100 protein-coding genes, 1 pseudogene and 1 riboswitch (1 of these 102 running past the window's edge) are annotated in these 114,725 nt (G+C 71.0%); of the genes and pseudogenes, 47 read left to right on the plus strand and 54 right to left on the minus strand.

All coding sequences use genetic code 11. The features are described 5' to 3' along the window. Nucleotides 1–425 carry the 3' portion of a phosphoribosylglycinamide formyltransferase gene (gene purN, locus EJ357_RS28385; protein ID WP_126394367.1) on the plus strand. Its footprint begins 214 nt before the window's first position, so 425 of the gene's 639 nt are visible here — the last part of the coding sequence; the start codon falls outside the window, past its left edge; the stop codon is at nt 423–425. Beyond that, nucleotides 422–1,987, plus strand: a complete 1,566-nt coding sequence (gene purH / locus EJ357_RS28390; RefSeq protein WP_126394368.1) for a bifunctional phosphoribosylaminoimidazolecarboxamide formyltransferase/IMP cyclohydrolase — start codon at nt 422–424, stop codon at nt 1,985–1,987. The genes purN and purH overlap by 4 nt, the downstream gene beginning before the upstream one ends. A 163-nt stretch (nt 1,988–2,150) precedes the next feature. Here the strand turns inward: purH and EJ357_RS28395 are convergent, their stop codons facing one another. The 4 genes from EJ357_RS28395 to EJ357_RS28410 form a co-directional block, all read right to left on the minus strand. Further along, nucleotides 2,151–4,052: a serine/threonine-protein kinase gene (locus EJ357_RS28395; protein WP_126394369.1), complete on the minus strand. Its 1,902-nt coding sequence runs from the start codon at nt 4,050–4,052 to the stop codon at nt 2,151–2,153. 160 nt (nt 4,053–4,212) lie between these two features. Beyond that, nucleotides 4,213–4,782 (minus strand): peptidase inhibitor family I36 protein, encoded by a 570-nt coding sequence (locus EJ357_RS28400; protein ID WP_175647551.1) that lies wholly within the window; start codon nt 4,780–4,782, stop codon nt 4,213–4,215. A gap of 50 nt (nt 4,783–4,832) precedes the next feature. Further along, complete coding sequence (locus tag EJ357_RS28405; RefSeq protein ID WP_126394371.1) at nt 4,833–5,246, minus strand: ATP-binding protein; 414 nt, start codon at nt 5,244–5,246, stop codon at nt 4,833–4,835. Further along, entirely contained in the window at nt 5,243–5,452 is a 210-nt protein-coding gene (locus EJ357_RS28410) for a hypothetical protein (RefSeq protein ID WP_126394372.1), read from the minus strand. The genes EJ357_RS28405 and EJ357_RS28410 overlap by 4 nt, the downstream gene beginning before the upstream one ends. A gap of 118 nt (nt 5,453–5,570) precedes the next feature. On the opposite strand from EJ357_RS28410, the gene EJ357_RS28415 reads away from it, so the two are divergent. After that, on the plus strand, nt 5,571–6,479 hold the full coding sequence (locus EJ357_RS28415) for a helix-turn-helix domain-containing protein (RefSeq protein ID WP_126394373.1): 909 nt from the start codon (nt 5,571–5,573) through the stop codon (nt 6,477–6,479). Continuing rightward, nucleotides 6,403–6,609: a DUF397 domain-containing protein gene (locus EJ357_RS28420; RefSeq protein WP_126394374.1), complete on the plus strand. Its 207-nt coding sequence runs from the start codon at nt 6,403–6,405 to the stop codon at nt 6,607–6,609. Before EJ357_RS28415 ends, EJ357_RS28420 begins: the two co-directional genes overlap by 77 nt. Here EJ357_RS28420 and EJ357_RS28425 read toward each other — a convergent pair. From EJ357_RS28425 to EJ357_RS28455, 7 genes are all read right to left on the minus strand, one after another. Beyond that, on the minus strand, nt 6,606–7,226 hold the full coding sequence (locus EJ357_RS28425; RefSeq protein WP_175647552.1) for a M23 family metallopeptidase: 621 nt from the start codon (nt 7,224–7,226) through the stop codon (nt 6,606–6,608). The genes EJ357_RS28420 and EJ357_RS28425 overlap by 4 nt on opposite strands. Nucleotides 7,227–7,321: 95 nt before the next feature. Beyond that, nucleotides 7,322–8,716 (minus strand): protein kinase domain-containing protein, encoded by a 1,395-nt coding sequence (locus EJ357_RS28430; protein ID WP_126394376.1) that lies wholly within the window; start codon nt 8,714–8,716, stop codon nt 7,322–7,324. Next, complete coding sequence (locus tag EJ357_RS28435; protein ID WP_126394377.1) at nt 8,713–9,453, minus strand: FHA domain-containing protein; 741 nt, start codon at nt 9,451–9,453, stop codon at nt 8,713–8,715. Before EJ357_RS28435 ends, EJ357_RS28430 begins: the two co-directional genes overlap by 4 nt. A gap of 191 nt (nt 9,454–9,644) precedes the next feature. Further along, nucleotides 9,645–10,058, minus strand: coding sequence for a hypothetical protein (locus EJ357_RS28440; protein ID WP_228472628.1), 414 nt, complete (start codon nt 10,056–10,058; stop codon nt 9,645–9,647). Nucleotides 10,059–10,150: 92 nt separating this feature from the next. After that, nucleotides 10,151–11,758 carry a protein kinase domain-containing protein gene (locus EJ357_RS28445; RefSeq protein WP_126394379.1) on the minus strand — a complete coding sequence of 536 codons (1,608 nt, stop codon included), beginning with the start codon at nt 11,756–11,758 and terminating at the stop codon, nt 10,151–10,153. Next, complete coding sequence (locus EJ357_RS28450) at nt 11,755–12,501, minus strand: FHA domain-containing protein (protein WP_126394380.1); 747 nt, start codon at nt 12,499–12,501, stop codon at nt 11,755–11,757. The genes EJ357_RS28445 and EJ357_RS28450 overlap by 4 nt, the downstream gene beginning before the upstream one ends. A gap of 127 nt (nt 12,502–12,628) precedes the next feature. Beyond that, nucleotides 12,629–13,261: a hypothetical protein gene (locus EJ357_RS28455; protein ID WP_126394381.1), complete on the minus strand. Its 633-nt coding sequence runs from the start codon at nt 13,259–13,261 to the stop codon at nt 12,629–12,631. Nucleotides 13,262–13,528: 267 nt separating this feature from the next. Here EJ357_RS28455 and EJ357_RS28460 point away from each other — a divergent pair, with 267 nt between their 5' ends. From EJ357_RS28460 to EJ357_RS28480, 5 genes are all read left to right on the plus strand, one after another. Then, nucleotides 13,529–14,383, plus strand: a complete 855-nt coding sequence (locus EJ357_RS28460; protein ID WP_126394382.1) for a bifunctional methylenetetrahydrofolate dehydrogenase/methenyltetrahydrofolate cyclohydrolase — start codon at nt 13,529–13,531, stop codon at nt 14,381–14,383. Nucleotides 14,384–14,411: 28 nt separating this feature from the next. Next, a complete protein-coding gene (locus EJ357_RS28465; protein WP_126400129.1) occupies nt 14,412–14,924 on the plus strand; it encodes a DUF3017 domain-containing protein in 513 nt (170 codons plus the stop codon). A gap of 207 nt (nt 14,925–15,131) precedes the next feature. Continuing rightward, nucleotides 15,132–15,611, plus strand: a complete 480-nt coding sequence (locus tag EJ357_RS28470; RefSeq protein WP_126394383.1) for a helix-turn-helix domain-containing protein — start codon at nt 15,132–15,134, stop codon at nt 15,609–15,611. Between the two features lie 421 nt (nt 15,612–16,032). After that, complete coding sequence (locus tag EJ357_RS28475) at nt 16,033–17,355, plus strand: helix-turn-helix domain-containing protein (protein WP_126394384.1); 1,323 nt, start codon at nt 16,033–16,035, stop codon at nt 17,353–17,355. 515 nt (nt 17,356–17,870) lie between these two features. Next, complete coding sequence (locus EJ357_RS28480) at nt 17,871–18,860, plus strand: malate dehydrogenase (RefSeq protein WP_126394385.1); 990 nt, start codon at nt 17,871–17,873, stop codon at nt 18,858–18,860. A gap of 69 nt (nt 18,861–18,929) precedes the next feature. On the opposite strand, the gene EJ357_RS28485 is transcribed toward EJ357_RS28480, so the two are convergent. The 5 genes from EJ357_RS28485 to EJ357_RS28505 all read right to left on the minus strand — a co-directional run bounded on the left by EJ357_RS28485 (nt 18,930) and on the right by EJ357_RS28505 (nt 26,740). Then, the gene (locus EJ357_RS28485; protein WP_126394386.1) at nt 18,930–22,325 is read right to left on the minus strand and encodes an SAV_2336 N-terminal domain-related protein; all 3,396 of its coding nucleotides are present in this window, start codon (nt 22,323–22,325) and stop codon (nt 18,930–18,932) included. Continuing rightward, entirely contained in the window at nt 22,322–23,272 is a 951-nt protein-coding gene (locus EJ357_RS28490; RefSeq protein WP_126394387.1) for an AAA family ATPase, read from the minus strand. Before EJ357_RS28490 ends, EJ357_RS28485 begins: the two co-directional genes overlap by 4 nt. Beyond that, entirely contained in the window at nt 23,269–25,416 is a 2,148-nt protein-coding gene (locus EJ357_RS28495) for a VMAP-C domain-containing protein (RefSeq protein WP_126394388.1), read from the minus strand. The genes EJ357_RS28490 and EJ357_RS28495 overlap by 4 nt, the downstream gene beginning before the upstream one ends. Nucleotides 25,417–25,418: 2 nt before the next feature. Continuing rightward, nucleotides 25,419–25,784, minus strand: coding sequence for a CU044_2847 family protein (locus EJ357_RS28500; protein ID WP_126394389.1), 366 nt, complete (start codon nt 25,782–25,784; stop codon nt 25,419–25,421). A 62-nt stretch (nt 25,785–25,846) separates the two neighbouring features. Beyond that, entirely contained in the window at nt 25,847–26,740 is an 894-nt protein-coding gene (locus EJ357_RS28505) for a bifunctional helix-turn-helix transcriptional regulator/GNAT family N-acetyltransferase (protein ID WP_126394390.1), read from the minus strand. Nucleotides 26,741–26,971: 231 nt separating this feature from the next. Here EJ357_RS28505 and EJ357_RS28510 point away from each other — a divergent pair, with 231 nt between their 5' ends. From EJ357_RS28510 to EJ357_RS28530, 5 genes are read left to right on the plus strand one after another with little or no spacing between them, the layout of a single operon-like run. Next, nucleotides 26,972–28,498 carry an aldehyde dehydrogenase family protein gene (locus EJ357_RS28510; protein WP_126394391.1) on the plus strand — a complete coding sequence of 509 codons (1,527 nt, stop codon included), beginning with the start codon at nt 26,972–26,974 and terminating at the stop codon, nt 28,496–28,498. Between the two features lie 56 nt (nt 28,499–28,554). After that, nucleotides 28,555–30,084 (plus strand): GMC family oxidoreductase, encoded by a 1,530-nt coding sequence (locus EJ357_RS28515; RefSeq protein WP_126394392.1) that lies wholly within the window; start codon nt 28,555–28,557, stop codon nt 30,082–30,084. Next, entirely contained in the window at nt 30,084–31,208 is a 1,125-nt protein-coding gene (locus tag EJ357_RS28520; protein ID WP_407698420.1) for a quaternary amine ABC transporter ATP-binding protein, read from the plus strand. The genes EJ357_RS28515 and EJ357_RS28520 overlap by 1 nt, the downstream gene beginning before the upstream one ends. After that, nucleotides 31,208–33,157: an ABC transporter permease gene (locus EJ357_RS28525; protein WP_126394393.1), complete on the plus strand. Its 1,950-nt coding sequence runs from the start codon at nt 31,208–31,210 to the stop codon at nt 33,155–33,157. The genes EJ357_RS28520 and EJ357_RS28525 overlap by 1 nt, the downstream gene beginning before the upstream one ends. A 1-nt stretch (nt 33,158) precedes the next feature. Continuing rightward, nucleotides 33,159–34,121 carry an ABC transporter substrate-binding protein gene (locus EJ357_RS28530; RefSeq protein WP_126394394.1) on the plus strand — a complete coding sequence of 321 codons (963 nt, stop codon included), beginning with the start codon at nt 33,159–33,161 and terminating at the stop codon, nt 34,119–34,121. A gap of 28 nt (nt 34,122–34,149) precedes the next feature. On the opposite strand, the gene EJ357_RS28535 is transcribed toward EJ357_RS28530, so the two are convergent. Genes EJ357_RS28535 through EJ357_RS28545 form a run of 3 tightly spaced genes read right to left on the minus strand, consistent with a single transcriptional unit; the run spans nt 34,150 to nt 35,851 of the window. Continuing rightward, nucleotides 34,150–34,905, minus strand: a complete 756-nt coding sequence (locus EJ357_RS28535) for an isocitrate lyase/PEP mutase family protein (RefSeq protein ID WP_228472629.1) — start codon at nt 34,903–34,905, stop codon at nt 34,150–34,152. Then, nucleotides 34,902–35,348 carry a carboxymuconolactone decarboxylase family protein gene (locus tag EJ357_RS28540; protein ID WP_126394395.1) on the minus strand — a complete coding sequence of 149 codons (447 nt, stop codon included), beginning with the start codon at nt 35,346–35,348 and terminating at the stop codon, nt 34,902–34,904. The genes EJ357_RS28535 and EJ357_RS28540 overlap by 4 nt, the downstream gene beginning before the upstream one ends. Continuing rightward, on the minus strand, nt 35,345–35,851 hold the full coding sequence (locus EJ357_RS28545; protein WP_126394396.1) for a carboxymuconolactone decarboxylase family protein: 507 nt from the start codon (nt 35,849–35,851) through the stop codon (nt 35,345–35,347). The genes EJ357_RS28540 and EJ357_RS28545 overlap by 4 nt, the downstream gene beginning before the upstream one ends. A 47-nt stretch (nt 35,852–35,898) precedes the next feature. Here EJ357_RS28545 and pdxR point away from each other — a divergent pair, with 47 nt between their 5' ends. After that, nucleotides 35,899–37,392 (plus strand): MocR-like pyridoxine biosynthesis transcription factor PdxR, encoded by a 1,494-nt coding sequence (gene pdxR / locus EJ357_RS28550; protein WP_126394397.1) that lies wholly within the window; start codon nt 35,899–35,901, stop codon nt 37,390–37,392. A gap of 34 nt (nt 37,393–37,426) precedes the next feature. On the opposite strand, the gene EJ357_RS28555 is transcribed toward pdxR, so the two are convergent. Then, a complete protein-coding gene (locus EJ357_RS28555) occupies nt 37,427–38,800 on the minus strand; it encodes a tetratricopeptide repeat protein (protein ID WP_126394398.1) in 1,374 nt (457 codons plus the stop codon). Nucleotides 38,801–38,934: 134 nt separating this feature from the next. Here EJ357_RS28555 and EJ357_RS28560 point away from each other — a divergent pair, with 134 nt between their 5' ends. Continuing rightward, the gene (locus EJ357_RS28560; protein ID WP_126394399.1) at nt 38,935–41,685 is read left to right on the plus strand and encodes an ATP-binding protein; all 2,751 of its coding nucleotides are present in this window, start codon (nt 38,935–38,937) and stop codon (nt 41,683–41,685) included. Here the strand turns inward: EJ357_RS28560 and EJ357_RS28565 are convergent. Further along, nucleotides 41,654–42,055 carry a hypothetical protein gene (locus EJ357_RS28565; protein ID WP_126394400.1) on the minus strand — a complete coding sequence of 134 codons (402 nt, stop codon included), beginning with the start codon at nt 42,053–42,055 and terminating at the stop codon, nt 41,654–41,656. The genes EJ357_RS28560 and EJ357_RS28565 overlap by 32 nt on opposite strands. A gap of 65 nt (nt 42,056–42,120) precedes the next feature. Then, nucleotides 42,121–42,999 carry a hypothetical protein gene (locus EJ357_RS28570; protein ID WP_126400138.1) on the minus strand — a complete coding sequence of 293 codons (879 nt, stop codon included), beginning with the start codon at nt 42,997–42,999 and terminating at the stop codon, nt 42,121–42,123. 177 nt (nt 43,000–43,176) lie between these two features. Between EJ357_RS28570 and EJ357_RS28575 the strand changes: the two genes are divergently transcribed. Together EJ357_RS28575 and EJ357_RS28580 are read left to right on the plus strand one after the other, a co-directional pair. Further along, a complete protein-coding gene (locus tag EJ357_RS28575) occupies nt 43,177–43,539 on the plus strand; it encodes a hypothetical protein (protein ID WP_126394401.1) in 363 nt (120 codons plus the stop codon). A gap of 15 nt (nt 43,540–43,554) precedes the next feature. Continuing rightward, nucleotides 43,555–44,739, plus strand: coding sequence for a glutathionylspermidine synthase family protein (locus tag EJ357_RS28580; RefSeq protein ID WP_126394402.1), 1,185 nt, complete (start codon nt 43,555–43,557; stop codon nt 44,737–44,739). 125 nt (nt 44,740–44,864) lie between these two features. Here the strand turns inward: EJ357_RS28580 and EJ357_RS28585 are convergent, their stop codons facing one another. Further along, a complete protein-coding gene (locus EJ357_RS28585) occupies nt 44,865–45,887 on the minus strand; it encodes an AraC family transcriptional regulator (RefSeq protein ID WP_126394403.1) in 1,023 nt (340 codons plus the stop codon). A 172-nt stretch (nt 45,888–46,059) separates the two neighbouring features. Between EJ357_RS28585 and EJ357_RS28590 the strand changes: the two genes are divergently transcribed. After that, nucleotides 46,060–46,932, plus strand: coding sequence for an alpha/beta fold hydrolase (locus EJ357_RS28590; protein ID WP_126394404.1), 873 nt, complete (start codon nt 46,060–46,062; stop codon nt 46,930–46,932). Nucleotides 46,933–47,028: 96 nt separating this feature from the next. Here the strand turns inward: EJ357_RS28590 and rocD are convergent, their stop codons facing one another. Then, nucleotides 47,029–48,243 (minus strand): ornithine--oxo-acid transaminase, encoded by a 1,215-nt coding sequence (gene rocD / locus EJ357_RS28595; RefSeq protein ID WP_126394405.1) that lies wholly within the window; start codon nt 48,241–48,243, stop codon nt 47,029–47,031. A gap of 162 nt (nt 48,244–48,405) precedes the next feature. Then, nucleotides 48,406–48,508, plus strand: a riboswitch (ZMP/ZTP riboswitch). A gap of 31 nt (nt 48,509–48,539) precedes the next feature. On the opposite strand from rocD, the gene EJ357_RS28600 reads away from it, so the two are divergent. Then, nucleotides 48,540–49,988 carry a glycine hydroxymethyltransferase gene (locus EJ357_RS28600; RefSeq protein WP_126394406.1) on the plus strand — a complete coding sequence of 483 codons (1,449 nt, stop codon included), beginning with the start codon at nt 48,540–48,542 and terminating at the stop codon, nt 49,986–49,988. Between the two features lie 317 nt (nt 49,989–50,305). Here the strand turns inward: EJ357_RS28600 and EJ357_RS28605 are convergent, their stop codons facing one another. From EJ357_RS28605 to EJ357_RS28620, 4 genes are all read right to left on the minus strand, one after another. After that, nucleotides 50,306–50,983: a hypothetical protein gene (locus tag EJ357_RS28605; RefSeq protein WP_228472630.1), complete on the minus strand. Its 678-nt coding sequence runs from the start codon at nt 50,981–50,983 to the stop codon at nt 50,306–50,308. 186 nt (nt 50,984–51,169) lie between these two features. Beyond that, nucleotides 51,170–51,823, minus strand: coding sequence for a hypothetical protein (locus tag EJ357_RS28610; RefSeq protein ID WP_228472631.1), 654 nt, complete (start codon nt 51,821–51,823; stop codon nt 51,170–51,172). Nucleotides 51,824–52,066: 243 nt separating this feature from the next. After that, complete coding sequence (locus EJ357_RS28615; RefSeq protein ID WP_126400146.1) at nt 52,067–52,900, minus strand: hypothetical protein; 834 nt, start codon at nt 52,898–52,900, stop codon at nt 52,067–52,069. Between the two features lie 379 nt (nt 52,901–53,279). Then, entirely contained in the window at nt 53,280–53,882 is a 603-nt protein-coding gene (locus EJ357_RS28620) for an RNA polymerase sigma factor (RefSeq protein ID WP_175647553.1), read from the minus strand. Nucleotides 53,883–53,971: 89 nt separating this feature from the next. On the opposite strand from EJ357_RS28620, the gene trpS reads away from it, so the two are divergent. Beyond that, nucleotides 53,972–54,985 carry a tryptophan--tRNA ligase gene (trpS, locus tag EJ357_RS28625; RefSeq protein WP_126394408.1) on the plus strand — a complete coding sequence of 338 codons (1,014 nt, stop codon included), beginning with the start codon at nt 53,972–53,974 and terminating at the stop codon, nt 54,983–54,985. Nucleotides 54,986–55,217: 232 nt separating this feature from the next. Further along, a complete protein-coding gene (locus tag EJ357_RS28630) occupies nt 55,218–55,796 on the plus strand; it encodes a 2'-5' RNA ligase family protein (RefSeq protein ID WP_126394409.1) in 579 nt (192 codons plus the stop codon). A 108-nt stretch (nt 55,797–55,904) separates the two neighbouring features. On the opposite strand, the gene EJ357_RS28635 is transcribed toward EJ357_RS28630, so the two are convergent. Together EJ357_RS28635 and EJ357_RS28640 are read right to left on the minus strand one after the other, a co-directional pair. Then, complete coding sequence (locus tag EJ357_RS28635) at nt 55,905–56,660, minus strand: decaprenylphospho-beta-D-erythro-pentofuranosid-2-ulose 2-reductase (protein ID WP_126394410.1); 756 nt, start codon at nt 56,658–56,660, stop codon at nt 55,905–55,907. A 102-nt stretch (nt 56,661–56,762) separates the two neighbouring features. Further along, entirely contained in the window at nt 56,763–58,118 is a 1,356-nt protein-coding gene (locus tag EJ357_RS28640; protein WP_126394411.1) for an FAD-binding protein, read from the minus strand. 133 nt (nt 58,119–58,251) lie between these two features. On the opposite strand from EJ357_RS28640, the gene EJ357_RS28645 reads away from it, so the two are divergent. The 4 genes and pseudogenes from EJ357_RS28645 to EJ357_RS28660 all read left to right on the plus strand — a co-directional run bounded on the left by EJ357_RS28645 (nt 58,252) and on the right by EJ357_RS28660 (nt 61,463). Beyond that, nucleotides 58,252–58,806: a phosphatase PAP2 family protein gene (locus EJ357_RS28645; RefSeq protein ID WP_126394412.1), complete on the plus strand. Its 555-nt coding sequence runs from the start codon at nt 58,252–58,254 to the stop codon at nt 58,804–58,806. Then, nucleotides 58,799–59,791 carry a decaprenyl-phosphate phosphoribosyltransferase gene (locus EJ357_RS28650; RefSeq protein ID WP_126394413.1) on the plus strand — a complete coding sequence of 331 codons (993 nt, stop codon included), beginning with the start codon at nt 58,799–58,801 and terminating at the stop codon, nt 59,789–59,791. Before EJ357_RS28645 ends, EJ357_RS28650 begins: the two co-directional genes overlap by 8 nt. 158 nt (nt 59,792–59,949) lie before the next feature. Further along, a pseudogene (locus EJ357_RS28655) lies at nt 59,950–60,366 on the plus strand (GtrA family protein); the annotation flags it as partial. Further along, nucleotides 60,354–61,463 (plus strand): YihY/virulence factor BrkB family protein, encoded by a 1,110-nt coding sequence (locus tag EJ357_RS28660; RefSeq protein ID WP_126394414.1) that lies wholly within the window; start codon nt 60,354–60,356, stop codon nt 61,461–61,463. The pseudogene EJ357_RS28655 and the gene EJ357_RS28660, both read left to right, overlap by 13 nt. Here EJ357_RS28660 and EJ357_RS28665 read toward each other — a convergent pair. Then, nucleotides 61,411–62,697, minus strand: a complete 1,287-nt coding sequence (locus EJ357_RS28665) for a D-alanyl-D-alanine carboxypeptidase family protein (protein WP_323377642.1) — start codon at nt 62,695–62,697, stop codon at nt 61,411–61,413. The two genes, EJ357_RS28660 and EJ357_RS28665, sit on opposite strands and share 53 nt — an antisense overlap. 91 nt (nt 62,698–62,788) lie before the next feature. On the opposite strand from EJ357_RS28665, the gene EJ357_RS28670 reads away from it, so the two are divergent. The 4 genes from EJ357_RS28670 (at nt 62,789) to EJ357_RS28685 (ending at nt 66,784) form a co-directional block, all read left to right on the plus strand. Next, nucleotides 62,789–63,028, plus strand: a complete 240-nt coding sequence (locus EJ357_RS28670) for an SCO4848 family membrane protein (protein WP_093905493.1) — start codon at nt 62,789–62,791, stop codon at nt 63,026–63,028. Between the two features lie 57 nt (nt 63,029–63,085). Beyond that, nucleotides 63,086–64,507, plus strand: coding sequence for a metallophosphoesterase (locus tag EJ357_RS28675; RefSeq protein ID WP_126394416.1), 1,422 nt, complete (start codon nt 63,086–63,088; stop codon nt 64,505–64,507). A 207-nt stretch (nt 64,508–64,714) separates the two neighbouring features. Next, entirely contained in the window at nt 64,715–66,274 is a 1,560-nt protein-coding gene (locus EJ357_RS28680) for an ABC transporter substrate-binding protein (protein ID WP_126394417.1), read from the plus strand. A 96-nt stretch (nt 66,275–66,370) separates the two neighbouring features. Next, nucleotides 66,371–66,784, plus strand: a complete 414-nt coding sequence (locus EJ357_RS28685; RefSeq protein ID WP_126394418.1) for an ATP-binding protein — start codon at nt 66,371–66,373, stop codon at nt 66,782–66,784. 38 nt (nt 66,785–66,822) lie between these two features. Here EJ357_RS28685 and EJ357_RS28690 read toward each other — a convergent pair whose 3' ends face one another. Both EJ357_RS28690 and EJ357_RS28695 read right to left on the minus strand, forming a co-directional pair. Further along, the gene (locus EJ357_RS28690; RefSeq protein ID WP_126394419.1) at nt 66,823–68,295 is read right to left on the minus strand and encodes a sensor histidine kinase; all 1,473 of its coding nucleotides are present in this window, start codon (nt 68,293–68,295) and stop codon (nt 66,823–66,825) included. After that, nucleotides 68,292–68,981: a response regulator transcription factor gene (locus tag EJ357_RS28695; protein WP_126394420.1), complete on the minus strand. Its 690-nt coding sequence runs from the start codon at nt 68,979–68,981 to the stop codon at nt 68,292–68,294. Before EJ357_RS28695 ends, EJ357_RS28690 begins: the two co-directional genes overlap by 4 nt. A 187-nt stretch (nt 68,982–69,168) precedes the next feature. On the opposite strand from EJ357_RS28695, the gene EJ357_RS28700 reads away from it, so the two are divergent. Beyond that, nucleotides 69,169–71,580, plus strand: coding sequence for an MMPL family transporter (locus EJ357_RS28700; protein ID WP_126400151.1), 2,412 nt, complete (start codon nt 69,169–69,171; stop codon nt 71,578–71,580). Nucleotides 71,581–71,598: 18 nt separating this feature from the next. Here the strand turns inward: EJ357_RS28700 and EJ357_RS28705 are convergent, their stop codons facing one another. The 5 genes from EJ357_RS28705 to EJ357_RS28725 form a co-directional block, all read right to left on the minus strand. Beyond that, nucleotides 71,599–72,393, minus strand: a complete 795-nt coding sequence (locus EJ357_RS28705; RefSeq protein WP_126394421.1) for a TetR/AcrR family transcriptional regulator — start codon at nt 72,391–72,393, stop codon at nt 71,599–71,601. Nucleotides 72,394–72,430: 37 nt separating this feature from the next. Then, a complete protein-coding gene (locus EJ357_RS28710) occupies nt 72,431–73,456 on the minus strand; it encodes a trypsin-like serine peptidase (protein WP_228472632.1) in 1,026 nt (341 codons plus the stop codon). A 159-nt stretch (nt 73,457–73,615) separates the two neighbouring features. Continuing rightward, nucleotides 73,616–74,098 (minus strand): thiol-disulfide oxidoreductase DCC family protein, encoded by a 483-nt coding sequence (locus tag EJ357_RS28715; RefSeq protein WP_228473203.1) that lies wholly within the window; start codon nt 74,096–74,098, stop codon nt 73,616–73,618. An 82-nt stretch (nt 74,099–74,180) separates the two neighbouring features. Further along, on the minus strand, nt 74,181–74,588 hold the full coding sequence (locus tag EJ357_RS28720; protein ID WP_126400157.1) for a hypothetical protein: 408 nt from the start codon (nt 74,586–74,588) through the stop codon (nt 74,181–74,183). Nucleotides 74,589–74,751: 163 nt separating this feature from the next. Further along, nucleotides 74,752–75,162, minus strand: coding sequence for a VOC family protein (locus EJ357_RS28725; RefSeq protein ID WP_126394423.1), 411 nt, complete (start codon nt 75,160–75,162; stop codon nt 74,752–74,754). 199 nt (nt 75,163–75,361) lie between these two features. Between EJ357_RS28725 and EJ357_RS28730 the strand changes: the two genes are divergently transcribed. Next, on the plus strand, nt 75,362–76,288 hold the full coding sequence (locus EJ357_RS28730; protein WP_228472633.1) for a hypothetical protein: 927 nt from the start codon (nt 75,362–75,364) through the stop codon (nt 76,286–76,288). On the opposite strand, the gene EJ357_RS28735 is transcribed toward EJ357_RS28730, so the two are convergent. The 8 genes from EJ357_RS28735 to EJ357_RS28770 all read right to left on the minus strand — a co-directional run bounded on the left by EJ357_RS28735 (nt 76,226) and on the right by EJ357_RS28770 (nt 82,290). Beyond that, on the minus strand, nt 76,226–76,912 hold the full coding sequence (locus EJ357_RS28735; RefSeq protein WP_126394425.1) for a hypothetical protein: 687 nt from the start codon (nt 76,910–76,912) through the stop codon (nt 76,226–76,228). The genes EJ357_RS28730 and EJ357_RS28735 overlap by 63 nt on opposite strands. A 98-nt stretch (nt 76,913–77,010) precedes the next feature. After that, on the minus strand, nt 77,011–77,346 hold the full coding sequence (locus EJ357_RS28740; protein ID WP_126394426.1) for a hypothetical protein: 336 nt from the start codon (nt 77,344–77,346) through the stop codon (nt 77,011–77,013). A 3-nt stretch (nt 77,347–77,349) separates the two neighbouring features. Beyond that, the gene (locus tag EJ357_RS28745; RefSeq protein WP_228472634.1) at nt 77,350–77,970 is read right to left on the minus strand and encodes a hypothetical protein; all 621 of its coding nucleotides are present in this window, start codon (nt 77,968–77,970) and stop codon (nt 77,350–77,352) included. Nucleotides 77,971–78,119: 149 nt separating this feature from the next. Beyond that, entirely contained in the window at nt 78,120–78,881 is a 762-nt protein-coding gene (locus EJ357_RS28750; protein ID WP_126394427.1) for a succinate dehydrogenase iron-sulfur subunit, read from the minus strand. Then, nucleotides 78,881–80,635, minus strand: a complete 1,755-nt coding sequence (gene sdhA, locus EJ357_RS28755) for a succinate dehydrogenase flavoprotein subunit (protein ID WP_126394428.1) — start codon at nt 80,633–80,635, stop codon at nt 78,881–78,883. The genes EJ357_RS28750 and sdhA overlap by 1 nt, the downstream gene beginning before the upstream one ends. Nucleotides 80,636–80,657: 22 nt before the next feature. Beyond that, nucleotides 80,658–81,140: a succinate dehydrogenase hydrophobic membrane anchor subunit gene (locus tag EJ357_RS28760; RefSeq protein WP_126394429.1), complete on the minus strand. Its 483-nt coding sequence runs from the start codon at nt 81,138–81,140 to the stop codon at nt 80,658–80,660. A 5-nt stretch (nt 81,141–81,145) separates the two neighbouring features. Beyond that, nucleotides 81,146–81,526 (minus strand): succinate dehydrogenase, cytochrome b556 subunit, encoded by a 381-nt coding sequence (sdhC, locus tag EJ357_RS28765; protein ID WP_079056196.1) that lies wholly within the window; start codon nt 81,524–81,526, stop codon nt 81,146–81,148. A gap of 188 nt (nt 81,527–81,714) precedes the next feature. Further along, nucleotides 81,715–82,290 carry a 2-oxo-4-hydroxy-4-carboxy-5-ureidoimidazoline decarboxylase gene (locus tag EJ357_RS28770; RefSeq protein WP_126394430.1) on the minus strand — a complete coding sequence of 192 codons (576 nt, stop codon included), beginning with the start codon at nt 82,288–82,290 and terminating at the stop codon, nt 81,715–81,717. Nucleotides 82,291–82,505: 215 nt separating this feature from the next. Between EJ357_RS28770 and EJ357_RS28775 the strand changes: the two genes are divergently transcribed. From EJ357_RS28775 to EJ357_RS28785, 3 genes are all read left to right on the plus strand, one after another. After that, on the plus strand, nt 82,506–84,116 hold the full coding sequence (locus EJ357_RS28775) for a beta-N-acetylhexosaminidase (RefSeq protein WP_228473204.1): 1,611 nt from the start codon (nt 82,506–82,508) through the stop codon (nt 84,114–84,116). 101 nt (nt 84,117–84,217) lie between these two features. After that, nucleotides 84,218–84,721 carry a hypothetical protein gene (locus EJ357_RS28780; RefSeq protein WP_126394432.1) on the plus strand — a complete coding sequence of 168 codons (504 nt, stop codon included), beginning with the start codon at nt 84,218–84,220 and terminating at the stop codon, nt 84,719–84,721. Between the two features lie 116 nt (nt 84,722–84,837). Continuing rightward, on the plus strand, nt 84,838–85,449 hold the full coding sequence (locus EJ357_RS28785; protein WP_126394433.1) for a hypothetical protein: 612 nt from the start codon (nt 84,838–84,840) through the stop codon (nt 85,447–85,449). 90 nt (nt 85,450–85,539) lie between these two features. On the opposite strand, the gene EJ357_RS28790 is transcribed toward EJ357_RS28785, so the two are convergent. After that, nucleotides 85,540–86,034, minus strand: coding sequence for a DUF1877 family protein (locus EJ357_RS28790; protein ID WP_126394434.1), 495 nt, complete (start codon nt 86,032–86,034; stop codon nt 85,540–85,542). A 184-nt stretch (nt 86,035–86,218) separates the two neighbouring features. Here EJ357_RS28790 and EJ357_RS28795 point away from each other — a divergent pair, with 184 nt between their 5' ends. Continuing rightward, nucleotides 86,219–86,614, plus strand: a complete 396-nt coding sequence (locus EJ357_RS28795) for a hypothetical protein (protein ID WP_175647554.1) — start codon at nt 86,219–86,221, stop codon at nt 86,612–86,614. A 49-nt stretch (nt 86,615–86,663) separates the two neighbouring features. On the opposite strand, the gene EJ357_RS28800 is transcribed toward EJ357_RS28795, so the two are convergent. After that, the gene (locus tag EJ357_RS28800; RefSeq protein WP_228472635.1) at nt 86,664–87,203 is read right to left on the minus strand and encodes a hypothetical protein; all 540 of its coding nucleotides are present in this window, start codon (nt 87,201–87,203) and stop codon (nt 86,664–86,666) included. 1,345 nt (nt 87,204–88,548) lie between these two features. On the opposite strand from EJ357_RS28800, the gene EJ357_RS28805 reads away from it, so the two are divergent. Together EJ357_RS28805 and EJ357_RS28810 are read left to right on the plus strand one after the other, a co-directional pair. Beyond that, nucleotides 88,549–96,165, plus strand: coding sequence for a golvesin C-terminal-like domain-containing protein (locus EJ357_RS28805; RefSeq protein WP_228473205.1), 7,617 nt, complete (start codon nt 88,549–88,551; stop codon nt 96,163–96,165). A gap of 222 nt (nt 96,166–96,387) precedes the next feature. Next, nucleotides 96,388–96,882, plus strand: a complete 495-nt coding sequence (locus EJ357_RS28810) for an RDD family protein (RefSeq protein ID WP_228472636.1) — start codon at nt 96,388–96,390, stop codon at nt 96,880–96,882. 254 nt (nt 96,883–97,136) lie between these two features. Here EJ357_RS28810 and EJ357_RS28815 read toward each other — a convergent pair whose 3' ends face one another. From EJ357_RS28815 to EJ357_RS28830, 4 genes are all read right to left on the minus strand, one after another. Continuing rightward, nucleotides 97,137–98,558, minus strand: a complete 1,422-nt coding sequence (locus tag EJ357_RS28815; protein ID WP_126394436.1) for an FG-GAP-like repeat-containing protein — start codon at nt 98,556–98,558, stop codon at nt 97,137–97,139. Between the two features lie 58 nt (nt 98,559–98,616). Then, a complete protein-coding gene (locus EJ357_RS28820) occupies nt 98,617–101,271 on the minus strand; it encodes an FG-GAP-like repeat-containing protein (protein WP_175647555.1) in 2,655 nt (884 codons plus the stop codon). A gap of 191 nt (nt 101,272–101,462) precedes the next feature. Beyond that, on the minus strand, nt 101,463–102,398 hold the full coding sequence (locus EJ357_RS28825) for a L,D-transpeptidase family protein (RefSeq protein ID WP_228472637.1): 936 nt from the start codon (nt 102,396–102,398) through the stop codon (nt 101,463–101,465). A 232-nt stretch (nt 102,399–102,630) separates the two neighbouring features. Further along, nucleotides 102,631–103,503, minus strand: a complete 873-nt coding sequence (locus EJ357_RS28830; protein WP_126394438.1) for a septum formation family protein — start codon at nt 103,501–103,503, stop codon at nt 102,631–102,633. Between the two features lie 276 nt (nt 103,504–103,779). Here EJ357_RS28830 and EJ357_RS28835 point away from each other — a divergent pair, with 276 nt between their 5' ends. The 6 genes from EJ357_RS28835 (at nt 103,780) to EJ357_RS28860 (ending at nt 108,961) form a co-directional block, all read left to right on the plus strand. Continuing rightward, a complete protein-coding gene (locus EJ357_RS28835) occupies nt 103,780–104,211 on the plus strand; it encodes a hypothetical protein (RefSeq protein WP_126394439.1) in 432 nt (143 codons plus the stop codon). Beyond that, nucleotides 104,208–105,074, plus strand: coding sequence for a hypothetical protein (locus tag EJ357_RS28840; RefSeq protein ID WP_126394440.1), 867 nt, complete (start codon nt 104,208–104,210; stop codon nt 105,072–105,074). The genes EJ357_RS28835 and EJ357_RS28840 overlap by 4 nt, the downstream gene beginning before the upstream one ends. A 119-nt stretch (nt 105,075–105,193) precedes the next feature. After that, nucleotides 105,194–105,811, plus strand: a complete 618-nt coding sequence (locus tag EJ357_RS28845; protein WP_126394441.1) for an RNA polymerase sigma factor — start codon at nt 105,194–105,196, stop codon at nt 105,809–105,811. 206 nt (nt 105,812–106,017) lie between these two features. After that, on the plus strand, nt 106,018–106,881 hold the full coding sequence (locus EJ357_RS28850) for a hypothetical protein (protein WP_126394442.1): 864 nt from the start codon (nt 106,018–106,020) through the stop codon (nt 106,879–106,881). Between the two features lie 353 nt (nt 106,882–107,234). Further along, nucleotides 107,235–107,897, plus strand: a complete 663-nt coding sequence (locus EJ357_RS28855) for an RNA polymerase sigma factor (protein WP_126394443.1) — start codon at nt 107,235–107,237, stop codon at nt 107,895–107,897. Then, nucleotides 107,897–108,961 (plus strand): hypothetical protein, encoded by a 1,065-nt coding sequence (locus EJ357_RS28860; protein ID WP_126394444.1) that lies wholly within the window; start codon nt 107,897–107,899, stop codon nt 108,959–108,961. Before EJ357_RS28855 ends, EJ357_RS28860 begins: the two co-directional genes overlap by 1 nt. Before the next feature lie 323 nt (nt 108,962–109,284). Here EJ357_RS28860 and EJ357_RS28865 read toward each other — a convergent pair whose 3' ends face one another. Beyond that, the gene (locus EJ357_RS28865) at nt 109,285–110,100 is read right to left on the minus strand and encodes a L,D-transpeptidase family protein (RefSeq protein ID WP_126400173.1); all 816 of its coding nucleotides are present in this window, start codon (nt 110,098–110,100) and stop codon (nt 109,285–109,287) included. A 169-nt stretch (nt 110,101–110,269) separates the two neighbouring features. Between EJ357_RS28865 and EJ357_RS28870 the strand changes: the two genes are divergently transcribed. Together EJ357_RS28870 and EJ357_RS28875 are read left to right on the plus strand one after the other, a co-directional pair. Beyond that, the gene (locus EJ357_RS28870) at nt 110,270–111,850 is read left to right on the plus strand and encodes an acyl-CoA mutase large subunit family protein (protein ID WP_126394445.1); all 1,581 of its coding nucleotides are present in this window, start codon (nt 110,270–110,272) and stop codon (nt 111,848–111,850) included. Between the two features lie 93 nt (nt 111,851–111,943). After that, on the plus strand, nt 111,944–112,525 hold the full coding sequence (locus EJ357_RS28875; RefSeq protein ID WP_126394446.1) for a Uma2 family endonuclease: 582 nt from the start codon (nt 111,944–111,946) through the stop codon (nt 112,523–112,525). On the opposite strand, the gene EJ357_RS28880 is transcribed toward EJ357_RS28875, so the two are convergent. Beyond that, entirely contained in the window at nt 112,522–113,973 is a 1,452-nt protein-coding gene (locus EJ357_RS28880) for an FAD-dependent oxidoreductase (protein ID WP_126394447.1), read from the minus strand. The genes EJ357_RS28875 and EJ357_RS28880 overlap by 4 nt on opposite strands. Nucleotides 113,974–114,046: 73 nt before the next feature. On the opposite strand from EJ357_RS28880, the gene EJ357_RS28885 reads away from it, so the two are divergent. Further along, nucleotides 114,047–114,697 (plus strand): TetR/AcrR family transcriptional regulator C-terminal domain-containing protein, encoded by a 651-nt coding sequence (locus tag EJ357_RS28885; protein ID WP_126394448.1) that lies wholly within the window; start codon nt 114,047–114,049, stop codon nt 114,695–114,697. Nucleotides 114,698–114,725 lie beyond the last annotated feature (28 nt).

Raw genomic sequence — 114,725 nt, forward strand, 5'->3', positions numbered from 1 at the left:
AGGACTACGGCAGCCGGGAGGAGTGGGACGCGGCGCTCACGGAGGCCGTCACCGCCCACGATCCTGACCTCGTCGTCTCCGCCGGGTTCATGAAGATCGTCGGCAAGGAGTTCCTCGCCCGCTACGGCGGGCGGTTCGTGAACACCCACCCGGCCCTGCTCCCCAGTTTTCCCGGCGCCCACGGCGTCCGCGACGCCCTCGCGTACGGCGCACGGGTCACCGGCTGCACCGTCCACTTCGTCGACGACGGCGTCGACACCGGACCGATCATCGCTCAGGGCGTGGTGGAGGTCCGGGACGAGGACGACGAGAGCGCTCTGCACGAGCGCATCAAGGAAGTCGAGCGAAGGCTGCTCGTCGAGGTCGTGGGGCGGCTCGCCCGCAACGGCTATCGGATTGAGGGACGAAAGGTAGTTATCCAGTGACCGCCGAGAGCAACAAGCGGGCCATTCGACGGGCGCTCGTCAGCGTCTACGACAAGACGGGCCTGGAGGACCTCGCGCGCGGGCTGCACGAGGCCGGCGTCGAGCTGGTGTCGACCGGCTCCACGGCCGGCCGTATCGCCGCGGCCGGCGTCCCCGTCACCAAGGTCGAGGAGCTCACCGGCTTCCCCGAGTGCCTGGACGGCCGCGTCAAGACCCTGCACCCGCGCGTGCACGCGGGCATCCTCGCCGACCTGCGGCTCGAGGACCACCAGCGGCAGCTCGCCGAGCTCGGCGTCGAGCCGTTCGATCTCGTCGTGGTCAACCTCTACCCGTTCCGCGAGACCGTCGCGTCCGGGGCGTCCCCCGACGAGTGCGTCGAGCAGATCGACATCGGCGGCCCGTCGATGGTGCGCGCGGCCGCCAAGAACCACCCGTCCGTGGCGGTCGTCACCAGCCCCGCCCGTTACGCCGATGTCCTCGCGGCCGTCCGCGACGGCGGCTTCGACCTCACCACCCGTAAGCGGCTCGCGGCCGAGGCATTCCAGCACACGGCGGCGTACGACGTGGCGGTGGCTTCGTGGTTCGCCTCCTCCTACGCCCCCATCGACGACTCTCGGTTCCCCGACTTCCTCGGCGCCACCTGGGAGCGCGAGAACACGCTCCGGTACGGCGAGAACCCGCACCAGCCGGCCGCCCTCTACGTCGACGGCAGCGGCGCGGGCCTCGCGCAGGCCGAGCAGCTGCACGGCAAGGAGATGTCGTACAACAACTACACGGACACGGACGCCGCCCGCCGTGCCGCGTACGACCACGCCGAGCCGGCCGTCGCGATCATCAAGCACGCCAACCCGTGCGGCATCGCGGTCGGCGCGGACGTCGCCGAGGCGCACCGCAAGGCCCACGCCTGTGACCCGCTGTCGGCGTTCGGCGGGGTGATCGCCGTCAACCGTCCGGTGTCGAAGGAGATGGCCGAGCAGGTCGCCGAGATCTTCACCGAGGTCATCGTCGCGCCCGACTACGAGGACGGCGCGCTGGAGGCCCTCGCCAAGAAGAAGAACATCCGCGTGCTGCGCTGCCCCGAGGGCCCGGGCAACCCGGTCGAGGTCAAGCCCATCGACGGCGGCGCCCTCCTCCAGATCACCGACCGCCTCCAGGCCGACGGCGACGACCCGGCCAACTGGACCCTGGCGACGGGTGAGGCGCTCACCGCCGCCGAACTCGCCGAGCTGGCCTTCGCCTGGCGTGCCTGCCGGGCCGTGAAGTCCAACGCCATCCTCCTCGCCAAGGACGGTGCCTCGGTCGGCGTCGGCATGGGTCAGGTCAACCGTGTCGACTCCGCGAAGCTGGCGGTGGAGCGGGCCGGCGCCGAGCGCGCCCAGGGCTCGTACGCAGCCTCCGACGCGTTCTTCCCCTTCCCCGACGGCCTGGAGATCCTCACCGAGGCCGGCGTCAAGGCGGTCGTCCAGCCGGGCGGCTCGGTCCGTGACGAGCAGGTGGTGGAGGCCGCGAAGAAGGCGGGCGTGGCGATGTACTTCACGGGGACGCGGCACTTCTTCCACTGAGATCCATTGAGGTCCATTGCATTGAGGTCCATTGAGATCTGCTGAGATCCGCTGAGCCGACATGCCTGAGGGGCGCGCCGTACGAAACGGCGCGCCCCTCGTTCCCGGTTGCCGTTGAAGTGCACGGGCGCAAACAGCGCCGACGCGCGCGGGTACTGCCGCGCTACGTCGACCTGCGCAGCGCCGCCCACGTGTTGGGGCCGACGTCGCCGTCGACAGCCAGCCCCTTGTCGCTCTGGAACAGTCGGACCGCGGACTCCGTGTCCGCGCCGAACTCGCCGTCCACGCCCGCGCCGCCGACGCTGTAGCCGCGTTTGGTGAGCATGCACTGCACCTGGAGGACGCGCTGGCCCGTGTCGCCGCGCTGGGTGAGTTCGGTGCCGGAGTAGTGGTTGCAGTCGGAGAGCCAGGGCGGGGTGGCCGGGGCTGTCGCGGTCTGGGTGGGGGTGGGGGCCGGGCCACCGCCACCGCCGCCCGCGCCGCCTTCGTTGCCGCCGGACGTGTCGGAGGCCTCGTCGGTGGGAGTGTCCTGAGTCCCGCCCGCACCGCCTCCGGCGGAGTCCGGGCTCGTGGAGGCCGCGGCCTCCGGAGTCGCGGAGGCGGTCTCCTTCCCCTTCCCCTCCTCGCTGTCCTTGTCGCCGGAGGGAGAGGCGGAGGAGCTCGGGACGGGGGAAGCCTGTACTTCGTCGGCGCCGGCGTCGGCGGTGCCGGTTGCCGCAGGGGCGGTGGAGGAGGCCGTTTCGTCCAGGGACGGACGGGTGAGGAAGTAGGCGCTCGCCGCCACGGCGCACACGGCGAGGCTCGCGGCGACGGCGAGGTAGGCCTTGCGCCTACGCCGTCTGCCGCCGTCCTCCGGGGCCGCTGCCTGCGTGGAGGTGGCGTACGCCCCGGGCGGCGTGGCCGGTCCGACAGTGGGGGCGAAGGCCGGGCCGGGGGCGGGGGCGGGGAACGCCGGGGTCTGCGCCGGCGTACGCAACTGGTCCGGCGCGGGCACCTGGTTCGGCGTACGCGCGTGGTCCGGCGCGGGCACCTGGCCCGGCATACGCACCTGGTCCGGCGCTCGCAACTGCACGGTCTCCTGGACGGCAACCTGCTCCAGCAGTTCGCAGGCCTCCCGTCGGGCGCGCAGCCGGGCGTCCAGCGGCTCGTGCCAGGAGGCGGTGCGGCCGCGACCGGCGGCCGTGCCGGCGTCGAGGAGTTGCCGCGGGGTGGGGCGCCCGGCGGGGTCCTTGGAGAGGCAGGCGGCGAGGAGGGCGGCCAACGCGGGGTCGATGGCGGAGAGCTCGGCCATGATGTCCGGCTTGGGCTCCTCGAACGCGACCCGGTGCATCACGTCGACGCCCGTTCCGTCCCCGAAGGGGGCGTGCCCGGTGGCGGCGTAGATCAGGCTCCCGGCGAGCGAGAAGACGTCGGAGGCGGTGTCGCAGCGCGCCTCGCGCAGATACTCCGGCGCCATGAAGGCGGGCGTGCCGACCCGGTTGCCCGTCGTGGTGATCGCGCTGCTGTCGGCGGCCTGCGCGATGCCGAAGTCGATGACGTGCGCGCCCTGCAGGGACAGGATCACGTTGGACGGCTTGAGATCCCGGTGCACGACGTCGGCCGCGGCCAGCGCCGACAGGGCCTGCCCGAGCTCGGCCACCAGCCGCCACACCCCGGCCGCCTCCAGCCTGCCGCACTCGCGCACCGCGTCGGCGAGGTTGAGGCCGGGCAGGTACTGCGTCGCCATCCACAGCAGCGAGTCGTCGAACCCGGTGCCGAGCAGATCCGGCGTCCGCGGCGTGTGCACCTGGCCGTGCACGGCGGCCTCCCGCTCGAAGCGCCGCCGGAACCGGGCGTCCTCGGCGTACTCGGGGCGGATCACCTTGACGGCGGCGAGGCCGGGGGAGTTGTCGGCGGAGCGGGCGAGGTAGACGTGGCCCATGCCGCCGCTGCCGAGCCGCCCGAGGGGGATGTAAGGGCCGATCCGTGCCGGGTCCCTGGGGCCCGGCGGACTCGCCCCGGCCTGCTGCAACGCGGCGCCCTCGGACGCCGGAGGGTGCGGCGGCGTCGGCCGTTCGTCTGACATGGGTCCATCCCCCGATGTGCTGCCTTCTCACAACGCGCGCTTGCGTCACGCCAGTTGGCAGAAGGCTACCGTCCCGGCACGGTGGCGGCGGGAGCGGCGAACGGCCCGCCGGAAAGCCGGCGGGCCGTGGATCACCTGTGCGCTTGTGCTGTCTGTACCGTCAGCCGTGGACGGAGCTGGCCTTGTTGTCCTTGTCGCCCATCTCGCTCGCGTAGCCCTTCGCGCTGAGCTTGATGTTCCAGCCGCTGTAGCTGCCGTCCTCGTACTGGGCCAGACGCCCCGTGTCCGAGTCCCCCTGGTTGTTCCGCCACGACGACGTCCTGTTGTCGAAGCCGTAGTCGTCGAGGTTCTGCCACTCCTCGTCCTGGAAGATGAGCCGCCTGCCCTCGCCGTCCTCGAACTGGTACAGGCACAGCCAGTCGTTTGCGCAGGCCGGTATGGCGGCGGCGCCCACTTCGGCGGCCTCCAGCGCCACCCTGTCGGTGGCCCGCTCGTAGCCGCTGGCCTTCTCGCCGGCGGCCGCGGTGCTGTAGCAGCGGATGTCGTCCTGCGCGAAGACCGCGCAGGTGTGGGCACCCTGCCAGCCCTTCGACAGATCGATGGTCCTGCCCTGGTAGGAGGCCAGAGCCCCCTGACCGCCGGACGGCTGGGCCTGTGCGGCCCCTGTCGTGACGAGGACCCCCAGTGTGGCCGTCGCGATGGCGGCGGTCATCCAACGTGCTGTGCGCATGTCACTCCCTTTTCTCGATCGGGGCGCCATCCCCCGTGGCGGCGCATGCATCACTCTGGTGGGGGCACGGGGCGAGCGGTACCTGCAACGTTGCAGGGTCCCGGCAGTTCGCACCACACGGTCTTGCCGCCGGGGCGCTGTGTCACGCCCCAGCACGCGGCGACGGCGTCGAGCAGCAGGAGGCCGCGGCCCGTCTCCTGCTCCCCGGCCGGTCTGCGCACGACCAGCCAGGAGTACGGGTCCGCGTCGGTGACCTCCAGACGGGTCCGACCGTGTCCCCTCGCGGCCAGCCGCACGGAGACGGGGGTGCCCTCGCCGACGTGGCGGATCACGTTGGACAGCAACTCGCTGACACAGAGCTGCGCTTCGGGGCAGGGCGCGCCCAGGTGGTCGCGTACGGCGCGACGGACCTCCGGTACGGCCTTGGGGAGCGCGAGCAGTTCGAGGACGAGGGGTCGGCTCACCGGTCGGCCGCCCGGCGCAGGGCGGCGGTCAGGGCCTCGGCCGTGACGAGGTTGCAGTTACCGAGTGCGATCAGAGGGCGGGCGGGCAGCGCGGTGAGGGAGGGCAGATTGACCCGCAGGGAAGGGAGCGTGATGCCGTTCGCTGCCAGGGCTGCGCGGAGTTGTTCGAGGTGGGCGTCGACCTCGGTGGGGTGGGGGGCGGTCATCGCCGTATGCCTTTCTGTGTGCGCTGTGTGGTGAATCGGTCACAGAGTGGCGTGAATCGGCGTACCGTCAAAGGGGTTTGGGTTGCGCACGGTAACTGGCAAACAGTGGTGGTGAGTTGTGCCCGCACGCAAGGACACCGACGCTTCGGTGAGCGTTCCCTGCTTCTACGGCGCCGAGTTGCGCTTCAAGCGGGAGGCCGCCGGGCTGACGCTGGAGCAGTTGGCGCAGGGGAGTTTTCGGGGGATCTCGTTCCTCAGCCAGATCGAGCGGGGCGAGCGGCGCATGCCGGAGGATCTCGCCAAGCACGTGGATGAGCGGTTGGGGACGGACGGCTTTTTCCAGCGGCGGTGTGAAGATGCGGCGAAGGCGCGGCGGGCGGGTATCGCCGAGTACTTCGCGGACATCGCCGAACTGGAGAAGTTGGCGCGGACCATCGAGGACTGGGCTCCCGTGTTCGTGCCCGGGCTGTTGCAGACCAGGGCATACACGACGGCGATCACTCGGTCGGCGATGCCGCGAGCCTCGGACGATGAGGTCGAGGAGATCGTTAATGCCCGTCTGGACCGCGCGAGGCTATTTGCGGGGCAGTCGCCACCGAAGTTCTGGGCGGTTCTCGATGAGTCGGTCATCCGGCGCCGGGTGCTGCCGCCTGAGGGGATGGCCGAACTGCTCGATCACATCGCAGAGGTGGTCAGGGCCACGCGGTCCATTGTGCAGATCCTCCCGGAAACCGCCGCGACCCACCCGTTCATGATGGGAATGGCCCGGATCATGACCTTCTTCGACGCGCCGCCGCTCGTGTACACCGAAGGTCTGCACAGCAGCCAAGTCATCGACTATCCGGCCCTCGTGATGGAGTACCGCGAGTCGTACGATCTGCTCAGGGCCGCCGCACTGCCGCCGGAGGCGTCCCTGGCCATGATCGAGGCAGCTGCAGAGGATTACCGGAATGAAGCCCAAGAGCAACATCGACCTGAGCTCCGTTCAGTGGCGCAAGAGCAGCTACAGCAACGGGACCGGCGGTGAGTGCGTCGAGGTCGCTCACAACGTTCCCGGCACGGTCCCCGTTCGCGACTCCAAGAACCCCAAGGGCCCAGCCCTGGTGTTCCCCCACCAGTCCTGGGCCCTCTTCCTCGACTCCCTCAAGGCGTCCTAGCAGTTCTTGCTGACGACGTCCTTCCACTCCTTCCCCGCGCCCGTGTACTCCTTGCCGTTGAAGTGCACGGCCTCGCGGTCGGACTCCGTCGGGATGCCGTTCGTCTTGTAGCGCTGCTCGTAGTGCAGGTGCGCCCAACCGCCGCTGTTGGCGCCGGTGGCGCCGATGTGGCCGATCCTGGTCCCCGCGGTGACGCGGTCGCCCTTCTGGACGTACTTGTCGTGCTTCTCCCTGAGGTGGTAGTACGCCGTGTACCAGCCGCTGCCGTGGTCGATGACGATGACGTTGCCGGCGCCCCGGTCCCAGAAGGTCTTGGCCACCTTGCCGCTGTAGCCGGGCATCACGTTCTTCCCGGACGATCCCGTGTTGTCCTTCACCACGATGTCCAGTGCCGGGTTGTGCCCGCTGTCGTACGTGTTGAGCTGCCAGTGGGTGTTGCAGGCGAACGGCATCTGGAACTTGGGCTTGGCCGCCACCACGATCGCGTCGGCCGTCTGGTCAGTGCTGGGCGAGGCCGTCGCCGTGGCGGCGAGCTGCACGCCGAGCGAGAGGGCCAGTGCGCCGGTCGTGAGGGCCAGGGCCGTCTTGCGGCGCCCGGTCAGCGCAGGTGTCTTCATCTGCTTTCTCCCCGTTGTCGTACTTCGGTGCGGACGCGACAAGCATTCGGTGCCCGGCGTCACCGCGGAACCTCGAAAGTTGTAGGGCGGTCGGTTCAGCAGGAGCGGACCCATTCGTGGGAGCGGATCACCAGGCCCCCGCGGTCAGGGAAGTTGACCTTCTGGAGCTCCTGAATGCAGCCGAACGGCTCCTTCCAGTCGGCCTCGCGGAAGAGCTGGACGTCGTGGTGCGGATCCCCGACGTAGCCGTTGTTGAAGGCCGACCTCGGCCGGGTGGTCTTCGCCCAGTCGCAGACGATGACGCCGCCGATCCAGTCGTGGTCGCGCTCGTACCAGGCGCACATCTCGCCCTGTCCGTCCCGCTTGGTGAAGAAGCAGACGTCTCCCTGGTCGCAGCGCGCGTACCCCTGGGGCGCGGGCTCGCGCAGGGCGAGGAGGCCAGCGGCGGCCAGCGACACCGCCGCGAGCGCCGCGAGCGTGCCGAGGACGGCCGGATGCGGCCCGCGCCTCGGTTTCAGCCGGGGCAGCCGAGGTGAACGGGCCGCCCCGGCCGCGGCTTCGACCCGGCGGAGCAGGGACTGTGCGGTGTGCGTGGCCCGCTCGGCGTGCGTGGGGGCGAGGCAGTCGGTGACGATCTGCCTCCAGACGTCCGGGAGTTCGGGTGACAGGCGCAGCTCGTCCCGGCCCTTGGCGTAGCGCTGGACCGACTCCCGGCGGGCCGTCGGGTTCGTCCCGGGGAACGGCAGGCTGCCGGTCAGCACCAGGTGGGCGAGGATGCCGAAGGCCCAGATGTCGGCGGTGGGGCGGGTCTGGTGGCCGCGTTCGCCGACCTCGGCCCACAGGAGCTCGGGCGGGGTGTAGTCGGAGGTCGTGAACGCGGGGGAGTAGGCGTGGGTGCCGTCCAGCTCTGCCGCCATGTTGAAGTCGGCGAGCCGCGCCGAACCGTCCGCCATCAGCAGCACGTTGGCCGGTTTGAGGTCGCCGTGCACCCAGCCCGCGTGGTGCAGATGGGCCACGCCCTCGCAGATCTGGGCGACCAGGGACGGCCCGCCCGGGACGGCCACGGCATGGTCGGCCGGGGCGCCGCGACGGCTCCGCAGCCGGGCCGACAGCTGGTCCAGCAACTGGTCGAGGGAGCCCTCGGCGCGTTCCAGTACGAGGACCGTGGCGCCGTCGAGGCCGGGGCGGTCGGGGTCGTCCACGGTCAGCGCCTCGTACATCCGGATGAGGCGCGGACGCTGGAGCCGACGCAGCAACTCGGTCTCCCGCTCGGCGAGTTCGCGCAGGTGACCCAGTTGGCGCGGGGTGCGCGTGCCCGTGGGCAGGAACTTCAGCGCGACCTCGGCAGGCCCGCTCTCGGTGGGCTCGGCGCACCGGGCGGCGTAGACGCTGCCGAAGGCCCCGGACGCGATGGGCTCGCCCACCTCCCAGGCGCCGACGCGGTATCCGCGCGGGACCTGCACGGCGTGCGACGACGGCTCGTCGCTCATCGGCCGGCCTCCGCCTTCTCGCTCAGCAGCGCGAGATCGTCCTCCCGCACGAGGTCGAAGCGCAGGGCCAGGGAGACCAGGCGCTCCTTCTTACCGTTGAGGCGGGGACCACCGGCCGGCGTCGTGTCCGGAGCGGGCTTGAGGCGCAGCTTGACCGCCAGGTAGTCGATGTTCCACGCCACCGACGCCCGGGAGACCGACGGCCACAGCGGGCGGAGCCGCTCGACCAGCTCCTCGGCCGTGGGCAGCGGGGCGTGCGGCTCACGCAGGCGCGCGGCGCAGAGGGCGACCAGGACCTGGAAGTACCGCTTGCCGCGGTCGAGCGGGAAGGCGGACGCGGTGGGCGCCCCGTCCCTCGGGCCGGGCCGGTCCAGATAGTCGTGGCGCGGGGCCCAGACGTCGAAGGTCAGCAGCTCGCTCCCGGCCGGGAGCACCACCCGCGAGAACTCGAAGGGCACGGGGGCGTCGAGCCGGCCCGGCGGGACCTTGAGGTGCTCGCCCGCGCCTTCCGGGTTCTCGACCACGTACGTCTGGGCGCTGCTCAGATTGCTGAGCCTCCAGTAGGCGCCCGCCGCCGTGATCTCTCCGGCCTCCCGGGAGACGCCCTCGTGCGCGATGACCAGGTGCGGGCCGCGCGCTCGTGCCGTACGGCCGAAGAGCAGGGAATCACCGGGGTCGAGCTGAATGTGATCGTCCGGGCGCGTGCTGTACATGGGCACGACAATGATGCTGTGCATGACGGCTTCCTCCCCCGACAGAAACTGGGGTCAGGGTAGAAAGCGCATGCCGCGAAAGGCCATGGGCATGCAAAAGACGGCGTGTCGTGTGCAAGTCGTGCAGGTTTCCGCGATAACGCGGGAGGAGTGTGCGCGACGGCCTCCGGCCCTCCCCCGAGGGAGCCGGAGGCCGCGGCGGGGCCGGACGTCGGTCAGCAGACCGGCAGCCCCGGGATGGGCTCGTAGTTGTTGCCGCCCGACACCTTGTTCGCAGGGAAGTAACCCCAGGCGTTGTGCGAGCTGCCGGTGTCGCCCTGCGTGTAGAGCCACCAGTCGTTACGGGCGTCGCCGACGGGCGGGTTGGGGAACTCCGGGACCTTCGACTGGCAGACGAACCAGTTGTCGCCCGCGTACAGGTAGCCGATCGGCTGGCGGTAGAGGTAGACGTTCCCGCCCTGGTAGTTGTGGCAGTAGCGGGCCGTGTAGGTGCGCCCGTCGGGGTCGGTCTTCGTGCCGGCGTTCCCCCAGCAGCCGTTCGGTGCCGCGGACGCGCCCGCCGGTGTCAGAGCGACGACGCCCGTCGCCAGTACCGCCGTCGCGCCCAGCGAGGCGAGCATGCGCTTCATGGTCGGTGTCCTTCCGGTCCTGCCACCCCCGTTGGTGGACAGGACCACGGTGCCGCCGGCCGGTCGCGCGCGGTACCTGAGAACTCTCAGGGTCACTGCTTGCCCGGCGGCGTGTACTCCTTGAGGTGGTGAGCGACGCGGGCGGCGTAGTCGCGGTACTTCGGGGGAACCCCGCCCGCGTTGTTCACCACCTTGGTCGACGTCCGGTACGCGGCCGCCAGCAGAACCCGGCGGTCGCCGGACAGGCCCTTCTGGTCGAGGAGCGGTTCCATGTAGCAGAGGTAGCGGCCCACGGCCGGGATGGACTCGGCGGGGGAGAGGGGCGGCTTGGGGGTCTCCTTCGCGGGGACGCCGTCCGCGCGGATCCACCAGCGCAGCAGGCTCGGCGTCCAGCGCGCGATCCCGTACTCGCCCTCCTCGCCCACGGACGGGTCGGACAGGTCCGGGTCGAAGTCGCTCTCCGCCTTCAGCAGGGCGGCGATCAGCGCGGGCGTGACCTCCGGCTGGACGCAGTCGTGGGCGGAGTCGACGATCAGCCGGCGGTAGGCCACCGGGACGCCCTTGTCCGTGCGGAGTTCGGAGGCGCCGTAGGTGGCGGCCGTGACCTTCGTGGTCCCGGCGCCCGAGGCCCCGGCCCCGCTCCCTCGCGCGTCGGTGTCCGTCCAGTTGCTGACGCCGTAGCCGAGCGCGGCCACCGCCACCACGGCGGTCGCCGCCGCCAGCACCGTCGTACGGCGGGAGCGGCGCCCGCGCAGGGCCCGCGGCAGCCGCGGTGAGCGGCCGGTGCCCGCCGCGGCCTCCACCCGCCGCAGCAGGTCCCGCGTGCCGACCCGGTCGGCGTGTGTGCGGGTCAGGCAGTCGCGCACGATCTCCCGCCAGTCGTCCGGGAGTTCGGGCGACAACCGCAGGTCGTCGGTGCCGCGGGCGTACGCGGCGGCCGCGTCGCGGCGGGCCGTCGGGGTGGCCCCCGGCAGCGGGAAGGAGCCGGTCAGGAGCAGGTGCGCCAGGACACCGAAGGCCCAGACGTCCGCCGAGGGGCGGATCCGGCGGCCCCGCTCGCCGATCTCGGACCAGAGCAGCTCGGGCGGCGTGTAGTCGGGCGTGGAGAAGGCGTGCGTGTACGCGTGCGTGCCCTCCATCTCCGCGGCCATGTTGAAGTCGGCGAGCCGCGCCGAACCGTCCGCCATCAGCAGCACGTTGGCCGGCTTCAGGTCGCCGTGCACCCAGCCGGCGTGGTGCAGCTGCGCCAGCCCCTCGCAGATCTGCGCGAGCAGGGCGGGCCCGGCGGCGGGACGGGGGTCGGCCGCGAGGAGCGCGGACAGGGAGCCCTCCGCCTTCTCCAGTACGAGGACGGTGGCGCCGTCGAGGGCGGGGCGGGCCGGGTCGTCGACGGTGAGGGTGTCGTACATCCGGATCAGCCGCGGCTGCTTCAGCCGACGGTGCAACTCGACCTCGCGGTCGACGAGTTCGCGCAGGTGGGTGAGTTGGCGCGGGGTTCCGGTGCCGGTCGGCAGGAACTTCAGGGCGGCCGTCCTCGGAAGGGCCTCGGCGTCTGCGGCACGGCTCGCGAGGGCCTCGTCGTCGCCGACGCGCCTGGCCTCGTACACGCTCCCGAACGCCCCCGTGGCGATCGGCTCCCGCACCTCCCACACGCCCACCCGGTACCCCTTGGGCACCGGCACGGCGTACGGCTCGGTCACCGGGCCACCCGGCGCGGCACCGGCTCCGTCAGGACGACCAGGTCGTCCTCTCGTACGAGATCGAAGCGCAGCGCCAGCGAGACCAGCGACTCCTTCTTGCCGTTGAGGCGCGGGCCGGTGTCCGCCTCCTCCGGGCCCGGCTTGAGCCGCAGCTTCACCGCGAGATAGTCGATGTTCCACTGCACGGAAGTGCGGGACGCGGCCGGCCAGTTGGGTCGCAGCCGGTCGACGACCTGGTCGACGGTGGGCAGCGCGGCATGCGGTTCGCCGCGCAGGCGGGGCTCGCACAGGGCGGCCAGCACCGCGAAGTACCGCTTGGTGCGGTCGACGGAGAAGGCGGGCGCGGTGGTGGCGCCGTCCAGGCCGTCCGCGCTGCGGTAGTCGTGCCGCGGCGCCCACACCTGGATCGCCAGCAGATCGCCGGCCGCGGGCAGCACGATCCGCGAGAACTCGAAGGGCACCGGTGCGTCCAGCCGCCCCGGCCCGACCTTGATGTGCTCGCCCGCGCCCTCCGGGTTCTCGACGACGTACGTCTGCTCCCGGCTGAGGTTGCTGAGTATCCAGAAGGCGCCCTGGGCGGTGATCTCACCGGCTCTGCGGGACACGCCTTCGTGCGCGATCGCGAGGTCGTTGCCGGAATCGGAACGCCCGAAGCTCAGCCGCTCGCCGGGCGCCATACGGATCTGGGTGCGGTGGTTCTCGTCCTCCGTGGTCGGCGGAGGTACCACGATGATGCTGTACAAGGTGCGTCTCCCCGTGCCTGACGGCTACCCACGTCAGAGTAGGGCGACGCAGCCGGGCCGTGCCCCCCTCATACGGGTGAGACACGGCCCTCGGCTGCTATTGGCGTGAACTGAGCCCTGAGGGTGCTCAGTAACGCGGGCGGCTGAACCAGGCGGTGGCGGCGCTGTTGACCATCGACGCGAGGATGACACCGGCGATGGCGAGCGAGATGAGACCACCGAAGGTGGCGGAACCGTTCGCACCGTTCACGATGTTGAGGATGCCACCGAGGATCATCAGCGACGCGTACACGATCGTCGTGATGCGGATGCCGTTGCCACCGTTCTTGAACTTGACGCCCAGGAAGATGGAGAGGGCGCCCAGACCCACCAGGAGGGCCGCGGCCAGGAAGCCGAGGCCCGCCAGCGCGTCGGTGTCGTCACCGGAGCCGACGCCGTTGGACAGGTCCTGGGCGGCGCCGACGGCGATGCCGGCGATGAGGCCGAAGAGGATCTGGAAGCCGGAGAGGATGAAGAGCAGCACACGGGCCGTCTTCATCAGGCCGGGCATCTCCACCGGCATCACGTTGCCGCCCGGGTAGCCGGGGTAGGCGGGCTGCTGCGGAGCGCCCTGCGGGTAGCCGTAGCCGGGCGGCTGCTGCTGGGGAGCGCCCTGCGGGTAGCCGTAGCCGGGCTGGCCCTGGGGGGCCTGCGGCGGGTAGCCGGGCTGCTGGCCCTGGGGCGGCGGGCCGTAGGGGTTGTTCGGGTCGCCGAAACTCATGGCGGTCTTTCCTCCGTTGTCCGAGTGCGGGGACGCGCGGCACGGTTCGGAGGAAGGGCTTCGGATGCGGTTGTCCCCCCGGTACTGCCCGCGGCACTGCCGTCACATCGTTCTTTAGTGTGCTCTTACTTGTCCAGCCGCATTCCGTATGTGTTGTGCAAGTGCAACATCACTGATCATGAGTGGATACGGGTGGAGATACGGCCGCGCAGGCCACGGAGGACCCGGATTGGAACCGGGAGGGCGTCATCCGGGAGGATGGGGGCCATGACCGCCCAGATTCTCGATGGCAAGGCCACCGCAGCCGCGATCAAGTCCGACCTGACCGCCCGCGTGGCGGCGCTGAAGGAGAAGGGCGTCACGCCCGGCCTCGGCACGATCCTGGTCGGGAACGACCCCGGCAGCCAGAAGTACGTCGCCGGCAAGCACCGCGACTGCGCCGAAGTCGGCATCGCCTCCATCCAGCGCGAGCTGCCGGCCACGGCGACCCAGGAGGCGATCGAGGCGGTCGTCCGCGAGCTGAACGAGGATCCGGCCTGCACCGGCTACATCGTCCAGCTGCCGCTGCCCAAGGGCATCGACGAGAACCGCATCCTCGAACTGATGGACCCGGACAAGGACGCCGACGGGCTCCACCCGATGAACCTCGGCCGCCTGGTCCTGAACGAGCCGGCCCCGCTGCCCTGCACCCCCAACGGCGTCCTCACCCTGCTCCGCCGCTACGGCGTCGAGATCAAGGGCGCCGAGGTCGTGGTCGTGGGCCGCGGTGTCACCATCGGCCGCCCGATGCCGCTGCTGCTGACCCGGCGCAGCGAGAACGCGACCGTGACCCAGTGCCACACCGGCACGCGGGACCTGTCGGCGCACCTGCGGGGCGCGGACATCATCGTCGCGGCCGCGGGCTCCGCCCACCTGATCCGCCCGGAGGACGTGAAGCCGGGCGCGGCCGTCCTCGACGTCGGTGTCTCGCGCAACGCCGAGGGCAAGATCGTGGGCGATGTCCACCCCGGCGTCGCCGAGGTGGCCGGCTGGATCTCCCCGAACCCCGGCGGCGTGGGCCCGATGACCCGGGCGCAGCTGCTGGTCAACGTGGTCGAGGCGGCGGAGCGCAGTGTCGGTTGAGGGCACCGCCGGGAGGGCGGAGGACACCGTGCGGACGGACGGCACCGCCGAGGCGGAGGATGCCGCCGGGGCGCAGGACGCCGCCGGTGCGGACGACGAGATCGAGGTCCGGGACCCGGTGAGCGCCCCGGACGTGGACGGTGTGCCCCGGCGCACCACCCGCCGCTTCCCGCTGTTCACGAGGGACACGGCCCGCCCCGAGGGCGGCGGCCGGGCCGCCGCCGGTGACGCGCCCGCGCCCGCCCGGCAGTGGCCCGTCCTCCTCGTCCTCGGCCTGGTCGGGGTCGGCCTGCTGATCACCGCGCTCGACGTGTTCCGCGTCGGCACGCTGGTGATCGGCGGCGCCCTGCTGGCCGGAGCGGTGCTGCGGTGGCTCCTGCCGAGCGTCGGCATGCTCGCGGTACGTTCCCGCTTCACGGACATCGCGACGTACGGCGTGCTGGGCCTGGTGATCGTGCTGCTGGCGCTGATGGCCCAGCCGGATCCGTTGCTGAAGGTGCCGTTCCTGAAGGACGCGCTGCATTTCACGGTGGACAGCTGACGCCCTGCGCATGACGGCGGCCCGTTCTCTCCCCCGAGCAAGGACGGGCCGCCGTCTGTGTCCACAGTCGGGCACGGTGTAGGGGCTGTTCAACGGCTGTCAGTGCGCTGTGGCACGGAGGTGACCGTTCCGCTACGTGGGGTCCGTCGGGGAACCAAGGCGCCGTCCCGTGTCGTCACCCGATCGGGTCTGGTTCGGAGGTGAGCGATGAGTTCCTGGCAGCCGCTGCCCGACGAGTTGCCGCCGGAGGTGCGGCACTTCGTGGAGCAGTTGCGGCAGCTCAAGGACCGCACGGGCCTGAGCCTGGCGTCGCTGGGCGCGCGCACCGCGTACAGCAAGTCCTCCTGGCAGCGGTACCTGAACGCCACCCAGCCCCCGCCCCGGCAGGCGGTCGTGGCGCTGTGCCGGGTGGCGGCGATCGGCAAGGAGGAGGCCGAACGCTTCGGGGTGCGGTGGGAACTGGCGGTGCAGGCGTGGCCGAAGCCGGTGACGGCGCAGCCGGAGTCCGAGCCGGAGTCCGAGCCGGCGGAGGGGGCCGACGAGTACGAGGACGACCCCACCCTGCCCTGGTGGGACGCGCCGCCGAAGTCGGCGGAGCCGCCCTCGCGCCGGTTGCTGGTGGTCGCGGTGGTGCTTGTCGTGGCGCTGGCGTTGACGGCGCTGATCGGGGCCGTTGCGCTGGGGTGAGCCGGGCGGGACGACGGTGCCGGATCTGCCCGAATGAATCGCATGTGACGCACGTGATCATTTATGTGCGTTCTGTGTGGCGATGTGTTGACAAGTTCGCGGATTTGCAAGGAAGTCGTTCGGTAACCGGGCTAGCGTGGTCGATCGGGACAGTCCGGGGCGTCCCCTATCTAGCAAGGGCTTACTGCCAGGGTTGTGTCGGCTGGAGAGGGAAGCCGGTGGAACACTGGACGCCATCCGGCGGGCGTGCAACGGTGCATGCCCACCGTCACAATGCTCCCGTGCGCCCCCACCCCGGGAACTGAGATCCTTACTGGGCGCATCCCTGTGGGTAGCCAGAACGGGGACTCGGCAAAGGGCACCACGCGCGGGGGAAACGCGAGAAACACCAGCACGAACCGGGGGGAAGAGGGGGGAAGCAATGCCTCGTTGGAGGGCCTTGCCGGATGAACTGGATCCGCAGGTCAGGGAGTTCGCGAGCCAGCTGCGGCGGCTCGTGGACCGCAGCGGTCTGAGCATCGCGGCGCTGGCGGACCGTACGGGATACAGCAAGACGTCCTGGGAGCGGTATCTGAACGGGCGGCTGCTCGCGCCCAAGGGCGCGATCGTGGCGCTCGCCGAGGTCACCGGCACCAATCCGATCCATCTGACGACGATGTGGGAGCTCGCCGAACGCGCGTGGAGCCGTTCGGAGATGCGCCACGACATGACCATGGAGGCGATCCGGATCTCCCAGGCGCGTGCCGCGCTGAGCGAGTTCGGGGCGCCGCCGGCGAACGCCAAGGGGGGCGCGAAGACCGGGAAGAGCGCGCGCAGGGGCGGAAACGCCACGGCCGCGCCCACGCCCGGGGTGGCGGGGCCGGCCGGGGTGGCCCCGACCGTTCCGCCCACGGTGCCGACACAGCCCACGGCGCCGGAGGTGCGGGACTCGGTGGTGCGGGACTCTCCGGTCCGGGACTCTCCGGTCCGGGACTCGCCCGTACGGGGCTCCACCGGGGGTGACGTCCGGGAGGGCGGCTCCTCCGAGGGCAACTCGTGGGGGCTGGCCGGGTATAGAGGACCGTCGACGACGGGTGCCCGCACTTCTGGTGCGGCGCCGTCAGGAGCGTCCTCGGCGTCCGCCGCGTCCGCCGCGTCCGCCGCGTCCGACGTCTCCGGCGCGGCGTCGGGATGGTCGCCGGGGACGCCCGGTCCGTACGGCGAGCCTCCGCAGGGGCCTCGTCCGAGACGCCGGTCCACCGGTGGGGGCGGTGGCAAGCGGCGGCTGACGATGTTCCTCGCGGGGGTCGTCGGCGTACTGGTCGTCATCGCCGCGGTGTTCTACCTCACCGACGGCGCCGGCAAGAACAAGAACGAGGAAGCCGGCAAGTCCCCCTCGCCGTCCGTGACGACCGACCCCGACCTGCCGGCCGGGGTGAAGTGCAGCGGTGACTCCTGCACCGGCAAGGACGCGGAGAGCATGGGCTGCAGCGGTGACCTCGTGACCACCGCCAAGACCGCGACCGTCGGCACGGCCGTGGTCGAGGTGCGCTACAGCGAGACGTGCGGCGCGGCGTGGGGACGCATCACGCAAGCCGCGCAGGGCGACGAGGTGGCGGTGACGGTCGGCAAGAAGAAGCAGACCGGCACGATCACCGCGGCCGGGGACACGATCGCGTACACCCCGATGGTGGCCGTGAAGGACGCGGGCGAGGCGATCGCGTGCGCGACGCTGGCGGTAGGGCAGGAAGGCTGCACGCAGTAGCGGCGTGCCGCGCTCCCGGACGCCGGTCGGGCAGTTCAGCCTGTCCGGCGTCCGAGGGCGAGGTCCCACCGTGACTTCTCGATGCCGGCCCGCGTATTTCAGCCCGTCCGGCGTTTGAGGACGAGGCCCTTCGGGCCGATGCGGGGGTCTGGGGGCGGCAGCCCCCGGGGACGGGACGGGTAGGGCGGCGGGGGCGAAAAAAGAATCCGGTCGGCAGGAATGCCCGCCCGCAAAGTGGGCACGCGCACCGTACCCCCACGGGAGTCCGGCAACCGGTACCCCCACCCAGCGGCCGCCCACGTCCCCCTCTCCCGGACCGGGCGGCCGCTCCCTTTCCCCCGTTTCCCCCATTGATCGACATTCTGTGGGCCGGGCCACACGGACCCGGCCGTGCGAGATCCCGGAGGCGCGATAGCCTGACCGGTGGATCTCTCGACGCCAAGAGATCGATCATCCTGACGTCCCGCACCCCGGGGCGGGGACGACCCACCGCCAGCTGTCATACGGAGAACGCCATGACCCGCACTCCCGTGAACGTCACCGTCACCGGCGCGGCCGGCCAGATCGGTTACGCCCTGCTGTTCCGCATCGCCTCCGGCCAGCTGCTCGGCGCGGACGTGCCGGTCAAGCTGCGACTTCTTGAGATCACCCCGGCCCTCAAGGCCGCCGAGGGCACCGCCATGGAGCTCGACGACTGCGCGTTCCCGCTCCTGCAGGGCATCGACATCAGCGACGACCCGAACGTCGCCTTCGACGGCGCCAACGTCGCCCTCCTCGTCGGCGCCCGCCCCCGCACCAAGGGCATGGAGCGCGGTGACCTCCTGGAGGCCAACGGCGGCATCTTCAAGCCGCAGGGCCAGGCCATCAACGCCCACGCCGCGGACGACATCAAGGTCCTGGTCGTCGGCAACCCGGCCAACACCAACGCGCTCATCGCGCAGGCCGCCGCCCCGGACGTACCGGCCGAGCGCTTCACCGCGATGACCCGCCTCGACCACAACCGCGCGCTGACCCAGCTCGCGAAGAAGACCGGCTCGACGGTCGCGGACATCAAGCGGCTCACCATCTGGGGCAACCACTCCGCCACCCAGTACCCGGACATCTTCCACGCCAGCATCGCCGGCAAGAACGCCGCCGAGGTCGTCAACGACGAGAAGTGGCTCGCCGAGGACTTCATCCCGACCGTCGCCAAGCGCGGCGCGGCGATCATCGAGGCCCGCGGTGCCTCCTCGGCCGCCTCCGCCGCCAACGCCGCCATCGACCACGTGCACACGTGGGTCAACGGCACCGCCGACGGCGACTGGGTCTCCATGGGTATCCCGTCCGACGGTTCCTACGGCGTTCCGGAGGGGCTCATCTCCTCCTTCCCGGTCACCACCAAGGACGGCAAGTACGAGATCGTCCAGGGCCTGGAGATCAACGAGTTCTCCCGCGCCCGGATCGACGCCTCCGTCAAGGAGCTCGAGGAGGAGCGCGACGCGGTCCGCGGTCTCGGCCTCATCTGAGCCGACCGACACCTGTGATCCCCGGGCCCGCGCGAGAGCGGCCCGGGGATCAGTGCGTCACCCGTCCGGTCAGCCCTCCACGACCAGTGCCGCCAGGTCCAGGAACGCGTTGAGCGCCGGTGCCCGCAGCCGCGCCGGCTGCCCGAAGCCCGCGGACGACAGCAACCGGTCGTAGGGCACCGCGACCACCTGGTCCGCACCGATGTCGAAGCGGTCGGGCAGGTCGTCCGGCACGGCCTGCCCCGAGCGCTGCTCGACCTCGGTCACCACGACGACCGCCTCGTCCGCCAGCCGCCGGTGCCCGTCGAAGCGCAGCCGGTCGAGCACCCGCCACGCGGCGTCGAAGTACCAGCCCGAGTTGCCGCAGCACAGGATCAGCCGGTCGGTCAGATCCAGGACGGCGTCGGCCGACCGGTCCAGTCGCTGCGGGGCCCAGTCGGTGAGGACGAACGAGTAGTAGGGCGCGGTCCTCGCCAGGATGTGCGGATAGGCCTGGGCATGAATGAGGTTCGGCGGGACGCGGCCTCCGGGGTGCGCGGCGACCTCCAGCCCCGACGGCAGGCGGGTGGTGCGCGCTCGGACCTGCTCGTACGTCGCGTCGGCCGGCAGGGCGGCCAGGTCGCGCACGGTGGCCGGGTTCCGGTCGGTGAGGAAGGCGTCGAGCGCTCCCTCGACGTCCGCTCCGTCCAGCGCCAGGACGGGCTCGCCCCGGACCGCGGCGAGGAGCGAGCCGAGCATCATCGTCGTCGCCGCCCGCCCGCTGTAGACCCGGCCGCCGTAGTGGTAGGTGCCGACCAGGGTGAGGCGTCGGGCGTGCGGCAGAGGTGCCCGCAGCCGTTCCAGCCGGGCCTCCCGCTCGCGGCGGGCGGCGGCGAAGCGGGGCGGGCGCAGGGGGAGGACGCCGGCGTCGTAGGGCGAGGCGGCGGCCGGAGGCGGGGCGAGCGGCACGCGCGACGACGGCCCGGTGCGGACCCGGGGCGGGGCCGAGGGCGTCGGGGTGCTGGTGCGTTCGGTGCGGGACTGGGCGATGTAGTTCGCCAGGACGTCCGCGACCTCGCCCGCCGTGGGCCGCGCGGCCGGATCGGGGCCGAGGCAGCGCAGCACCGTCTGCCGCAGCCGTGCCCAGGTGTCGCCCTGCCACAGGTGCATGCCCTCGGGATGGCCGGGCACCTGCCAGTGCAGTTCCCGGCCCGCCTTGCTGCTGACCAGCTGGAGCAGGTCGCCCAGCGCGCGCACGTTGTCCTCGGGGGTGGGCACCGGGCCCGTACCGGTGTACCGGCCGTCCAGGGCGCAGTTGGACAGGTCGGCGAGGACCACCGAGCGCCGCAGCACGAAGATGTTCTCCGCACTGAGGTCCGCCGGCACCACCCCGTGGAGATGGCACAGGGCCACGGCGCTCGCCAGATGCCAGCCGACGAGCAGCCCCGTGAGCTTGTCGAAGGGAGCGGAACCCGTCGCGTGGGCCTGGTTGAAGAGCTCCGCAAGGCGGGGCGGGGCGGGTGACGCGGAGCCGTCCTCGATCGGGGCCGACGCCAGCCAGGCCGGCGTGTTCCCGAGCCCGGTACCGAGCAGGGCGGGCGCGTACTGTCCGCCCAGCCGGCGCAACGCCTCCGCCTCCGTCGCGATCAACTCGGCACCGTCGGCGGGGACATCGGGGCGCGGGGTGCGCACCATGGCCCTGCTGTCGTTCATCATGTGGACGCCGTCGTACTCCAGCACCCAGCGCAGGCGCCGCCGGCTGCGCAGCCGGTAGGGGCCCAGCCGCCGAGGGTCGTCGGCCGCGAGGCCTGCCCAGCCGTCCCCGGAGGTGGTGCCCTGTTCCCGGATGCCCCGTTCCAGTCTGCTCATCCCGGAGTCGAACGACACCCCGAACCGTGCCAGCAGTTTCCGCTCCACACGTGTGAACGGCCGGTGCGAGCCGGGGAGCCGGGCGGAGCCGTCCGGGTGGGCGAGCCAGGCCGGGAAGTCCGGTGAGTTGCCCGCGAGTTGTTCCAGCCGGTGCCCGATCGTGCGGCTGGTCCGCAGGAGTTCGGACTGCGGGACGGCGTCCAGGAGCACGGACCTCGACGTGTCGGAGAAGTCGAAGACCTGGTGCTTGGCGGGCAGCGGCCCGGGCACCGGCGCGGGGTGCGGCCGCATCAGCCCGCCGAGGAAGACCTCCGCGAGATGGGAGGTCCGCGCCTGCCACGGCACCGCCGTCTGGACGAGCCGCATCACCGGCACCGTGAGCGGCGACACGGCCGCCAGATGCGCCGCGAGCCGGTACGCCTCCGGGGTGGCCGCGTCCCGGAAGTGCTGGGCGCTGCCCGGGCCCGGGGACGGGGGGGCCGTGCCGGACGGGCGCGGCCGGGTCAGCAGCGGCACCCGGACCGTGGCGCCGGGCGAGGCGAGCAGGTGGGCCCAGGTCCGCAGCGAGGCGGCCGTCGGCTCCAGGACCGGCACCGGCACCCCGTCGAAGGCGGCGAGGCCGGGCGGGAGTACCGGATCGGTGATCTCCCAGGAGATGTTGGCGCCGCCGATCCGCCGGGTGGTGGCCTGCCAGTGTTCCGCGTGGACGCCGGAGCCTTCCCACAGGTCGGGAGGCAGGGTGTGCAGCAGGGCGGTGGGGCCGCGGGAGGCCCAGCTGGACAGCAGGCCGTGCAGGGTGCCGCTGCGCCAGGCGGCGCCCAGGCCGTCGCTGACGACGAGGACGAGGGTGCGGCCCGACGGGTCGCCCACCGTGCTCAGCGGGACCGGGGTGCTGTCGGTCCGGAACGGGCGGGCGTGCAGACGGGGTTCGTCGGCGCCACGGGTGTCGAGGCCGAGGACGCGGGTGGTGGCGAAGGCGCCCAGGCGTTCGAGCAGGGTGCGCAGTTCGGCGGCGAGGCGGTGCCACAGCAGCATCGACAGGCCGTCGTCGACGAGCAGGACCAGATGGAGCCAGCGCTCCTGCACGGGCCGCTGCACCACGTCGGGCAGCCGGGTCTCGGCGAGTTCGGCGGCGGTGCGCTCCTCGTCGATCTCCAGGCGGTGCGGGCTGGCCAGGCGGCGGCGCAACGGCCGTAGCGCGCGCCCCAGTTCGAGCTCGCCTCCGAGTGCCTTGTCCTCCGGGACCCGGACGGGCTGCGCCTTGCTCGGCTCGGCGTCCTGGCGCAGCCGGATCTCGGGAACGGGCGGGGACTCGGACTCCTGGCGGGCATCCGAGTACAGGGAGTGCCCGGTCAGGTCGGGCAGGTCCGGGTCGTTGGGTTCGGGTGCCGGCGCGGGATCCTGCGGGCCGGCCTCGTCCGGCTCGGCGGCGGCCGGTTCCGTCGACGGCGCCGGGCCCTGGCGCGCCAGGCGGGCGAGGGGCGCGTCCGCCCCGCCGGGCACCCGCCGGGCCAGCCACAGCACGTCGAGCACCTGGCCGGCGTCCAGCTCCTGCCCGGAGGCCGACAGCACGCGCAGCAGCTCGCCGAGCCGCCCGCCCCCGCCGGCCTCGGTCACAGTTCCCCGGTCAGCTGGTGCAGCACGGCCTTCAGCAGTTCCTTGGCGTTGAGGTTCACCCCGCTGTTGCGCAGGAACACGGCGTTGAGGAGCTGGTCCGTGGCCAGTTCGCCGAGGGCGCGGCGATGTACGAAGGTGTCGATCAGGTCTTCCGCGTCGCTCAGGGCCTCCTCGCCGAGGTGTGCGGTGACGATGGCGCGCAGCCGGTCCGCGTCCGGAACTTGCAGGGCGAGGCGGACGCAGCGGCGCAGGAAGGCGGGCGGGAACTCGCGTTCGCCGTTGCTGGTGATGACGACGACAGGGAACTCGGCGCACTGGACCCGGCCCTGATGAACCGTCACCGAGCCCCGGTGGTCGGCGGTCTGCACCTCCACGTCCGCCATGTCCTCGGGGAGCCGGGTCAGTTCCGGGATGTCGAAGTAGCCCTCCTCGAAGACGGTGAGCAGGTCGTTGGGCAGGTCGACGTCGCCCTTGTCCATCTCGTCGATGAGCAGGGCACGCGGTGTCGTCGACGGCACCAGGGCGGTGCCCAGCGGACCGAGCCGGATGAACGTCCCGATCGACGGCTCGCTTTCGCCCCGGTCGCGGCTGAGCGTCGTCTCGCGCAGCCGGCCGATCGCGTCGTACTGGTAGAGCGCCTCCCGCACGGTCGACCGGCTGTTGATGGACCAGCGCAGCAGCTCGCCCAGCCGCAGTTCGTGCGAGACGGCCCGGGCGAGGGAGGACTTGCCGGTGCCGGCCGGCCCGGTGACCAGCAGGGGGCGGCGCAGATGGAGCGAGGCGTTGACGACGTCGGCGTGCTCCGGCTGGATCAGATACGGCAGTTCGGGGCGGACAGCCGGCGTGGGGCTGAACCGGCGCCACGGCGGGGCCGGGGGCAGCGTCACGGGGCGCGGGAGGCCGTCGCCGCGGAAGATGCGCCAGTCGGCCTCGGAAGCGGAGGTCATGCGCTCTCCTGGGGGTCGGTCAGGTGCAGTCGGGGCACCGTGCGGTCGGCGTCCGCCCAGGCGAGGACCGGGCGGCCGGGGAACTCGGGGGCGCGGGTGCCCCGGGCGTTGGCCCGGTAGACCCGTACCCCGTCGGGCAGTTCACGGGTGGCGAGTCCCGCCATGTGCTTGGCGGCGTGCGAAGGCGTGTCTCGGCCGCGGTCCCACACCACCACCGGTATGCCCACGGCGAGGCAGATCTGAACGATCTTGTCGCGCGGGCCCGGCGGTACGTCGACGGACACCCGGACCGTGTCGCGCCGGCCCATCAGCTCGTAGTAGACCTGGGTCGGGTCCTGGGCCGGATCCGATACGACCAGCGTCTCCCCGGAGTCGAGCTTCTTCCATCGCTCGCGCCAGTCGGGAAGGAAACGCTCGTGCCGGTGCAGGAGTTCCGGACAGTGCACGACCAGCGGGAACTCCGCGCCGAGCATGCCCGGGATGATCTCGCCGGGGGCCTGGGCCGCCCATTCGTCGACCGGCAGGTTCAGGTCTTCGCGGCCCACGAGCACCTCCACCAGCGGCCGGCCGCCGTCCGCGGCCGAGGACGTGAGGGACTCCAGGACGCGCAGCAGTTCGCGCGCCGCCTCGGACGCCGTGTACGCGGCGGAGCTGTCGGCCGACACCTGGCGGGGCCCGGAGCCCTCGTCGCACCAGATACGCAGCCGGTGCCGGCCCCGCCCGGCCCGTGTGACCTGCACCAGGACCCGCACTCGTCCGGTCCTCGCGCGCACCATGCGGGCCCAGTCCTCGGCGTCCGAGCGCCGCTCCCGCACGGCCGCAGGGGGGATGCCGAGCCGCACCGCCACGCTGTCCGACCACAGCCGCAGCCCGCCCTTCTGGGGCGCCGGGCACAGCACGGCGACGTACTCGACGACCCTCAGCAGCGCCGGTACCCGGGGCCCGCCGTCGTCGGAGTGGCCGTCACCGGCCAGCCGCTCCAGGTTGAGGAGCTGGGCGTCCGGAGTGTCCCCGTCGGACCGGACGTCGACCCGCTTCGCGGCCTCGCGCACCACCTCGGGGAGTCGCCCGAGCACCGGCTTGTCGACCTTGCGCAGCAGCTGGTGCAGTTGCTGGTGCTCGCGCGGCGAGAGCAGCAGCGCGGTCTCGAAGAACTGTCCGGCGGCCAGGACGTAGCCGGCCGCCGCGGGGTTCGTGGGCCGCAGGATCTGGGTGAGCGCCGCCACCGCCCGCGGATGGCTGATCAGGAAGCCCGCGAACTCCTCGACCGTCGGCGGGGCCACGGCGCTGCCCGGCTCACGGCCGCACTCCACCGCCAGCTTGCGGGCGGTGTCGCCGAACGAGTACGACGCTGTCGGCAGGGCGTACCGGATCGTCTCGACGAGCTTGACGAAGGGGGGATCACCGGGGTCGTAGGACTGCCAGGCCGCACCCCCGTCGTCCAGTGCCACGCCCGCGTCCCGTAGCTCAGCCTCGACCCGCTGCCAGGGGATGCCCCAGCTGCGCCGGATCATGTCCTGCGGGCTGGGCGGGACATCGCACGCCGGCATGAAGTGCGCGGCGACGAGTCCGACGACGGCCCCGTCGTCGTCGCACCACAGCGGCCCGCCGCTGTAGCCGTGACCGACCGCCATGCCCGTGCTCTTGCCGTCGAGATAGCCGATCCCGTCGTCGAGGGCGGCGACCTCCAGATCGGCGAAGGTCGCGCCCAGCCCGCTGCCGTGCCAGGCGCGCAGCCGCTGGCCCGACATCATGGCCGTACGGCGGTCCGGCGCGGGCACGTCGCGCGGCGGAGCGTCGATCCGCAGCACCGCGAGATCGCCGAGCCACTCCAGGTCGCCGTCCCGCACGGTCTGCCCGGCGCGGGTGCGCGGAGGGATCCAGTGCGCCACGCGCGCGGGGTACCGCTCGGTCCTCCGCGCCCCCTTCACCTCGACGAACAGCTCGTCCAGACCGGGCGGCCGAGGGTCGAACTGCGCCCTGCCCAGGGCGTCGTTGACGACATGTGCGCAGGTCAGCACCGTGTCGGTGCCGAGTACGACCGCCGCGCCCGCCGTCTTCCCGTCGGCCGTCCGCCGCACGGACGCGGCATTCGGGCGCGTCCTGTCGCCGGGCGCCGCCCCGACCTCCTTGAACCAGCCCACGGTCACTCCGAACCGGGCGCGGGCTTCCAGCTGGCGGTGACGGTGAGGTGCGCCTGGCCGTTACCGCCGACTATCCCGAGCTTGAGGTCCTGTCCGACCTGCACACCGAAGGTCACGCTGAGCTCGCTCGGCGGATCCGGTACGTCCTTGACGGAGTCATGCACCTCTTGCAGGAGCGGCCCGAGCGGCTTCAGCGCCCCGCGCAGGGCACCGGTCGCGAAGTTGGCGACGGCCCGGCCACCGGTGGCGACGGGGACGGCTCTGCCCATGCCTTCGGGGAGGTCGTCGTCGCCCGGCGCGGGTCCGGGGGCGAGCAGGAACCTCACGGCCGTACCGTCGTCGAACTCTGATTCCAAGATGGTGGACACGCCAACATTGTGGCTCAAGCCGCCTGAATCGACAGGGAGTTCACCACTCTTGATCGCCCCTCTCAGGGAGCCGGCGACAGTCGCTTCTCGAACCAGTGCGCGGCGTAGACGTTGTCGTCGTACCGGGGGATCTCCGTGTATCCGCACGCCCGGTACATCGCCTGCGCCTCGGTGAGCGCGGCGTGCGTGTCGAGCCGTACGACGGTGAAGCCCCGTGCGGCGGCCTCGCGTTCGAGCGCGTCGAGGAGGCGGCGGGCGAGGCCCAGGCGGCGGGCGTCGGGGTGCACCCAGACGTGGCGGATCTCGCCGACGCCGGGTTCCAGGCGGCGTAGCGCCCCGCAGGCGACGGGGCGGCCTTCCTCGCGGGCGACGAAGAACGCGCCGGCGTCGCCGGACACCTCCTGCGGCCGTACGAGGTCGCTCTTGTCGAAGCCCTCGGGGAACCGCTCGTCGATGTCGGCCGCGTACCCGTCCAGGCAGGCGCGGGCGTCCGGTGCGGCGCCGTCGACGAGGTCGACGGTGATGCCCGCGAGGCGCAGCAGGCGCCGGGCGGTGGCCAGTGCCTCGGTCAGTTCGGCGCGCTGCGGTGCGCTGAGGCCCTCGAGGAGCCCGGCGGCGGCCGCGCTCGCCCGGCGGTTCTGCTCCTTCACCTCCACGCGCCCGGCCGCGGTCAGCTCGATCATGCGCAGCCGGTGGTCCCGCGGGTGCGCGCTCAGCCGGACCATGCCCTGGGCCTGAAGCGTCTTCGCCATCCGGCTCAGATATCCGGCGTCCAGGCCGAGCCGGCTCCTGAGCTCGCGCAGTGACGCGCCGTCCCCGATCTCGAACAGCAGCCGGGCCTCGCCGAGCGGGCGGTCCTGGCCGAGGTAGTGGTCGTCCAGTACGCCGATGCGGCGCGTGAAGTAACGGTTGAAGCGGCGGAAGGCCGTCACATGCTCCGTCGACACTGGCTCCATATCTATTTGACTTTAGTCAAAGGTCGCGTCGAGGGCCATACCTGCGTCCGCCGCGTCGGCGGCAAGTGACGTCCCTTTTGTTACCTTTCGGGCGCATTTTCAGTGACGCACCGCACTTTCCGCCCCGGATTGCGCATGCAATCCGGGGGTCGGGGCAGGCGGTGACGGTCCTCATGAGTGACACCTGTGTGACTCAGGGGCGTTGAACAGGAACGGAAGGCGACACCGATCATGACCGGACAGCAGGCACGGCAGGCTGAGCAGACCATTCACGCGGGCGGAGAGTGGCGTGCGGCCGTCTCCGGCGCCACGCGCGAGATCCTCGACCCCGCCGATGCCCGCCCCTTCGCCGTGGTCGCGGAGGGCGACGAGAAGGACACCGATCTGGCCGTGGCGGCCGCCCACCGCGCCTTCGACGGCGGGCAGGGCGAGTGGCCCCTCACGCCCGTCGCCGAGCGTGCCGCCGTGCTGCGCCGCGTCGCCGACCTGCTCGCCCGCGACCGCGAGCGGCTCGGCCTGCTGGAGAGCCGCGACGCCGGCAAGACCGTCGAGGAGGGCCGGGTCGACATCGACTGCGTCGCCGACGCCTTCCGCTACTTCGCCGACCTCGTCGCCGCCGAGGGCCCGGGCCGGGTCGTCGACGCGGGTTCGGCCGACATCCACAGCGTCGTCGTCCATGAGCCGGTCGGCGTGTGCGCGCTGATCACGCCCTGGAACTACCCGCTGCTCCAGGCCAGTTGGAAGATCGCCCCGGCCCTCGCCGCCGGGAACACCTTCGTCGTCAAGCCCAGCGAGATCACCCCCCTGACGACCGTCGCCCTGATCGAGCTGCTGGTCGAGGCGGGCCTCCCGGCCGGCGTCGCCAACATCGTGACCGGCCCGGGCCATTCCGTCGGCGCCCGCCTCGCCGAGCACCCGGACGTCGACCTCGTCTCCTTCACCGGCGGCCTGGTCAGCGGCACCAAGGTGGCCCAGGCCGCCGCGCCCGGCGTCAAGAAGGTCGCCCTCGAACTCGGCGGCAAGAACCCCAACGTGGTCTTCGCCGACGCCTGCGCCACCGACGAGGCCTTCGACACGGCCGTCGACCAGGCCCTCAACGCCGCCTTCATCCACAGCGGCCAGGTCTGCTCGGCGGGCGCCCGCCTCATCATCGAGGAGTCGGTCCGGGACCGTTTCGTGGCCGAACTCGCCCTGCGCGCACAGAAGATCCGCCTCGGCCGCGGCGACGTCGACGGCGTCGAGTGCGGCCCGCTCGTCTCCGAGCAGCAGCGCGCCAAGGTCGAGGGGTACGTCGCCTCCGCGCTGGAGGAGGGCGCGGTGCTGCGCTCCGGCGGCAAGCGCCCCGAGCCGTCCCCGGAGCGGCCGGAGAGCGGCTACTTCTACGAGCCGACCCTCCTCGACCACTGCCACCGCGAGATGAGGGTCGTACGCGAGGAGGTCTTCGGACCCGTCCTCACCGTCGAGACCTTCCGCACCGAGGACGAGGCCGTCGCCCTCGCCAACGACACCGAGTACGGCCTCGCGGGCGCCGTCTGGACCGCCGACGCGGGCCGGGCCCGCCGGGTCGCGGGCCGTCTGCGGCACGGCACCGTCTGGATCAACGACTTCCACCCCTACCTCCCGCAGGCGGAGTGGGGCGGCTTCGGCAAGAGCGGAGTGGGCCGCGAACTCGGCCCCGCCGGACTCGCCGAGTACCGCGAGACCAAGCACGTCTACCAGAACCTCGCACCGAAGCCGGTGCGCTGGTTCGCGGGCTGACCCCCGTCCCCCCTTCTCCGAGTCAGCCCTGATCACCCCCCTTGGAGTACCACCCCATGTCCGAAAAGACCCACGAATACGACTACGTCGTCATCGGCGGCGGCACCGCGGGTTCCGTCATCGCCTCGCGCCTCACCGAGAACCCCGACGTCACCGTCGCCGTCATCGAGGGCGGCCCGAGCGACGTCGGCCGGGACGACGTCCTCACCCTGCGCCGCTGGATGGGCCTGCTCGGCGGTGAGCTGGACTACGACTACCCGACGACCGAGCAGCCGCGCGGCAACTCGCACATTCGGCACAGCCGCGCCCGCGTCCTGGGCGGCTGCTCCTCCCACAACACCCTGATCGCCTTCAAGCCGCTGCCGTCCGACTGGGACGAGTGGGAGGAGGCCGGCGCCAAGGGCTGGGGCGCGGTGCCGATGGAGGCGTACTACGCCCGGCTGAAGAACAACATCGTTCCCGTCGACGAGCAGGACCGCAACGCCATCGCCCGTGACTTCGTCGACGCGGCCCAGGGCGCGCTCGACGTCCCGCGCGTCGAGGGCTTCAACAAGCAGCCCTTCACCGAGGGCGCCGGCTTCTTCGACCTCGCCTACCACCCCGAGAGCAACAAGCGCTCGTCGGCGTCGGTGGCGTATCTGCACCCCGTGATGGACGAGCGCGAGAACCTCACGATCCTGCTGGAGACGTGGGCGTACAAGCTGGAGCTGAACGGCACGCACGCCGAGGGCGTGCACGTGCGCACCAAGGACGGCGAGGAGATCCTGGTCCGCGCCCGGCGTGAGGTCGTCCTGTGCGCGGGCGCCGTCGACTCGCCCCGCCTGCTGCTGCACTCCGGCATCGGCCCCAAGGCCGACCTGGAGGCGCTCGGTATCCCCGTGGTGCGCGACCTGCCGGGCGTTGGCGAGAACCTCCTGGACCACCCGGAGTCGGTGATCGTCTGGGAGACCCACGGACCGATCCCCGAGAACTCCGCGATGGACTCCGACGCGGGCCTGTTCGTGCGCCGCGACCCCGAACACCAGGGCCCCGACCTGATGTTCCACTTCTACCAGATCCCCTTCACGGACAACCCGGAGCGACTGGGCTACCGGCGGCCGGAGTTCGGCGTCTCGATGACCCCGAACATCCCCAAGCCGAAGAGCCGCGGCCGGCTGTACCTGACCAGCGCCGACCCGTCCGTGAAGCCCGCGCTGGACTTCCGCTACTTCACCGACGAGGACGACTACGACGGCCGCACCCTCGTCGACGGCATCCGCATCGCCCGCGAGATCGCAGCGACCGAGCCGCTGGCGAGCTGGCTCAAGCGCGAGGTGTGCCCCGGCCCGCAGGTCACCGGAGACGAGGAGCTGAGCGAGTACGCGCGCAAGGTCGCGCACACCGTGTACCACCCGGCGGGCACCTGCCGTATGGGCGCCGCCGACGATGAACTGGCCGTGGTGGACCCGCAGTTGAGGATCCGCGGCCTGGACGGCATTCGTATCGCCGACGCCTCCGTCTTCCCGACGATGACCGCCGTGAACCCGATGATCGGGGTGCTCATGGTCGGTGAGAGGGCCGTCGACCTGATCGGAGGTGAGGCGTGATGAGTACGACACCCAGGACAGCCGAGGACATGACGACCGAGAGCACGACCAAGAGCACGACGCCCGAGACCCGCAAGCCCCCGACCGCGCCGGTCTTCGCCGTCGAGGGCCTGTGGAAGGTCTTCGGCCCCAAGGCGGACCGCATACCCGCCGACCCCGAGCTGACCGCCCTCGCACCCGCCGAACTGCGCACCCGCACCGGCTGCACGGCGGCCGTCCGGGACGTCTCCTTCGACGTCCGCAAGGGCGAGGTCTTCGTCGTCATGGGCCTGTCCGGCTCCGGCAAGTCCACGCTGGTGCGCTGTCTGACCCGGCTGATCGAGCCGACGGCGGGCACCATCGCCATCGACGGCGAGGACGTCCGCGCCATGGACAAGACCCGGCTGCGCGAACTGCGCCGCCACCGCGCCGCGATGGTCTTCCAGCACTTCGGCCTGCTCCCGCACCGCACGGTCCTCGACAACGTGGCATACGGCCTGGAGATCCAGCGCGTCGGCAAGGCCGAACGCCGTGAGCGGGCCGCCAAGGTGGTCGCCAAGGTCGGCCTGGAGGGCATGGAGCACCGCAGGCCCGGCCAGCTGTCCGGCGGCCAGCGCCAGCGCGTCGGCCTCGCCCGGGCACTCGCGGTGGACCCCGAGGTCCTGCTCTTCGACGAGCCGTTCAGCGCGCTCGACCCGCTGATCCGGCGGGACATGCAGGAGGAGGTCGTCCGTCTGCACCGCGAGGAGGGCCGCACGATGGTCTTCATCACCCACGACCTCAGCGAGGCCCTCAAACTCGGCGACCGCATCGCCCTCATGCGCGACGGCGCCGTGGTCCAGCTGGGCACCCCCGAGGAGATCGTGGGCTCCCCGGCCGACGACTACGTCCGCGAGTTCGTCCGGGACGTCCCGCGCGAACAGGTCCTGACGGTCCGTACGGCCATGCGCGCCGCGTCGGCCGACGAGACCGGCAACGGCCCCGCGCTCGCGCCGGACGCCACGGTGTCCGAGGCGATCGAGGCCGTCGCGCGCAGCGGTGCCCCGGCGCGGGTCATGGAAGGGGGACGTTGTCTGGGGGTGGTCGACCACGAACGGCTCCTCGGCGTCGTAGCGGGGACGGAGCAGCGTAAGGAGGTGGCTTGATGGCCACCGTCACCGCTTCCGCCCCGCAGGCCACCCTGCCCGGCTTCCTCAAACGCCCGGTCGTCCGCAAGCTTGTGCTCCTGGCGCTGGTCGCCGCGATCCTCGTCCCGCTGGCCAACGCCCGCTGGGCGAGCGGCACCTGGCCGGACGCGCTCACCGTCGACGTCTCCGGACCGCTCACCGACACCAGCACCTGGATCATCGACAACCGCGACAGCCACCCGCTGTTCCTCTACTTCTTCGGGCACATCAGCAACGCGGTCGTGCTCTGCGTACGCGCCGTGTACCTGGTGCTGCTCGCGGCCGGATGGGCCGGCGTCACCGCCGCCGCGTCCCTGATCGCCTGGCGTGTCGCGGGCCGGCGACTGGCCGCCGGTACGGCCGCCGCGTTCCTGGCGTGCGGGTTCCTCGGCATGTGGATCCCGACCATGCAGACCCTCGCGCTGATGGTCGTGGCGGTCCTCGCCTCGGTCGTCGTGGGCGTGCTGCTGGGCCTCGCCGCCGGGCTGTCCGACCGTATGGACCGGATACTGCGGCCCGTCCTGGACACCATGCAGGTGCTCCCGGCCTTCGCCTACCTGCTCCCCGTCGTCCTGGTCTTCGGCATCGGCGTCCCCGCCGCCGTCCTGGCCACGGTCGTCTACGCGGCCCCGCCGATGGCCCGCCTCACCGCCCTCGGCCTGCGCGGCGCCGACAAGGAGGTGCTGGAGGCCGTCGAGTCGCTCGGCACCACCGCGCGCCAGCGCCTGCTGACCGCCCGCATCCCGCTGGCCCGCAGGGAACTCCTCCTCGGCCTCAACCAGACGATCATGATGGCGCTGTCCATGGCGGTCATCGCGTCGGTCATCGGCGCGGGCGGCCTCGGTGACCGCGTCTACCAGGCGCTGGCCACGGTCGACGTCGGCGCGGCCCTCGCGGCCGGCATCCCGATCGTGCTGCTCGCCGTCGTCCTGGACCGGGTGACCGGCGCCGCGGGCGAACGCCTCGGCGAGGAGCCCCGGCCGAACGGCCGGGCGCGCTGGCTCTACGCCCTGATCGCCACCGTGGCCATCGCCGTCGCCGCGCGTCTCGCGGGCCGCCTCGACTGGCCCGACGCCTGGACCCTGAACATCGCCGAGCCGGTCAACCGCGCCGTCGACTGGATGACCAACCACCTCTACTCCGGCGTTCCCGTCGTCGGCGGCACCGCCGACTGGGCCGGCCATTTCACCACCTGGGTCCTGGACCCGGTGCGCGACGGCCTGCAGTGGCTGCCCTGGTGGTCGGTCCTGCTGATCGTCGCCACCCTCGCCTGGCTGATCGGCACCTGGCGCACGGCCCTGACCGCCGTCCTCGCCATGGCCGCGATCGGCGTACTGGGCGTGTGGAACCCCTCGCTCGACACGCTCTCGCAGGTCCTGGCGGCCGTGGCCGTCACCCTGGTCCTGGGCTTCGCGATCGGCATCGCCGCGGCCCGCAGCGACCGCGTCGAACGCCTGCTGCGCCCCGTCCTGGACGTCTTCCAGACGATGCCGCAGTTCGTGTACCTGATCCCGGTGGTCGCCCTGTTCGGCGTGGGCCGCGCCCCCGCGGTCGCCGCGGCCGTCGTCTACGCGCTGCCCGCCGTCGTCCGCATCACCACCCAGGGCCTGCGCCAGGTCGACCCGGCCGCCCTGGAGTCGGCCCGCTCGCTCGGCGCGACCCCCGCCCAGCAGCTGCGCCAGGTCCAGCTCCCGCTGGCCCGCCCGGCGCTGCTGCTCGCCGTCAACCAGGGCGTGGTCCTGGTCCTCGCCGTCGTCATCATCGGCGGCCTGGTCGGCGGCGGCGCGCTCGGCTACGACGTCGTCTTCGGCCTCGCGCAGGGCGACCTGGCGACCGGTCTGGTGGCCGGCGCGGCGATCGTCTGCCTGGGCCTGATGCTGGACCGGGTGACGCAGCCGACGGAACGCCGCGCGAAGAAGGGAGCGTGACATGCGAACGCGTATCCGCACCACCGCGCTGATCGCCGGCGTGTCCTCGCTGGCCCTGCTCACCGGCTGTGGCGCCGCCGACATGACCAAGCAGTCCTCGCCGTTCGCGAACGCCGAGGGCGCCAAGACCGTGACCCTGTCCGTGCAGTCCTGGGTCGGCGCGCAGGCCAACGTCGCCGTCACCCAGTACCTGCTGGAGAAGGAGCTCGGCTACCGCGTCGACACCGTCCAGATCGACGAGGTGCCCGCCTGGGACGCGCTCAGCCAGGGCCGGGTCGACGCGCTCCTGGAGGACTGGGGGCACCCGGAGGAGGAGCAGCGGTACGTCAAGGACAAGAAGACGATCGTGCCCGGCGGCGACCTCGGGGTCACCGGGCACATCGGCTGGTACGTCCCGACGTACTTCGCCAAGGAGCACCCGGACGTCACCGACTGGAAGAACCTCGACAAGTACGCCGACCAGATGCGCACCGCGGAGAGCGGTGCCAAGGGCCAGCTGATGGACGGCTCGCCCTCCTACGTCACCAACGACAAGGCGCTGGTGGCGAACCTGGACCTGGACTACCAGGTGGTGTTCGCCGGTTCGGAGGCCGCGCAGATCACCCAGATCAAGCAGTTCGCCAAGGAGAAGAAGCCCTTCCTGACGTACTGGTACGAGCCGCAGTGGCTGTTCAAGAAGGTCCCGATGACCGAGGTGAAGCTGCCGGCGTACAAGGAGGGCTGCGACGCGGACCCGGAGAAGGTCGCCTGCGCCTATCCGCACACCCCGCTGCAGAAGTACCTCAACGCCGACTTCGCGAAGGACGGCGGCGAGGCGGCGGCCCTGCTGAAGAACTTCAAGTGGACGACCGAGGACCAGAACGAGGTCTCCCTGATGATCGCCGAGCAGAAGCTGTCGCCCGAGGAAGCGGCGAAGAAGTGGGTGGACAGCCACGAGTCCACGTGGAAGGCGTGGCTGTCCTGACCTCATGACGGCGTGGCCGTCCCGACGGTCACCTCGCGAGGCCGGCCGCGATGTCCCTCAGCGCCTGAGCGGCGCCGCGCTGGAGCTGCGGCCCGAACGTGATCCGGGTGGCCCCGAGTTCACCGAGTTCGGTGGGCGAGGGGCCTCCCGCGACCGTGCCGTGCACATTGATCGGCCCCTGGATCCCGGACCGCAGCAGCGGCAGTACGTCGGTGGGGGCGCCGATCGGGTACACGCAGTCGGCGCCGGCGGCGACGTACAACGCGGCCCGCTCGATGGCCCGTTCGGCGGCCTGCTTGGGGTCGTGCTCGCCCCGGACGAAGGTGTCGATACGGGCGTTGACGAAGAGCCGGTCGGCGGCGGCGTGCCGTACCCGGGCGAGCCAGTCGGCGTGTGCGCGCGGGTCCTTGAGGACCCCGCCCTCGGAGTCCTCCAGGTTGCACCCCACGGCGCCGGTCTCCAGCAGCCGCTCCACGAGCTCCTCGGGCGCGATCCCGTACCCGCTCTCGATGTCCGCCGACACCGGCACGTCGACGGCCCGTACGATCCGGGCGACCGCCGCGAACATCTCGTCGGCCGGGGTCTGCCCGTCCTCGTACCCGAGGCAGGCGGCGACCCCCGCGCTGGGCGTGGCCAGCGCCGGGAACCCGGCCCCGACGAAGACGCGGGCGCTTGCGGCGTCCCACGGGCCGGGCAGGACGAGCGGGTCGTCGGGGGAGCGGCGCCGGTGGAGTGCGCGTAAGGCGTCGACCTTGCTGCCGGCCCGGGTCACGATGTCGGTCACGGTGTGTGTCCCCCTGGTGGAATGCGGCGGCTGACCATCATCCGGTTCCAGTGGTTGATGGCGACGATCAGCCCGATCAGATGGGCGAGTCGGGGCGCGTCGAAGTGCGCGGCGGCACGGTCGTACACCTCGTCGGGCACGAAACCGTCCGTGAGCAGGGTGACGGCCTCCGTCAGCGCGAGCGCCGCCCGTTCCCGCTCGTCGAAGACGTCCCCGACCTCCTCCCAGGCGGCCAGGAGACCGAGCTGCTCCTCGCGCACGCCGTGCTCGCGGGCGAGGGCGAGGTGCATGTCCAGGCAGAACGCGCAGCGGTTGAGCTGCGAGGCCCGGATCACCACGAGTTCCGCGAGGGCCGGGTCGCCGAGGCCCTTCTTGGCGGTCGCGCTGAGCGTGGACATGGCCTGTCCGACCGCCGGGTCGAGCAGCCGGGTGCGGACCGTCACCCGTGCTGCCCCGGCTGGTAGTGCCCCGGTGTCATACGGCAGGTCACGCCGAACCGGTTCCACGCGTTGATCACCGTGATCGCCGCGATGAGCTGCGCCAGCTCGGCCTCCTCGAAGTGCTTGGCGGCCTTCGCGTACACCTCGTCGGGCACGAAGCCGTCCGTCAGTACGGTCATGGCCTCCGTCAGCTCGATCGCCGCGAGCTCCTTCGGGGTGTAGAAGTGCGCGGACTCCTCCCAGGCGCTGAGCTGCACGATCCGTTCGACGCTCTCGCCCGCCGCGAGCGCGTCCTTGGTGTGCATGTCGAGGCAGAACGCGCAGTGGTTGAGCTGCGAGGCGCGGATCTTCACCAGCTCCCCGAGCCTGGGGTCGATCCCCTTCCGGGCGGCCGCGTCGAGCCGGATCATCGCCTTGTAGACCTCGGGGACGTGCTGGGCCCAGTTGAGGCGGGCGGGGTGTTCGGGGGCGTACTCCACCGCGGTGGTGGTCTCTGTCGTCGTCATGATCTCGACCCTAGAAGCGAAGCAGCCCAGGAGTATGGTCCACTTTCATGCCAAAACCTTGGGCCACTCTGGGCATCGACCTGCACCTGGAACCGGCGGGTCCGGGCCTGCGCCGAGGCCTGACCGACGCCCTGCGCGACGCGGTCCGCACCGGCCGCCTCGCTCCGGGCACCCGGCTGCCGTCCTCCCGCTCCCTCGCCGCCGACCTCGGCATCGCCCGCAACACGGTCGCCGAGGCCTACGCCGACCTCGTCGCCGAGGGCTGGCTCACGGCCCGCCAGGGGTCCGGCACCCGGGTGGCCGAGCGGGCGGTGACCTCGCCGCCCGGCGACGGCACGGGGTTCCCACCGGCCGACGACGACACGGCGTTCGCGCCGGCCGGTGCCCGCCTGATGCTCCCACCGGCCGGCGCCCCCGCCCCACCCTCACTCCGCCCCCTGGCCTCGCCCCGCCCGCAACGCCCCCGCCCCGCCTACGACTTGCTCCCGGGCTCCCCGGACCTCGCCTCCTTCCCCCGCGCGGAGTGGCTCAAGGCGGCCCGCCGCGCCCTCCTCGCCGCCCCGCACGAGGCCCTCGGCTACGGCGACCCGCGCGGCCGCGCCGAACTGCGCGCAGCCCTCGCCGTATACCTCTCCCGCGCGCGGGGCGTACGCGCCGACCCCGAGCGCATCGTGGTGTGCGCGGGATTCGGGCACGGACTGCACCTGCTCGGCAGGGTGCTGCGGGCGCGCGGGGCGCGGACGGCGGCGGTGGAGTCGTACGGTCTGCCGCCGCACTGGAGACAACTGACGGCGGCGGGCCTGGCCACGGCCCCCCTCCCGTTCGACGAACTCGGCACGGACCCGGGGGAGTTGACGGACCAGTCGGCACTCCTGCTCACCCCCGCCCACCAGTTCCCCATGGGCGTGCCCCTGCACCGCGACCGCCGGCCGACGGTGGTGGACTGGGCGCGCCGCACCGGCGGCCTGGTCCTGGAGGACGACTACGACGGCGAGTTCCGCTACGACCGCCAGCCCGTGGGCGCGCTCCAGGGCCTGGACCCTGACCACGTCGTCTACCTGGGCACCGCCAGCAAGTCCCTCGCCCCCGGCCTGCGGCTCGCCTGGATGGTGCTGCCGCCGGCGCTGGTGGAGGAGGTGACGGCGGCGAAGGGCCACGTGGACACCTGCGGTGCGCTGGACCAGCTGACCCTGGCCCAGTTCCTCACGTCCGGCGCCTACGACCGCCACGTCCGCGCCGCCCGCCTGCGCTACCGCCGCCGACGGGACGCCCTGGTCCGGGCCCTGGCCGCCCACGCCCCGCACCTCCACGTCACCGGCATCGCGGCCGGCCTGCACGTCCTGCTGCGCCTGCCGCCCGGCACGGAACAGTCGGTGGTCCGGGCGGCCACCTGGCAGGGCCTCGCCCTCCACGGCCTGGCCTCCTTCCGTCACGCGTCCGCCACGGTGGAACCGACGGACGCGCTGGTGGTGGGGTACGGGACGCCGCCGGATCACGCGTGGGCGGGGGCGCTGGAGGCGTTGTGCCGGGTGCTGCCCTGAGCCGCCGGCCCGGGCGGGTGATCCCCGGCCCTCCTCAGGCAGACCCCCCGCCGTCCGAGCCGCCGGCGCCCATCAGGGCGCCCGCGATGCCGACGACCGTGCCCACCCGCCCCAAAACCTCCCAGACCCGCTTGTTCCAGTCGGTCTGGGCGGCCTGCGGCCGGGAGGCCGTAAGCAGGCCGGAGAGCTGGTTGGTCAGCTCGCCGTCCGGGTCGAGGGCGGCCAGCCGCTTCAGATCGCCCTGGGCCTGCGCGGTGCTGCCGGCCATCGCGGAAGCCATGCCATGCACCCACAGGGACAGCATGTCCTGCGGCTCCTTCTCCAGCGCCACCGAGGAGTCCTCCACCGCCGCGGCCCAGCGCTCATGGCGCAGATGCACGGCCCCGCGCACCGATCGCGCCCGGGGTTCGTCGGGATTCCGTCGCAGCACGGCCTGCGCGTCCCGCAGCGCCGCTGTCTCCTCGTCCGCGATCAGCAGCAGCAGGGAGCGCAGGTCGAGGGCGTCCACGCGCCACGGCTGGGCCGCCACCACGGCGTCGAGCAGCCGCCGGGAATCGTCCCAGGCCTCCAGGTGGTAGTGGCACACGGCCCGCAGATAGCGGATATCGGCGCAGGTGGAGGGACGGCAGAGCAGCAGACCGTCGTGCAGCAGGCCGAGGGCCGTGTGCGGGTCGGACCTGACCTCGGGGACGGCCCGGGCCCAGGCGACCCTGGAGCTCTTGGGCGAGGCCCGCACCGCACGGTCCAGAACCCGGCGGGCCTTCTGGTCCTCCTCGCGCAGGGCATGGACGAACCCCTGGCCCATCAGCGACACCGCGCATCTCGGGTCCAGCCGCACCGCCAGGGCCGAACTGTCCAGGGCCGGGTCCGTCCGGCCTGCCATGGCGAGCAGCACGGCCTGCTGGGACAGGGCCGTGTTGTGCTCGGGGAACCGGGTGAGCACGATCTCCGTCTCCCGCAGCGCCTCCTCGTCGCGGTCCAGGGACGACAACTGTGCCGCTCGGGCCAGCCGCAGATCGGCGTCGAACGGCCGGCGACGGACGGCTTCCGAGAGCAGGGCGACCGCCTCCTCGAACTGCCCGTGCTCCCCCTGGAGTTCGGACAGCAGGAGGTACGTCAGCGGCTCGTCCGGCGCCCGCCGCTGCGCGTACTCGGCCTCGTCCCACGCCGCCCCGAGGTCTCCCGCATCCAGTTGGGCCAGGCCTCGCATCGCGCGGGCGGCGGGCAGCTCGGGAGCCCGCCGAGCCGCCTCGAACGCCAGCTCAGCGGCGGCGGCCGGGTTCTCCATGTCCCACAGAGTGTGCGCCCGCACCACCAGCATCTCGGCCGACAGCGCACCGACCGGACCCCTGGCCGCCGCGAGCGCGGCCGAAACCCTGCCCTGTCGTCGTAATTCCTCGGCTTTCATCACATTCCCCCGTCAGCGACCTGGATGCTGGACTCGAGCCAAAGTACGGACACGGCCCCCGGCACACCTCCGGGAACTCCTCAGGGAAGTCCCCAGGGTGTGCCGCGGGCCGTGAACTCGGGGGAGGGGCCGCCATGGACGCTGCCATGCCCGGGGGACGCGGCAACGGGGCGGCGTTCCTGGGACGGACGGACGAACTCGCAGAGCTGCGCCGGCAGTACGCGCAGGCGGCCGCGGGACGGCCCCGGCTGGTCGTCGTCGAAGGGCCGCCCGGCATCGGCAAGACGGCACTCGTCCGGCGCTTCGTCACCGACACCGCGCGAGGCTGCGTGCTGAGCGCGGCCGGCGAGGAGAACGAGGCGGTGCTGCCGTACGGGGTGCTGACCCAGCTCCTCGGCCGGCCCGTGCACGCCGATCCCCTCACCGCCGGGGCCGCCCTCCTCGAACCCCTCGGCGAACTGCAGCGCGAGCAGCACCCCCTCGTGCTGGTCGTGGACGACGCGCACTGGGCGGACGCACCCTCCCTGCAGGCCCTCACCTTCGCCCTGCGCCGACTCGGCGCCGACCGCGTCCTGTGCCTGCTCGCCCTGCGGGACGTCGACGACCGGAGGCTGCCCGACGGACTGCGCCGGATCCTCACCGACGACACCGCCGTCCGGCTGCGGCTGGGCGGCCTCGCGATACCGGACCTCGTCGGGCTCAGCGCGCGCTACCTGGCCGAGCCGCTGCCGCCGGCCGCCCTCCAGCGGCTGCACACCCACACCCGCGGCAACCCCCTGCACTGCCGGGCCCTGCTCGAAGAGGTGCCCGTGGCCGCGCTGCGGTCCACCGAGGCCACCCTGCCCGCCCCGCAGTCGTACACCCGCCTCGTCCGCGACCGGCTCGCCCGCTGCGGCCCGCCCGCCCGTGAGCTGGTGCGGGCCGCCGCCGTGCTCGGCACCCACTGCACCCTGGCCCGGGCCGCCCGGCTCGCGGAGGTCGCCGAACCGCTGGCCGCCCTCGGCGAGGCCCTGGCCCACGGGCTGCTCCAGGAGCTGCCGTACGACGGGGTGATGGGCATCGCCTTCACCCACCCGCTGGTCCGCGCCGCCGTCTACCACGGGCTGGGCCCGGTACGCCGCACCGCGCTGCACACCGGGGCCGCCGAGGCCGAGGACGACGAGTTCGCACGGCTGCACCACCGGGTGCTCGCCGCGCCGGGCCCCGACGACCGGACGGCGGCCGAGCTCGCCGACTGCGCCCGGCGGCGCGGCGCGGCCGGACGGTGGGTGGAGGCCGCGCCGCTGCTGCGGTACGCGGCCCGGCTGGCCACCCGGCCCGCGGACCGGGGGCGGCTGGACTGCGAGGCCGTCGAGGCCTATCTGTTCGACGGCAGGGAAGAGGAGGCCCGGGGCGTCGCCCGTGCCCTCCCGGAGGCCACCGACGAGGCGTTGCGGTGCTGCGCCCGCGGCCATCTCGCGCTCGTCGCCGGGCACATCACGCAGGCCCGGACGCTGCTGGACGAGGCGTGGCGGCTGCGCACGCCCGGCGCGGACCCCGGACTCGAGGCGCGGATCGCGGAACAGTACGTGATGGTCCACATGATGAGCGGCCGCGCCTCCCCGGTGTGCCAGTGGGCGGAGCGGGCCCGGGACGCCGGCGGCCGGGCCCGCTCCGGAGGGACGCTGCGCTTCGTGCACCTGGCCGCCCTCGCCCACCTGGGCGCCTTCGACGAGGCGTTCCACCTGGCCGAGGGACTGCCCGCGGCCCCCCTCGTCGCGCCGCGGGACATCGAACTCCTCATGGGCCGGGGCGTGTTGTACGCGTACACCGACCGCACCGCCCAGGCGCGCCGCGACCTGGAGCAGGCCGTGGAACTCGCCCGCCACGGGCCCGTGCCCCTGCGGGTGATCGCCCTGGCCCTCCTGGCGAAGGCCGAATACCTCGGCGGAGCATGGGACTTGGCGATGCTGCGCTGGGAGGCGGCGTCCTCGGTCGCCGCGGACCTCGGCCAGCGGTGGATCGCCCCCGTCGTGCACGCCGAGGCCGCGCTCCCGCTCGCCGCCCGGGGCGACTACGACGGTGCCGCGCGGCACCTGCGGCTCGCACGCGGCAACCCCGTGGTCCAGGAGTCCGCGATGGTCGAGGTCTTTGTGACGTACGGCCACGCCTTCCTCGCCTTCGTCCGGGGCGACCACATGGCCGCCGTCAAACTGCTCCGGCTCCTCCTCGCCCACGAGGACCTCGACTTCACGGCGGAGCCGGCCCTGGTCCCGTGGCGGGATCTGCTGGTCGACGCCCTCCTGGCCGCGGGCCGGCCGGACGAGGCCGAGGAGGTGCTGAACGCGTTGGAGCGGCGTGCCGAACACCGCTCGCGCGCCTCCACGCTGGCGGCCGTCTGCCGGATGCGCGGCACGCTGTACGCGGCCCGCCGCGAGCCGAAGCCCGCCCTGGACGCCTTCGCCGAGGCCATCGAGCGCGCCTCCCGCGTCGGCCTGCCCTTCGAACGGGCCCGCACCGAACTCGACTTCGGCGCTTTTCTGCGCCGCGCCGGGCGCCGCACCCCCGCCCTGGAACACCTGCGGGCGGCGCGGACGATCTTCGCGGAGCTGGGTGCCGTGCCCTTCCTGCAGAGCTGCGACCGGGAGCTGGCCGCCTGCGGGGCCGCCTCCGACGGCACCGCCGCACCGTGGGCCCGGGCGCGGCTGACACCGCAGGAACACGCCGTGGCCCAGCTCGCGGCGACCGGACTGACCAACCGTCAGATCGCCCGCGAGCTGGTCCTCAGCGCCAAGACCGTCGAGTACCACCTGAGCCATGCCTACGCCAAGCTGGGCATCCGGTCGCGGGTGGAACTCGTGGGCCGGGTCGGTACTACTGCGGAAGGATCTGGAACGGCTGGCTGAGAGCGAAGGTCGCGCCCGGCTGACTGGTGCCGTACACCACCGAGCCGAACGCCTGGGCGATGCTCCCCGCGTGCGCCTTGAGCGTGGTGTCACTCACGGTGAACGTGAAGCGGCCCGCCAGTCCCGGCCAGTTCGCGTCCAGGAAGTTCCCCTGCACCGTGGCTCCGTTGACGGGGATCGCGCTGCCGTCGCTGAGGTCACGCACGGCGAGTGTCACCGTGTACCGCCCGCCCCCCTGGTGCAGGGCGCCGCCCGCCTCGGCCTCCAGCACGATCTCGGCGTTCTGGCCGGGGTCCAGCGTCACATCCGCGATCTGCGAGCCCGGCTCGCGGCTGAACACCCGTACGATCTGAGCGTCGTTCGGTCCCATGACTACCCCTGATTCCCCTGTTCCGGCCGGCCCCTCCGGCCGTACACGGAACGCTAGGTAACCGGTCAGGCCCCGGACCTCCGGGAAGGCCTAGGGGAAATCCCGGGGGCTGCCGGCGGCGCGGGCTCCTGTGGCAGCTCCCCGAACCGCGCCAGCGCCAACGCCCCCGCCACCGCCACGGCGAACCCCAGCACGGCCAGCCACCCCAACCCCTCCCGCGTACGGTCCCCCAGCCAGACCACGCCCACCAGTGCCGGCCCGACCGTCTCCCCGATCACCATGGCCGCCGTGGCCGTCGTCACCGACCCCCGCTGCAACGCCGACGTCAGCGCCAGAAACGCCGCCCCACCACCCAGCAGCAGCGCGTACGTCGCCGGATTCGCCAGCAGCTCCGGCAGCGCGAGCGAGTCGATCAGCCGTACCGACACCTCCACCACCCCGAACCCGAACCCGGCCGCCAGTCCGAGCACCAGCCCCCGCCCCCGCTCCGGCAGCCGCCCGCCCGCCAGCCCCACGCCCAGCACCGCCAGCGCCACCCCGAGCATCGCGAACCTCAGGGCGTCCGACCCGCCGAGATCCCCCTCCTCCCCCGAGGCGAGCCCGAGCATCGCCAGCCCGGCACACACCACCCCCACCGCGGCCCATTCGCCCCGCCGCAACCGCATACGCAGCAACCGTGCCGAGACCACGGCCGTCACGGCGAGGCTGGACGCCAACGCCGCCCCGACGGCGTAGATGGGAAGCGACCGCAGGGCGACGACCTGCAGCAGAAACCCGAGCCCGTCCAGGGCCAGCCCGGCCAGATACCGCCACTGCCGCAGCGCCCGCAGCAACACCCCCGCCTCGCCGCCGCGGCCTCCCTGCGCGCTCGCCGCCCGCGCGGCCATCGCCTGCAGAACGGTGGCGGTACCGAAACAGACCGCCGCACCAAGCGCACACACCATCCCAATGAGCACAAAGCGACTGTAGGTGAGCGGGAGAAGACCGGCCCCGCCGACAATCGCACTCGCAATGATCTCTAGGCTGTCCGCCGGACAGGAACACCGGATCACCGGACCGGACCCGGATCGCCGGGCAGGAACCGGATCACGGCAACAACCGGATCATCGGGGGAGACACAGATGGCAGACACGCGACGGCGGCTGCGCTCCAGCACGGTCGTACTCGGCGGCATGGGAGTCATAGCCGCGGCCCTGACGTCCTGCGGCTCGGAACCGGACCGCCGCTGCGTCGACCGCGACAGTTACACCTACGAGGGCTACAAGGTCATCGCCGACAAGAACTGCAGTTCCGGCTCCACCACCTCCAGCTCCTCCTACGGCAAGAGCCGCAAGAAGACCGGCTCCGGCAGCAGTTCCGACGCCTCCTGGTACTACGACGCCGATGTCGACGGCGGCCGCGCCGACTACGGCACCTTCAGCCGCAGCGAGGCCGTCGACCGCGGCGGCTTCGGCTGCTCGGGGTCGGGCAGCAGCGGCGGCTGAGCAGGACCCGGACGGATGGAACGCCGCACGATCGAGCCCCGCCCCGGCTGGCAGAAGACCGTCGAGGAACAGGGGCTCATCTACCCCCTCACCCGCCACCCCGACAACTCCCTGCGCCCCTACTGGGACGAGAGCGCCCACTACGTGTTCTCCCTGGCCGAGGTCGAGGGGCTGGAGGAGGTCGTCGAGGAACTCCACGGCATGTGCCTGACGGCGGCCGAGCACATCGTCGCCGAGAACCGTTTCGCCGACCTCGGCATCACCGACCCGCGCGTCGCGGACGCGGTCGCCGAGGCCTGGCGCCGCCGCGCCGAACTCCCCTCCCTCTACGGCCGCTTCGACCTCCGCTACGACGGCACCGGCCCGGCCAAGCTCCTGGAGTACAACGCCGACACCCCGACCTCACTGGTCGAGGCCGCCTCCCCCCAGTGGTTCTGGATGGAGGAACGCTTTCCCGGCGCCGACCAGTGGAACTCCCTCCACGAACGCCTCATCGCGGCCTGGCGGAAGCAGGCCGCCCTGCTTCCGCCCGGCGCCCCGCTCTACTTCGCGTACTCCTCGGCCGACGAGCTCGGCGAGGACATGATGACGGTCGCCTATCTGAAGGAGACCGCGGAACAGGCGGGCCTGGACACCGGCTGGATCTCCATGGAGGAGATCGGCTGGGACCGCCTCTCCGGCCGCTTCGTCGACACCCGGCTCCGGTTCATCCGCAGCTGCTTCAAGCTCTACCCCTGGGAGTGGCTCACCACGGACCGCTTCGCCGACCACGTCCTCGACACCCTGGACAACGGCGGCGGCACGGGCACGACCCTCTGGATCGAACCCGCCTGGAAGATGCTCCTCAGCAACAAGGCCCTCCTCGCCATCCTCTGGGAGCTCCACCCGGACCACCCCAACCTCCTCCCCGCCTATCTCGACGGGCCACGGGAGCTGGCGAGCACCACGGGCTACGTCGCCAAGCCCCTGCTGGGCCGGGAGGGCGCGGGCGTGACGATCCACGAAGCCGGCGCCGAGGCGGTCGTCCGCGAAGAACCCTGCTGCTACCAGCAGTTGGCCCCCCTGCCCGCCTTCGACGGCAACCGCGTCGTCCTCGGCGCGTGGGTGGTCGAGGACGAGGCGGCGGGCCTCGGCATCCGCGAGTCGTCCGGCCTGATCACGGACGAGTACGCGCGCTTCCTGCCGCACGTGATCCTGTAACGGCGGTACGCCGAGAGGGCGTCGGCTCGGCCGGGGCCGATGCTGCCGCCCGGCTCGGCTCCCCCGAACCACCGTCCACGACCCGGGCGGCAGGCCTCCAGCATCGCCCCGGCGTCCCCCGCCCGCTATCCGCTTACGACGGAAACCGCACCCTTTTGTGGATAGCCGGAGCCCCGCCGCAACGTCTGTGACGGCGTCTCCCCGTACACCTGCCGATAGTGCCCGGTGAACCGCCCCAGATGCGCGAACCCCCACTGCAACGCCACATCGGTGACCGTCCCCAGCCCATGCCCGTCCGCGATCGCCAGCAGGTCGCGCCGCGCCAGATCCAGCCGGACGCGCCGCAGATACGCCAGCGGAGTCGTGGCCAGATGCACCCGGAACCCCTCCCTGAGACTCCGCACACTCACCCGTGCCGCCACCGCCATGTCGGCGACGGATATGGGCTCATGCGCATGCTCGGCGCAGAAGTCCGCGGCCCGCCGCACGGCACTGGGCAGCACCGCCGGCCCCCGCCCCGCCACCGCGTCGCTGAGCATGTGCGGCTGGGCGTCCAGCAGCCCGTTCACCAGCAACTGCTCGAAGTGCCCCACCCCCAGCGGTGAGCGCGCCGCCAACTCCGAGTCCGCGAACTCCGCGAACGCCCGCACCACCCGCAACCACGCCCTCACCACCCCCACCCGCGGATCCAGCACCGGCGCGAACCGCACGGGCGCGGACGGCAGTTCACCCAGCCGCACCGCGAGCGCCCGGTCGAGCGTGGCCCGGGGAACGATCAGCACCCGGTTCAGCGTCTCCCCGCTCCACCGCATCGACAGCCGCTGCCCTGGATTGACGACGCTCAGCGCGGACGCCAACGCCACCCCGTCCGCGGTCACGACCCCGTCCCCGGCCAGCGGCACATGGATGTTGTAGAACTCCGGCAGCTCACCGGGCGTGACATCGACCTCCGCCCCGTACCCCAGCTCATACAGCGCCACGCCGCCCTCGTGCACACACCGGAACCGCCCGTCGACCGGATGCTCGTCCAGCACCGTCAGCCGATGCGGCGCGAACCGCGCACTGACCAGCGCGTGCAACTCCTCGACATCACTGCCCCGGAACAGCAGCCCCCGCCCCGCACCGCCGGCTCCACCCATGACGACCATGCCTCTCCGTCACGCATCCTGTGCGGAACGTACCGCCCCCGGCCGGCCGGCGCCTCGGAATCCGTGTGGCCCATCCCGCGGCTATGCAATACGATACGTATCGTCTCGCATGCGCGACCGCATGACTGAAGGTGGCCCGGCAGTCGGCCACCGCACACCAGAGGGAGACCCCGTGGAACACTCCATCGATGCGGCACCCGGCATCCGCCTCTGGGCGGAAGACCACGGCGCCCCCGACGCACCCCCACTCCTCCTGATCATGGGCGCCCAGGCCTCCGGCCTCGGCTGGCCGGACGGACTCGTCGGCCTCCTCGCCACCCACCACCGCGTCATCCGCTACGACCACCGCGACACCGGCCGCTCCACCTGGTCCTACGACGACCAGCCCTACCCCCTCACCACCCTCGCCGACGACGCCCTCGCCGTCCTGGACGGACTCGGCGTCGCACGCGCCCATGTCGTCGGCATGTCGCTGGGCGGCATGCTCACCCAGCTCCTGATCGCCGACCACCCGGACTGCCTGCTCAGTGCGACCCTCATCGGCACGGCCGCACTCAGCGACACCCCGTACCGCCACCCGGACGGCACCCGCACCCCACCCGAGGACCTCCCCGGCATCGACCCCCGCATCCTGGATCTGTGGTCCCAGCCCTGGACCGACGAGGGGCAGGAGGCGGAACTGGTCCGGCGGGTCACCCACTGGCGGCTCCTGTCCGGCGGTCAACTCCTCTTCGACGCCGACTACTTCCGCGCCCTCGACCGCAAGGTCATCGCACACACCGGCCACCACAGGCCCGGCGACGCCCACGGCCGCGCCGACCACTCCGGCATGCTCCGCACCGAACAACTCGCCCGGACCACGGTCCCCACCCTCGTCATCTCGGCCCCCGCCGAACCGGTCTTCCCCCTCCCGCACGCCCACCATCTGGCCCAGACCATCCACGGTGCCCACGTCGTCGAAATCCCCGGCATGGGCCACGCACTCCCGCCCGAGATCCACAAGCCCCTCGCCACGGCGATCCTCGACCACACCGCGCACCGCTGAAGCCGGCACATCCCGCACAGCTGAATCCGGCACATCCCGTACCGCGAAGCCGGCACATCGCGTACCGCTGAAGCGATCGGCGGGCGAACGGCCGACTCACCCCCCGAGCACACCCCGCAACTGGGCGAGCCCCCAGTCCAGATCCTCCTTCCCGATCACCAGGGGCGGCGCGATCCGGATCGTCGCCCCCTGGGTGTCCTTCACCAGCACACCCCGCTCCATCAGCTTCTCGGACACCTCCCGCCCGGTGCCGTACGTCCGGGCGATGTCGATCCCCGCCCACAGCCCGCGCCCGCGCACCCCCGTCACCCGCCCGGACCCGGTCAACGCCCCCAGCTCCCGGTGCAGATGCTCGCCCAGCTCCGCCGCCCGCGCCTGGAACTCACCCGTCCGCAGCATCGCGATCACCTCCAGCGCCACCGCACAGGCCAGCGGATTCCCGCCGAAGGTCGACCCGTGCTCCCCGGGCCGGAACACCCCGAGCACCGCGGCGCTGGACACCACCGCCGACACCGGAACGACCCCGCCCCCGAGCGCCTTCCCGAGCACATACATGTCCGGCACCACGCCCTCGTGCTCGCACGCGAAGGTACGACCCGTGCGCCCCAGCCCCGACTGGATCTCGTCCGCCACGAAGAGCACGTTCCGCTCCCGCGTCAGCTCCCGCACCGCCGGCAGATAGCCCTCCGGGGGAACCAGAACCCCCGCCTCGCCCTGGATCGGCTCCAGCAGCACAGCCACCGTGTTCTCCGTCAACGCCTCCCGCATCGCCGTCAGATCCCCGTACGGCACGATCTCGAAGCCCGGCGTGTACGGCCCGAAGTCCGCCCGTGCCTCCGGATCGGTGGAGAAGCTGATGATCGTCGTCGTACGGCCGTGGAAGTTGTTCCCCGCGACCACGACCTTCGCCATCTCCGCCGGCACGCCCTTGACCCGGTACCCCCACTTCCGGGCGGTCTTCACCGCCGTCTCCACCGCCTCCGACCCCGTGTTCATCGGCAGCACCATCTCCATCCCGCACAGCTCGGCGAGCTGCTCGCAGAACGCGGCGAACCGGTCGTGATGAAACGCCCGCGACGTCAGCGTCACCCGCTCCAACTGCGCCTTCGCCGCCTCCAGGATCCGTCGGTTGCCGTGCCCGAAGTTGAGCGCCGAATACCCGGCCAGCAGATCCAGATACCGCCGCCCCTCCACATCCGTCATCCAGGCCCCGTCCGCCGTCGCCACCACGACCGGCAACGGGTGATAGGTGTGCGCGCTGTGCGCGTCGGCCGCGGCGATCAGGGATTCGGTCGTGCTCGACGTACTCACGGGGCTCTCCGTTTCCGCCACCACGAGGGCTCGCGCTCAGCCGGACGCGAGGCTCGCGGTCACTGTCCATTTCTGGCCGTTCGAGTGTTTTGCGGCCCCTTCCTATCGTTGCTCGCATGGTGGACGCGGGACCATGCGCCGTCGGCGCGCCCGGTAGGCTGATCGACGGGCCGTGACTGGCGCGCTGGGATGGGACCGACCATCGGGGAGCGGCCCACTGGACCCCGTTGTCCAGCACCGAGTGCCGTGCGCCTGGGCCATACCGTGAACGCTGCAGACGACGTCCGGAGGTCCCCATGTCAGCCGAGTCCCTCTCCACCGAGTCCACCGCCTTCCGTTCCGCTCTCGACGTGATCCGCGCCGTCGAGCCGCGCGTGGCCGACGCCATCGGCCAGGAGGTCGCCGACCAGCGCGAGATGCTCAAACTGATCGCCTCCGAGAACTACGCCTCCCCGGCCACCCTCCTGGCGATGGGCAACTGGTTCAGCGACAAGTACGCCGAGGGCACCGTCGGCCGCCGCTTCTACGCCGGCTGTCGCAATGTCGACACCGTCGAGTCCCTCGCCGCCGAGCACGCCAAGGAGCTCTTCGGCGCCCGCCACGCCTACGTCCAGCCGCACTCCGGCATCGACGCCAACCTCGTCGCCTTCTGGGCCGTCCTCGCCGCCCGCGTCGAGGCCCCCGCCCTGGAGAAGGCCGGCGCCCGCCAGGTCAACGACCTCTCCGAGGCCGACTGGGCCGAGCTCCGCCAGGCCTTCGGCAACCAGCGCATGCTCGGCATGTCCCTGGACGCCGGCGGCCACCTCACCCACGGCTTCCGCCCGAACATCTCCGGCAAGATGTTCGACCAGCGCTCCTACGGCACCGACCCCGCCACGGGCCTGATCGACTACGACGCCCTGCGCGCCTCCGCCCGCGAGTTCAAGCCGCTGATCATCGTCGCGGGCTACTCCGCCTACCCCCGTCTCGTGAACTTCCGGATCATGCGCGAGATCGCCGACGAGGTCGGCGCCACGCTCATGGTCGACATGGCCCACTTCGCCGGTCTCGTCGCCGGCAAGGTCCTCACCGGCGACTTCGACCCGGTCCCGCACGCCCAGATCGTCACCACCACCACCCACAAGTCGCTGCGCGGCCCGCGCGGCGGCATGGTCCTGTGCGACGACTCCCTCAAGGACCAGGTCGACCGCGGCTGCCCGATGGTCCTCGGCGGCCCGCTCCCGCACGTCATGGCCGCCAAGGCCGTCGCCCTCGCCGAGGCCCGTCAGCCCTCCTTCCAGGACTACGCCCAGCGCATCGTCGACAACTCCCGCGCGCTCGCCGAGGGCCTGATGCGCCGGGGCGCGACCCTCGTGACCGGCGGCACCGACAACCACCTGAACCTCATCGACGTCGCCTCCTCCTACGGCCTCACCGGCCGACAGGCAGAGGCCGCGCTCCTCGAGTCCGGCATCGTCACCAACCGCAACGCCATCCCCGCCGACCCGAACGGCGCCTGGTACACCTCCGGTATCCGCATCGGCACCCCCGCCCTGACCACCCGTGGCCTGGGCACCGCCGAGATGGACGAGGTCGCCGCCCTCATCGACCGCGTCCTCACCACCACCGAGGCCGGCACCACCAAGTCGGGCGCCCCTTCCAAGGCCGCTCACGTCCTCGACCCGAAGATCGCCGACGAGATCTCCCACCGCGCCACCGACCTCGTGGCCGGCTTCCCGCTGTACCCGGAGGTCGACCTGGGCTGAGGCCTGGGGAGACGCCGAGGGTGGGTGTCGAGGTTGAGGGCGGGGGCTGATGCCGAGCGGCGGCGGCCATGGGTGATGTCAATGGCCGATGCCAGGGCTGAGGCCTGGGGCCGACGCCGAGGCTGACGCCAAGCGGCGGCGCCGGGGCTGAGGCAGGGCTGACGCCCACGGGCGACGCCAGGGCTTTGGCTGACGCCGACCGACGCCGATGGGGTTTGGCCAGGGCTCATGGCAGGGCTCAGGCCGAGGGGCGGGCTTTCGGCGGGGCCGTGAACCGAGGGTCTTCAACCCGGCCAGAGCACCCACGCCCCTCACCCTCACCCGTCCAGGTCGATCAACACCTGTCGTGGCTCCTCCCGCGGCGGTCCGGCTCCCGGCCGGGCCGCCGCGCGGCGTATCAGCAGCGTGCCGCCGATGCCAGTCGCGAACCCGGCGGCCAGCCCGGCCACCGCCCACCCGGCGTCGTCCAGCGTGAAGCCGGGCCGTGCCCCTGCGGTCGCGTTCGCGACGAGCCCGTCCTCCGGCTCACCGAGCAGCCTCGCCAGGTCCAGCCGCTCGAAGACGGAGCGCGGCGCCCGGTGCCAGCGGATGTCGTCGTCCTCCACCTCCGGCGCGAGATCCGACCGCACCCATGGGGTGCCGTCCTGCGCCACGAAGAGCTGGTCCTGCCGCTGGATGGCCACGTCCCCTCCGGGAGGCCGGTCCGTCTGCGGCCAGCCACCGATTCCCGTCAGCCCCCAGACCACCGTGATCCGCATCGGTGGGTGACGGCCCTCTGCCCAGTCCTCCGACACCCGTTCCGTCCCGACGTACGTCGGCTGCAACAGCTGCCACAGGCGGGCGAAGGCCGGTTCGCCGGAGCGCAACGCCGCCGTCCGTCCCGTCCCGCCCGCGACGACCACCGCCACGTCCGGGACGTCCCGGCCCTGCGACGGCGCGGCCGCCGCGGTCGTCAGGGTCCCTGACAGCCCAGACAGGACCAGCGCAGCCGACATCGGCACGAGCAGGGTGAGCCTTGCCCCTCCCTCTCTGATCCACCTTCGGCCTCGTGCCCTCATCCGTCCCCCTCCACGTCTGATCAGCCCCATCACGTCCCATACCGGCCACCCCGGATCACCCCGGCGCCGGCCCACCTCAGCCGTCAGCCGACGGCGCCCTGCATCGGCTCCGCGAGCCAGCCCTCACACGTCTCGCAGTTCCTGCCTCGGCCCTGGCTCACCCCGCCGCAGACGGTCCATCGGCAGGCGCGCGACGTATGGGCGCAGGATCAGCGCCAGCACCGCCCCGGCTGCCGCGCCCGGCAGTGCCCACCACCAGTCCGTGGGGTGGCCCGACCGCGTCGCTCGGGCCGGGGTGGCCTCGGTCGCCTCGGCTGCCTCGGTCGCTTCGGCTGCCTTGGCCGCCGTGTCGGCCGAGGCCTTGCCCATCAGGCCCAGCCCCTTGAGCAGGGCGCGCAGCTCAGTCGGATGATCGGCGCGGTGCCAGCTGCCGTTCGTCGGCCTGTCCAGGTCGGACGCGGTGCGTATCCAGACGTCCCGGCCGTCGTCGACGGGGAAGATCTGGTCGAGGCGCCAAGGCGTCACGTCGTGGGCCATCCAGGTGACGTTGACTTGGCGGGCTGCCGCCAAGTCGGCCTCGGACGGCTTCTCACGTGTGCCCGTGCTCCGTGAGTCCAGTAGCTGCCCCAGTTCGCCGTAGTCCTTGTCGGAGTAGTACAGCGAGGCCGTCTCCATGCTCTCCGGGGAGACCAGAAGCACGCTCGTCGGTCCTCCGGCCGAGGCGGGTGCCGCGCCCCAGACCAGGAGGGCGAGCGTTGCCGTCAACGTCCCTGTCAACGCCGCCAGTTCACGACACCACCGGTCTCCCCAGCGGCCGACCACATGTCCGCCCATCCGAACCCCCAAGCCGAGCGATCTCCGTGCGGCCCGTCCCCGAGCCGCATGTCACTTCTGGTACACCGCCCGACCCGACTGGGTTCCCATCCCCGAGCCACCATTTCCGGACCGGCTGCTCTGAGGGGTCTGTTGGGTGTTCCGCGGGCTCTGCCAACTTTCCGCAGGTCCTTCCGACACCTCGGACTACTTCGATGCCGCCTCGGACGGCCTCTCGAGCGACCGTGCGATCTCCACCGCCCGCTCCTTCGACGCCACCCCTTCCAGGCGCAGCGTCACGGTCCCGTCCCCGGTCCCGCGGGTCCACAGCAAGGTGGGCCCGGCAGTGCGCTCCTCACGCGTGTAGCGCTCCCCGCTCGCGTCCACCAGCCAGAACGTCAGCAGGTGCGGCCGGGCGAACCACAGGGCCGGGTCGGGTGAGCCACTCTCCGAGGTGTCCGTGCCCAACGAGAGCCATTCCGGCTGTTCGCGCACGGTCTTGGCGAAGCCGATGTCCAGGCTCGCCCGGCGCTCGTCCAGCCGTATGGTGCGCCCGTCCTCCCGCCAGCACAGGCTGACCGAGAACCGCCCCTTTGGCTCGCCCGTCACCGCAGCCGTGTCCGGCATGCCGAGTTTCGCGGGCACCAGCGGCTCGAAGCCGGCCCGGCGTTCGGCGTCGGCCGGCGACACCGAGTCGCCGCAGCCGGGGACCTCGGCACCGTGTGAGGGGACCGCCGACGGGTCGTAGCGCACCTCGACTCCCGCGAAGCCGAACCAGTCGAAGACCGCCGCCCGCACCGGGGGCGTGAGCACGAGCACCGTCAGCAGGCCGCACAGCGCCGCGGTCAGGGAACGCCACCGCACCCGCGTCCAGCGTCGTACCGCCCGCAGCCGGTCGGCGGCACCCGGCGGCTCGGCCACCGGAACAGGCACCTGCTCGGCGAGTATCTGTCCGAGCACCCGCTCGACCATCGTCTCGGCGCCGGCCGCCGCGCCGGGCGTGTCCAGCGAGCGGCCGAGCGCCCGCAGCTCCTCGGGCAGCCGCGCGGCGTCCGAACGCCGACCGCGATCACCGGTCCCGCCTTCGCCGCCATACCGCCCGGCGCCTCCGGCGCCCGCGCCGCCGTCACGCCATCCGTTCCGATCAGCGCCTCGACGGTTCCAGGTGCCGTCACGCTCGTCAGCGCGCGGCCTGTCACCGTCGTACGCACGCGGCCTGTCACCGTCGTACGCCCCACGCCCGTGACCGTCGTACGCCCCCGGCGCCCGACCGCCGGACGAAGGCCCTCCGTGACCGTCGGACGAAGCCCGCCCGTGACCGTCGCCGTCGGACGAAGCCTGCCCGTGACCGTCGCCGTCGGACGAAGCCCGACCGGCGTCGTACGGAGCCCGTCCGTCGCCGTCATACGGCATCCCACCGTCACCCATGCTCATCACCTCCCTCCCGAGGCTGAAAATCCGGCAGTAGCCGCCCCAGCTTTCGTAGCGCGCGGTTCAGCCGGGATTTCACCGTGCCCCGGGGCCAGCCCAGGGCCTGGGCCGTCTCGGACTCGTCCATCTCCAGGAGATAGCGGTAGGTGACGACCAGGCGGTGCTCCTCGCTCAGCTTCTCCAGGGCGGCCTGGAGTGCGGCCCGGCGCTCTATCTCCAGCGCTGCCACCGCCGGGTCCGCCGATTCCGGTATCAGCGGCTCCGCCTCCACGAACGCCGCCTCGCGCCCGGCGAGGGTGCGCTGGCGGGCCGCCGTACGCACTGTGTTCCTCGTCTCATTGGCGACGATCGCCAGCAGCCACGGCTTGAACGCCGCACCGTCCTTGAACCGGCCCAGCGAGCAGTACGCCTTGACGAAGGCTTGCTGCACCACGTCCTCCGCGTCCGCACCCGCCCCGAGTGCCGCGGCCGCTCTGAGCGCGATGCCCGTATGGGCCCGCACCAGCTGCGCGTACGCCTCCGGCTCCCCGGCGCGTACGCGTGCGATCACCGCGGCCTCATCGACGATGCGGCCCCCCTCCCGCGTCCTCACACCTTTGTTACACCGCCGGGGACGGATCGGTTCCCATCTGTTTCCGACCAGTTCCGGACCGGCCCCCGAGACCTGAGAGAATGGTGAGCATGGCCTCTGATCGACCCCGCGTGCTCTCCGGAATCCAGCCCACCGCAGGCTCGTTCCACCTCGGCAACTACCTCGGCGCCGTCCGCCAGTGGGTGGCTCTGCAGGAGACCCACGACGCGTTCTACATGGTCGTCGACCTGCACGCGATCACGGTCCCGCAGGACCCGGCCGAGCTGCGCGCCAACACCCGCCTCGCCGCCGCCCAGCTCCTCGCGGCCGGGCTCGACCCCGAGCGCTGCACGCTCTTCGTCCAGAGCCATGTCCCCGAGCACGCCCAGCTCGCCTGGATCATGAACTGCCTCACCGGCTTCGGCGAGGCGTCCCGCATGACCCAGTTCAAGGACAAGTCCGCCAAGCAGGGCGCGGACCGAGCCTCGGTCGGCCTGTTCACGTACCCGATCCTGCAGGTCGCGGACATCCTGCTGTACCAGGCCAACGAGGTCCCGGTCGGCGAGGACCAGCGCCAGCACATCGAGCTCACCCGTGATCTCGCCGAGCGTTTCAACGGCCGGTTCGGCGCGACCTTCACCATCCCGAAGCCGTACATCCTCAAGGAGACGGCGAAGATCTACGACCTTCAGGACCCGTCGATCAAGATGAGCAAGTCGGCGTCCACGCCGAAGGGCCTCATCAACCTCCTCGACGAGCCCAAGGCCACCGCCAAGAAGGTCAAGAGCGCCGTCACCGACACCGACACCGTCATCCGCTACGACGCCGCGAACAAGCCCGGCGTCAGCAACCTGCTCACCATCTACTCGACCCTCACGGGGACGGGAATCGCGGAACTGGAGCAGAAGTACGAGGGCAAGGGCTACGGTGCGCTCAAGACGGACCTCGCCGAGGTCATGGTCGAGTTCGTGACGCCCTTCAGGGAGCGCACCCAGCAGTATCTGGACGACCCGGAGACCCTGGACTCGATCCTGGCCAAGGGCGCGGAGAAGGCGCGTGCCGTCGCCGCGGAGACGCTCTCCCAGGCGTACGACAAGGTGGGCTTCCTGCCCGCCAAGCACTGAGCCCGTCCCACGGCTCACGGCCGGAACACGGCCGTACCACCGCACAGCGCTGCACATCACTACGGTTGCGCCTGCCCGCAGCACAGCCGGGGCCGTACAGTCGATAGCCGAGTGGCCGCATCAGCGGTCACTCACGCTCACCAACCGGGCATGAGCTCATCACAGAACGGGCTCACAACAGGACGAGCTCCTCGCGACGGACGGGCTCACCGACATGACGACAGGAGACGACGTGGGGACCGTAACGATCGGTGTGTCGATCGCGGTCCCGGAGCCTCACGGCAGCCTGCTCCAGGAGCGGCGCGCGGGCTTCGGCGACGCCGCTGCTCACGGCATCCCCACGCATGTCACGCTGCTGCCGCCGACAGAGGTCGACGCTTCGCTGCTGCCCGCGATCGAGGCACATCTCGTCGAGGTCGCGGCCGCCGGCCGCCCCTTCCCGATGCGGCTGTCCGGCACCGGCACCTTCCGGCCCCTCTCGCCGGTCGTCTTCGTCCAGGTCGTCGAGGGCGCCGAGGCCTGCACGTGGTTGCAGAAGCAGGTCCGCGACGCCTCCGGGCCCGTCGCGCGCGAACTGCAGTTCCCGTACCACCCGCATGTCACGGTCGCGCACGGCATCGACGACGCGTCGATGGACCGCGCCTTCGAGGAACTCGCCGACTACGAGGCCGGCTGGCCCTGCACCGGCTTCGCCCTCTACGAACAGGGCGCCGACGGCGTGTGGCGCAGGCTGAGGGACTTCGTCTTCGGGGGGCCGGTGGTGCCGCCGCAGCCGGGGCACGCGGAGCGCGGGTCCATTCCCGCGAGTTAGCTCCGCAGGTAGGGCCGCGACCACGGAAGTGCCGTGATGTGTCCTCGGTCCTCGGTCCCCGGTCGTCTGCGGCACGCGCGCGTGGATGCTTACGACGCGCCCCGAGCCCTAGATCGGCAGTCGCCGGAACGCCACCCGAGGCACATGCCGCAGGGCCGACATCACGACCCTGAGCGCGCCCGGCACCCACACCGTCTCCGAGCGCCGTCGCAGGCCCAGTTCGATCGCCGTCGCCACCGCCTCGGGAGTGGTCGCCAGCGGGGCCTCCTCCAGGCCGGCGGTCATCTTGGACCGTACGAATCCGGGGCGTACGACCATCACGTGGACGCCGGTGCCGTGCAGCGCGTCGCCCAGGCCCTGGCAGAAGACGTCCAGGCCGGCCTTGCTGGAGCCGTAGATGAAGTTGGCGCGGCGGGCCCGCTCGCCGGCGACGGAGGACAGGACGACGAGCGAGCCGTGACCCTGGGACTGGAGTGCGCTCGCGCTGACCAGGCTCGCCGACACGGCGCCCGTGTAGTTGGTCTGGGCGACCCGCACGGCGTTCAGCGGCGCGCGCTCGTCACGTGCCTGGTCGCCGAGGACTCCGAAGGCGAGCAGCACCATGTCGATGTCGCCCTCCGCGAAGACCTTGCCGAGCACCGTCTCGTGGGACTCGGGGTCCAGCGCGTCGAAGGCCACGGTGCGCACGTCCGCCCCCAGGGCGCGCAGGTCGGCGGCGGACCGCTCCAGGGCGTGCGACGGGCGGCCCGCCAGCCAGACCGTGCGGGTACGGCGCGCGATCAGGCGGCGCGTGGTGGCCAGCGCGATCTCGGACGTACCGCCGAGGACGAGCAGGGACTGGGGGATGCCGAAGGCGTCCTTCACGACAGCTCCTAGAGATCTGAGAGTCCGAGAAACCTGAGAGTCCGAGGGACCTGAGAGTCCGAGAGACCTGATGGCGGGTGTTGCGGGCGAGGCGGCCGGGTTCTACAGGCCGAGGCGGCGGGCCAGGTCCGACACGAACACCCCGTGCGGGTCGATCTCGGCGCGCAGGGCGCGGAAGTCGGCCACACGCGGGTACATCGCGGCGAGCAGCTCGGGCCGCAGCCGGGCGTCCTTGGCCAGATAGACACGTCCGCCGGCCGCGGCCACCTCCTCGTCCAGCGCGTCGAGGAGGGCGCCGAGGCCGGGCAGACCGGCCGGGATGTCCAGAGCGAGCGTCCAGCCGGGCAGGGGGAAGGAGAGCCAGCCCGGGTCGGCCTCCCCGAAGCGCTTGAGGACGGCCAGGAAGGACGGGCAGCGGTGCTCGCAGACGCGCCGCACGATCCGGCGCAGTGTGTCCTCCTGGCCGCGTCCGACGACGAACTGGTACTGCACGAAGCCGCCCCGGCCGTAGATCCGGTTCCAGTGGGGCACGCCGTCCAGCGGGTGGAAGAAGGAGGTGAGCTTCTGCAGTTCGCCGGTACGCGCGCGTGGGGCTGTGCGATACCAGAGGTCGTTGAACCAGCTCACCGTACGGCGGCTCAGCAGCCCCTCCGGAAGGAAGGCGGGCGCGGCAGGGAGGCGGGAGGGGTTGAAGGCGAGCGGGTCTCTACGCGCGCGCGTGCCTTCGCGCAGCGCCTCCAGGGGTGCGTGGTCGCCGCGCGTGAGGACCGCACGCCCCATCTCCGCGCCGCGTGCCAGCAGGTCGATCCACGCGACCGAGTAGCGGTAGTGGTCGTCGGTGGCGACCAGGCGGGCCATCAGGTCGTCCAGGTCCCGCGCGCGCTCCGTGTCGACCGACATCAGTGACGTTTCCACCGGCTGGAGCTGGACCGTCGCGGTCAGGATCACGCCGGTCAGGCCCATGCCGCCGGTGGTCGCGTCGAACAGGGGGGTGCCGCGGCGGACCATGCGGATCCCGCCGTCGGCGGTCAGGAGTTCCAGCGACAGGACATGGCGGGAGAAGGTGCCCGAGACGTGGTGGTTCTTGCCGTGGATGTCGGCCCCGATCGCGCCGCCGACCGTCACATGGCGGGTGCCGGGGGTCACCGGCACGAACCAGCCGAGCGGGAGCAGCACCTCCATGAGCCGGTGCAGCGAGACTCCCGCGTCGCACAGCACGGTGCCGCCGTCGGCGTCGATCGCGTGGATGCGGTCCAGGCCCGTCATGTCGAACACCGCGCCCCCGGCGTTCTGCGCCGCGTCCCCGTACGCCCGCCCCAGGCCCCTGGGGATGCCTCCGCGGGCCCCGCAGTCCCGGACGGCGGCCGCGGCCTCCTCGTAGGTCCGTGGGCGGATCAGACGGGCGGTGGTGGGGGCGGTGCGGCCCCATCCCGTGACGGAGACGGTGTCGGCAGGCATGTCGGCGACCGTAGCGCCCATTTATGGGCGGTCAGTTCTGAAACATTCCTTCTCTCCCCAAAATGGGTGATTAATGGGATGTCGTTCAATATTGCCGTAGTTCTTACGTCGGTGACGTGAACAGTGAGTCCACATGGATCACCTCGACGACAAGGACCACCTGGACGACAAGGACCACCGAAGCCTTCTGGGAGCGGACTGCCGAATCCTCTCGGCGTTCCATGCCCGCGGCCGTGACCCACGCGTCGCCTCCGCCGCGCGAGCCCTCTCTTGGGCGGGCGAACACGGCGCGCTGTGGCTGGCGGCGGGTCTCGTGGGGGCCGGCGTGGACGGTGGGCGGCGAGGAGCCTGGTTGCGGGGCACGGCGCTCACCGCGGGCGCGCACCTCGTCAGCATGGGTGTGAAAAGGGTGGTGCGCCGACCGCGTCCGGCACATGTCGAGCCCCGCGTGCGCACGGCCGGCCGGCACTCCTTCCCGAGCTCCCACGCGACCTCCTCGGCGGCTGCCGCCGTCGCCTACGGCGCGCTCGGCGCGTACGCGATCCCGCCGCTGGCCGCCGCGATGTGCCTGTCCCGCCTGGTCGTCGGCGTCCACTACCCCTCGGACGTGGCGGCGGGCGCGGCCCTGGGGGCGCTCGCGGCGTGCGTCGGGGCGGGCTGGGTGAGGGGAGGGGGCACCCATGCCTGAGACCGCGCCCTTCACGAGTGCCGCACGCATCAGGCAAGCGGCGCTCCACGGGCAGCGCACGCCCTCACGGCAGGCCGCACCGCCACCCCGCGAAAGCGGCCTCCGCGGCGTGCTGAAAGGTCTCCTCCGGACTGCGCGCCCCAAGCAGTGGGTCAAGAACGTCCTGGTCATCGCGGCCCCGGCCGCCGCCGGCCGGCTCTTCTCGATCCACGCCCTGACCCAACTCGCGCTCGTCTTCGCCCTCTTCACGGCTTGTGCAGCCGCCGTCTACCTGATCAACGACGCCCGCGACGCCGAGGCGGACCGCGCGCACCCCACCAAACGCCGCCGCCCGGTCGCCATCGGCCAGGTGCCCGTGCCCGTCGCCTACGCCGTCGGAGGCGTCCTCGCCGTCCTCGCGCCGGCCGCCGCGGCCTGGCTGACCGCGCCCTCTGTCGCGGCGCTGCTCACGGCGTACATCGGCATGCAACTGGCGTACTGCGTCAGCCTCAAGCACGTCCTGGTCGTCGACCTCGCCGTCGTCACGACCGGGTTCCTGATGCGGGCGATGGCCGGCGGGCTCGCGCTCGGGATCCCGCTGTCGCGCTGGTTCCTGATCACGACCGGCTTCGGGGCGCTGTTCATGGTGTCGGCCAAGCGCTACTCCGAGGCCGTGCAGATGGCCGGGAAGGCGGGCGCCACGCGCGCGTTGCTCACCGAGTACACCACCGGCTACCTGCGCTTCGTCTGGCAGTTGGCGGCCGGGGTCGCCGTCCTCGGGTACTGCCTGTGGGCCATGGAGGAGGGCGGCGACCCGCACACCGACGTGCTGCCCTGGCGACAGCTGTCCATGGTCGCCTTCATCCTCGCGATCCTGCGCTACGCCGTCTTCGCCGACCGCGGCACGGCGGGCGAACCCGAGGACGTCGTCCTGCGCGACCGCGCACTCGCCCTCATCGGTGTGGTGTGGCTGGCGATGTACGGGATGGCGGTGGCCAATTGGTAGGCACGCGCGCGTGGAGCCACCGCGAACCCCCGCCCCCGACCCGGACCCCGCCCCCGACCCGGACCCCGCCCCCGACCCGGACCCCGCACACGGCCCCGGCAGGAGATCACCGCGCGCCCCCATCCGCGCCCCCACCCCCACCCACCGGCCGGAGAACCACCCGCGCCGAACTCCTCGGGTTCGCCACCGTCGGCCTCCTCGCCTACGCCGTGGACCTCGCCCTCTTCACCTGTCTCCGCGGCCCCGCCGCCCTCGGCCCCCTCACCGCCAAGGCCCTGTCCTTCGTCGCCGGATGCGCGGTCGCCTACGCCGGGAACGCCCTCGGCACCTACCGCCACACGCGGCCGAGGGGCCTGCGCCCCTGTGCCGTCTTCCTCGCGGTGAACGCCGCCGGGGCGGCCGTACAACTGCTGTGCCTCACCGTGAGCCACTACGGCCTCGGACTCACCTCCCGGCGTGCGGACACCGTCTCCGGGGCCGGAATCGGCATGGCGCTGGCTACTGTCGTGCGGTTTTGGGGCACTCGGACATTGGTCTTCCGCACGGAGGGCAGAGTCGGATCATGGACTGGCTGAAGAAACTTCCCGGCGTCGGGCCCGCGGTGACCCGGCTGATGGCCACGCACGCGTGGCGGTCGTACGAGCGCATGGACCGGGTGAAGTGGACACAACTGGCCGCCGCGATGACCTTCATCAGCTTCATCGCGCTCTTCCCGTTGCTGACGCTGTCCGCCGCCATCGCCGCCGCGACCCTCAGCCAGGAGCAGCAGAACAAGCTGGAGGACAAGCTCGCCGACCAGGTGCCCGGCATCTCCGAACAGCTCAACATCGACGGCCTGGTCCAGAACGCCGGAACCGTCGGGCTCATCGCCGGCGCCGTCCTGCTGTTCACCGGCATCAGCTGGGTCGGCTCCATGCGGGAATGTCTGCGCGCGGTGTGGGAGCTCCCCGACGAGGAGGAGAACCCCGTCCTGCGCACGGCCAAGGACGCCGGCATCCTGGTCGGCCTCGGCGGCGCCCTCCTCGTGACGATCGCGGCCTCCACGGTCGCCTCCACCATGGTCGGCTGGATCACCCGGCAGCTCGGCATCGACGAGGGCGGCTGGGGCGGGATCCTGCTGCGCGTCGCCGCGTTCCTCGTGGCCGTACTCGCCGGCTTCCTGGTCCTGCTGTACGTCCTGACCCTGCTGCCCGGCGTCGAGCCGCCACGCCGTCGGCTGCTGGTGGCCGCGCTGATCGGCGCGATCGGGTTCGAACTGCTGAAGCTGCTGCTGAGCGGCTATATGCAGGGCGTGGCCACGAAGAGCATGTACGGCGCGTTCGGCGTGCCGGTCGCCCTGCTGCTGTGGATCAACTTCACATCGAAGCTGGTGGTGTTCTGCGCCGCCTGGACGGCGACGCAGGGCAAGGACATCGAACTCGCCGACGCGTCCGAGGACTCAGGCGGCGAGCCCGAGGAGTCGGCCGGCGGACCCGAGGAATCGGCCGACGGACCCGAGGAATCGGCCGACGGCGGCTCCGGGAGCTCTGCCGACGAGTCCCGTGAACGGGCGGCCGACGAGTCCCGTGAACGGGCCAACGAGCCCCAGGAATCCGCCGACGCGCCCAGGAAACCCGACGTCAGGAACGACCCCGACGACGCACCAGGTCGGGCAGCGGCCACCGGCGGTTGATCAGGAATGCGCCCGCGGCGAGCAGCACCAGCACCCCGCCGGCGATCCCGATTGCGACGCCGATGCCGGTCGAGCCGCCCGCGGCCGAGGCGCCCACCGCCGGCTTCGAGGACCCCTGGCCGTCCCCGGTGCCCCCGGCCTCCCCGGAGTCGTTCGCACCCGGCTGCGCGCTGGCCTGCGCCGCGCTCTTCGGCGGCACCAGCTCACCCACCGGCTGGACCTTGCCGGCCGCCTTGAAGCCCCAGTCGAAGAGCCTCGCGGTCTCCTTGTAGACCTCGTTGTGCTCGCTCTTCTCCGGGTTCATGACCGTGACGAGCAGCACCTTCCCGCCCCGTTCGGCCACGCCGGTGAAGGTGGCACCGGCGTTCGTGGTGTTGCCGTTCTTGACGCCGGCGATGCCCTGGTAGACGGGGACGTCGCTGTCGCCGGCCAGCAGCCGGTTGGTGTTCTGGATCTCGAAGGTCTCGCGGACCGACTTGCCCTTCTTGTTCTTCTTCGTCTCGCCCGGGAACTTGGCGGTGACGGTCGAGCAGTACTCGCGGAAGTCCTTCTTCTGCAGCCCGGAGCGAGCGATCAGGGTGAGGTCGTACGCCGACGAGACCTGACCCGGTTCGTCGTAGCCGTCGGGCGACATCGCGTGCGTGTCGAGGGCCTGCAGTTCCTCGGCGTGCTCGTTCATCTCCTTGACGGTGTTCTTGATGCCCTTGTTCATCTTCGACAGGACGTGCACGGCGTCGTTGCCGGAGCGCAGGAAGACCCCGAGCCACAGGTCGTGGACGGAGTACGTCTCGCCCTCCTTTATCCCGACCATGCTGGAGCCGGAACCGACGTCCGCCAGGTCGGACGGGACGACCTTGTGCTCCATGGTCTTCGGGAACTTCGGCAGCACCGTGTCGGCGAACAGCATCTTCATGGTGCTCGCGGGCGCCAGCCGCCAGTGCGCGTTGTGCGCGGCGAGCACCTCGCCGGACTCGGCGTCGGCGACGACCCAGGAGCGGGCGGTCAGGTCCTTGGGCAGGACGGGGACGCCGCTCGCCAGGTTCACCTGCGTGCCGGGCTGACCGAGCCGCTCGCCGCCCACGGTCGACATGTTCGCCGGGGGAGTGGCCGAGGGGCTCGTACTCGGTGACGGCTTGGGAGCCGCGTGGGAGACGGGCGCGGTCAGTGCGAGGGACGACAGGACGGCGGAGGTGACCAGCAGGGATCGCCTGGCGGTCTTCTTGGGTGCGGGCACGAGCGAGAACGTACATGCCGTTCCCATGGAAGTCCCGCGTCCACCCCCACCCCGCTCGGAGAACCGGACACGCGACGGTGATACTGAACCTATGAAGCTCAGCCGCCCGGTCTCCTGGTTCCTGCTCGCCTTCGGGGTGTGGAGCTGGGTCATCTGGGTCACTTTCGTCAAAAACCTGATCAAGGACAGCAGCGGGCTCGCGTTCGACGACGGTCATCCGACGGCGTACTTCTGGGTGCACCTGCTGCTGGCTGTCGTCTCCTTCGTATTGGGGACGGTCGTCGGGGTCATCGGGTTGCGCGGCGTGCGCGCATTGCGCCGGACGACATAGGAACTCGGCCAGAGCTCCGGGCGTTCACTCAGCACGCAAGGGAAAGGGAACGTCGGCGTGGTCATCGTCTTCGTGCTTGTCGCACTGCTCGTGCTGTCCGTCCTGGTGGCGGGCAACTGGTGGCTGTGGCGTCGGCTGTTCCGTGACACGACTCGCGGGCCCGGGTTCGTGCGCCGCTTCGGCGTGGCGGTGATCGCCGGCGGCTGGGCGCTGACGATCGGGGCCCTGGTCGCCGAACGCGGGGGCGCGCCCTTCTGGCTCCAGCAGGTCCTCGCCTGGCCGGGCTTCCTGTGGCTGGCCCTGTCGATATACCTCCTGCTGGGTGTGGCGGCGGGTGAGGTCGTACGACCCCTGCTGCGGCGATGGCTCGAACGACGGGCGCGCGCCGCGGAAGCCGTACGCGACCCGGAGCCGGTGCCGGAGGAAGTGACGGCGGCCGCATCCCCTGCCACGGCATCCGTCGCGTCAACCGCCCAGACGTCCGCCCCGGCGTCGGCCACCACTGCCGTCACCACCCCCGCCCCGGCGTCCGGCGCGACGTCCGCCACCAAGTCGCCCCCGGCGCCCGCGCCCGACGAGGCGGTGGCCCTCACCTCCACCTCCACTCCCACCTCCACCCCTGACCCCACCGACCCGTCCCGCCCCCTCGCCGCCCCCACCCGCCGTCTCTTCGTCTCCCGGGTCGTCGCAGGTGCCGCAGCCGCGGCCGCCGTCGGCACGGTCGGCTACGGCACGTACGGCGTGCTGCGCGGCCCGCGGGTGAAGCGGGTCACCGTCCCGCTGGCCAAGCTCCCGCGCGCGGCGCACGGTTACCGGATCGCGGTCGTCAGCGACGTCCACCTGGGCCCGGTCCTGGGCCGGGGCTTCGCCCAGAAGGTCGTCGACACGATCAACGGCACCCAGCCCGACCTCATCGCGGTGGTCGGCGACCTGGTGGACGGCAGCGTCAAGGACCTCGGTCCGGCGGCGGCCCCGCTCGCCGGGCTCCGGGCGAGACATGGCGCGTTCTTCGTCACCGGCAACCACGAGTACTTCTCGGGAGCCGAGCAGTGGGTCGACGAGGTACGCCGTCTGGGCCTGCGCCCCCTGGAGAACGCCCGCACCGAACTGCCCCACTTCGACCTTGCCGGTGTCAACGACATCGCCGGTGAGAGCGAGGGCCAGGGCCCCGACTTCGCCAAGGCCCTCGGCGACCGGGACAAGGCACGCGCGTGCGTGCTGCTCGCCCATCAGCCGGTCCAGATCCACGACGCCGTCGACCACGGCGTCGACCTCCAGCTCTCCGGCCACACCCACGGCGGCCAGCTCTGGCCCGGCAACTTCATCGCGGACCTGGCGAACCCGACCCTGGCCGGCCTGGAGCGTTACGGCGACACCCAGTTGTATGTCAGCCGGGGTGCGGGCGCTTGGGGTCCGCCGACGCGTGTGGGCGCCGAGTCCGACATCACGGTGATCGAGCTGGCGTCCCGTCAGGCCTGACGGGACGAGCCGGGCACACGCCCCGCCCTCTCTGTGAACAGCCTGTGAAACCTGCTGGAAACGCCCGTAGGTAAGTTCTTTCCCATGTCGCCCGAATCCCCTTCCCCCTGCTGAAACGCGTGTGATTAGGTGTGCGCGCCACTAAGGGGAGTGGCGCAACCCATTGCTCATGCGGGGCCCGTCCAGGGCCGGGGAGAGGGCACACCCATGCGTTCGGTTCGCATGCGGATTCTCGCGACGCTGCTGGTGCTGGCGGCCGTGGGAGCGGGCGGCTGGCAGCTGTTGTCGTCCGGCGACGACCAGGACAGGACCATCACGGTCGGCACGACGGACGCCGTCACGTCCCTTGACCCGGCCGGCGCCTACGACGCCGGTTCCTGGGCTCTGTTCAACAACGTCTTCCAGTCACTGCTGACCTTCGAGTCGGGCGGGTCCACACCCGTGCCGGACGCGGCCCGGAGCTGCGGCTTCGTCGGTACGGACCTGAGCACCTACCGGTGCGAGCTGCGCGACGGTCTCACCTTCCCGAGCGGGCGCGCCATGACCGCTCAGGACGTCAAGTACTCCTTCGACCGGGTCAAGCGGATCAAGTCGAACGTCGGCCCGTCCTCCCTGCTGGACACCCTTCGATCGGTGAGCGTGAGCGGACGTGCGGTCACCTTCCATCTGTCGTCGCCCGACGCCACGTTCCCGCTGAAGGTGGCCACCGGGGCGGGCTCCATCGTCGACCGGGAGAAGTATCCGGCCAACGCGTTGCGCACCGACAACGCTGTCGACGGCACCGGCCCGTACACCCTGACCGCGTACACGAAGGACGAGAACGCCGTCCTCGCCCCCAACGCGCACTACAAGGGCGCTCTCGACGACAGCGGCAGCCCGATCGAACTGCGCTACTACCCGGACGCCGACGCCCTCGACAGCGCGTGGAAGGCGAAGCGGATCGACGTCGCCACCCGCACGCTGCCGCCCGAGGTCCTCGCCGGTCTGAACGCCGCCGACCCGGGACAGCGCGTCTCCGAGGCCGACAGCTCCGAGATCCGCAACCTGTACTTCAACACCCGCAAGGGCTCGCCCCTGCACGACGTCCGGGTACGGCAGGCCATGGCCTGGCTGATCGACCGCGAGCGGCTGGCGGCCACCGTGTACAAGGGGACCGTCGACCCGCTGTACTCGCTGATCCCGACCGGCATCACCGGCCATACGACGTCGTTCTTCGACGCATATCCCAAGCTCAGCACCGCCAAGGCACGCGCCCTGCTCACCGAGGCCGGCGTCAGCCTGCCCGTCCGCTTCACCTACGGCTACGCCACGGGCCGCGGCGCCGCGAGCACCGAGGAGGCCGCGGAGCTCAAGCGGCAGTTGGAAGCCGGCGGGCTGTTCAAGGTGACGGTCAAGGGCTACGAGTGGACCGACTTCCAGAAGCGCTGGGCGGGCGGCAAGCTCGACGCGTACGCCGTCGGCTGGGTCGCCGACTTCCCCGACCCGGACACCTACGGCGGCCCGCTCGTCGGCACCACCGGCACCATGAACACCGGCTACAGCGACAAGACCGTGGACCGACTGATCACGGCCAGCCAGCAGTACGCCGACCGCAGCGAGGCCACGCGGGACTTCCGTTCGGTGCAGGAGGCCGTCGCCCGTGATGTCCCGGTGCTCCCGCTGTGGCAGGCCAAGGAGTACGTCGTCACCAGCGAGGACGTCGGCGGCGGCCAGTACCTCTCGGACGGCACCGGTGTCTTCCGCCTCTGGCGTCTCACCTGGATCTGACGCGATCTCGTGGCTTTGACATTCCCTGCGGTGATGCCAGGGTGCCGCTCGGCGCTGCACCATGTGGTGAAGGTGTGCGCGGGGTGAGGAGCAAACGTGTTGAGACGCAACGCCTTTCGGCTGCCCCGGCACCCGGCGTCGGTCGGCCTCGCCCGGCGCCGGGTCCGGGACCACCTGGCCGACTGGGGGCACGGAACACGGGACCCGGCGCTGGAGGACGCGGTGCTGCTCGTCTCGGAGCTGGCCACCAACGTCGTACGCCACGGTCCTCTCCTGGAGCGCGAGTTCGAGGTCGCCGTGACCGCTCTCGCCGACGGTTCCTGTCTGATCGAGGTGTCCGACGAGGGCCGGCTGGAGCCCCGGTTGCGCGTGGTGGAGGAGTGGGAGGAGACCGGCCGCGGCCTGCACCTGGTGGAGCATCTGGCTGCGGCCTGGGGGGTGTGGAACCGGGGGCGACACGGGAAGACGGTCTGGGCGCTGATACTCGCCGGCGCCTCCGCCGACAGCTGAGCCCCGGCGAATTCGTCACGACCGTAAAGCGAAGGCGGCTACGACCGCGAGCCCGCCCCCGTCGGCAGCGTCACCATCACCGCCACCCCCTCACCCGGCGCCGTCCGCACCGCCACCTCCCCGCCGTGCGCCTCCACCACCCCCTGCACGATCGCCATCCCCAGCCCGCTGCCCGCGCCCCCGCCCGCCCGGAAGAACCGGTCGAAGACACGTGCCGCGTCCTCCTCGCACAGCCCCGGCCCCTTGTCCTCGACACACAGCCGTACGACCCCGTCCGCCCGCTCCACCCCCAGCCGCACCGGCACATCGGCGGGCGTGTGCGTGCGTACGTTGCTCAGCAGGTTGCCCAGCACCTGGCGCAGCCCCGACTCGTCGGCCCGCACGAGCAGGGTGCCGTCCGCGCCGACCGTGATGGGCCGTTCCGGCTGCTGCACCCGCAGGTCCTCGGCGGCGTCGCGCACCAGGCGGCTCAGGTCCACGTTGCGGAAGCGCAGTTCGGGCCGCTGGTCGAGGCGGGCGAGGGTGAGCAGCTCGTCGACGAGGCGGCCCATGCGGTCGACCTCGCCGTTCATCCGGTCCCAGGCCCGCTTGCGCTCGGCCGGTTCCGTCAGCATCCCCTTGTCGTACAGCTGGAGGTAGCCGCGTATCGCGGCCAGCGGGGTGCGCAGCTCGTGCGAGGCGTCACCGACGAAGCGGCGCAGCTGGGCCGCGCTGCGCTCGCGCGTGCGGTAGGCCGACTCCACCTGGTGGAGCATGGAGTTGAGGGCGACCCGGAGCTGCTCGACCTCAAGCGTCGGGTCGCGGCTGGAGGGGACGCGCCGGGTCAGATCGCCCTCGGCGATCGCCGACGAGGTCTCCACCATGTCCTCCAGCGGCCGCATCCGGCGGCGCACGCTGAGCATGGTCAGGCAGCCGAGCAGCGCCAGCAGCAGCGTGCCGACGGCCAGGTCCATCTTCAGCGCCTTGCCCATGCCCTCGTGCAGGCCCTCGGTCGGGACGGCGATCAGCACGACGGTGCCGTCCGACAGTCGGGCGCCGACCATCCGGTAGCGCTCCCCCTCGACCCGTACGTCCCGCGGCTCCTCGGCGCCGGCGAGCGCGAGGGGGTCCTTCGCGGCGGCGGCGAGCGAGTGCTGGCGGGCTGTCGGCTTCAGCGGGCCCAGGGGCACCGGCCGCCCGGCGGAGTCGACCGCGACGTAGACCATGGCCGGGCTCGGCAGCGGATCGGTGTCCGTGGCGCCGCTGCCGGTGAACCTGTCCAGCGCGACGCCAAGTTCGCTCAGCGACTCGATCTGTTGCAGCGTGAACCCGGCGTTCCCCAGCGTGGTGCGCGCGCTCTTCAGTTCGCTGTCGACCTTGTCGAGCAGGTAGAACCGCGCGGTCATCAGGCTGACCGCGGTCGCGACGACGATGCCGACGGCCAGCAGTGCCACGTTCGCCAGCGTCAGCTTGCCGCGCAGCGAGTGGATGCCTCGCCGGCGGCAGACGTCGAGGATCCTCAAGGCCTTCATGCCAGCCCGTATCCGACCCCGCGCCGTGTGGTGATCACCGGCGGACCCAGGGCGTCCAGCTTGCGCCGCAGATAGCTGATGTAGGTCTCGACGACCGTCGACTCGGGCGGGGTGTGCTCGTACTGCCAGACATGGCGCAGGAGCTGCTCCTTGGGCACGATCCGGCCGCCGTTGCGCACCAGGAAGCGCAGCAACGCGTACTCGGTGGGGGTGAGTTCGACGGTGTGGTCCGCGCGGCGCACCGAGTACGTCGTCTCGTCCAGCTCCAGATCGCCGTATCTGAGGGGCGGGCGCTGCGGCAGGACGTCGGCCGGGCGGGTGCGGCGCAGCACCGCCGTGATCCGGGCGATGACCACGTCGACGTCGAAGGGCTTGGTGATGTAGTCGTCGCCGAAGCCGAGGGCGCCGACGATCTCGGCGGGCGCGTCGCGCGCGGTGAGGAACACCAGCGCCAGGTCGGGGCGCCGCTCGCGCAGTTCACGGCCGAGGGCGCGGCCGTCGCCGTCCGGGAGCATGACGTCGAGCAGCGCCACGTCGGGCCGGGTGCGCTCGGCGAGGGCGAGCGCCTCGCGGACGGTGCCCGCGATCATGACCTCGAAGCGGTGGTAGCGCAGCGCGATGGCGAGGACGTCCGCGATGCTCTCCTCGTCCTCCACGACCAGCACGGTGCCAGAAGCCGTCGTCATGCCCCCAGTATCGGCGGGGCCACTGACAGTCGGGGGGCCGGTCGCTTTGGAGTTCCTTGAGAGTCTGCTTTGGAGTTCCTTGAGAGTCATGGCCGTCATCTGCCACGCGCGCGTGGCGCCGCCAATCCTGTTGCCCAGGACCTGGGGGACCGACCGAACCGAATAAGGAGCGTTGAGCGTGGCGGCATTGGCACGGTGGTGCTATCGGCACCGGCTGGTGGTCCTGTTGCTGTGGGTGGGGGCGCTGTTCGGCCTGGGCGCGGCGAGTTCGGCCGCGGGCACGAACTACGCGAACGTCTTCTCCCTCCCGAACACGGACTCCACGACCGCGTACGACCTGATGGAGAAGGCCTTCCCGGAGCGCGCGGGCGACACCGACACGGTGGTGTGGAAGGTGGATGAGGGGAGCGTGCGGGACGAGTCCGTACGGTCCCGGATCGGGCCCGCGCTTCAGGAGATCGGGCGGATGAAGGGGGTCGGCGAGGTCACCGACCCGTACGCGGAGCAAGGGGCCGCGCAGATCAGCCGGGACGGGCGGATCGCGTACGCCCAGATCACGTTCACCGAGCAGGCGAACGGCATCCCCAAGGAACTGATCGAGGACGTCGTCGACACGGCACAGGCCGCCGAACGCGACGGCCTCCAGGTCGAGCTGGGCGGCCAGGCGATCGCCCGCACCCAGGAGCCCCCGCAGGGCACGGCGGAGGCGGTCGGCATCCTGGCGGCGGCGGTCGTGCTGTTCCTGGCCTTCGGCTCGCTCTTCGCGATGCTGCTCCCGATCGTCGTGGCGATCGCGGGCGTCGGCACCGGCCTGGTCGGCACGATGCTGCTCAGCCATGTCACGGACGTGCCTGAAGTAGCCCCGCTGCTCGGCTCGCTGATCGGGCTCGGCGTCGGCATCGACTACGCCCTGTTCATCGTCACCCGGCACCGGCGCGGCATCCTGCGCGGCATGAAGCCGCAGGAAGCGGCCGTGACCGCCCTCAACACCTCCGGCCGCGCGGTGCTGTTCGCGGGCGGCACGGTGTGCATCGCGCTCGCCGGAATGCTGGTGATGAACATGCGCTTCCTGGACGGTGTGGTCGTCGCGACCTCGCTCACCGTCGTGCTGAGCGTGCTGGCCGCGATCACCCTGCTGCCCGCCCTCCTGGGCCTGCTCGGCATGCGGGTGCTCAGCCGTCGGCAGCGGCGCCGGCTCGCCGCGGCGGGACCGGAGCCGGCCGAGGAGAGCGGCCTGGCGGCGCGCTGGTCGTCGTACGTCCAAAGGCGCCCGCGTCCGGTCGCGGCGATGGCCGTCGTCGTCATGGCGGCCCTCGCGATCCCGGTGCTGTCGCTCCGTCTCGGCGCCACCGACCAGGGCAACCACCAGGAGTCGCAGACCACCCGCCAGGCCTACGACCTGCTCGCCGAGGGCTTCGGACCCGGTTTCAACGGCCCGCTGCAAGTGGTCGTCGAGGGCGACGCCCCGGCCGGCCTGGTGAACGGCATCAAGTCGACCGAGGGCGTCGCCCAGGTGGCCGCCGTACCGCCCGCGAACGGCGTCACGGTCATCCAGGTCGTGCCGACCACCTCGCCCCAGTCCGAGCAGACGGACCAGCTCATCGACCGCCTGCGCGACGAGGTGATCCCGCAGTCGGGGGCCGAGGCCCATGTGGGCGGGGTGACGGCGGTCTTCAAGGACTTCGCCTCCGTCACCGGCGACCGACTGCCGTACTTCATCGCGACGATCATCGCGCTCGGCTTCCTGCTCCTGCTGGTGGCCTTCCGCTCGCTGGTCGTGCCCCTCACAGCCGCGCTGATGAACCTCATCGCGGCGGCCGCGTCCTTCGGCGTCCTGGTGGCGATCTTCCAGTGGGGCTGGGGCACCGAGCTGATCGGCGTCGGCAAGGAGGGCCCGATCACGTCGTTCCTGCCGGTCATCATGCTGTCCTTGCTGTTCGGCCTCTCCATGGACTACCAGGTGTTCCTGGTGAGCCGGATGCACGAGGAGTGGGTGCACACCAAGGACAACGCGCGCGCGGTCCGCGTCGGCCTCGCGGAGACCAGCCGGGTCATCAACTCCGCCGCCCTCATCATGATCTGCGTGTTCAGCGCGTTCGTGCTGAGCGGCGACATGGAGGGCGCGATGGCGGGCATCGGCCTCGCGGCGGCCGTCGCGCTGGACGCCTTCATCCTGCGTACGGCCCTGGTGCCGGCCGCGATGCACATGCTCGGCAACGCGAACTGGTGGCTGCCGGACTGGCTGGAGAAGCGGCTGCCGCACCTCGCGGTCGAGCCGAAGGAGGAGCCGGTGGCCGAGGAGGCCGAGCCGGTCGTCGCGGGCCGGACGTCGGTCGTGCACGGCTTCGTCCGCACCGTCGACGGCGAGCCGGTCGACGGCGCGGCGGTGACGCTGCTGACCAAGGGCGGACGTCAGCTGGACCGGGTGAGCTCCCTGGCCGACGGCTCGTACATCGTGTCGGTACCGGCACCGGGAACGTATCTGCTGGCGACGGCCGCAGAGCCGTACGGATCCCGGGCCGGGCAGGTCGTCGTGACGGACGGGCCACTCGTGTACGACGTCGAGCTGGCCGAGGGTGAGGTGGACGCCGTCAACTGACGCTCCCCGGAGGCGGTTTCAGGGGCGCTCGTCCTCGGCGGGCGCCCCCTTGCCGGTGGCCTTACGGTCCGCCCCGTCCGCCTTCTTCCTGGCCGGATCCGCAAGGGCGTTCGTCATCCCCGGCAGGAAGTCCGTGAACAGCTCGTGCACCTCGCGCACCAGCGGCCGCAGCACCCGGAACCGTGCCAGTGAGACGCCCCGCGCGGTCAGCCGGGCGCCCCGCTCGGCGAGCCGGTAGCTGCGCTCACGGCCCTCGGTCCGGTCGAAGACCCAGTACAGGACGAGCCCCATCTGGGAGAGCCACATCAGCTCGGGCAGCACGTCCCGCAGCTCCTCGGGCACCTTGGTCTTCGTCGCGCCCGCCAGCACCTCCCGATGGATGCTGATGGCCTCCACGCGCGCGTGCTCCGACTCGGCGGAGAAAGGGCTGAGCGGGCTGTCGGGATCGGCGGCGTTCTTGAAGAACTGCACCGCGAACTCGTGGTACGGCGTGGCGATGTCCAGCCACACCTTCAGCACGCCGGCGAGGCGCGCCTCCAGCTCGGTCTCCCGGGCCAGGACGTCCCGGATCGCCGCGCGGTGCTCGGCGGCGATCCGGTCGTAGAAGCCCTGGATCAGGTGTTCCTTGCCCGCGAAGTAGTAGTACGCGTTGCCGACGGAGACCCCGGCCTCCTGGGCGATCGCCCGCATCGTCGTCTTGTCGTAGCCCCGCTCCTGGAACAGCCGCATGGCGGTCTCCAGGATCAGCGCACGGGTCTGCTCGGACTTGGTGGGCGTATCGCCCTGTTCAGGGCTGTCGTTCTTCGAGGACACGGAGACAGAGCCTAACGAGTGGCGTTTGCGCCGACCGTCAGGAGGCCTGTGCCGTCTGGTACAGGTTCTGCGCGTCGGCACCGAAGTACGGGCCGTACATCCGGTTCGGCAGGAAGTTGTACTTGAAGCTGTTCACCGAGGACAGCAGGCCGGTCCCGGTGGACTCGTTGAACTGCGTGAACCAGGGGCCGCCGCTGGAGCCGCCGGTCATGTTGCAGTTCATGCCGTGGTCGTTGGACAGCAGGAAGTCGCGGTTGGTGTTGCCGCTGCAGTAGATGAACTTCTCGCCGTCGTACGGGGCGGCGGCCGGGAAGCCGAACGCGTACATGGCCTTGTTGTAGCCCGTGTTGAAGGCCAGCCCCTGCCCGCCGACGACGTCCGTCAGCAGCTTGCCGTCCAGCGGGGCGACGACGGCCGCGCCGACGTCGTAGTTGATGTCCTCGCTCGCCGTCCACTGCGGTGTGGACAGCGTCTTCGACGCGGACCACCGGCCGTACGGGGCCTGCCCGTCGTGGTAGCCGGGCACGAAGACCCAGTTGGTGTGCCAGGCGCCCTCCAGCTTCACGCAGTGGCCCGCCGTGATGACGGTGCTCTTGTTGGCGCTGGTGACGGCGTTGCCGGAACAGGACGCCGTACGTCCCTGGTAGGTGAAGAACACCCGCCCCGCCGTGGACGCGACCGAGCCGCCGCCGGTCCACTGCCCGCCGCTGTTCGGGAAGGTCAGCAGGCCGATGTCCGCGGCGGCTTTCCCTGCCTTCGCCGCCGGGGAGGTGGGCGCGACGGTGGTCGCCGTGCCCTTGGCGGGTGCCGAGCCGCCGTCGACATGGCCGTTGACGGTCACCAGGTCGAGCGGGGTCGCCGCGCGCATCCGTTCCGAGGTCCAGAAGTCACGGGCCTGTTGCTGCGCGCCCCCCGAGACCGAGCTGACGCCTGTGGGGCTGTCGGACCTCGGCGCGGCGCCCGCGGGGGTGGCCAGGGCGCCGGCCGTGAGCAGCGCGGTGACGCCGACGAGGGCGCCGAGGACGGGACGGGGTATGCGGGTGACGCCGGGTATGCCTCTCACGCGTACTCCTTCTGCTATGGGGGGACCGGACGACCGGGTGGGCCGCCCGGCTGACAGACAGTCGGTGCGAGTGCGGAGTGGAGAACCGGGAGGCAGCGTGCCAACCCCAGCACCGTTTTGGAAGGGCGCATGCCAAAACGGAGTCCGAAAGCGGGCCGTTCAGGATGGTTTGGCACAGGCGTCGCTGTCACAACCGGGTGGGTTGTACGTCCAGCCCCAACTCGGGTCGTACGACCACCCCTCCGCGCTCCGATAGACCCGCCCGCCCCACTGCGGCCCGCCCTTCTGTGTCCTCTGGGCCCCCTGTGGCCACGGTGCCCCGCGCCACTTGGCGGCGGCGAGCGCGGCACCCTTGGCCAGCCGCGCCCCCGACGGAGTGCTGAGGCGATGGGCCAGTGGCCGGTGCTCGCGCAGGGCCCAAAGGGTGACGATCCAGGCGGCGGGACCCTGGTAGACCTGCCCGGCGTCGCCGACGACGGTGATCTCGTCGAGCGTGGCGCCGTGATCGAGGCCGGGGTGGCGCCGCCGGGCCTCCTCGGATCCGGCCGGCACCAGTTCCAGTGGCACCAACTGGGGCTGCTTCACGAGCCAGTCGCGCACGAAGGAGCACAGGGAGCAGTCGGCGTCGTAGAGAACCGTCAGCCGGCGGACCGGGGCGGCGGGCCCGGGGTGCGGAGCGCTGGGCCCGCCTGCCGCGACGGCGTCCGTCTTGCCGGCCACCGGGTCACGCCCCGGCCGGCGGGGCGACCCAGTTCTGCGGGGCGACCGGAGGCACCTGCTCCCGCTCCATCGCGCCGCGCCGACGGATCTTGTTGAGGACGTAGACGTTGCCCAGGTGCATCACGCCGAGCACCAGCAGCACCACGCCGAGCTTCGTCGACAGGGCCTCGAAGACCCCGCGCGCGTCGACGACGGTGTCGTCGTCGCTCAGGTACAGCGCGACGAAGCCGAGGTTGACGAGGTAGAAGCCGACCACCAGGAGGTGGTTCACGGCGTCGGCGAGCTGCTCGTTGCCGCGCAGCACGTCGGCGAGGAAGATTCGCCCGTTGCGGCTGAGCGTGCGGGCCACCCAGACGGTGAGGGCGATGCTGACGACCAGGTAGATGACGTAGGCGATGACCGTGCGGTCCATGGCCTCCCCCTTCTTGAACACGTTCAAAATGCTGACAGGGATGACTGTAGGCCCTGCCTTTGAACATGTTCAACTCAATTGGGTGAGGTCTCCGTCACGCGTCCGCCACACCTCCATCCCAGCTACCACGGAGGCCGTCGGGGAGGCCCGGGCGCGCCTTCGGTCAGGGTCTGCGCCCGAGCGCCGGCCGTTTGGTGTAGTCCGTGAACCCGATGACGTTCCCCCAGGGGTCGGCGATCTCGACGGTCCAGCCGGTGACCCCGGAGGCGGGCTCGTCGAGCGGTGCGATGCCCACGTCACTCAACGCCCGCGCCGCCGCCCGCGCGTCCGGCACCTCCAGCCAGACCCGCGGGGAGGGCCAGGGCGGCGACCGGTGCGCCAGCGTCTCCTCGTGCCGCAGCAGGATCCCGGGCGTCTCGCCCCCGACCTTCAGCAGTGCGATCCCGGCCTCGTCGAGCCGGAACCCGACCGCGAACCCGGCGCGCTCGTAGAACCGGACGGCCTCACCGAGGTCGCCGACCGGCAGTAGCACGTTGTCGAACCCGAGCAGCTCGTACGACTCATCATCTGACATGTCGTCAGAGTAAGGGGATGATCGGCTGGAACCGGTGATTGTCCCCGTCCCCTTTGGCGTCGAGATCGGCCTGCTGTTGTTCCGTCCATGCCGCCGGCTCCTGAAGTCATACTGATGAGTGGTCAGTGACGGGTGAGACACGTGGGCAAGTCAGACCGGACCAGCGGAGGGGGGCGGCTTCGTGCGGCGGGTGTTGGCGGTGCATTTCGTGCCGTGCGCGCTCTTTGTCGTCTGCCTCTGGGCCCTGCTGCGGGCCGGTGCCTTCGTCGGGCCCGGCCACTGGGAGCGGGTACTCCCCGAAACCCCGGCGGCGATGGCCGCAACCCTGACGGTCCTTGCCGCCTGTGCGTCGGTCCTGGGTCTGTTGCTCCAGCCGTTCCAGGTCCGGGCCGTACGAGTGTTGGAGGGGTACTGGTACCGCTGGCCCGTGACGGCCGGGCTCGCCGGAGTACTGATCGAAGTCCAGCGAAGGCGCTGGGAGGCGCTGCGCGAGCGGGCGGAGGAAACGGCCTCGACGGCGGCCGCCCGTGAGGTGCGGGCGGACGCCGGCCGCCGACTGGGCGCACGCCCACCCGCGGACCTGCTGCTGCCGACCGCGCTGGGCAATGCGTTGAGGTTCGGGGAGTTGAGCGCGGGCGAGCGGTACGGTCTTTCCACCCTTGCCTCGTGGCCGCGTATCTACATGCAGATCTCGGACCGCATGTCGGAAGCGCTGACTTCGACGAGGGATGCTCTGGACACCGCCGTGAACCTCTGCTGGAGCTTCCTGGCGGTGGCCCTGACGTATGGCGTCGCCCTGTACGACGAGCCGTACTCATGGTGGCTCTGCGGTGGGGCGTTGATCCTCGCGGCTGTCGCCTACAAGGGAGCGGTGATCGCAGCCCTGGCCTACTCGGGGCTGATGCACGCGGTCTACGACCTGCACCGGTTCGAACTGCTGGATGCGCTGCACTACCCGCTGCCGAAGGACGCGGCCGCCGAGAAGGAGATCTTCGCCGAGGTCACCGCCCGGTTCACGGGACGAGGACGCGCCCGCGTCGACTACCACCACGGCGAGGGCTGGTCACACCCGCACGATGCCAACCGATCCGCATACGCCGAGCACATGGATGACGAATCCGGTTGAGGGGTCGGGAGGTTCACTCGGCACGGGCCCTGTCTCCGCTATGCGTGTCAGCAGGGCTCCCGAGGTGTTCACCTTCACCCACCGGTCTCGCGGTACGACCACCCGCACATGGCCGACGATCGCCGTGACGTTCACCGTGGTCCGTTTCGCTGCCGCCTTCCGCGTCAGATCGGCCTGGAGCTCACCGAGTACGGCTCGCAGAGTGAGGGTTGCGCTCGCCTCCGCGGGTATCACGACCCTTCCGGTCGTCAGGGTCCGGCTCCAGCGGCTGCCTCTGCCGCTCGGTGCGGCAGTTCCGATGAGCACGACACCGCTGAGTGCGAGTGCCGCGGGCAGCGCGAGGACGGTGACCAGGTGCGCCCTGACATCACCGGCCGTCACCAGCGCGACCGTCGCCACGGCTGCGAGCACGAGGGGGCCGATGAGAGAGGTGGGCGGTATCGCGGCGCGCAGCAGATTGACCGCGGCCAGGCCCAGCAGCGCCCACGGCCACCACTCGGCGGCGAACTCCAGTGCGGCACGGGCTCGGTGCGCGGGGTCGCCGACGAGATAGCAGCCGGCGGCCACCGCGGCCAGCCCGAGCCATGTCCTGATCCGCGACGCCTGCCGCCCACGCTCCGCCATCGCCGGCCGACTCCCCCTCCCGCCGCATTGCGGAGGCGGCGCGCGGCGTCATCGTAATGGGGCGAAGATACGGCGGTGGTCAGCGGGCCGGGTGATACTCATTCGCGGCAGGGCTGACGAGCCTCCCAGAGCTTTCGGCGCATGTCGTCGGCAAGCTCCTCGTTCATGAACCACATGACAGCGGGCGGGAGTTCGCGGTAGTCGCAGTTCGGCTCGTGAGCCGTAAGCATCCCCTGTAGATCCGGGAATTCTGCGTCGGCTGCCGCACCACAAGCAGGCAGCGTGGCCACCCATTTGGCGACGTCCCCCGATTCATAGCCGCCCCAGTCGGCAGGTGGGTCAGGGACAACGGGCTGACCGCATTGCACACAGGTGGGTGGTGCATCCTCTGTGTCCGGCGGCGGAAATCCGGGAAGGTCGGTGTGGCTCAGCATGTGTCATCCCTCTCCACTTCGTACTTTCTCGATGAGCCAGTGAACGGATTTGTAGAACCAGTTGCTCGTCTTGTTGAGCGCTTTCATGTGCATGTAAGTCACCCAAACCGCGTCGACCACTGTGGCGATCAACACGACCACAGCCGCGGCCCACCGCCACTCCGGCTGTTCGCCACAGTCCGGCGGTACCAGCGCGGCGGCGATTCCGAGGCCCAGCAGCATGGTGCCCGCGTTGAAGGCGTGAACTGCCCGGAGTTGGTACCTGGCCCAGATCTTCTGGTCCGCTGCTTGCTGCAGTCTCAGCTTTTTCGGAAAGGCCTCTACATGGCCGGGCCCCAACCAGCTCACCAGGTCGTCGTGGGAATAGAGGTACAGGCGGGCGTGATAGGCGAGCTGAATACTCGCGATCAGTGCGAGAGCCGCGATGACGAGGAGCAAGAGGATGGGGCCTGGCCACTGGAACTCGTCGTCTGCGCCTCCGACCACACCGGCCAACCCGAGAGCGGCGGCCGTGAGCAAAGGGGCAGCGATGAAGAGGGCAGACGCACTGGCAGGCCCGTACCCGTATGGTTTGGGTACCTTCCAGGGATTCTTCCTGGTGTCGGGCGCCTGGTATTCCGCCACGCCTCCCCCTCCGTCAGCGCTTCAGAACCCGCGCTTCGGAGTGTGACGGCGGAACACCTCCCTCAGCAGGAGCGTGAACCGGCCAAAAACACCAGAGGGCCCTGTTTCCGAAGTGACGGAAACAGGGCCCCGAGGTTAGGCCGGGAAAATCAGAACCGGCGCGTGATCAACGCCTTCTTCACCTCGGCGATCGCCTTCGTGACCTCAATACCGCGCGGGCAGGCGTCCGTGCAGTTGAACGTCGTGCGGCAGCGCCACACGCCGTCCTTGTCGTTGAGGATCTCCAGGCGCTGCTCGCCGGCCTCGTCACGCGAGTCGAAGATGAAGCGGTGCGCGTTGACGATGGCGGCCGGGCCGAAGTACTGGCCGTCGTTCCAGAAGACCGGGCAGGACGACGTGCACGCCGCGCAGAGGATGCACTTCGTGGTGTCGTCGAAGCGCTCGCGGTCCTCGGCCGTCTGGAAGCGCTCGCGCGTGGGCTCGTTCGTGTCCTTCGTGATGAGGAAGGGCATGACGTCCCGGTACGCCTGGAAGAACGGCTCCATGTCCACGACCAGGTCCTTCAGGACCGTCAGGCCCTTGATGGGCTCGACCGTGATCGGCTTCTCGGGGTTGATGTCCTTGATGAGGGTCTTGCAGGCAAGACGGTTCTTGCCGTTGATCCTCATCGCGTCCGAGCCGCAGATGCCGTGGGCGCAGGAGCGGCGGAAGGTCAGCGTGCCGTCCAGGTCCCACTTGATCTTGTGGAGGCCGTCGAGGACGCGCTCCTTCGGGTCGATCTCCAGCTGGAAGTCTTCCCAGACCGCCTCGGCCGAGACCTCCGGGTTGAAGCGGCGGACCCGGAAGGTGACCGTGATGTACGGGGACGCGGCGGACTCGGCCTCCACCTTGTCCATAACGGGGGTTGCCATCAGTACTTACGCTCCATCGGCTGGTAGCGGGTCTGGACGACCGGCTTGTAGTCCAGGCGCACGGTCTCGGTGCCGTCGTCGCCCACCTCGCGGTACGCCATGGTGTGGCGCATGAAGTTGACGTCGTCGCGGTTCGGGTAGTCCTCGCGGTAGTGACCGCCGCGGGACTCCTTGCGGGCCAGCGCGGAGACGGCCATGACCTCGGCCAGGTCGAGCAGGTTGCCGAGCTCGATGGCCTCCAGCAGGTCCGTGTTGAACCGCTTGCCCTTGTCCTGGATCGAGACGTTCTTGTAGCGCTCGCGCAGCTCCGCGATCTTCTCGACCGCCGTCTTGATCGTCTGTTCCGTGCGGAACACCATGACGTTGGCGTCCATGGTCTCCTGGAGCTCCTTGCGGAGCGTCGCCACCCGCTCGGTGCCGGTGGACGAGCGCAGGTTCTCCACCTGGTCGACCACGAGCTGCGCCGGGTCCTCCGGCAGCTCGACGAAGTCCGCCTTCTGGCTGTACTCCGCCGCCGCGATGCCGGCCCGGCGGCCGAACACGTTGATGTCCAGCAGCGAGTTGGTGCCCAGACGGTTCGCGCCGTGGACGGACACGCACGCCACCTCACCGGCCGCGTACAGACCCGGGACCACCGTGGTGTTGTCGAGGAGGACCTCACCCTCGACGTTCGTCGGGATGCCGCCCATCGCGTAGTGCGCGGTGGGCTGGATCGGGATCGGGTCCGTGTACGGCTCGATGCCGAGGTACGTACGGGCGAACTCGGTGATGTCCGGGAGCTTGGCGTCCAGCTGCTCCGGCGGGAGGTGCGTCAGGTCCAGGTAGACGTGGTCGCCCTCGGGACCGCAGCCGCGGCCCTCGCGGATCTCCGTGTAGATGGAGCGCGAGACGACGTCACGGGACGCGAGGTCCTTCATGACCGGCGCGTACTTCTCCATGAAGCGCTCGCCGTCCTTGTTGCGGAGGATGCCGCCCTCACCACGGGCGCCCTCCGTCAGCAGGATGCCCATGCGCCAGATGCCGGTCGGGTGGAACTGGAAGAACTCCATGTCCTCCAGCGGCAGACCCCGGCGGTAGACCGCCGCCTGGCCGTCACCCGTCAGCGTGTGCGCGTTCGACGTCACCTTGAAGAACTTGCCGCAGCCGCCGGACGCGTAGATCACGGCCTTCGCCTGGAAGACGTGGATCTCACCGGTGGCGAGCTCGTACGCGACGACGCCCGCCGACTTCTTGACGCCGTCGACCTCGGTGATCAGCTGGTCCAGGACGTAGAACTCGTTGAAGAACTCCACGCCCTCCTTGACGCAGTTCTGGTACAGCGTCTGGAGGATCATGTGGCCGGTGCGGTCCGCGGCGTAGCAGGACCGACGGACCGGGGCCTCGCCGTGGTTACGGCTGTGACCGCCGAAGCGGCGCTGGTCGATGGTGCCGTTCGGGGTCCGGTTGAACGGCAGGCCCATCTTCTCCAGGTCGAGGACCGAGTCGATGGCCTCCTTCGCCAGGATCTCGGCGGCGTCCTGGTCGACCAGGTAGTCACCGCCCTTGACCGTGTCGAAGGTGTGCCACTCCCAGTTGTCCTCCTCCACGTTGGCCAGCGCTGCGGCCATGCCGCCCTGCGCGGCGCCCGTGTGGGAGCGGGTGGGGTAGAGCTTGGTCAGCACGGCGGTGCGGCTGCGCTTGGTGGACTCGATGGCCGCGCGCATACCGGCGCCACCGGCGCCGACGATGACGGTGTCGTACTTGTGGATCTTCATGGTGGTTGCCTCAGCCCCGTGCCTAGCGGATGTTCGGGTCGAAGGTGAAGATCACCAGCGTGCCCAGCAGGATGGTGAACACCGTGGCGGTGTAGAGCAGGCCCTTCAGCCACAGGCGGGTGTTCGCGCGCTCCGCGTAGTCGTTGATGACCGTGCGCAGGCCGTTGGCGCCGTGCAGCATGGCGAGCCACAGCATCAGCAGGTCCCAGACCTGCCAGAACGGGCTCGCCCAGCGGCCCGCCACGAAGGCGAAGCCGATCTTCGACACGCCGCCGTCCAGCACCAGCTGGATGAGCAGGTGGCCGATGACCAGGACGACCAGGACGATGCCGGACAGGCGCATGAACAGCCAGGCGGCCATCTCGAAGTTGCCCCGGGTGGACCTCGGGGTCTTCTTGGTGCGCTTGCGCGGGGCCTCGATGTACGGGGCCGGGTTGTCGACGTTGTAGAGGGACTCGCCCTCGACCGGGCCGATACCGGTGGCGGTCTTCTCAGTGGTGGACATGCGCGTCAGCTCCCGAACAGTTCCTGAGCGGCGTGGCCGAGGACGGGGTAGATCGCCCCGAGCATCAGCACCAGCCAGAGGCCGACGACGGACCAGAGCATCTGCTTCTGGTAGCGCGGGCCCTTCGACCAGAAGTCGACAGCGATGACGCGGAGCCCGTTGAGCGCGTGGAAGAGGATGGCGGCGACGAGGCCGTACTCCAGCAGCGCGACGATCGGCGTCTTGTACGTGGCTACGACCTTGTCGTAGTCCTCGGGAGAGACGCGGACGAGAGCGGTGTCCAGCACGTGAACGAACAGGAAGAAGAAAATGAGGACGCCGGTGACTCGGTGAGCCACCCAGGACCACATTCCTTCCCGGCCGCGGTACAGCGTTCCAGCCGGCACGGAAGTTCCTCCGGGAGCGGGGATTGGGGCCGCGCCGGCTTGTGCTGTCGGTCGGGCCCGGCCGGGTACGGTCCACCGGCCCCCAGCATCGTATCCACGTGGCGCCGCGCGGCTTAGCGGGGGCCTGGGTATGTGATCAAACTGGCACGCGGATGGGGTATTGGCGGCTAATGGGGCGGGGTGTCCTGTTATTTGCCGGGTGCGGCGCCGTCTTGGCTGGTCGCGCCGTTCCCCGCGCCCCTCAGGGCGCGAACCAGCCGGCCTTTGGCGAGGCGCCGGAGTTCCTCTGCCGTCAGCACTCGTTCCTCGTCCGGATCGTTCGCCAATCGAGATCGGATGGCGTGCAGTACCTGGTCCAGAGCCTCTGCCGGCGACAGGTCGTCCACGTAGATGACGAAGGCGTGACCGAACTTGGCCTCGTATGCGGCGTTCGCGGCATTGAGAGCTGTATGGGCTGCTCCGTAGATCCCCTCCGGTAGTACCGGCAACGTTTCTGCTGCCAGTGCCTCCGCCAGGTCCGCCGGGGTCAGGTCGTACGCCGCCTCGTCCGAGGCCGCCAGGAGGGCGTCCAGGTCGGGGTAGGGGCGGTGGTCCGCGAGGCGGTCGGCCCAGCGGGGGCTGCGCAGGCAGGTGAGGAGGGTCTGCCGGACCTCGGCGGCGGGGGCGGTGTTGAAGGGCTCCAGCGCGTTCGCGGGCGGTGGAGTGCGGGTCTGCTCGGGGAGCGACGGTATGGCGACTCGGCCAGGAAGGTGTGTGGGCGTCACGTGGGTTTCGGCAGGGGAATTTGGGAAAGGAGTGGTGCTCACGTTATCGAGACTGGACGCGACGTGTCCGACCGATGCCCGAATTTCAGCCGAACGGGAGAGTTTCGGAACGTGTGGTGGACGCCCGAACGTGGCATCGGAGTTACGTTGGCGAGGTGATCCAGCACAAGCACAGGCGCCGGGCACCGGCGAAGAAGGCGCTGAAGCAGACCTGGGTGCTGATCGTCGCGGTGGTCCTCGTGACGGTCGGGGCCGGGGTGAGCCTGGGGCTCCTGGCCACCGGCGACGACCGGGAACCGGGCGGGTCGGAGCAGCGGAGGTCCGCCCCGGGGACCTCGGAGGCCGCCTCTTCGGCCGCCCCGAGAAAGCCGGCCGCACCCACTCCGTCACCCACTCGGACGTATCCGGTCTCGAAGGCTCCGCAGACCATTCCCGCAGTGACCTCCCACAGCGCAGCCCGGGGGCCCGGCTGGCGTCCCGCGCGCGGGGAGCGGGTCGTCGTGAGCGACGCGAAGCTCGCCGACGAGGGGCGGCTCGTCGCCGGTGAGCTGGGCCTGACGTACGCCGGTGAGAAGGAGGACTCGCGCGCCGGGGACGTGCGGCTGACCTTGGGCGGCAAGGGCGCCGACCCGGAGTCGTACACCATGACCGTGCGCGACGGGCGCGTCGCCATCAGCGGGCCGGGCGAGGCGGGCGTCTTCTACGGGACGCGGACGCTCAAGCAGGAGGTGCACGGCGGGGGCACGGCGCCGGAGGGCGTCGTGCGCGACGAGCCGGCCAAGCCCGTGCGCGGGTTCATGCTCGACATCGCCCGCAAGCACTTCACCGCGGACTGGATCGAGGACCGGGTGCGGGAGCTGGGCGACCTGAAGTTCAACCAGCTGGGGCTGCACTTCTCCGACGACCAGGGGTTCCGCATCGAGTCCGACTCGCACCCCGAGGTCGTCTCGTCGCAGCACCTGACGAAGGCGCAGGTCAGGAAGATCGTCGAGCTGGCGGAGAGCCGGCACATCACCGTCGTGCCGGAGATCGACTCGCCCGGGCATCTGGGGGCCGTCATCGCCGCACACCCCGATCTGCAGCTGCGCAATGCCGGCGGGGCCGCCACGCGCGGTGCCATCGACATCTCCAAGGCCGGGTCCGCCGAGATCGTCGACGATCTGCTGAACGAGTACGCCGGTCTCTTCCCGGGGAGCCAGTGGCACCTCGGCGCCGACGAGTACCAGGCCCTCGTCGTCTCGAACCCCGAGGCCTCCTACCCGCAGCTCGCCACCGCTGCCCGTCAGGCCTACGGCTCCGGCGCCACCGTCGCCGACCTCGCCACCGGATGGCTCAACGACCGCGCCGCCACCGTCCGCGCCCACGACCGCACGGCGCGGGCCTGGAACGACGGGTTCTTCCGGAACACGTCCGTCCAGCCGGACAAGGACATCCAGGTGGCGTACTGGACGGGCAAGGAGATCGGGGCGCGGGTGCCGGTGGAGTACCTGCGCGCCGGGCGGAAGCTGATCAACTACAACGACGAGTTCCTCTACTACGTGCTGGGGCAGCCGCAGACCTTCGTCTATCCGACGGGGCAGCGGATCTACGAGCAGTGGACGCCGCGCGTCGTGCGCGGGACGACGGCCGTGCCGGAGACCTACGACGACCAGATCCTGGGCGGGTCCTTCGCGGTGTGGTGCGATCTGGCGAACTCGCAGACGCAGGCCCAGGTCGCCGCCGGGATCCGGATGCCGCTGCGGGCGCTGGTCCAGAAGCTCTGGGACGAGGGGGCACCGGAGTTGTCCTGGGTGCAGTTCAGGGCACTGGCGGACCGGCTGGGCTGAGCCGCGGACCGGGCTGTGGATTGGCCCATACGGCTGCGGACCCCTGTACGACTGTGGTGTATTCGGCCCGAGCCGAAACCGAACAGCCAGGGGGAACCGGGATGGGCTACTGGGGGTACTTCGTCGTGGGCCGCGGGGAGCGGCCGCTGGCGGAGCTGGACGCGCTGGGGGGCGCCGAGGGCATGGCCCTGCGCGATTCCGCGCCGGGCGGCTGGCAGGTGTGGGAGTACCCGAGCGGGGACGGCGAGGTCGGGAACATGAACGACCTGGCACGCGAGACCGGGGCGCCCGCGCTCTTCGGGTACGTCATGGACAGCGACTGCGTGGTCGTGGAGGCCGCGGCGCCGGAGAGCGGGGCGTGGACGACCTGTCTGGCGCGCGCCGCCATGGCCGGGTACCTCGGCGCCGGGGACGAGGGGCTCACGCTGGAGGACTACTTCCTGGAACCGCAGGACGCCGCCGAGCGGGCCGTCGCCTGGGCGGCGGAGGCGGGGCACGAGGTGAACGCCGAGTCGGTCATCGACGTATTCACCGCTGATGCGGACCCATTGGCCGAAAACCTCTTCTTCCGGCTGCTCGATCGGCTCGGGGTCGTGCCGCTGTGACACTCACGGGCCGTCGCACGCAGTAAGGGGCGGTGCGGGCTCCGTTAGGAAGGTGCCCGCCAGGGGCCTGTGCGGGGACCCCGACCCTCGTGAACGACCCGCTTAGGGAGGCGTGGATGAGCCTGGTGGAACTGATCGCTCAGGCCGACGAACGCGGACTGGCCGCCAGCGGGTTGGCTTGTTTGGATCGGTGTGTGCCCCTGTTGGGCGGTGACGACGAGGTGCTGCGGCCGCTGTGGGCCAACCTCGCGGCGGGCGGCGACCCGGCCGAGTGGGGCGGACTGCTGGAGCAGGCGCGCTCGAAGCTGGGCGTCGCGGAGATCGTGGACGACGAGGACATCGAGGACGAGGCCGCGCTGCTCGCCCGGCGGATGCTGGCCGCCGCCCCGGCCGTCCGGTCTGCCGCCGAGGCGAGGATATGGGCCGACGCCTGCTCGGTCGCCTCGCTGCAGATACACCGGCTGCTCGACCCCGCGGACGACGACGCGTCCTCGGCGGGCGCCCTTCCCCAGGCGCTCAACTCCGTGCGCGCGGGCGGGGCACCCGCGACGGGCCGTACGGCGGGCATGTCGCCGCTCGTCGCCGCCGAACTGCGCCGCCAGGTCAGCGTTCTGGAGCTCCTCGCCGGACATGGCGTGGGCGGGCTGCGCCGGGCGCTGGAGGTGTCGACGGAGGGGCGGCGCGTGCTGCGCGCGGTGGTGTCGCGGAGGGCCCGGGGGAAGGGCTGACGTCCTTGGGCCGGGGTGGGCGCCTTTGAGCGGGGCCTGCGCGGGCCTGCGCCCTGACTCACCCCGATTCGCCCTGATCGCGTCCCGCTGTCAGCGCACCAGCCACTTCACCACCGCGTCGCCGTACTCGGCCGTCCTCACGTAGAAGGCGGTCAGATCGCGGTGCGTCGCCGCGAAGAGGCCACGCACCTGGGGCTCCGGGTCGGGCACGTCGTACGGCTGGAGCAGGCGCACGCGCGCGTGCCGCCACAGGTCGTCGAAGTCGGCCGCTCTGAGGAACCCGGCGACCTCGGTCACCTGGGACGCGGTGAGCAGCTGGAACGGTGGCAGGGCGGAGTCGGTGGGGAACACCGGGCGGCCGCCGAGGACCACTTGGGTACAGGGGCCGTCCGGTGTCCGGTTGGGCGGGATGCCGGAGTAGAGGAGTTCGAACTCGGCGTACTGCCTGTCCAGCACCTCCTCGCGATGCCGGCCGATCCGCTCCCGCACGGTGTCCCAGTCGTCCTCGAAGAGGCGCTGGAACCAGGTCGCGCTGTTGCGCAGGGCCGGGGGCGGCACCGCGCGCAGATGGAAGTACATGCTCATCAGTGACTGGAGCGCACGGCAGCGGCGAATCGTCACCCTCGCGTCAACCTGGGCTGCCGCGTAAACCTGGTTCCTGGGGGAGTCCTGTGGCTGTCGTGGGAGTGAGGTGGGGCGGTCCTGCACCGGTCCCGGGAAGCCGCCGGATCCGGGTGACGAAAAGCTGTTCGCCCACGCTCTCCAGGGTGTGACGACTCAAGCGGAGACCAGGCCTTCAGCCGCGACCAAGCCGGTGCGGTGGGCGGCGGACGCGGTGGCGATGCTGCGCGAGGGAGCGCGGCTGCGGCTCGACTACTCGGCGCAGAGCCTGTGGCGGGTCGACCGGATGATCGAGGGCCTGCGCGGCGAGGGAACGCCGCAGGCCGCCGTGGAGAGCACGTTGCGCGGTCTGGGCGCGTACGCCGGTGAGGTGATCGTCCGTCAGACCGGCGCCGAGTGGTGGGCGTCGGGCGGCGACCACTGGATCCGTACGCCCGACGGCAAGCTGTGGGACCCGATCGAGGAGGCGCGGCGGTGCTTCGCGGGCGACGGGTCGCTGCGGCTGCTGTGCCGGGACGCGACGGCTGGGCAGCCCTGGCGGTGACGCGCGCGGGTGGAGCCGGTCGTCCCGTCCGCTCCGCCCCGGCCGCCCGTCACTGGGCGCCGGCTGCCGGAGTCGGCAACTCGCCCATGCAGGTGGCCCTGCCGTACGTGCCGGAGGCCGTGGCGCTCTGGACGTGGCGGCCCTTGATGGCCAGTGCGCACCGGGCCTGGCCGCCCTTGCCGTCCAGGACGATGCTGACGACGGGAGCCTTGCCGAGCGGGACCTCGACGGTCTTCTTCCAGGGCAGCTCGACGTCCTTGTCGACGGTTGCCTTCCCCTCCTCGCTGCGCGCGAGGTAGCTGACCTCGACCCGGCCCTCGCCGGTGACCTCGTACGTCACGGCGGCGGTCGGCGTGTCCGACTCGGCCTTGCCGTCCCCCGCGTCCGAGGTGCCGAGGCCGCCCAGCACCCCGAACAGAACGAGTCCGAGGCAGGCGGCCAGGGCCGCGCCGGCGACGACGAGGGCGCTGCGATCGCCGCCGGCCGACTTTTCCTTGCCGGTCTCTTCCCCGGTCGGTTCCCCGGTCTCTTCCCCGGTCTCTTCCTCGGTCGGTTCCTCGGTCGGTTCCTGGGTTTCGGTGGCTGACATGACGGACCTGGCTTTCGTCGTTGTTTCGTCGGACAGGGGTAATTCGCGCCTGGAAACCGAGTGCGAATCGCGCGGTTATACCTCAGGCGGAATGATCGATTCCAATCCATGGACACAACGGACAAACGGCCAGGTCGTATGCGGCCTCATGTCCGAACTGCCACCGAGTGCCCCCAATGTCGAAGCGTTTGACGTGCACGTTTGCATCTGATTAGACATGCGGCGCTTCGCGCCCTCCGCGCGGGCATGGCCGGTCGGGAATACCCGTCCGGCGGCTTGGTGTGCCCTTATTCCCGCGCAAACGCCCGGGGGGTGCGCCGCAGATGAAAGGGCACTGGGCGTGAAAGTCCGATACGGGAGAATAATCTCCTGCCTTGTCGTTTCGGCGGTGGTGACAACCGCGCTTCCGCAACTCGCTTACGCCGCACCCGCGGTGGCGAATTCCGGCGATGACGGCAAGGGCGTCATCGACTCGGTCGCCGACTGGTTCGGCGACGACGAGGGCGACGACAAGCCTCCGTCGCACGACGAGTTGGAGGTGGCCGACCGGCAGAAGCTGCCGAAGGGGAAGGCCGCTCCGAAGGCGAAGCGGGTCAAGGAGCTGACGGGCAAGCGCACGGCGAACGCGCGGTTCTGGCAGTTGTCCGACGGCCGGGTGGAGGCGGAGCTGTCGGCAGTGCCGACCTCCTACCGTTCCGGCACGGGCAAGAAGGCGGACTGGAAGTCGATCGACACGACGGTCCGTGACTCGAAGGCGAAGGGTTTCGAGTTCGCCAACACCACGAACAACGGGCGCAGTTGGTTCAGCGACGACGCCGACCGGCTGGTCAAGTTCCGCGCGCCGGACGGCCGTACCGTCACCCTCGGTCTGGACGGAGCGGACAAGGCTCTCGCCCCGAAGGCCAAGGGCTCCACGGTCACGTACGAGAACGCGGTGCACGGCGCGGATCTGGAGTACGTGGTCGGTCCGGGCCGGGTGAAGGAGAACATCGTCCTGGCCGAACGGCCGGACGGGCCGCTGAAGTTCACGTTCACGCTGGACACCGACGGTCTGATGCCGAAGGCGCGTAAGGACGGCTCCGTCGCGCTGTACGGTGCGCTGCCGAACACGCCGGTGATGGTGATTCCGGCGCCGTACATGACGGACGCGAAGAAGGCGGACGCTTCCGTCTTCGGGCGGACCTACAGCACGAAGGTCACGCAGAAGCTGACCCGGGACGGCAAGTCCTGGAAGCTGACGGTGACTCCGGACGCGAAGTGGCTGGCGGCGAAGGAGCGTCAGTACCCGGTCGTCATCGACCCGACGATCACGATCGCGCCGACGCCGTCGCAGTCCCAGGACACGATGGTGCTGTCGGACCAGCCGACGACCAACTTCAACACCTCCTGGAAGCTGTCCGCGGGCCGCACGTCGAGCACGGCGAACTCCCGCTCGCTGATCAAGTTCCCGCTGAGCGAGATCCCGTCGGGCACGAACATCGACTCCGCGCGGCTGGAGATGTACTTCGACCAGGCGCACACCACGGGCGGCACCGACGCGACGATCGGTGTCTACCGGGCCACGGGTGCCTGGGACGAGACGACGGCGACGTGGAACAACACCAGCTCGCTGGCGGGTGAGCTGTCCGGTACCAGCGTGCAGGTGGACGACGGCGACGCGGGTACGACGGCCGCGACCGGCTCCTGGCCGACGTCGGGTTCGTCGCTGGCGCAGTACGGGATCGGCAGCGACTACCGGTTCAACAAGGACACGGTGGCCGGGGACAGCTACACCTGGCAGCCGAACCTGCCGGAGACTGCCTCCTACCGGGTCGACGTGCACTACGTGGCCGCCACCGACCGGGCCACCAACGCGCCCTACACGGTGACCGGCCAGGACGGCGCGGCCACCTACACCGTCAATCAGCAGTCCGGCACCAACGGGGTGTGGGCGTCGCTGAACGGCGGCTCGCAGATCGACTTCAACAAGGGAACGGCCGGCAAGGTCGCCCTCGGCGACGGACCGGCGTCCTCGACGACGTCGGTGATCGCGGACGCGGTGCGCTGGGTGAACCCGGCGTCGATCGTGAAGAACGCCGGTGAGTACAGCCAGTGGCACAAGTTCCCGGTGACCGACACCGTGCAGCAGTGGCTGGACGGCACCTCGGTCAACAACGGCTTCGTGCTGAAGTCGACGAACGAGACGTCCGGCGCGCTGGGCGGTCCGCGTTACGAAGCCGGTGACGGCGACTACGGCGGTGAGACGTCGACGATCCCGCGGCTGACGGTGACGTACGGCAAGGTCGGAACGACGCTGAACTCGCCGACCGTGGTGCACGGCACCGGTCCGGAGCTGAGCTGGAAGGCGTACTCCAACAGCACCGGTGACCCGGACCTGGACATCGCCGAGTACCAGTTGCACCGCTCCACGCAGCAGGTGTTCACGCCGTCGGCGGCCACCCTGGTGGCACCGATCGCCAAGACCGTGACGGCCTACACCGACACCACCGCCGTACCGACCCCGGACTCCTCCTCGGTGGAGATCGGCAAGTCGTACTACTACCAGCTCGCGGTCAAGACCTCGGACGGGCAGCTGCTCGGCTCGCCCACCCGCACCGTCGGCATCCCCAAGGCCGGCCGCACCATGCGGCTGATCCAGGGCACCGCGGCCTCGGTGGCCGACACCACGCTGTCGTCGGCGACACCGAGCACCAACCTGGACACCATCAGCCGGGACGGTGTGGGCCAGAAGTGGCTCAGCGTGGGCAACAACACGCCCACCAGCACCACCGAGAAGACCCGTGCGGTGATGAAGTTCCCCACCACCGCGGTCCCGACCACGGCCACGGTGCTGGAGTCGCGGCTGTTCATGTGGGGCGCGGAGACCACCACCAAGACCAACGGCGCGATCTATGAACTGCACGGTCTGACCAGGGACTTCACCGAGACCCAGGCGACCTGGAACAGCGCCGCCACCGGCACGGCGTGGACGACGGCGGGCGGCGACTTCTCCGCCACCGTCTCCGACACCGTCGCCTCCGTCTCGGACGTGGGCCGGCACTGGTGGGACGCCACGTCGCTGACCCAGGGCTGGACCAAGACCCCGTCGTCCAACAAGGGCGCGATGGTCAAGCTGAAGGACGAGACGTCCACCGGTCCGCAGGAGCAGACGGTGTTCCTGGCCTCGGAGGCCGCCGACCAGCAGATCGGCCCGCTGCTGCGGGTGATCTACGTCGACTCCACCACCGAGGACACCTACTACGCGCCGCAGACCCCGGCCCGGATGACCCCGAACTCGACCTACACGGTCCAGTTCACGGTCACCAACACCACCTCGAGTGCGTGGGCGAGCGGTGAGCGGGTGCTGTCGTACACCTGGAAGCTCCCGGACGGCACGGACGTGACGAACGGCGGCAACCAGGCCTCGACGGCGATTCCGGCTCTGTCGCCGGGCTCGTCGGCGACGATCCAGGCGCAGGTCAAGACGCCGATCAACTCCGACTCGGGCAACAAGCGCACCGAGTACGTGCTCGGCTGGGACGTCAAGAAGGTCTCCGACGGCAGCTGGCTGTCCGCCGGAACCGGCGGCATCCCGGCTCTGAAGCAGAACGTGGCGGTCGAGGACCCGACCTCCGACCGTCTGGGTCTGGAGAAGTTCTACTCCTACACCGGCAAGAACACCGGTGCCGGCTCCACGGTGATGAACAACCTCGCCTCCGGCAACAGCGTCTGGTCCTACAACGCGTTCGCCAACCCGGGGCGCGGGCTGAACACCTTCGCGCGGTTCGCCTACAACTCCCTCGACACCAGCGACACCGTCTCCGGTGCGGGCTGGTCGGCGCAGCTGGCGGGCCCGATCCGGTTGGGCTCCTCGCTGGACTTCCACCCCAACCCGAACGCCAACGCGACCGAGATCCGGCTGCCCGACGGTGACGGCACCACGCACGTCTTCCGCAAGCAGGCCGACAGCACCTGGAAGGCCCCGGCGGGCGTCCACTACAAGGTCACGATGAAGGCGGGCCTGGACTGCACGCCGACCAAGGACCCGATTCCGGACGCCTGGACCATGCTGCGTCCGGACGGCACGCGCTTCCTCTTCGGCTGCGACGGCTACCTGACGTCGATCGTGGACCGCAACGGGAACACGCAGACGTACACGTACGAGGAGCGCAGGTCCAACAACAAGCCGACCAAGTTCCTCAAGTACGTCACCGACCCGTCCGGCCGGCAGTCGCTGGCGGTCGACTACTACGACAAGGCCGAGGCACCCTTCCCGAAGGTCGAGGACCATGTCCAGTCGATGACGGACATCTCGGGCAGGAAGATCACCTTCGAGTACTCGGACCAGGCGCTGCTGACGAAGCTGACCGATGGTGTGGGCTCTTCCCAGCCGAAGGTGTTCGGCTTCACCTACGACGCCACCCAGGGCAAGAAGAACGTCAAGCTCGTCAAGGTCACCGACCCGCGCAACAACGACACGAACCTGGAGTACTACGCCCCGCAGGCGGGTGACGACCCGAAGTACCACTGGTGGACGAAGACCGTCACGGACCGCCTCCAGGGCAGCACCGGTTTCGCCTACGCGGTGAACACCACGAACACCAACTTCACCGACACCACGGTCACCGACGCCGAGACGAACCAGACGAAGTACGTCACCGACGACTTCGCCCGCCCGGTCCAGGCGACCAACGCCAAGTCCCAGACCACCAAGATGAGCTGGGACGCCGACAACAACGTCACGTATCTGGAGGAGGACAACGGCGCCAAGACCGCGTACTGCTACGACCAGAAGACGGGCTACCCGCTCTGGCAGCGCGACGCGGAGAACAACAAGTCCGGCGTCCCGCCGGCGTCCGACTGCGCTCCGGGCACCTACCCGACGAACGCGGTCAAGTACGAGTACCAGACGCGTGCCGACGGCTACTCCGCCGACCTGTTCCGCAAGACCTCGCCACAGGGCCGCCAGTGGCAGTTCGGCTATGACACCTTCGGCAACCTGAAGACGGTCACCGACCCGAAGGGCGTCGCGACCGCGACGGCCGGCGACTACACGCTCAACTACGAGTACGACGCCTACGGCCAGCTGACCAAGGCGACCGACGCCAACGGCAACCCGACCACGAACAGCGACTTCGGTCCGACGGGCTACCCGAGGACGATCACCGACGCGCTGGGCAAGGCGACGACGTACGTGTACGACGAGCGCGGCCAGGTCCGGGAGGTCACCAACACCCTCGGCAAGAAGACCACGCAGACGTACGACACGTTCGGGCGTCCGCTGGTCACGACCGCGCCCAAGGACCAGAACGCCGGTCTGCTGATCACCACTCCGGCGCCGGAGTACGACGCCAACGACAACATCACCAAGTCGACGGCGCCCAACGGCGCGGTGTCCACGGCCGTCTACGACGCCGCCGACCAGGTCACCTCGGCGACGGCACCGGCCAACAACCAGACCGATCCGCGCAGGACGGCCTACACCTACGACAAGGTCGGCAACCTCAAGACGACGACCGAGCCCAAGGGCACGCTGACCACGTCGGACCTGACCGACTACGTCACCACCCACCACTACGACGCGATCTACCAGCTCACGTCCGTGGTGAACGCCAAGGGCGACAAGATCTCCTACGAGTACGACAACGTCGGCAACCTCGTGACGGTGATCGACCCCAAGAAGACCGCCACGGCGGACACCACCGACTACACGACCAAGACCGCCCATGACCTGAACCACCGGGTCACCCAGGTCACGGACGCGGCCGGCAAGATCGCCAAGCAGACCTACGACAAGGACTCGCTGGTCGTCACGAAGACCGACAAGGAGAACAACACCACCACCATCACCTACGACGAGCGCGGCAAGCCCGTCGAGGTCAAGGTCCCGTACGAGGGCACCACGACCCGCTCGACGAAGTACGAGTACGACCAGGTGGGCAACACCACCCGGGTGATCACCCCGCGTGGTGTGGCGACGGCCAACGCGGACGACTTCGCGGTGCGCACGACGTACGACGAACTGAACCGCCCCAAGCGGAAGTACCAGCCGTACGACCCGAACGACACCCGCTACAACCGCACGGACGTCTACACGGAGATCACCTACGACGAGGTGGGCCGGGTCGCCAAGACCTCGCTGCCGCCGTCCGACGGGCAGACCGTCCGTAATGACACCACCTACGAGTACTTCGACAACGGCTGGGTGAAGAAGTCCACGGACCCGTGGGCCATCGCCGCCAGCTACGACTACACCGACCTGGGCCAGCAGAAGGCCCGCACGCTGACCTCGGCGGGCGGTTCCTCCGACCGGACCATGACGTGGTCGTACTACACGGACGGCTCGTTGAAGACGAAGTCGGACGACGGTGTGCCGGTGGGCAAGTCGGTGGTCCTGGTGGACAACTCCGACACCCAGCACACCTCTACGACCGGCACCTGGGCGACCGGCAACATCACCGACCAGCAGGGCTACAACCACCGCACCCACGCGGCGGGCACCGGCACGGACGCCTTCACGTGGACGCTCAACATCCCCAAGGACGGCACCTACACCGCATATGTGAAGTACCCGCAGGTGACGGGCGCGGCGACCGGGGCGAAGTACACCCTGTCGCAGGGCACCACCACCCACCCGTCGGTGACCAAGGACCAGAACGCGGCCACCGGCACCTGGGTCTCGCTCGGCAGCTACAGCCTCAAGCAGGGCAACGACGCCAAGCTGAAGCTGGAGCAGAGCAGCACGGGCATCGCCGTGGCCGACGGCGTCAAGCTGGTGCGTGACACCACCGGCGAGACGGACAGCGAGAAGAAGGCCTTCACCTACGAGTACGACGTCAACGGCAACCTGATCTCGGTGGACGACACCTCGTCCGGTGCCGCGATCGACGACTACACGGTCGCCTACACCGGGCTGAACCAGGTGCAGAAGGTGACCGAGTCGCTGGCCGGGCAGGAGAAGAAGGCCACGACGTACACGTACGACACCAACGGGCAGCCGGAGACGGTGACCCACCCGGCGCAGTACTCCGCCTACACCTACGACCTGCGGAGCCTGGTGAAGACGGTGTCGGTCGGCAAGACGCCCACCGACTCCTCGCCGAAGGTGACGTCGTACACCTACACCGACCGCGGCCAGAAGCTGAAGGAGACCAAGGCCAACGGCAACACCGTCGACCACACGTACTTCCTCAACGGTGCGCTGAAGTCGACCACGGAGAAGAAGGGCAACGGCACGCTCGTCGCCTCGCACACCTACGCCTATGACGCCAACGGCAACAAGGCGCAGGACGTGGCGAAGAAGATGAACGCCGACAACCACGCGGCCTACCTGGAGTCGACGACGAACTACAGCTACGACCCCGTCAACCGCCTCTCCCAGGCGGTCAAGACCGGCAACGGCGCGACCACGGAGACGTACGTCCACGACGACAACGCCAACGTCATCAGGCAGACGGTCAAGGACGTCGAGTCGATCTTCTCCTACGACCGCAACCGGCTGCTGACGGCGACCACGTCGGGCGTCACGGCCAACTACAACTACGACCCCTTCGGCCGCCAGGAGTCGGTGACCGCCGACGGCAAGGTGATCGAGCGGAGCGTGTACGACGGCTTCGACCACGTCGTGGAGTCCCAGAAGATGGACTCGACGGGCGCGACGAAGACGACCAAGTACACCTTCGACCCGCTCGACCGCACCAAGTCGAAGACCGCCGACGGCAAGACCACCGACTTCACCTACCTCGGCATGTCCGGCGAGGTGCTGACGGAGGAGGTCGCCGGACAGCTGACCAAGTCGTACCAGTACAGCCCGTGGGGTGAGCGCCTGTCCCAGGTGACGCACAACACGGACGGCACGACCGAGTCCGGCTACTACGGCTACAACAGCCATTTGGACGTCGAGACTGTCACCGACAGCAACGGTGACACCGAGGCGACCTACGGCTACACGGCCTACGGCGCGAACGACACCTCGGAGTTCACGGGTGCCGACAAGCCTGACGCCGCCGACCCGACGAAGGAGCCGTACAACCCCTACCGCTTCAACGCCAAGCGCTGGGACGTGTCCTCGGGCACGTACGACATGGGCTTCCGTGACTACAACCCGGGGCTGAACCGCTTCACCACCCGGGACATGTACAACGGCGCCCTGGCCGACATGAACCTCGGCGTGGATCCGTTCACCGGCAACCGGTACGCGTTCGGCGGGGGCAACCCGACGAACCGGATCGAGTACGACGGTCATCAGTCCATCGAGTGCGCCACCGGTGTCTACACCGAATGCCGCAACGGTGTGCCGACCGAGGACTCGGTCTACCACCCGGAGCGGGTGGAGCAGGGGCCGTCGACCGCGCAGATCGTCGACACCTGGATCGCGGAGAAGGTCGCCTCGCCGATCCCCGAGGCGTTCCTCGACGACCTCGGTGCCCGTGACCAGGCTCGCGTCATCGCATGGAACGCGGGGCTGCAGGACGTGTCCACCACGATCCGGCAGCTGAACCAGTACGTCACGCCGACCATGGCCACGCTGGAGGTCTTCGCCGACGCCCGCAAGCAGTTCAAGGATTGGGAGAAGTCCGACGATCCCACCTTGAAGAAGATGGGCCAGCGGGGCACCGCGTTCATGGAGAGCTCCAAGGCCGCCAAGTGGGTGGGCGCCGCCGCCGACACCAAGTCGTTCCGGGGCGCAGCCAAGGGCTCGGCCGCTCTGGAGACCGTCGCGTCCTTCATCGACGAGGTACTCGGCGGTGAGGATGTGGTCACGGCGGCGGGGAAGTCGATCGTGCAGGGCAGCTTCGTCGGCGGTGGTACGGCGGCCGGTGCCTATGCCGGTCTCGCCTGTGGCCCTCTCGCTCCGGTCTGCGTGCCGGCGGGCGCCGCGGGCGGCGCCTGGATCGGCGGAGAGCTCGGCGGAATGCTGAATGGTCAACTCGAGGAATGGGGTGTCTGGGAGTGGACCGACGGTCTCACGAAGCACGACTGATCATTTGATCGCCGCTCTCCGGAGAATTCCGGGAACTCCCGGGATTTCCCGGTGAATCAGGGAACGGGCGGCCTGGAAAGGCCGCCCGTGTCCCCTTTGAGTCAAATGTCCATGGGGTGAGCGGGGAATGGATACTGATATAAACTCCGCGCCTGTTCGCCCCGTCCGTGGCCGAAGAAAAGGCTGCATGATCGAAAGCGTGAAAGAGAAATGATCGGACGCATGTCATCGGGCGACGACCTCGGCCCGATCGAGCCCTACCCCTGGATGACGAGCGGATCCCGTTCGCAGCCCGGCTCGCCGGCCGACCCCCTGCGGCGGGCCTTCGCCCTGGCCATCGACATCGTCATCGCCGTCGTCGTCATCCTCGCGCCGCTGGTCGCCCTGGACCGCCTGCTCCCCGACACCGCAGGTGGCGTCTGGCTCTCCTCGGCCGCCCTGTGGTGCCTGGCCTTCCTGCTGCTGTACTCGCCCCTGAGCGTCTCCCGCCGGGGCGCCACGGTGGGTAAGCGGCTCCTCGGCATGGAAGTCGTCCGGGACGCCGACGGTGGACGCCTCTCCTATGGCGCCGCGCTGGTGCGCCACGTGAGCAATGTGGTGATGGCCGTGGTCCCGGTCTTCCTGATCGCCAACGGGTCGGCGGCCAACCTCAGCGCGAAAAAGCAGGGCCTGCACGACCGGCTGGTCGGCAGCAGGGTGGTCATGAGCGGCCGGTGATACGCACTCCGTCGCATTCGGATGTTTTTCTCGCGCGGCTTCACGCATAACCAGGGCGCCCCGCGCGAACGACGGCATTTCGCGTCCGTTGCACATGGGCCGCCACGGTGTTTTTCACCTCCGACACCCGCTGCCGAAAGGCGACTTGGCGCTTGCCGCATCCTCGCGAACGACGGATCGGCCGACGCCGCGGACATGACTCGGCCGGGACCCCGTGCAGTGGGCGGGGTCCCGGCCGAGTGGGTGGAGCGGCGTTACGGCGTCAGGGACTGGCCCAGACGGGCGCCCGCGGGCGTGCCCAGGGCCGGGCGGCCGTAGTACACCCCGCTGGTCGCGACCAGACCGGTGCCGTTGCCGTCCAGCTGGAGGATCGTTCCGTCGTCGGCGTTCTCGCCCTCCACGCCGATGGCCGCGTCCGTACGGCCGTCGGCGTCGAGGTCGGCGAGGGTGACGGCGGAGCCGAAGCGGTCGGCGGCCTCAGCGGTGCCGGTGACACCGGTGGTGTTCTGGGTGAGGGCGCGGGCACCCTCACCCGTGAGGCCGGTGGCCGAGCCCTTCAGAAGCAGGGTGGCGCCGGCGTCCGAGAGGGCCGGGCCGTCCGTGGCGGTGAGGTCCTCGCCGGGCAGACCGGTCAGGACGTCGGCAAATCCGTCGCGGTCGACGTCGGCCACGGTGACCGAGGCGCCCATCCGGTCCCCGGACTCGTCGGCCCCGGGCACTCCGGCGGTGTTCTGGTCGACGGTGTGCGCTCCGTCCACGGTGAGCCCGTCGACGCTGCCGAGGATCACTCGCACGTTGCCGCCGACGACGCCGAAGTAGGGGCTGTCCGGGGCGCCGACGACCAGGTCGGCGAAGCCGTCACCGTTGACGTCGCCCGTCGCGGCCGAACCGGTGCCCGCGTCGGAGAAGCCACCGACGCGCTCCAGGCCGGTGGCCGACCCCTTGAACGTGGCGATCCGTCCGGAACCACTGGCGTCGAGGTAGTCGGCGGCGGCGTCCGGGAACCCGTCGGCGTTGAAGTCGCCCACGACCAGGCTGTTGTCGCGCGGCACGTTCTCGTCGTCCCAGCGGCCGAACTCCCAGGACCGGGTCGCGCCGGTCGCGCCGTCGAACAGCCACCAGTGCGCGGGGCGCCCCAGGGCCACGGAAAGGACGTCTGCCTTGCCGTCGGCGTTGAAGTCCGCCACGGCGACGTCCGTGCCGAGGCGTTCCCCGCCCACCCGGTTCGCGGCGGGCACCGTGAGGGTCGTGGCGCGGTCCAGCGAGGGACCGTACAGGACGGTCACCTCGCCGGTGTCCGTGCGCCCCTCGGCGTCGTCCACGCCCGGCGCGCCGACGACGAGGTCGGCGTGACCGTCACCGTCGACGTCGCCCCAGGCGCTGCTCGCGCCGAAGAGGTCTCCGTCCTGCCCGCCGCCGGGCCGGGTGAGGCTCAGCTTCGCGGCCGCCTCCGGGCCGTCCGGCCCGCCGGGTACGACGGTGACCGAGCCGGGGCCGGCCTGGGGGAGGCCGGCGACCAGGTCGGTGTAACCGTCGCCGTTGAAGTCGGCGCTCTGCGGCGCGGCCGCCGGCGCCGACTGCTCGGTGGGAGCGGCGGCGGCCGGAACCACGGCCGCCGCGGTCAGCAGCCCGGACACCAGGACGGCGCCCGCACCACTGATCAACGTGCGTGTCATCGAATCTCCGGTGAAGGTGATGGTCGTGTGGCTACAAGTGCGCTGGTCCACGGGGGTGTCACGGCGTCAGCGTCTGACCGAGGTGGGCGTCGGTCGGGGTGCCCAGCGTGGTCTTGCTGTAGATGACCGCCTGGGTGTAGCCGAGGCCCGTGCTGTTGCTCGGGAGGTACAGGACGATGCCGTCCGTGCCGTCCTCGCCCTCCGCGCCGAACGTCAGGTCCGCGCGGCCGTAACCCGACAGGTCCGTCAGCGAGACGGCGGAGCCGAACAGGTCGCCGGTCTCCGCGGAGCCGGGGACGCCGGACGTGTCCTGCGAGACGCGGATCGAGCCGGTGCCGGTCAGCCCGGTCGACGTGCCCTTGACCAGCAGCGCGTCACCGGCGTTGGACTGGTTCACGCCGTCGCGCGGGAAGTCCTCGCCGGGGACGCCGGTGAGGGCGTCGGCGAAGCCGTCGGCGTTGTAGTCGCCGACCGAGACGGAGGCGCCGAACAGGTCACCGGACTCGTTGCCGCCGGCGACGTTCGCCGTGTCCTGGTGGATCGTCGTCATGCCGGTCGTGGTGAAGCCGGTCGATGTGCCCGGGACCATCGTGATCTGGCCGCCCGACAGACCGCCCGACTCGGACGCCACCGGCTGCCCGATGACGATGTCGTCGTAGCCGTTGCCGTTGACGTCGCCCGCGGCGATGGAGCGGCCGCCCTTGACGGAGATGACCCCGGCCTTGGTGAGGCCGGTCGCCGAGCCCGCGAAGCGGACCACGCGGCCGATGCCGCCCGTGTCGCGGTAGTTGAGGGCGACGTCCGCGTAGCCGTCCCGGTTGAAGTCGCCGGTCGCGGCGTCCAGATAGGCGACGGACCCGGTGGCCGTGGTGAGCGTGCCGGTCGCCGTGGCGCCTCCGGTCAGCCGGGCGCTGAAGTTGCCGCCCTTGCCGGTGCCGGCCGCGAACACGTCCGCCTTGCCGTCGCCGTTGAAGTCGCCGACCGCGACCGTGGAGCCGAGCTTGGCGCCGGCCGCCGTGACGCTGCCCGACGTGGTGTACGAGAAGCCGGTGTTCAGCGCCGGGCCGTACAGGACCGTGACCTGGCCCCGGTCCGCGTTGCCGCTGGTGTCGTCCTCACCGGGCGCGCCGATCGCGAGGTCGGCGTAGCCGTCGCCGTTGACGTCGCCCCACGCCGTGGACGCGCCGAAGTTGTCGCCGGACTCGTGGGAACCGGGGACGCCGGTGCTGTTCTGGGTGAGCGTCAGCTTCGAGGCGGTGACCGGACCGTCGAGGCCGCCGGGGACGACGGTGACGGTGCCGCCGTTGGTCAGTGCGCGGGGGGTGCCGGTGACCAGGTCGGTGACGCCGTCGCGGTTGACGTCCGAGGTGGCCAGGGCATGCGAGATGCCCGGGGTCTTGGCGACCTGGGCGATCCGGCTGAGCTTGGGGTAGAGGCCCGCGCCCGGGCAGGCCGTGGAGTTGGTGTCCCGGTGGCCGAAGACGCGGGGCAGCGTGACCGACGTGCCCTTGGGGATCTTGTTGCCGCTGTACCCCTGGTCGACGCCGGACGTCAGCGTGACCTTGCCGGTCGGGTCGATGCCGTACATCCCGAACTTCCAGGCCACGATCCGCGCGATGGCGTCCATGCCCGCGCGGCTGGGCGTGGCCTTCTCGAAGTTGCCGATGAAGGAGATGCCGACCGTGTTGGTGTTGAACCCGGCGTCGTGCGCGCCGATCACCGGCAGGTCCATGCCGCCGCTGCGGCCTTCGAAGATCTGGCCGCACCGGTCGACGACGAAGTTGTAGCCGATGTCGAAGTAGCCCTGGCTGATGTGGGCCTGCTGGATGGTGCGCAGCCGGGCCGCGGACTCGGCGCAGGACAGGCCGTTGTCGCTGTCGACGCCGGTGTGGTGGACGACGGCGGCCTTGATCTCGGTGCCGTACTCCGGAGTTCCGTCGTAGTCCGTGGACGCGCCCCATTCGGCCTGTGTGATGACCGGCGGCTTGACGACCGTGGAGGGCCGGGGCGCGGGGACCGTGGACGTCGGGGTCGGGGTCGGGGACGCCGTCGGGGAGGTGGACCCGGTGGGCGTCTCGGTCACCGTCGGGGTGTCCGTCGGCGCAGGGGAGCCGGTCGGGGTGGCCGGGTCGGTCGGCGTCACCGTCTCCGTCGGTGTGGCGGTCTCCGTCGGGGTGACGGTGTCGGCCGGTACCGGGGGCTCCGTGGCCGGCGTCGTGGTCTCCTCCGCCACGAAAGCGGCCGGGGTGGTCGCGCCCTCCGGGTCCGTGCCCGGGTCGAGCAGCTTGACGTCCATGCCGGCCGGCTGGCCGCCCACCTCGGTGCCGTCCGCGTTCACGACGCGCACCTCGATGCCGTCGGAGTCGCCGGTCCACACCGACTCCGTACCGCCGCGCAGGGCCGCCCGTTCGCCCTCCGCGCCGTCCGCCTGGCTGGGCTCGACCGTCACCTTCTGCCAGCCGGACCACTCGCCGGTCTCGATGTCCCGGGTGCGTACCTCGGGCGTGCCCTTGGCCTGGGCCTCGGGGTCGTTCCACGTCAGCACGACCGCGCTGAAACGATTTGTCTCCTGCTTGGCCAGGCCCCTGCGGCCGGAGCCGCGGTCCTTGAGCTTGAGCGTGTGGATCGACGGCTTACGGCCGTCCGGCTCGGCGTCGGTCGGCGCGGACGGATCCGCCATCGCGTATGTCACGACACCCGCACCGCTCAGCACGACGGCTCCCACCGTCAGCCACGTACGTCTCTTGAGGCTGAGCGGTTTGTACGCATGGGTCCTGCGAGGACTCAACTGTCCCACCCCTAGGAAATGGTCACGGTCGCATCACCTGTCACACAGGTGGCATCTACAGACAGCGCACAGGCTGCGGGTTCTGTCACTCGGTGACATCGGGCTCGACAGGGAGGTCAGCCGATGGCGATACGGGGACGGGCGGACGGTGTGATCCAGCCCATGATCCGGTCCATGGTGGCGCGAGGCACCGACACGCAACCCGCCGTCGCGCCACTGCCGTTCACGTGCAGGAAGATGCCTGCGCCGCGGCCGGGTGTCGCGGGCCAGCGGTTGAAGTTGATGACGAGCGCCTTGGCGTACTGGGTGGGGTAGTTGATGAGGTGCTCACTGCCCCGGTCGCCGGACTCGGTGAGCGGGAAGTCCGCGCCCTGCTCGCCGTGCATGGAGTTGTAGAACCTCGACTCGGGGTCCTGCACCCACCAGTCGTCGTCGGTGACCTGGTGGTACGGCATGGCGGTGCCGCCGGCCACGTGGCCGAAGCCCTCGGTGATGGTGTACGTGCCGGTGGGCGTGGTGTAGGTGCTCTGCCGACGGGTCGCCCCGTCGGTCACGCCGTTGGAGCCGACCCGGCCCGCGCCCGTGCTGAACTGCGCCTTCCAGCCGGAGGACCCCTTGGCCCAGGCGGTGACGGTGGCGTAGGAGCCGCTCGCCTTGACGGTGATCAGCTGGGTGGCGTCGCCCACCTCGACCGGCACGGGGAAGTCGGGCGCGGCGGGCGCGGCGGGTGCCGCGTCGCCGGACCCCTGCCCGGAGCCGCTCGCCGAGCCGCTCGTCTCCTTCGCCGCGCCGGCCTTCGCGGAGCCGGACGCCGAGGGCGAGGCGGACGCGCGGTCGGAGGCGGAGGCCGAGGGGCCGGCGGAGGTGGTGGCGGAGGAGCTCGGTGACGGGGAGCCGGAGGCGTCGGCGGGGCTCTCCTGCTGCGTCCGCGGTGCCTCGACCGAGTCGGCGGACGCCGCCTGTGGGTCGTCCGGCCCGCCGCAGGCGGACGTCATCACCAGCGCGCCGACCACGGCGGTGGTGACCAGAATCCGGCGGGGGAATACCTGCACGCTGAGCTCCTTGACGGCATGGCGACGGGACCGCGCGGGCGTGTGTCGCACGGTCTGCGGGAGGTCATGGACTACCGGCTCGGGGTTTTAGTTACGTGGCGAAACCGGTGTCAAGTGAGGCCGCAAAAGGGCTGTTAAGGAGCGAACCGCCCAATTGTGTCGACGTCGACGAGGAGTGAACGAGGAGGCGAGGCCGGGTCCTTGGCGGACGCGGCCCCGCCGGCCCGAAGGGTCAGGAAGCCCAGACCTCGGCCTCGTCGGCCGGGACGGTGGTGGCCAGGCCCAGCTCCTTGCGGGCGGCGACCGTCTTGTTCGGGTCGATACCGGTGAACGCCGGGTCGTACGCGATGTAGAACGCGTCCGCGTCGGCGGCGTTCGCGGCCTTCTTCCACTGCTCGGCCGTCTTCGTCAGCTGCTCGCGGAGCTTGCCGACCTCCGTGCCCTCGATGCCCTTCAGGCCCGCGAGGTGCGCGTCGAGGGCGGCGGCGACGGCCTTCGCCTGCGCCTTGTAACCCTTCAGGTCGTCCTCGACGTAGTCCTTGTCGGACTGGTTCGCCCACAGAGCGTCGTAGACGCCGTTCGAACCCTTCAGGAAGGAGGTCTGCTCGGGCTTCAGCTTCGCGTTCAGCGCACCGGTGAACGTGCCCGACTCCTTGGTGTAGGTGCAGGTCACGGCGCGGTCGCCGGTCGCCCAGCTCTCCTGGGTCGGGGTGTAGTAGAAGACGGCGACGCCCTTGGGAAGCGCCCAGGTGTCCGGGGCGAGCTTCGCCGCCTCGACCGGGCAGCGCTCGTCGGCGACGGCCGAGATCGCCTCGTCGCCGGGGTACTTCGCCGCCTCGTCGACCTTGAACTCGCCGACGACCTGACCCGCGTGCGCCTCGTCGCAGGGCACGATCTCGACGAGGACCTCCTCGCCCTCGCCCTTGTTGTTCGGGTTGTAGCAGTCCCCGAGGTCCAGCGAGAACACCGACCGCTGGCGGGCCACCTTCTTGGCGCCGTCCTTGGCGCTGTCGATGGCTTCCGAGCACCCGGCCGCGCCGATCGCGAGCAGGGCGACGACGGCAGATATGCCACGAAGGGGACGAGACGGGGTGCGGATTGCCATGACGTGTACATCCTCTTATGTGAACTTTATGGGGAGTGGCGCGTGCATCGTATGCCACTCCTGTGGCAGGCCTGTGTGGGGTTACTTGCCGGTCGACCGTCGACGCGCCGTGATGGTTGTAAGCGGACGCGTGAGAAATCAAAAGGTTGTACGACTTCTGTGATCTTGCTGTGTGTGAATGAACACCCTCGTTACCCGTGATGCTCATGAGGTGACATCCGCTGGGTCATCGGAAGGACCAGAAGGAGTCCTTGACCAGCAAAAGGGTTGGGGCCCATGAGCACAGTGGACGAACGCGCGCCGCGCGCACGAGAGATGCGCCCGTACGCCGCGGCCTTCGTCGCCCGCGTCACCGCCGGCAACCGGCTGCCGCTGGACTACTCGGTGGCCAGCCTACGCATCGTCGATTTCCTCATCGACGGACTACGCAAGGGTGGTGCGGACCGGGACCGGGTGCGGGGGGCGCTGCTGGGGCTCGGGGCATACGTCGGTGAGGTGCTCGTGCGCCACGCGGGGGCGGTGTGGGTGGACTACGACGCCGACCAGCGGGCCTACTTCGGCCAGCCGGTCGGGGTGCGGATGCCGGACGAGCGGGTCTGGAATCCCCTCGGCAAGGTCCGCAACCGCTTCGACCTCGGCGGGCCGGACGAGTCGCTGCAGACCTTCTACCTGACCCTGCACGGGCGGGCACGGAAGGCGGCGGCATGAGCAACCGCCACTGCGCCGCGGCCGCGTTCCTCGTCGCCGCGGTCCTGACAGGCTGCTCGGGCCTGACGGACGACTCGGGCTCGCCGGACGAGGCAAAGCCCCTCGAGTCCGCCGAGTCCGTCGAGTCCGCCGAGCCCCGGCCCCGGACCGCCGCCGACTTCCTGGCCCGCGCCGAGCAGGCCATGGCCGCCGAGAAGGGCTGGACGTTCGCGGTGGAGGGACGCGAGGGCATCGTCCTGCAAGGGCAGGAGAGCGCCGCGACCTACACGGCCACGGTGCACCGCACGACCGGCGGCGCGTGGGCGCTGCACTCGCAGGGCTCCAGCCGCAGCAGCAAGGGCGTCACCGAGGCCGAGGAGATCTACGTCGTCGACGGCACGGCCTACGTCAAGGAGGGCACCGCCGCCTGGAAGCACGGGCCGCTCTCCGACCCGGAGTTCGCGGACCAGGTCGAGGACCCGGTGGCCGCGCTCGACGCGTTCCGGGAGTACGGCGAGGCGGTCTCGGTGTCCGAGGACGAGGAGACGGACGGAGGGGTCCGGCTGAGCGTCCGCACGACATCCGCCGCGCTGACCGCCGTACGGGAGCAGCGCGTCGTACAAAAGGCGCTGCGCGAACTCGCCCCCACCCTGAAGCAGCTGCGGGCGGCCGGGGTCACGGCGCCCGAGAGCCGGATCCGGGTGGAGCGCGTCGAGGAGTCGGTCGTCCTCGCCCCCTCGACGTACCGGATCACCGCGCACACCTTCCGATGCGCCTTCCTCATCCCTTACGGAGGACGGGACATCCGCTACGACCAGCTCGTGACGGAGCGGACCTCCGGGGCCTACGAAGAGGCCGTGGCGCTTCCGGAAGGAGTGGCGTGACGGTCCCCCTGTGACACTTCTGTGAGGCCGGGCGCTGTTGACCGTGGGGGAACGTGGGCAAGGGTGGCCGTACCCCGAGGTAGGGATTCGCCACGAACCAGTACGGACGAGGACAGTTCTTGGGCCGAGGAGGGGACACCCGCCGCGTGCATGCGCACGACGGGGAATTGGGCGCGGCTGTCGCGCGGGCCCAGGAAGGTGACGAGGCCGCCTTCACGATCATGTACCGGCTGGTGCAGCCGGGACTGCTCGGGTACCTGCGCGGTCTGGTCGGGGACGATGCCGAGGACGTGGCGTCCGACGCCTGGCTGGAGATCGCCCGGGATCTCGGCCGGTTCAAGGGTGACGGAGCGGGCTTCCGCGGCTGGAGCGCGACCATCGCCCGGCACCGGGCGCTGGACCATCTGCGTCGGCAGAAGGTACGGCCCCGGTCGTCGGCGCTCGAACAGGATGTGCTGGACCTGCCCGGTCCGCACAGCACGCACGACCAGGCCCTGGAGTCGCTCTCCACGGAGCAGGCCCTGGAGCTGGTCCGCGGGCTGCCGCGGGACCAGGCCGAGGCGGTGTTGCTGCGGGTCATCGTCGGTCTCGACGCCCCCTCCGCGGCACGCGTCCTCGGCAAACGACCGGGCGCGGTGCGGACGGCCTCGTACCGGGGTCTGAGGCGCCTGGCGAAGCAGCTGGGCGTCGCAGGTGTGACGGATGACGGCCCCCGGACGCTGGGGGAATCGAAATGAACAGTGCGGGCGACTGCGGCGGCCAGGGCGGAACACCGGCCCCTCGCTGAGGCGAGGCGGTGTGCGGTGAGTCGAACAGGGCGTGGGGGACGTACAGGCTCTACGAGCCGGTGAGTCACAGCCGTCACAGAGATCACGTAGATCGCATACGACACATGCATCACGTGAACCCATACACATCAGGTCGGACAGGAACGGGAACAGACATGGGTGAACAGCAGAGCGGCGGTGGGTCCCCCGGCCGTCGGCGTGTGCACCCTGACGGCGTCGGCCACGGCCGAGCGTCCGGCCCGGCGGTGGTGCTCGACGACGCCGAGCTGGAGGCGCTGCTCTACGCCGCCGTGCTGCGCGGGCACGCCGTGGACGCCGAGGGCGAGCAGCGAGCCGTGGCCGCGTTCCGGGCCGCCCGGGACGCCGGGGTCCACCGGGCGCGCACCCGGCGCCGGGACGACTGGCGGCCCCGTGAGCGACAGCGACTGGCCCGCTCGATGAAGACGGCGCTCTCCGTGTTCGTCGCCGGCCTCACCCTCGGCGGTGTGGCGTACGCGGCGATCGGCTCGTCGGACACGCCGGACGCCTCCTCCGAGGACAAGGGCAGGCCCACCCCGACGGCCGACGCCCCCGACCGGCCGGCCACGGGGCCCTCCGCCGGGTCCGGCGGCGCCTCCGGGAAGCCCGGCCACCCGACCACCGCCCAGGACACCGAGGCCAAGTGCCGCGCCTTCGACCAGGTCGCGGGCCGCGGCCAGGCAATGGACTCGACGGCCTGGGAGCGGCTGGTCGCGGAGGCGGGCGGCGCGGACAAGGTGGCCGCGTACTGTGCCGAGCAGCTCGCGGCGGCGACGAACGAGCCGGGCAAGAAGGCCGACGAGAGTGCTCCGGCCGACAACGGTCAGGACCGGAGCGGCAACAGCGGGGCCGACAGGAGCGGGTCCGACGCCGCTGGGTCCGGCACGAGTGGGTCCGACGCCTCTGGGTCCGGCACCAGTGGGTCCGACACGAGTGGGTCCGACACCAGTGGGTCCGGCAATGGTGCCGAGAACGCTGAGAACGCCGAGAAGAAGAACTGACTCGGCGGAAGAAGGCGGAAGAAGTCCGGATCGAGGACACGCCTCCCGGCCGCGACAACGGCCACCGGCTCTGCGCCGAGGCAACGGCCGGGGCCGCCACCCCCCACAGGAGAGGCCCCGGCCGTCGCGCGGCACGGGCCGCGCGGCGGCCCGTACTCTCTACAGCGCCGAGACTGCGTTTTCTGTCACACCTCGGCGGACAGATCGCCGGTTCCCAGGTAGTTGCATGTTGTACGGACATGGACGAGCAGCGGTTTCAGGCCGTAACGTGCCTTTCGCGCCGGACGCGGAGGGTGTATGACCACCGCAACGACCTGCGGTCCTGAAGCCGCAACCACCAATTGAGGTACGGAGTGCTGGGGGACGACGCGGAGCTGACCGCCGCGGTGCTTGCTGCACAGGACGGGGACGAGACCGCGTTCCGGACTGTGTACCGCTCCGTGCACCCGCGGCTGCTCGGGTACGTACGGACGCTGGTCGGCGACCCGGACGCCGAGGACGTCGCCTCGGAGGCGTGGCTGCAGATAGCGCGTGACCTGGAGCGGTTCACCGGGGACGCGGACCGCTTCCGCGGCTGGGCCGCCCGGATAGCCCGTAACCGCGCGCTGGACCACATACGTATGCGCGGCCGCCGCCCCGCGATCGGCGGCGACGAGACGGAGCTCACCGGGAAGGCCGCCGAGTCCGACACCGCGGTCGAGGCCATGGAGGCCCTGGCCACCGACGGCACCCTGTCCCTCATCGCACGGCTTCCGCAGGACCAGGCCGAGGCCGTCGTCCTGCGCGTGGTGGTGGGGCTCGACGCCAAGACCGCCGCGGAGACGCTCGGCAAGCGGCCGGGTGCCGTACGGACCGCCGCGCACCGCGGCCTGAAGCGGCTCGCCGAGCTGCTCGGCGACGATCCGGAATCGGCCGGGGTGCTCGACGCCCTGCCCTCCCAGCGAGGAACCCGCGGCCGTGCGGTGACGTCTGCGAGTGTGACGCATATGCGTGCGCGGACGCAGAAGGATGTGTGATGGCCGACGAGCAGTACAGGTGGCTGGACCGCGAAACGGCGGAGCGAATGCTGCGCGGAGAGTCACTCGAAGCTGTCGACGCGGCCCATCGCGACCAGGCCGAGCAGCTCGCCAAGACGCTTGAGGCGCTGACCGCCGAACCCCCGCTGAGCAGTGCGGAACTCCCCGGAGAGGCCGCCGCGCTGGCGGCGTTCCGCGCGGCGCGCGCCAGCCGGGACGACGCCGCCGTCACCGTCGGCGCAGGCGAGGGCTCCGCTGCCGCGCAGGCCTCCGACGTCGGGCTGGTCCGGATCGGCACCCCCGGCCAAGCCCCCGTTCGCCCCCGCTGGGGCCGCCCCCTGCGACTCGGCCTGGCCGCCGCGCTGGCCGTGGGCATGGTCGGCGGGGTCGCGGTCGCGGCCGGAACCGGAGTGCTGCGGACGCCGTTCGGCGAAGACGAGCCGGGCCGCCCCGCCGCCACGGTCTCGGCGCCGGTGCCCGAGGAGCGTCCCTTCGTCTCGCCCTCGCCGGGGATCAGCGCGCAGGACGAGCCCACGCCCGACGGCACGTCGAAGGGCCCCACCGGCCCCGGCACCACCCACGGCACCGCGCCCGGTGGGCCCGCCGCGGGCCACGAGACCCCCGGCGCGGACCGGGACAGGCCGGCCGGCGGCTGGTGGAAGGTCGTCCGGTCCTGCCGCGACATGCGGGACGGCAAGGAGCTGCCCCGCGACCGCCGCCGTGCCCTGGAGAGCGCGGCGGGCAGTTCCGCCCGCGTGTGGAAGTACTGCAAGACCGTGCTGACCGGCGCCGGCGAGAGCACCCGTGCCCAGGGTGACGAGCGCAAGGGCGCGGACGGCCAGGACGAGGACGAGGGCAAGGGCGGCCGGGGCACGGGCGACGACGACGGCAAGGGCAGAGGCAAGGGCAAGGACGACAGGGACCGCTCACGCGACGAGGGCCGCGGCAACGGCCACCGCACGAACGGCACCGCGCAAACCCCGTCCACCGGTCCCGTGCTCCTGCCGAACCGAGTCCAGCTGCCCACGCCCCCGGTGCCGAGCCCGTCGTACAGCGCGCTCTGAGCGAAGCCGGCGACGGTGATCGTGCGGGTCCCGTGCGTCCCGAGCTGTAGACAGCTGACTTGAGCCCACAGCCCGCCACTCCTGTCACACGCCTCTGACCTGCGGTTTTGCATCCCGAGGAAATTCCCGGAGAAATTCTTGGCGCGGGGAGTGACGTTTTCGGACGTGGTGGCGCTGAAGAGAGTGAGCCGACTGGTCATCGGCCGTCGCACAGAGCCGGGGTTCCCCCCGTACCTGCGGCTCGTGCATCGGCGCGGGCGGGACACGTTCCCCCGGTCCCGCCCGCGCCCCACATCCCACTCATCCCGCGAGGCCCGCGCGCCTCACCAGTGGACGACGACCTTGTCCCCGGTCCTCACCTGGGCGAACATCTCCGAGATGGCCCGCTCGTCCGCCACGTTGACGCAGCCGTGCGAGGCCCCCGCGTAACCCGTGGCCGCGAAGTCGGACGAGTAGTGCACCGCCTGGCCGCCGCTGAAGAACATCGCGTAGGGCATCGGCGAGTCATAGAGCGTCGACACATGGTGCCGGGACTTCCAGTAGACGCTGAACACACCCTCCCGTGTCGGTGTGTACTGCGACCCGAACCGCACCGGTACCGTCAGGACCGACCGCCCGTCGATCATCCAGCGCAGCGTCCGGCTCGACTTGCTGATGCACAGCACCCGGCCGGTCAGGCACCGCCCGTCCGGCGCATCGGCCGGCTGCCCGCCCATCAGGTACAGGTCCCACTTGCCGGGCTCGCGCGTCATCTTCAGCAGCCGCTGCCAGGTGACCTCGTCCGTCTTCCCCGTCTTCTGCAGCCCCCGCTTGCCCTGGAAGCCCCGGACCGCCTGCTCGGTGAGCTCGTCGTACGTCCCGGTCGGCCCGTCGAAGAGCCAGGCGACCTGCCGCAGGCGGGCCTGCAGCTCACGGACGTCCCGGCCCTCGTCGCCCCGCTGCCACAGCACGGCGGGTGCCTCGCGCGTGGGCGCGGCGCTCGGCTTGTCGTCGGGCGGGGCGGACTTCGGGGACGGCGTGCCGCTCGGCAGCTCTATCCGCACGGGTGAGCGCTGCTCCTCGCCCGAGGCCTGCACGGTGCACCCGCACAGCACCGCCAGCACGGCGCCCGAGGCGAGTGCCGAAGCTGATCTCCGCATGCCCTTGGTACGCATCCCGACCCCCGTCGTCTCATCGCCGCGAACCCCGACCGCCCGGACATCACCTGAGATGTTCCCCGCGCGTGACCGGTTGCGAACCAGGGGGCATGGTGGGAAGGCGAGGGCACATCAGGCGGGCAACAAGCACACCACCGCGGAGGCACCCACCATGACGCGTGAGTCGGAGTCCGGACTGCCCATCGAGCCGGTCTACGGGCCGGACGCGCTGACCGGCTGGGACGCCTCGGAGAAGCTGGGCGAGCCCGGCTCGTACCCCTTCACCCGCGGCGTCTACCCCACGATGTACACCGGCCGCCCCTGGACGATGCGCCAGTACGCCGGTTTCGGCACGGCGACGGAGTCCAACGCCCGCTATCGCGACCTGATCGCGCACGGCACGATGGGCCTGTCGGTCGCCTTCGACCTGCCCACCCAGATGGGCCACGACTCCGACGCGCCGATCGCGCACGGCGAGGTCGGCAAGGTGGGCGTGGCGATCGACTCGATCGACGACATGCGGGTGCTGTTCGGCGGGATCCCGCTGGACAAGGTGTCGACGTCGATGACCATCAACGCCCCCGCGGCCCTGCTGCTCCTCCTCTACCAACTGGTCGCGGAGGAGCAGGGCGTGAGCGCCGACCGGCTCACCGGCACCATCCAGAACGACGTGCTGAAGGAGTACATCGCGCGCGGGACGTACATCTTCCCGCCGAAGCCGTCGCTGCGGCTGATCGCCGACATCTTCAAGTACTGCCGGGCCGAGATCCCGAAGTGGAACACGATCTCGATCTCCGGCTACCACATGGCCGAGGCGGGCGCGTCGCCCGCGCAGGAGATCGCCTTCACCCTCGCGGACGGCATCGAGTACGTCCGTACGGCGGTGGCGGCGGGCATGGACGTCGACGACTTCGCGCCCCGCCTCTCCTTCTTCTTCGTGGCCCGTACGACGATCCTGGAGGAGGTCGCCAAGTTCCGCGCGGCGCGCAGGATCTGGGCCCGGGTGATGCGGGACGAGTTCGGCGCGCGAAACCCCAAGTCCCTGATGCTGCGCTTCCACACCCAGACGGCCGGTGTGCAGCTGACCGCCCAGCAGCCGGAGGTGAACCTGGTCCGGGTCGCGGTGCAGGGCCTGGCGGCGGTGCTCGGCGGCACGCAGTCCCTGCACACCAACTCCTTCGACGAGGCGATCGCGCTCCCCACGGACAAGAGCGCGCGGCTGGCGCTGCGCACCCAGCAGGTGCTGGCGTACGAGACGGACGTGACCGCCACGGTCGACCCTTTCGCCGGCTCCTACGCCATCGAGAGGATGACGGACGACGTCGAGTCGGCGGCGGTCGAGCTGATGCGGAAGGTCGAGGACCTCGGCGGCGCGGTGTCCGCCATCGAGCACGGCTTCCAGAAGAACGAGATCGAGCGCAGCGCGTACCGGATCGCCCAGGAGACCGACTCCGGCGAGCGGGTCGTGGTCGGCGTCAACCGCTTCCAGCTGGACGAGGAGGAGCCGTACGAGCCGCTGCGGGTGGACCCGGCGATCGAGGCCCGGCAGGCGGAGCGGCTGGCGGGGCTCCGTGCCGGGCGCGACCAGCAGGCGGTGGACGCGGCCCTGGCCGCTCTGAAGAAGGCCGCCGAGGGCGAGGACAACGTCCTGTATCCGATGAAGGACGCGCTGCGGGCTAGGGCCACCGTGGGCGAAGTGTGCAACGCGCTGCGAGAGGTGTGGGGGACTTACGTGCCAAGCGATGCCCTCTGAGCTGGGAAGTTACTCCATATGGGTGATCATCGGATGAGTCCTCTCGTCGCCGGTTACGCTCATTGCAGAGTGGGCCCCGACAAGGAGGACGCCATGGCCGTACTGCAGCAGGAGCTGACCCTGGGCGAGGCTGCCGACCAGCTTGCCCGTGCACTGCCTGGCCACCGCGTGGAGATTCTCCAGGGGAGGCTCACTGTGACACCGCCGCCGGATGGCTCGCACGCGCTGGCGCTGACGAAACTGGGCAGGGCATTCGATCGCGCGGGCCTCGTGGAGGCGGGATACGAGTGGGTCCAGGGCGTCGGGCTCTGGCTGCCTACATCGCCGGAGGACTTCGCGATCCCTGACTTCTCCGTCGTCGACCCGGACTTCCGCGACGCCCATGTCACGAAGAACTACTACGCACCGAACGTCTTCCGCATGGTCGTGGAAGTGACGTCCTCGAACTGGTCGGACGACCTCGGCCCCAAGGTCGAGTGCTACGCCCAGGCCGGCCTTCCCGTCTACCTCATCGCCGACCGCAAACACGACGAGGTCGTCCTCTACGAAGACCCCGCCGACGGCAAGTACCCCGACCCCGTCCGTTTCAAGCGAGGCCAAACCCTCCCCGTCCCCGAGTCCGTCGGCGTCGCCCTCGACCTCTCCGTCGACACCCTCCTCGACGGCGACGACTAGCGAAGCCCGAACCGGCCCAGGTAGCCCATGAGTCCGGTCGCCTGGTCCCCGGCCCACCCCACATAGCCGTCCGGTCGGACAAGGAACAGCCCGGAGCCGTACGACTCCTGCGCCCGCCCCCGGACCACCCGTACCGTCTCCGGCAGCTCGGGTGCCTCCACGCCCACCGCCACCAGCGTCCAGTGCGGCCCCCGGAACGCGTCGAAGAGCCGTACGCCGTCCAACTCGCCGTCCGGTGCGCGGTCGCCGGCCCGTAGAGCACCCGGGGTCGTGCGCGTCTCCTCGGTGAGTGATGACTCCCGGTACCCCAGGCCGAGTTGGCGGGTCGCCTCGCCGCGTCGGACCTCGCCGCGGTGGACGGCGGTCGACAGACCGAGCATGTCGGCGGCGATGGGGCGCCGCTCCTCCTCATAGGTGGCCGGCAGAGCCGGGTCGGCCCCGCCTCGTAGCACCGCCCCCAGCTTCCAGCCCAGGTTGTAGGCGTCCTGGACGCTGGTGTTCAGACCCTGCCCCCCGGCCGGCGAGTGAACATGCGCCGCGTCCCCCGCCAGGAACACCCGCCCCTCCCGGAACCGGTCCGCCAGGGCCGCCCGGGGCCGGAAGTCCGAGGCCCAGCGGACCTCGGTCACGGCGTCGGCGTCCAGGTGGGAGCGCGCGGCGACGGTCTTGCGGATGCCGTCCAGGGACAGGTCCACCGCCGTGCCCTCCGGGAACCGGGCGGCGATCTGGAAGTCCTCCGTGCCCGCGAGCGGGCAGATCGCCATGAAGCCGTCGGTGTCGTCGCGCGGCGGGAAGACGTGCCAGTGGTCGCGGTCCAGGCCGGTCAGCCGCACGTCCGCGACCAGCATCGGGTGCGGGTCGACCTGCTCCCCGGTCATGCCGATGCCGAGGCACCGCCGTACGGCCGAACGACCCCCGTCGGCCGCGACGACATACCGCGCGCGGACGCTGTCGCCGGCCGCGAAAGCGACCGTCACCCCCTCCGCGTCCTGGGTGATCCCGACGGCCTCCCGGCCGAAGGCGACCCGGCCGCCCAGCTCGGTCAGCCGCGCGAAGAGGATCTCCTGGGTCCGCCACTGCGGCACCATCCACGGCTCGGTGTACGGCGAGTCCTCCGTCGCCTCGGCCGGGTCGAACATCTGGTGCTCGCCGACCCGCCTGCCGTCCTGCCAGATCATGCCGACCGGGTAGCTGCCGCCGGCCGCGCGGATCGCGTCCAGCACGCCCAGGTCGTCGAAGACCTCCATGGTGCGCGGCTGGATGCCCTTGCCGCGCGAGCCCGGGAACAGGGCCTCGGCCCGCTCCACGACCAGCGCGTCCACTCCGCGCCGGGCCAGGTCGACACCGAGGGCGAGGCCGGTCGGGCCGGCGCCGACGATCAGGACGTCGATATCGGCGCGATCCGTGTGATCGGTGTGATCGGCGTGATCGGCGTGTATGGGATGCATCGGGCGATCCTCCTTAACGTTGTTAAGTTCCGATGGCCACGAGAGTGCCCTTAACGTCGTTAAGCTGTCAAGCGTGAACACGGAACGCCGCGCCCCCCTCGACCGCACCCGGGTCGCCGACACCGCCCTCAAGCTGCTGAACGAGGTCGGCCTGGACGGCCTGACGCTGCGCGCCATCGCCAAGGAGCTGGACGTCAAGGCGCCGGCGCTGTACTGGCACTTCAAGGACAAACAGGCGCTGCTCGACGAGATGGCGACCGAGATGTACCGCCGGATGATCGCGGGGACCCCCCTCGACCCCGACGACACCTGGCAGGAGCGGCTCCTCAGGTCCAACCGCGGGCTGCGCACGGCGCTGCTCGGCTACCGCGACGGCGCGAAGGTCTTCAGCGGCTCACGCTTCACCGGCATCGAGCACGCCGAGCAGATGGAGGACAACCTGCGCCTCTTCACGACCGCCGGCTTCGCCCTCGCCGACGCGGTCCGCGCGACCTCGACGACGTACTTCTACACCCTCGGCTTCGTCATCGAGGAGCAGGGCGTCGAGCCCGTGGCGGGGGAGCGCCGCGAGGGGTACGACGTGGCCGAACGCGCCCGCATGATGGCCGACTATCCCCTGTCGGCCCAGGCGGGCGCGGAGATCTTCGCCGACTACGACCGGCACTTCGAGGAGGGGCTGGCGGTGGTGATCGCCGGGATCGGGGCGCGGTACGGGATCGGGTGAGCGGTGTTCAGTCGCGGGGGAGCCGTCC

Origin of the sequence: Streptomyces cyaneochromogenes, assembly GCF_003963535.1 — a bacterium.
Lineage (GTDB): Bacteria > Actinomycetota > Actinomycetes > Streptomycetales > Streptomycetaceae > Streptomyces > Streptomyces shaanxiensis.

Excerpts from the sequence above, each read along its gene's own strand:
- EJ357_RS28475 (WP_126394384.1), top strand. The coding sequence starts at position 16,033 with ATGCCTCGTTGGAGGGCCTTGCCGGATGAACTGGATCCGCAGGTCAGG.
- EJ357_RS28785 (WP_126394433.1), top strand. The coding sequence starts at position 84,838 with ATGAGCCTGGTGGAACTGATCGCTCAGGCCGACGAACGCGGACTGGCC.
- EJ357_RS28545 (WP_126394396.1), bottom strand. The coding sequence starts at position 35,851 with ATGACGACGACAGAGACCACCACCGCGGTGGAGTACGCCCCCGAACAC.
- EJ357_RS28490 (WP_126394387.1), bottom strand. The coding sequence starts at position 23,272 with ATGACCTCCGCTTCCGAGGCCGACTGGCGCATCTTCCGCGGCGACGGC.
- EJ357_RS28875 (WP_126394446.1), top strand. The coding sequence starts at position 111,944 with ATGGCCGTACTGCAGCAGGAGCTGACCCTGGGCGAGGCTGCCGACCAG.
- EJ357_RS28690 (WP_126394419.1), bottom strand. The coding sequence starts at position 68,295 with ATGAAGGCCTTGAGGATCCTCGACGTCTGCCGCCGGCGAGGCATCCAC.
- EJ357_RS28800 (WP_228472635.1), bottom strand. The coding sequence starts at position 87,203 with ATGTCAGCCACCGAAACCCAGGAACCGACCGAGGAACCGACCGAGGAA.
- EJ357_RS28530 (WP_126394394.1), top strand. The coding sequence starts at position 33,159 with ATGCGAACGCGTATCCGCACCACCGCGCTGATCGCCGGCGTGTCCTCG.
- EJ357_RS28725 (WP_126394423.1), bottom strand. The coding sequence starts at position 75,162 with ATGTCAGATGATGAGTCGTACGAGCTGCTCGGGTTCGACAACGTGCTA.
- EJ357_RS28680 (WP_126394417.1), top strand. The coding sequence starts at position 64,715 with ATGCGTTCGGTTCGCATGCGGATTCTCGCGACGCTGCTGGTGCTGGCG.
- EJ357_RS28410 (WP_126394372.1), bottom strand. The coding sequence starts at position 5,452 with ATGACCGCCCCCCACCCCACCGAGGTCGACGCCCACCTCGAACAACTC.
- EJ357_RS28430 (WP_126394376.1), bottom strand. The coding sequence starts at position 8,716 with ATGAGCGACGAGCCGTCGTCGCACGCCGTGCAGGTCCCGCGCGGATAC.
- EJ357_RS28750 (WP_126394427.1), bottom strand. The coding sequence starts at position 78,881 with ATGGCAACCCCCGTTATGGACAAGGTGGAGGCCGAGTCCGCCGCGTCC.
- EJ357_RS28760 (WP_126394429.1), bottom strand. The coding sequence starts at position 81,140 with ATGTCCACCACTGAGAAGACCGCCACCGGTATCGGCCCGGTCGAGGGC.
- EJ357_RS28740 (WP_126394426.1), bottom strand. The coding sequence starts at position 77,346 with ATGCTGAGCCACACCGACCTTCCCGGATTTCCGCCGCCGGACACAGAG.
- EJ357_RS28835 (WP_126394439.1), top strand. The coding sequence starts at position 103,780 with ATGAGCACAGTGGACGAACGCGCGCCGCGCGCACGAGAGATGCGCCCG.
- EJ357_RS28850 (WP_126394442.1), top strand. The coding sequence starts at position 106,018 with ATGGGTGAACAGCAGAGCGGCGGTGGGTCCCCCGGCCGTCGGCGTGTG.
- EJ357_RS28580 (WP_126394402.1), top strand. The coding sequence starts at position 43,555 with ATGGAACGCCGCACGATCGAGCCCCGCCCCGGCTGGCAGAAGACCGTC.
- EJ357_RS28455 (WP_126394381.1), bottom strand. The coding sequence starts at position 13,261 with ATGAGTTTCGGCGACCCGAACAACCCCTACGGCCCGCCGCCCCAGGGC.
- pdxR (WP_126394397.1), top strand. The coding sequence starts at position 35,899 with ATGCCAAAACCTTGGGCCACTCTGGGCATCGACCTGCACCTGGAACCG.
- EJ357_RS28510 (WP_126394391.1), top strand. The coding sequence starts at position 26,972 with ATGACCGGACAGCAGGCACGGCAGGCTGAGCAGACCATTCACGCGGGC.
- EJ357_RS28435 (WP_126394377.1), bottom strand. The coding sequence starts at position 9,453 with ATGCACAGCATCATTGTCGTGCCCATGTACAGCACGCGCCCGGACGAT.
- EJ357_RS28860 (WP_126394444.1), top strand. The coding sequence starts at position 107,897 with ATGGCCGACGAGCAGTACAGGTGGCTGGACCGCGAAACGGCGGAGCGA.
- EJ357_RS28515 (WP_126394392.1), top strand. The coding sequence starts at position 28,555 with ATGTCCGAAAAGACCCACGAATACGACTACGTCGTCATCGGCGGCGGC.
- EJ357_RS28870 (WP_126394445.1), top strand. The coding sequence starts at position 110,270 with ATGACGCGTGAGTCGGAGTCCGGACTGCCCATCGAGCCGGTCTACGGG.
- EJ357_RS28575 (WP_126394401.1), top strand. The coding sequence starts at position 43,177 with ATGGCAGACACGCGACGGCGGCTGCGCTCCAGCACGGTCGTACTCGGC.
- EJ357_RS28660 (WP_126394414.1), top strand. The coding sequence starts at position 60,354 with ATGGACTGGCTGAAGAAACTTCCCGGCGTCGGGCCCGCGGTGACCCGG.
- EJ357_RS28470 (WP_126394383.1), top strand. The coding sequence starts at position 15,132 with ATGAGTTCCTGGCAGCCGCTGCCCGACGAGTTGCCGCCGGAGGTGCGG.
- EJ357_RS28525 (WP_126394393.1), top strand. The coding sequence starts at position 31,208 with ATGGCCACCGTCACCGCTTCCGCCCCGCAGGCCACCCTGCCCGGCTTC.
- EJ357_RS28600 (WP_126394406.1), top strand. The coding sequence starts at position 48,540 with ATGTCAGCCGAGTCCCTCTCCACCGAGTCCACCGCCTTCCGTTCCGCT.
- EJ357_RS28420 (WP_126394374.1), top strand. The coding sequence starts at position 6,403 with ATGAAGCCCAAGAGCAACATCGACCTGAGCTCCGTTCAGTGGCGCAAG.
- EJ357_RS28560 (WP_126394399.1), top strand. The coding sequence starts at position 38,935 with ATGGACGCTGCCATGCCCGGGGGACGCGGCAACGGGGCGGCGTTCCTG.
- EJ357_RS28650 (WP_126394413.1), top strand. The coding sequence starts at position 58,799 with ATGCCTGAGACCGCGCCCTTCACGAGTGCCGCACGCATCAGGCAAGCG.
- EJ357_RS28880 (WP_126394447.1), bottom strand. The coding sequence starts at position 113,973 with ATGCATCCCATACACGCCGATCACGCCGATCACACCGATCACACGGAT.
- EJ357_RS28780 (WP_126394432.1), top strand. The coding sequence starts at position 84,218 with ATGGGCTACTGGGGGTACTTCGTCGTGGGCCGCGGGGAGCGGCCGCTG.
- EJ357_RS28570 (WP_126400138.1), bottom strand. The coding sequence starts at position 42,999 with ATGGTGTGTGCGCTTGGTGCGGCGGTCTGTTTCGGTACCGCCACCGTT.
- EJ357_RS28805 (WP_228473205.1), top strand. The coding sequence starts at position 88,549 with ATGGTGCTGTCGGACCAGCCGACGACCAACTTCAACACCTCCTGGAAG.
- trpS (WP_126394408.1), top strand. The coding sequence starts at position 53,972 with ATGGCCTCTGATCGACCCCGCGTGCTCTCCGGAATCCAGCCCACCGCA.
- EJ357_RS28815 (WP_126394436.1), bottom strand. The coding sequence starts at position 98,558 with ATGACACGCACGTTGATCAGTGGTGCGGGCGCCGTCCTGGTGTCCGGG.
- EJ357_RS28840 (WP_126394440.1), top strand. The coding sequence starts at position 104,208 with ATGAGCAACCGCCACTGCGCCGCGGCCGCGTTCCTCGTCGCCGCGGTC.
- EJ357_RS28720 (WP_126400157.1), bottom strand. The coding sequence starts at position 74,588 with ATGGACCGCACGGTCATCGCCTACGTCATCTACCTGGTCGTCAGCATC.
- EJ357_RS28670 (WP_093905493.1), top strand. The coding sequence starts at position 62,789 with ATGAAGCTCAGCCGCCCGGTCTCCTGGTTCCTGCTCGCCTTCGGGGTG.
- EJ357_RS28735 (WP_126394425.1), bottom strand. The coding sequence starts at position 76,912 with ATGGCGGAGCGTGGGCGGCAGGCGTCGCGGATCAGGACATGGCTCGGG.
- EJ357_RS28810 (WP_228472636.1), top strand. The coding sequence starts at position 96,388 with ATGTCATCGGGCGACGACCTCGGCCCGATCGAGCCCTACCCCTGGATG.
- EJ357_RS28565 (WP_126394400.1), bottom strand. The coding sequence starts at position 42,055 with ATGGGACCGAACGACGCTCAGATCGTACGGGTGTTCAGCCGCGAGCCG.
- EJ357_RS28790 (WP_126394434.1), bottom strand. The coding sequence starts at position 86,034 with ATGAGCATGTACTTCCATCTGCGCGCGGTGCCGCCCCCGGCCCTGCGC.
- EJ357_RS28555 (WP_126394398.1), bottom strand. The coding sequence starts at position 38,800 with ATGAAAGCCGAGGAATTACGACGACAGGGCAGGGTTTCGGCCGCGCTC.
- EJ357_RS28830 (WP_126394438.1), bottom strand. The coding sequence starts at position 103,503 with ATGGCAATCCGCACCCCGTCTCGTCCCCTTCGTGGCATATCTGCCGTC.
- EJ357_RS28505 (WP_126394390.1), bottom strand. The coding sequence starts at position 26,740 with ATGGAGCCAGTGTCGACGGAGCATGTGACGGCCTTCCGCCGCTTCAAC.
- EJ357_RS28400 (WP_175647551.1), bottom strand. The coding sequence starts at position 4,782 with ATGCGCACAGCACGTTGGATGACCGCCGCCATCGCGACGGCCACACTG.
- EJ357_RS28645 (WP_126394412.1), top strand. The coding sequence starts at position 58,252 with ATGGATCACCTCGACGACAAGGACCACCTGGACGACAAGGACCACCGA.
- EJ357_RS28640 (WP_126394411.1), bottom strand. The coding sequence starts at position 58,118 with ATGCCTGCCGACACCGTCTCCGTCACGGGATGGGGCCGCACCGCCCCC.
- sdhA (WP_126394428.1), bottom strand. The coding sequence starts at position 80,635 with ATGAAGATCCACAAGTACGACACCGTCATCGTCGGCGCCGGTGGCGCC.
- EJ357_RS28395 (WP_126394369.1), bottom strand. The coding sequence starts at position 4,052 with ATGTCAGACGAACGGCCGACGCCGCCGCACCCTCCGGCGTCCGAGGGC.
- EJ357_RS28480 (WP_126394385.1), top strand. The coding sequence starts at position 17,871 with ATGACCCGCACTCCCGTGAACGTCACCGTCACCGGCGCGGCCGGCCAG.
- EJ357_RS28440 (WP_228472628.1), bottom strand. The coding sequence starts at position 10,058 with ATGAAGCGCATGCTCGCCTCGCTGGGCGCGACGGCGGTACTGGCGACG.
- EJ357_RS28585 (WP_126394403.1), bottom strand. The coding sequence starts at position 45,887 with ATGGTCGTCATGGGTGGAGCCGGCGGTGCGGGGCGGGGGCTGCTGTTC.
- EJ357_RS28520 (WP_407698420.1), top strand. The coding sequence starts at position 30,084 with ATGAGTACGACACCCAGGACAGCCGAGGACATGACGACCGAGAGCACG.
- EJ357_RS28425 (WP_175647552.1), bottom strand. The coding sequence starts at position 7,226 with ATGAAGACACCTGCGCTGACCGGGCGCCGCAAGACGGCCCTGGCCCTC.
- EJ357_RS28695 (WP_126394420.1), bottom strand. The coding sequence starts at position 68,981 with ATGACGACGGCTTCTGGCACCGTGCTGGTCGTGGAGGACGAGGAGAGC.
- EJ357_RS28605 (WP_228472630.1), bottom strand. The coding sequence starts at position 50,983 with ATGTCGGCTGCGCTGGTCCTGTCTGGGCTGTCAGGGACCCTGACGACC.
- EJ357_RS28460 (WP_126394382.1), top strand. The coding sequence starts at position 13,529 with ATGACCGCCCAGATTCTCGATGGCAAGGCCACCGCAGCCGCGATCAAG.
- EJ357_RS28865 (WP_126400173.1), bottom strand. The coding sequence starts at position 110,100 with ATGCGGAGATCAGCTTCGGCACTCGCCTCGGGCGCCGTGCTGGCGGTG.